Annotated in this window: 62 protein-coding genes and 2 pseudogenes (1 of these 64 cut by a window edge); 35 read left to right on the top strand and 29 right to left on the bottom strand. The window is 69.1% G+C overall.

The window, feature by feature from the left end; all coding sequences use genetic code 11:
* The 3 genes and pseudogenes from ABE488_RS08070 to ABE488_RS08060 form a co-directional block, all read right to left on the bottom strand.
* On the bottom strand, nt 1-1,519 hold a 1,519-nt coding region (locus tag ABE488_RS08070; protein WP_346447766.1), incomplete at its 3' end, for a pseudouridine synthase.
* 290 nt (nt 1,520-1,809) lie between these two features.
* Nucleotides 1,810-2,355: pseudogene (gene scpB / locus ABE488_RS08065) on the bottom strand (SMC-Scp complex subunit ScpB); the annotation flags it as partial.
* A 27-nt stretch (nt 2,356-2,382) separates the two neighbouring features.
* A complete protein-coding gene (locus ABE488_RS08060) occupies nt 2,383-3,282 on the bottom strand; it encodes a ScpA family protein (protein ID WP_346445469.1) in 900 nt (299 codons plus the stop codon).
* Nucleotides 3,283-3,810: 528 nt separating this feature from the next.
* Between ABE488_RS08060 and ABE488_RS08055 the strand changes: the two genes are divergently transcribed.
* From ABE488_RS08055 to ABE488_RS08015, 9 genes are all read left to right on the top strand, one after another.
* Complete coding sequence (locus tag ABE488_RS08055) at nt 3,811-4,821, top strand: LacI family DNA-binding transcriptional regulator (protein ID WP_346445468.1); 1,011 nt, start codon at nt 3,811-3,813, stop codon at nt 4,819-4,821.
* A 188-nt stretch (nt 4,822-5,009) separates the two neighbouring features.
* Nucleotides 5,010-8,045, top strand: a complete 3,036-nt coding sequence (locus ABE488_RS08050; RefSeq protein WP_346445467.1) for a TonB-dependent receptor — start codon at nt 5,010-5,012, stop codon at nt 8,043-8,045.
* An 82-nt stretch (nt 8,046-8,127) separates the two neighbouring features.
* A complete protein-coding gene (locus ABE488_RS08045) occupies nt 8,128-9,789 on the top strand; it encodes a glucoamylase family protein (protein WP_346445466.1) in 1,662 nt (553 codons plus the stop codon).
* Between the two features lie 43 nt (nt 9,790-9,832).
* Nucleotides 9,833-11,149, top strand: coding sequence for a sugar ABC transporter substrate-binding protein (locus ABE488_RS08040; RefSeq protein ID WP_346447765.1), 1,317 nt, complete (start codon nt 9,833-9,835; stop codon nt 11,147-11,149).
* Nucleotides 11,139-12,017 carry a sugar ABC transporter permease gene (locus ABE488_RS08035; RefSeq protein WP_183426405.1) on the top strand — a complete coding sequence of 293 codons (879 nt, stop codon included), beginning with the start codon at nt 11,139-11,141 and terminating at the stop codon, nt 12,015-12,017. Before ABE488_RS08040 ends, ABE488_RS08035 begins: the two co-directional genes overlap by 11 nt.
* A gap of 5 nt (nt 12,018-12,022) precedes the next feature.
* Nucleotides 12,023-12,859, top strand: a complete 837-nt coding sequence (locus ABE488_RS08030) for a carbohydrate ABC transporter permease (RefSeq protein WP_337245540.1) — start codon at nt 12,023-12,025, stop codon at nt 12,857-12,859.
* Nucleotides 12,860-13,224: 365 nt separating this feature from the next.
* On the top strand, nt 13,225-16,500 hold the full coding sequence (locus tag ABE488_RS08025; RefSeq protein WP_346447764.1) for a discoidin domain-containing protein: 3,276 nt from the start codon (nt 13,225-13,227) through the stop codon (nt 16,498-16,500).
* Between the two features lie 173 nt (nt 16,501-16,673).
* Nucleotides 16,674-18,803, top strand: coding sequence for a glycoside hydrolase family 3 C-terminal domain-containing protein (locus tag ABE488_RS08020; protein ID WP_346447772.1), 2,130 nt, complete (start codon nt 16,674-16,676; stop codon nt 18,801-18,803).
* 183 nt (nt 18,804-18,986) lie between these two features.
* Nucleotides 18,987-21,530, top strand: a complete 2,544-nt coding sequence (locus ABE488_RS08015) for a hypothetical protein (RefSeq protein WP_346447762.1) — start codon at nt 18,987-18,989, stop codon at nt 21,528-21,530.
* 113 nt (nt 21,531-21,643) lie between these two features.
* Here ABE488_RS08015 and ABE488_RS08010 read toward each other — a convergent pair whose 3' ends face one another.
* From ABE488_RS08010 to zwf, 6 genes are all read right to left on the bottom strand, one after another.
* Nucleotides 21,644-22,876 carry an alginate export family protein gene (locus ABE488_RS08010; protein WP_346447760.1) on the bottom strand — a complete coding sequence of 411 codons (1,233 nt, stop codon included), beginning with the start codon at nt 22,874-22,876 and terminating at the stop codon, nt 21,644-21,646.
* Between the two features lie 186 nt (nt 22,877-23,062).
* Complete coding sequence (eda, locus tag ABE488_RS08005; protein WP_346447771.1) at nt 23,063-23,716, bottom strand: bifunctional 4-hydroxy-2-oxoglutarate aldolase/2-dehydro-3-deoxy-phosphogluconate aldolase; 654 nt, start codon at nt 23,714-23,716, stop codon at nt 23,063-23,065.
* 22 nt (nt 23,717-23,738) lie between these two features.
* The gene (edd, locus tag ABE488_RS08000) at nt 23,739-25,655 is read right to left on the bottom strand and encodes a phosphogluconate dehydratase (RefSeq protein WP_346447759.1); all 1,917 of its coding nucleotides are present in this window, start codon (nt 25,653-25,655) and stop codon (nt 23,739-23,741) included.
* Nucleotides 25,656-25,728: 73 nt separating this feature from the next.
* Complete coding sequence (pgl, locus tag ABE488_RS07995; RefSeq protein WP_346445460.1) at nt 25,729-26,421, bottom strand: 6-phosphogluconolactonase; 693 nt, start codon at nt 26,419-26,421, stop codon at nt 25,729-25,731.
* 56 nt (nt 26,422-26,477) lie between these two features.
* The gene (gene glk, locus ABE488_RS07990) at nt 26,478-27,479 is read right to left on the bottom strand and encodes a glucokinase (RefSeq protein WP_346447757.1); all 1,002 of its coding nucleotides are present in this window, start codon (nt 27,477-27,479) and stop codon (nt 26,478-26,480) included.
* Nucleotides 27,476-28,891, bottom strand: coding sequence for a glucose-6-phosphate dehydrogenase (gene zwf / locus ABE488_RS07985; RefSeq protein ID WP_346447756.1), 1,416 nt, complete (start codon nt 28,889-28,891; stop codon nt 27,476-27,478). Before zwf ends, glk begins: the two co-directional genes overlap by 4 nt.
* Before the next feature lie 262 nt (nt 28,892-29,153).
* Between zwf and ugpC the strand changes: the two genes are divergently transcribed.
* From ugpC to pbpC, 16 genes and pseudogenes are all read left to right on the top strand, one after another.
* Nucleotides 29,154-30,242 carry a sn-glycerol-3-phosphate ABC transporter ATP-binding protein UgpC gene (ugpC, locus tag ABE488_RS07980; RefSeq protein ID WP_346447754.1) on the top strand — a complete coding sequence of 363 codons (1,089 nt, stop codon included), beginning with the start codon at nt 29,154-29,156 and terminating at the stop codon, nt 30,240-30,242.
* 216 nt (nt 30,243-30,458) lie between these two features.
* Nucleotides 30,459-33,971, top strand: coding sequence for a chromosome segregation protein SMC (smc, locus tag ABE488_RS07975; protein WP_346447752.1), 3,513 nt, complete (start codon nt 30,459-30,461; stop codon nt 33,969-33,971).
* A gap of 13 nt (nt 33,972-33,984) precedes the next feature.
* Entirely contained in the window at nt 33,985-34,731 is a 747-nt protein-coding gene (gene zipA, locus ABE488_RS07970) for a cell division protein ZipA (protein ID WP_346445455.1), read from the top strand.
* Nucleotides 34,732-34,741: 10 nt separating this feature from the next.
* Complete coding sequence (gene fosX / locus ABE488_RS07965) at nt 34,742-35,164, top strand: FosX/FosE/FosI family fosfomycin resistance hydrolase (protein ID WP_346447751.1); 423 nt, start codon at nt 34,742-34,744, stop codon at nt 35,162-35,164.
* 131 nt (nt 35,165-35,295) lie between these two features.
* A complete protein-coding gene (gene ligA / locus ABE488_RS07960) occupies nt 35,296-37,800 on the top strand; it encodes an NAD-dependent DNA ligase LigA (RefSeq protein WP_346447749.1) in 2,505 nt (834 codons plus the stop codon).
* A complete protein-coding gene (gene epmA, locus ABE488_RS07955) occupies nt 37,797-38,774 on the top strand; it encodes an EF-P lysine aminoacylase EpmA (RefSeq protein ID WP_346447748.1) in 978 nt (325 codons plus the stop codon). Before ligA ends, epmA begins: the two co-directional genes overlap by 4 nt.
* Before the next feature lie 745 nt (nt 38,775-39,519).
* The gene (gene mtnA, locus ABE488_RS07950) at nt 39,520-40,578 is read left to right on the top strand and encodes an S-methyl-5-thioribose-1-phosphate isomerase (protein ID WP_346447746.1); all 1,059 of its coding nucleotides are present in this window, start codon (nt 39,520-39,522) and stop codon (nt 40,576-40,578) included.
* Between the two features lie 261 nt (nt 40,579-40,839).
* The gene (gyrA, locus tag ABE488_RS07945) at nt 40,840-43,566 is read left to right on the top strand and encodes a DNA gyrase subunit A (protein ID WP_346447744.1); all 2,727 of its coding nucleotides are present in this window, start codon (nt 40,840-40,842) and stop codon (nt 43,564-43,566) included.
* Between the two features lie 124 nt (nt 43,567-43,690).
* A complete protein-coding gene (locus tag ABE488_RS07940; RefSeq protein WP_346447742.1) occupies nt 43,691-48,619 on the top strand; it encodes an alpha-2-macroglobulin in 4,929 nt (1,642 codons plus the stop codon).
* Between the two features lie 135 nt (nt 48,620-48,754).
* Nucleotides 48,755-50,008: an HlyD family efflux transporter periplasmic adaptor subunit gene (locus tag ABE488_RS07935; RefSeq protein WP_346447740.1), complete on the top strand. Its 1,254-nt coding sequence runs from the start codon at nt 48,755-48,757 to the stop codon at nt 50,006-50,008.
* 17 nt (nt 50,009-50,025) lie between these two features.
* A complete protein-coding gene (locus ABE488_RS07930; RefSeq protein ID WP_346447738.1) occupies nt 50,026-50,793 on the top strand; it encodes an ABC transporter ATP-binding protein in 768 nt (255 codons plus the stop codon).
* Nucleotides 50,790-53,231 carry an ADOP family duplicated permease gene (locus tag ABE488_RS07925; protein ID WP_346447737.1) on the top strand — a complete coding sequence of 814 codons (2,442 nt, stop codon included), beginning with the start codon at nt 50,790-50,792 and terminating at the stop codon, nt 53,229-53,231. Before ABE488_RS07930 ends, ABE488_RS07925 begins: the two co-directional genes overlap by 4 nt.
* Nucleotides 53,232-53,281: 50 nt before the next feature.
* Nucleotides 53,282-54,183 (top strand): annotated as a pseudogene (locus ABE488_RS07920) (sigma 54-interacting transcriptional regulator); the annotation flags it as partial.
* A 333-nt stretch (nt 54,184-54,516) separates the two neighbouring features.
* On the top strand, nt 54,517-54,669 hold the full coding sequence (locus ABE488_RS07915) for a helix-turn-helix domain-containing protein (protein WP_346447770.1): 153 nt from the start codon (nt 54,517-54,519) through the stop codon (nt 54,667-54,669).
* A gap of 767 nt (nt 54,670-55,436) precedes the next feature.
* On the top strand, nt 55,437-56,009 hold the full coding sequence (locus ABE488_RS07910; RefSeq protein WP_346447768.1) for an ATP-binding protein: 573 nt from the start codon (nt 55,437-55,439) through the stop codon (nt 56,007-56,009).
* Entirely contained in the window at nt 55,996-58,383 is a 2,388-nt protein-coding gene (gene pbpC / locus ABE488_RS07905; RefSeq protein WP_346447735.1) for a penicillin-binding protein 1C, read from the top strand. The genes ABE488_RS07910 and pbpC overlap by 14 nt, the downstream gene beginning before the upstream one ends.
* A 27-nt stretch (nt 58,384-58,410) precedes the next feature.
* Here the strand turns inward: pbpC and ABE488_RS07900 are convergent, their stop codons facing one another.
* Nucleotides 58,411-58,890 carry a peroxiredoxin gene (locus ABE488_RS07900; RefSeq protein ID WP_346447734.1) on the bottom strand — a complete coding sequence of 160 codons (480 nt, stop codon included), beginning with the start codon at nt 58,888-58,890 and terminating at the stop codon, nt 58,411-58,413.
* 215 nt (nt 58,891-59,105) lie between these two features.
* On the opposite strand from ABE488_RS07900, the gene ABE488_RS07895 reads away from it, so the two are divergent.
* From ABE488_RS07895 to ABE488_RS07885, 3 genes are all read left to right on the top strand, one after another.
* Nucleotides 59,106-59,567 (top strand): Hsp20/alpha crystallin family protein, encoded by a 462-nt coding sequence (locus tag ABE488_RS07895; protein WP_346444416.1) that lies wholly within the window; start codon nt 59,106-59,108, stop codon nt 59,565-59,567.
* A 153-nt stretch (nt 59,568-59,720) separates the two neighbouring features.
* On the top strand, nt 59,721-60,653 hold the full coding sequence (locus ABE488_RS07890) for a DnaJ C-terminal domain-containing protein (protein WP_346447732.1): 933 nt from the start codon (nt 59,721-59,723) through the stop codon (nt 60,651-60,653).
* A gap of 89 nt (nt 60,654-60,742) precedes the next feature.
* A complete protein-coding gene (locus tag ABE488_RS07885; protein WP_346444308.1) occupies nt 60,743-61,180 on the top strand; it encodes an acetyltransferase in 438 nt (145 codons plus the stop codon).
* Between the two features lie 318 nt (nt 61,181-61,498).
* On the opposite strand, the gene ABE488_RS07880 is transcribed toward ABE488_RS07885, so the two are convergent.
* From ABE488_RS07880 to purB, 8 genes are all read right to left on the bottom strand, one after another.
* Complete coding sequence (locus ABE488_RS07880; protein ID WP_346447730.1) at nt 61,499-62,092, bottom strand: TIGR00730 family Rossman fold protein; 594 nt, start codon at nt 62,090-62,092, stop codon at nt 61,499-61,501.
* 108 nt (nt 62,093-62,200) lie between these two features.
* Nucleotides 62,201-63,643 carry a dihydrolipoyl dehydrogenase gene (gene lpdA / locus ABE488_RS07875; protein WP_346447728.1) on the bottom strand — a complete coding sequence of 481 codons (1,443 nt, stop codon included), beginning with the start codon at nt 63,641-63,643 and terminating at the stop codon, nt 62,201-62,203.
* A gap of 142 nt (nt 63,644-63,785) precedes the next feature.
* Nucleotides 63,786-65,030: a dihydrolipoyllysine-residue succinyltransferase gene (gene sucB / locus ABE488_RS07870; protein ID WP_346444314.1), complete on the bottom strand. Its 1,245-nt coding sequence runs from the start codon at nt 65,028-65,030 to the stop codon at nt 63,786-63,788.
* Between the two features lie 45 nt (nt 65,031-65,075).
* Entirely contained in the window at nt 65,076-67,916 is a 2,841-nt protein-coding gene (locus ABE488_RS07865; protein WP_346444316.1) for a 2-oxoglutarate dehydrogenase E1 component, read from the bottom strand.
* 205 nt (nt 67,917-68,121) lie between these two features.
* Nucleotides 68,122-69,027, bottom strand: a complete 906-nt coding sequence (locus tag ABE488_RS07860) for a GNAT family N-acetyltransferase (RefSeq protein ID WP_346444318.1) — start codon at nt 69,025-69,027, stop codon at nt 68,122-68,124.
* Between the two features lie 2 nt (nt 69,028-69,029).
* Nucleotides 69,030-70,235 carry a cupin domain-containing protein gene (locus ABE488_RS07855; RefSeq protein WP_346444319.1) on the bottom strand — a complete coding sequence of 402 codons (1,206 nt, stop codon included), beginning with the start codon at nt 70,233-70,235 and terminating at the stop codon, nt 69,030-69,032.
* A 115-nt stretch (nt 70,236-70,350) separates the two neighbouring features.
* Nucleotides 70,351-70,875, bottom strand: coding sequence for a DUF3060 domain-containing protein (locus ABE488_RS07850; RefSeq protein WP_346444321.1), 525 nt, complete (start codon nt 70,873-70,875; stop codon nt 70,351-70,353).
* A 92-nt stretch (nt 70,876-70,967) separates the two neighbouring features.
* Nucleotides 70,968-72,350, bottom strand: a complete 1,383-nt coding sequence (gene purB, locus ABE488_RS07845; protein WP_346444322.1) for an adenylosuccinate lyase — start codon at nt 72,348-72,350, stop codon at nt 70,968-70,970.
* 126 nt (nt 72,351-72,476) lie between these two features.
* Here purB and ABE488_RS07840 point away from each other — a divergent pair, with 126 nt between their 5' ends.
* Entirely contained in the window at nt 72,477-73,892 is a 1,416-nt protein-coding gene (locus ABE488_RS07840; protein ID WP_346447727.1) for a class II fumarate hydratase, read from the top strand.
* A gap of 138 nt (nt 73,893-74,030) precedes the next feature.
* Here the strand turns inward: ABE488_RS07840 and ABE488_RS07835 are convergent, their stop codons facing one another.
* The 8 genes from ABE488_RS07835 to ABE488_RS07800 all read right to left on the bottom strand — a co-directional run bounded on the left by ABE488_RS07835 (nt 74,031) and on the right by ABE488_RS07800 (nt 79,763).
* Nucleotides 74,031-74,705, bottom strand: a complete 675-nt coding sequence (locus ABE488_RS07835) for a hypothetical protein (RefSeq protein ID WP_346447726.1) — start codon at nt 74,703-74,705, stop codon at nt 74,031-74,033.
* A gap of 42 nt (nt 74,706-74,747) precedes the next feature.
* Nucleotides 74,748-75,488: a hypothetical protein gene (locus ABE488_RS07830; RefSeq protein ID WP_346444325.1), complete on the bottom strand. Its 741-nt coding sequence runs from the start codon at nt 75,486-75,488 to the stop codon at nt 74,748-74,750.
* 34 nt (nt 75,489-75,522) lie between these two features.
* Nucleotides 75,523-76,374, bottom strand: coding sequence for a DUF4097 family beta strand repeat-containing protein (locus tag ABE488_RS07825; protein ID WP_346447724.1), 852 nt, complete (start codon nt 76,372-76,374; stop codon nt 75,523-75,525).
* 106 nt (nt 76,375-76,480) lie between these two features.
* On the bottom strand, nt 76,481-77,266 hold the full coding sequence (locus ABE488_RS07820) for a hypothetical protein (protein ID WP_346447722.1): 786 nt from the start codon (nt 77,264-77,266) through the stop codon (nt 76,481-76,483).
* A complete protein-coding gene (locus ABE488_RS07815; protein WP_346444328.1) occupies nt 77,191-78,240 on the bottom strand; it encodes a hypothetical protein in 1,050 nt (349 codons plus the stop codon). The genes ABE488_RS07820 and ABE488_RS07815 overlap by 76 nt, the downstream gene beginning before the upstream one ends.
* A complete protein-coding gene (locus ABE488_RS07810) occupies nt 78,237-79,112 on the bottom strand; it encodes an ABC transporter ATP-binding protein (protein ID WP_346444329.1) in 876 nt (291 codons plus the stop codon). The genes ABE488_RS07815 and ABE488_RS07810 overlap by 4 nt, the downstream gene beginning before the upstream one ends.
* Nucleotides 79,109-79,480, bottom strand: a complete 372-nt coding sequence (locus ABE488_RS07805; RefSeq protein WP_346444331.1) for a GntR family transcriptional regulator — start codon at nt 79,478-79,480, stop codon at nt 79,109-79,111. The genes ABE488_RS07810 and ABE488_RS07805 overlap by 4 nt, the downstream gene beginning before the upstream one ends.
* A gap of 1 nt (nt 79,481) precedes the next feature.
* A complete protein-coding gene (locus ABE488_RS07800; protein WP_346444332.1) occupies nt 79,482-79,763 on the bottom strand; it encodes a hypothetical protein in 282 nt (93 codons plus the stop codon).
* Between the two features lie 133 nt (nt 79,764-79,896).
* Here ABE488_RS07800 and ABE488_RS07795 point away from each other — a divergent pair, with 133 nt between their 5' ends.
* The 6 genes from ABE488_RS07795 to ABE488_RS07770 all read left to right on the top strand — a co-directional run bounded on the left by ABE488_RS07795 (nt 79,897) and on the right by ABE488_RS07770 (nt 84,149).
* Nucleotides 79,897-80,487 (top strand): glutathione peroxidase, encoded by a 591-nt coding sequence (locus tag ABE488_RS07795; RefSeq protein ID WP_346444333.1) that lies wholly within the window; start codon nt 79,897-79,899, stop codon nt 80,485-80,487.
* A gap of 97 nt (nt 80,488-80,584) precedes the next feature.
* Nucleotides 80,585-81,499, top strand: coding sequence for an FKBP-type peptidyl-prolyl cis-trans isomerase (locus ABE488_RS07790; RefSeq protein WP_346444335.1), 915 nt, complete (start codon nt 80,585-80,587; stop codon nt 81,497-81,499).
* Nucleotides 81,500-81,579: 80 nt separating this feature from the next.
* Nucleotides 81,580-82,350: an FKBP-type peptidyl-prolyl cis-trans isomerase gene (locus tag ABE488_RS07785; protein WP_346444337.1), complete on the top strand. Its 771-nt coding sequence runs from the start codon at nt 81,580-81,582 to the stop codon at nt 82,348-82,350.
* Nucleotides 82,351-82,405: 55 nt separating this feature from the next.
* Nucleotides 82,406-82,648 (top strand): SlyX family protein, encoded by a 243-nt coding sequence (locus ABE488_RS07780; protein ID WP_346444338.1) that lies wholly within the window; start codon nt 82,406-82,408, stop codon nt 82,646-82,648.
* A 116-nt stretch (nt 82,649-82,764) separates the two neighbouring features.
* Nucleotides 82,765-83,403: a DUF2058 family protein gene (locus ABE488_RS07775; RefSeq protein WP_346444339.1), complete on the top strand. Its 639-nt coding sequence runs from the start codon at nt 82,765-82,767 to the stop codon at nt 83,401-83,403.
* 2 nt (nt 83,404-83,405) lie between these two features.
* Nucleotides 83,406-84,149, top strand: a complete 744-nt coding sequence (locus tag ABE488_RS07770) for a transporter (RefSeq protein WP_346444340.1) — start codon at nt 83,406-83,408, stop codon at nt 84,147-84,149.
* Between the two features lie 81 nt (nt 84,150-84,230).
* Here ABE488_RS07770 and ABE488_RS07765 read toward each other — a convergent pair whose 3' ends face one another.
* The 3 genes from ABE488_RS07765 to ABE488_RS07755 form a co-directional block, all read right to left on the bottom strand.
* Nucleotides 84,231-85,640, bottom strand: coding sequence for an amidohydrolase family protein (locus tag ABE488_RS07765; protein ID WP_346447720.1), 1,410 nt, complete (start codon nt 85,638-85,640; stop codon nt 84,231-84,233).
* A gap of 72 nt (nt 85,641-85,712) precedes the next feature.
* On the bottom strand, nt 85,713-88,427 hold the full coding sequence (gene metH / locus ABE488_RS07760) for a methionine synthase (RefSeq protein WP_346447719.1): 2,715 nt from the start codon (nt 88,425-88,427) through the stop codon (nt 85,713-85,715).
* A protein-coding gene (locus tag ABE488_RS07755; protein ID WP_346447717.1) for a homocysteine S-methyltransferase family protein crosses the window boundary here: on the bottom strand, nt 88,424-88,926 show its end. 592 nt of this gene lie beyond the right edge of the window; 503 of the gene's 1,095 nt are visible here — the last part of the coding sequence; the start codon falls outside the window, past its right edge; the stop codon is at nt 88,424-88,426. The genes metH and ABE488_RS07755 overlap by 4 nt, the downstream gene beginning before the upstream one ends.

The raw sequence follows: 88,926 nt of genomic DNA, 5'->3' as shown, positions 1-88,926 counted from the left end.
CACCCGGCCCGCGATTGCCGCCACCCGGCCCCCGGGCGCCGGCGCCCTTCGGGCCGCGGTTGCCGCCCGGACGCGGGCCGCGCGGGCCGGCGTTGGGGTTGAAGCTGCCGGGGTTGGCGTGGTCGGACGGGAACGTCGGGGCGCTGTCGGGGTGGCCATATGGCGCGCGCGGCCGGCCTGCGCCGGCACCGGCCGGCTTGGAGGACCAGGGACCCTGGCCGCCGCCGCGCGGACCCTGTCCGCCCGGACCGCCGGGGCCGCGCTTCTTCGCGCCGGCACCGCCGTAGGGCTTCTTGGGGCCACGGCCGTCGGCGTTGCGATGGCCGCTGGGGCCGGTCTCCACGCCATCGGGCACGTACCAGGTGCGGAACGCGGCGGGGTTGCCCTCGGGCAGCGCGCGCGCGCCCTTGTCCTTGCGCTGCTTGAACGGCTTCTGCGACTGCTTGGCGGCGGCATCGCCGCTGACAGTCAGGCCGCCGTGCGGCTTGCGTGGGCCGCCGCGGCCACGACCGCGGTCCTCGCGCACGTGGTCGAACCGGCGCAGCTCGCGCCCTTCGTCGGCGCCGCTGGTGTGGCCGTTGACGTAGGCCTTGCCGGCGCCGCCCTTGCCCAGGTGCACGGTCGACTTGGCGGCCTTGCGCTGGCCGATCACCGGTTGCAGCGTCAGTGCCGGCGGCGGGCCTTCCTCGAGCTTGAGCTCCTTGCGCAGCGCCTCGACCTGCGCGTCGGGCAGTTCCTGCGACTGGCCGCGCAGCAGCGGCTGCGGCAGCACGACCTGGCCGTAGCGCACGCGCTTGAGCCGGCTGACCTGGCAGCCCTGCGATTCCCACAGCCGGCGGACCTCGCGGTTGCGGCCTTCCTTGAGCAGCACCTGGAACCAGTCGTGCGATTCGGTACCGCCGATGCGCTCGATCTCGTCGAACTTCGCCGGCCCGTCCTCGAGCGCGACGCCGCGGCGCAGCCGGTCGACGATCTTTTCCGACACCGTGTCCTCGCCCTCGGGCGCGCGCACGCGGCACACGTACTCGCGCTCGACCTCGTAGGAGGGGTGCATCATCGCGTTGGCGAGCTCGCCGTCGGTGGTGAGCAGCAGCAGGCCGGTGGTGTTGATGTCCAGGCGGCCAATCGCGATCCAGCGTGCCCCCTTCAGTGCGGGCAGGGCATCGAAGATCGTCGGCCGGCCTTCAGGGTCTTCGCGCGTGGTGACTTCGCCCTCGGGCTTGTTGTAGATCAGCACGCGCGCCGGCTCGGTCAGCGCGCTGGCGACGAAGACCTTGCCGTCGAGCTCGATGCGGTCGCCGCCCTTGATCGACATGCCGGTCTGCGCGACCTCGCCGTTGACCTTGACCAGGCCGTCGGCGATGCGCTGTTCGAGTGCGCGGCGCGAGCCCAGCCCGGCCTGCGCGAGCACCTTGTGCAGGCGTTCTTCCAGGCGCGGTGCGGCTTCGGCGGCGGGCGTCTCGCCGCGCTTGAGCGACAGGGTGCGGGCGGGTTTTTCGGTGTTGCGTTGCTGCGTCATGTGGGGCTCCGGTCGCTGTCGCCGTCTGCGGCGAGGGCGGGGTCTTCGTCGGGAATCGTGGAAGGTGTGGCGTCGGACGGGGCGTCCGGCGGAAGGTCTTGCGGTGCGTCTTGCGACGAGACCGGGGCCTCGTCCATTGGGTCGGGTGTGGCGTCCGACGCCTCGTGCGGTGTGGCGCTGTCGGCGTCGGCCTCGTCGGTGGAGGCGGGGGTGGGCGCGTCGTCATGCCCGGCGATGCCGCCGATGTCGCGCGCGCCCTCATCGCTGTCGCTCTCGGCGCCGGCCAGGCGCAGTTGCGGGTCGAGCTCGGCGAAATCCTTGAGCTCGGACAGCGGCGGCAATTCGTCGAGCCGCTTGAGGCCGAAGTAATCGAGAAAGGCCTTGGTGGTGCCCAGCAGCTCGGGGCGGCCAGGCATGTCGCGGTGGCCGACGACGCGGATCCACTCGCGCTCCTCGAGTGCCTTGATGATGTTGCTGTTGGTGGCCACGCCGCGGACCTGCTCGATCTCGCCGCGCGTGATCGGCTGGCGGTAGGCGATCAGCGCCAGTGTCTCGAGCGTGGCGCGGGTGTATTTGGTCTGCCGCTCGCTCCACAGCCGCGCCACCCAGCCGTGGACGTCGTGCTTGACCTGGTAGCGCCAACCCGAGGCCAACTCCACCAGCTCGACGCCGCGCTCGGCGCAGGCCGCCTGCAACTCGGCCAGGGCCTGTTTCAGGCTGTCGTCGGGCGGCGCCTCGTCGAGCGTGAACAGCGCGCCGAGCTGGGCGACGGTCAGCGGCTGCGTGGAGGCGAGCAGGGCGGCCTCGACGATGCGGTTGATCAGGGTCTGGTCCATCGGGACGGTCGTGGGATCCGGAAAGGGTCAGGATTGGGGCGGGTCGGGGACGTCGTCGTCGAACTCGCTGGAAAAGCGCGTCGGCGGTGCCTCGCCGTCGGCACTGGCCAGCGACTTGATGTAGATCGGCGCCAGCGGCGCGTCCTGCACGATGTCGAGCAGGCGTTCCTTGGTGAGCTCGAGGATCGACAGGAACGTCACCACGACGCCCAGCCGGCCTTCCTCGGGCTCGAACAACGATTCGAAGCGGTGGAACGCGCCGCCGGCCAGCCGGGTCAGCACCTCGCCCATGCGCTGGCGCACGCTCAGCGCCTCGCGCCGGATCGCATGCCCGGTGAACAACTCGGCGCGCTTGAGCACGTCGTGCAGGGCCAGCAGCATTTCGCGCAGTTCCACCTGCGGCGGCTCGCGGTTGACCGGGCGCTCGGGCAGCGCGACCTGTGCCGGCGTGGTATCGCGGTCCTGTCGCGGCAGGCGGTCGATGTCCTCGGCCGCCTGCTTGAAGCGTTCGTACTCCTGCAGCCGGCGCACCAGCTCGGCGCGCGGGTCGCCCTCGTCGCCTTCCTCGACTGCCGGCCGCGGCAACAGCATCCGCGATTTGATCTCCGCCAGGATCGCGGCCATGACCAGGTACTCGGCGGCCAGCTCGAAACGCAGCTCCTGCATCACGCCGATGTAGTCGACGTACTGCTGGGTGATCTCGGCCACCGGGATGTCGAGGATGTCGAGGTTCTGGCGACGGATCAGGTACAGCAGCAGGTCGAGCGGCCCTTCGAAGGCCTCCAGGATCACCTCGAGCGCGTCCGGCGGGATGTACAGATCCTGGGGAATCTGGAGCACCGGCTGGCCATGCACCAGCGCCAGCGGCATTTCCTGCTGCTGGGGCGAGGGGCCGGGGGCCGCGGGCGCGGTCTCGGGCTGGCTCATTCGGGGCGCGGCCCCATCGGGTCGCTCGGGAGCGGGATCACTGGCGAGGCATCATTGGCAGGGCGTGGCGACAGGACGGCGGCCACTGCGGCGCGGGTCCGATCGGGTGCGCGGCATCGGCCGGCGCGATAGGGACAACGGTGCTGCGAGGACGTCTTCGGACCGTACGCCAAGCGCGAAGCGCGTCTGCAGCTGACAGGCGCGGAGATCGGAAGGCGTCGGACCCGGACCGGTGCGACGACCGCGGGCGGGCTGGCGTCTGGAGCGACGCGCCGCCGCGGCGGAACGGGGCCGGGGTTGCTGGGCAACAGGGTACGCGCAGCGCCCCGGCCATGTCCAGCGTCCCGATGTCCCATGGGCGATCGCAGGTCGTGGCGCTCGGGTGTCGAGGCCAAGAAACGCACGAACAGGAGACAGGCCACGCGTCGTCACGCATCCGCCGCGCGCCGTGCATCTGTTGCGTTGCAGCATTACACGGGCCGATGAAAACGCTTACATTCCGCGGCAATCGCGCATAGCGGAGTGGGGATGAGCGTCACCATCAAGGACGTCGCGAAGGCCGCCAACGTGTCGGTGGCCACTGTGTCGCGCGCCCTCAACGGTCATCAGAACGTGGCCGAGGCGGTGCGTCGGCGGGTGGCCGAGGCGGCGGCCCAGTTGCGCTACAGCCCGCACCACGCCGCGCGCAGCCTGAGCAGCCGGCGCACGCAGACCGTCGGCGTGGTGCTGCCCGACCTGCACGGCGAGTTCTTCTCCGAGCTGATGCGCGGTGTCGATCAGGTCGCGCGCACGCGGGCACTGCACCTGCTGGTGTCGAGCTACCACGGCAACCCCGAGGCGCAGGGCGCGGCGCTGCGGGCGATGCGCGGCCGTGTCGACGGACTGCTGCTGATGTCGCCGTACGTGCACGACGCGGAGTTCCTGGAGCGCAATGTCGACGTCAGCCTGCCGCTGGTGCTGATGAACGCCGCGGGCGAGAGCGCCTACCGCTCGATCGGCATCGACAACTATGGTGGCGCCCGCGAGATGGTCCGCCATCTGGCCGCCGCGGGGCACCGCCGCATCGCCTTCATCACCGGCCCCGACGACAACGACGATGCGCGCGAGCGTCTGCGGGGCTATCGCGACGGCCTGGCCGCGGCCGACCTCGGCCACGCGCCCTGGGAGCTGAAGGGCCAGTTCGACGAGGACTCCGGACACCGGGCCGGCGAGGCGTTGCTGGCGATGGACGCACGCCCCGACGCGGTGTTTGCGGCCAACGACATGATGGCGATCGGTTGCCTGTACGCGCTGGGACGGGGCGGCGTCCGCACACCCGACGAGGTCGCAGTTGTTGGTTTCGACGATATCCCGCTTGCACGCTACGTTCACCCGGCGCTAACGACGATGCGCGTCGACATCGCTGAACTCGGCGCGCGCGCGCTCAAGGCGCTCGTGGCTCTGGAGGCGCATGTCGATGGCGCGCCGCCCGGCGACGACGCGCTGCTGCGTCCCGTGCTGGTGGTCCGCGACTCATGCGGCAGCCGGTCGCCGCAATGACCGCCGCGCCATGCAAGGCACCTTGGGAGGGGGGCCGATGACGATCCGCACGTCCGCACAAGACCTGCCCGGCCATCTCCTGTCCGGGTGAGGGCCGTGCGCGCCCCGCGCGTGACCGCGCCCGGCCATCGCCCCGTCTTTTGGTTTCCGCTATCCGAATCCCCCGATCCTTTCTTCGAGAATCCCAGATGAAACCCCTTCGCCAACGCTCGCGCCTGATCTCGCGTTCCCTTCTCAGCATCGCATTGACAGGTTGCCTGTCGATGACCGCGCCGGTTGTGCTGGCACAGTCCACCGCGGCGACCATCCGCGGCCAGGTGACGGTCGATTCGGCGCCGGCAAGCGACGCGCGCGTGACCGCGATCAACACCGCGACCGGCCTGACCCGCAGCGTCGCGGTCGGCGCCAACGGCAGCTACAACCTCGCCGGCCTGCCGCCGGGCACCTACCGGCTGCAGGTCGAGGCCAATGGGCAGAGCAGCTCGCAGAACGTGACCGTGGCCGTCGGCCAGACCGCCACACTGAACCTGGGTGTGGGCGGTGTTGCCGAGACGGCGACCGCGGGTGAGGCGACCAATCTGGATGCGGTCCGAGTGACTGCGGAAGCATTGGTGGAGACGAAGACCTCGGAAGTGGCGACCTATGTGTCGCAGAAGCAGATCGATTCGCTGCCCCAGAACTCCCGTAACTTTCTCTCGTTCGCCGACATTGTGCCCGGTGTGAGCGTCAGCAACTCGCCGACCGGCGCGTCGATCCGCAGCGGCGCGCAGATCTCCAATGCCGTCAATGTTTTCATTGATGGCGTCGGGCAGAAGGATTACGTGCTTAAAGGGGGAATCACCGGACAGGATTCGACGCCCGGCAATCCGTTTCCTCAGCTTGGCATTGCCGAGTACAAAGTCGTCAACTCTAACTACAAGGCCGAATACGACCAGTTGTCGAGCGCTGGCATCACGGCTGTAACGAAGTCAGGTACCAACGAGTTCGAGGGGCAATTCTTTTGGGATAACACCGCCCAAGACTTCCGGGCCAAGACGGCCGATGAGAACTATCGTGGTCGTGACAAGGTGCGTTCGGGAACCGAGCACTACGGCGTTGCCATCGGCGGCCCGATCATCATGGATCGTCTGCATTACTTCGTGACGTACGAGGCGAAGGAAATCGATCGGGTTGCCTCGATCACCCCCGGCCGCAATATCGCCATCGATGCGCTGCCGTCGCCCTACCGTGAGGAAGCACTCGCCACTACCGGGTCTCCGTTCAAGGAGGATCTGTTCTTCGGCAAGTTGAGTTGGACGCCTGGAGACGCTCATCTTGTCGAGCTGACCGCAAAGTACCGTGAGGAAGACGATGTTGTCGGCGTGGACGGTATCAATACCTACCAGTTCGGTACCACACGTGCGGGTAAGGAGACTCGTCTTGACCTGCGCTACCAGTACAGCGGCGAGAACTGGCTCAACGATGCGCATATCACATTCGAGGATGCGAGCTACGGGCCGTTGCCTCTTACTGTCGCGCCCGGACGCCGGTTGCTGATTCCCGCAGAGGGGCAGGAGACCACCAATAACCCGAATATGAGCGCTATCCTCAACATTGGCGGCGGCGCCGATCAGCAGGATAAGGGCCAGAAGGGACTCGGATTTCAGAATGATTTCACCTGGTTCGGCTTCGAAGGCCACACGATCAAGGCCGGCATCAAGTACAAGGACGTCGAGATCAGCGCGCTGCAGCGCAGTCCTCCAAATCCGCAGTACTACTTCGACCTCAGTCGCAACATCGATGTGCCCTATCAGGTGCAGTTCACCGCATCTGGCCTGGGCAATGCGCAGCCGGTGCGCTCGGACAACAAGCAGTTGGGCCTTTACATTCAAGACGACTGGGACGTCACTGACAGGTTGACTGTGAACGTCGGTGTGCGTTGGGATTACGAGGAGACGCCGAGCTACGAAAATCATGTCACGCCTCAGGCGGTCGTGGATGCGCTGGAGGCGTCGCCAGGCCTCAATGCACCCGGTGTTGACTATGATTACCGGCAGTTTGTCAGTACCGGAAGCAACCGGAAGTCGGACAAGGGGAACTTCCAGCCGCGCGTCGGGTTTTCGTACGACTTCAGTGGCGATGAGTCGTTCGTACTGTTTGGTGGCGCAGGCCGGTCGTACAATCGGAACCAGTTCGACTTCTTGGCTCGCGAGCAGTACGGTCTTGCGTTCCAGCGCTATACCTATCAATTTTCCCAGCCCGGCCACGACTGCTCTACGTCTTCGCCGCAAAGCTGTCTGACCTGGGATCCGAGCTATTTCGATCAGGCGCGGCTCGATGAGTTGGCTGCGGCGAATCCGAATGTCGGCAGTGAAGTATTCCTGATCGACAACGATCTCAAGACGCCGTATTCGGATCAATTCAGCCTGGGTGTCCGCAATGCTTTCGACATCGCGGGCAATACCTGGAACTCCTCGGTGACGCTGCTCCATGTGCTCAGCCATGACGGCATTCTGTTCACCGCCGGCAATCGGCGCGACGACGGTTCGTTCTACGAGCCGGGCCGGACCTTCGGTGGGATACCGCCGGCGAACTTGCCCGGATTCGGCCGTTTGTTGATCGGTCGCAATGCTGTCGAGACTCGTCTTAATTCCGTTCTGCTGTCGCTCGACAAGCCTTTCACCAGCGACTCGGGCTGGGGTGCAACGATTGCGTACACCTACAGCGATGCGAAGGAGAACCGCAACAACAGCGACACGTTCTCGTTCGATTATCGTGATCTCGACGATGTGGCATTCACTCGCGCCATTGGGATTCCGCGGCACAGGCTGGTCACCACCGGCATCTACGATATCGGCTGGGGGCTGACGCTCTCCGGCAAGTTCGAGATTTCGTCTCCGGCGGCGCGAGAATCGCTGAACTGCGTGAGCATTGATACCTACAATTGCTTCTTCGATTCGTACTACCCGGATACCAGCGTAGGCTTCAAACAGTTCGATGTCGCACTGCAGAAGGAGTGGGATACCGGTACGGACATCAAGCTCCGTGTGCGCGCCGACGTGCTGAACGTCTTCAACTGGTACAACTGGACCGACTACATCGACTTCCGTGGCGATGGCCGCAACCCGAGCGTGCCGGGTAGCGTTGCACGCCCCAATGAGAACTTTGGCCGGCGCAACCCGGACAGCTACGCCACTGCGTTCCCGCCGCGTACGTTCAAGCTGACGTTCGGTATCAACTGGTAACCCCCGCTGCCGGTCCCCCTCGGGAGACCGGCAGTTTTATACTTCACCCTGAAAACGATTTCACCGCGAGGTTTCCTTCACGATGCGATCCCGTCTCCGTGCGTTCTCACTCCTGCTTCTCGTCGCGCTTGCGGCCCTGTTCCTGGCCGGTTGCGGCAAGCAGGAGCCCGCCGAACCGGCGGTACCGCCGCCCAAGCCGGGACCCATCGCGCAGGTGCCCGAACCTGAGCCCGAACCCGAAGAAAAAGGACCGCCCGAGCTGCCGCCGCTGTTCGCCGATATCGAGCGGCGGACGTTCCAGTTTTTCTGGGACACCACGAACGAGGTCAACGGCCTGACGCCCGATCGCTTCCCGTCGCGGCCGTTCTCCAGCGTCGCCGCGGTCGGCTATGCGCTGACGGCGTATCCGATCGGCATCGAGCGCGGCTGGGTCAGCCGCACGCAGGCGGTTGACCGCACGCTGACCACGTTGCGGTTCTTCCGCGACGTGAAGATGGGGCCGCAGGCCACCGGTACCGGGGGCCACCAGGGCTTCTTCTATCACTTCATCGACATGGACAAGGGCCACCGGGTCGAGCCGTGGGTGGAACTGTCGAGCGTCGACACCGGCCTGATGATGATGGGCGTGCTGTTCGCGCAGTCCTACTACGACCGTGACGATCCGCGCGAAGCCGAGATCCGCAAGCTCGCCGACCAGCTCTACCGCAATGTGCGCTGGCCGTTCCTGCAGCAGCGCAAGCCGCTGATCTCGATGGGCTGGTACCCCGAGAGCGGCTTCATCGAGCACGACTGGACCGGCTACGACGAAGCGATGCTCGTGTACATCCTCGCGCTCGGCTCGCCGACGCATCCGGTCGGTCCGGAGGCATGGGAGGTGTGGACGCGTACCTATGATCGGCTGTGGGGCGTGTTCCGCGGCCAGGAGTACCTGAGCTTCGCGCCGCACTTCGGTCATCAGTACAGCCATGTCTGGGTCGACTTCCGCGGCATCCGCGACGACTACATGCGCCGTCGCGGCATTGATTACTTCGAGAACAGCCGCCGCGCGACCTATGCGCAGCGCCAGTATGCGATCGACAATCCGATGGGTTGGAAGGACTACGGCGAGAATGTCTGGGGTCTGACCGCCAGCGACGGGCCGCAGCGTACCGATCAGGACTACAACGGCGAGCAGCGCGAGTTCCGCCACTACAGCGCACGCGGCGCAGGCCTGGACGGCGCGTTCGACGACGGTACGATCGCGCCGACCGCAGCGATCGCCTCGATCGCGTTCGCGCCCGAGATCGTGATCCCGGCGACCGAGGAAATGCACGGCCGCTACGGCGACTTCCTGTACTCGAGCTATGGCTTCCTGGACGCGTTCAACCCGAGCTTCAATTACGAGGACGTGCCGCTGAAGACCGGCCGCATCGTGCCGGGCAAGGGGTGGGTGGCCAGCGACTACATCGCCATCGACCAGGGCCCGATCCTGGCGATGATCGCCAACTACCGCAATGACTTCGTCTGGAACGTGATGAAGAAGAACCCCTACATCCGCGCCGGTCTGGAGCGGGCAGGGTTCACCGGTGGCTGGCTCGCTGGCGAGGACGAGCCGAAGGACTCCGGGCCGCCGGATGCCGATGCGGCGACTGCGCGTGCAGTCGGCATCGCCGAGTCGCGCGGTGCCAATCAGACGCCGCCGCGCGATGCGCCGGCGCCGGCGCCCGCGCCCGCGCGCGCGTCCGACCCGGTGCCGGTCGAGTGAGTCGCGTCGGGCGCCGCGCGTGGCGTGCACGGGCAGGACGGGCATGACGACCGTGATCCGCCGTGCCTGGCTGTTGTGCGCACTGGTGCTGGTCTTGGCCGGTTGCGCGCGGCGGTCCGACGAGACCGTGATCCGGTTCTGGGCGATGGGCCGAGAGGCCGAGGTCGTCGCTGAATTGGTGCGCGAGTTCGAGGACCAGCATCCCGGCATCCGGGTGCAGATCCAGCAGATCCCATGGACCTCGGCGCACGAGAAGCTGCTCACCGCCTATGCCGCCGACGCGCTGCCCGATCTGTGCCAGCTCGGCAACACCTGGGTGCCGGAGTTTGCGGTGCTCGGCGCGCTCGAGCCGCTGCAATCGCGGGTCGACGCCTCGGCAACGATCGACCAGGCGGATTACTTCCCCGGCATCTGGGACACCAATGTCGTCGACGGCACGCTGCTCGGCGTGCCGTGGTATGTCGACACGCGGTTGGTGTTCTATCGCCGCGACCTGCTCGAGGCGTCCGGTGTGACGCGTTTCCCGCAGACCTGGGCCGAGTGGGAAGCGGCAATGGCGGCGGTCAAGCGCCATGTCGGGCCTTCGCGCTATGCGGTGATGCTGCCGCTCAACGAGTTCGAGCAGTTGTTGTCGTTCGGCCTGCAGCAGGGCGATCCATTGCTGCGCGACGACGACGGCCGCGGTAATTTCCAGAGTCCGGGTTTCCGCCGGGCACTGGGCTTCTACGCCAACATGTTCGAGCAAGGCTGGGCACCGCGGATGTCGGAGACGCAGATCTCCAATGTCTGGGACGAGTTCGGCCGCGGCTTTTTCACCTTCTACGTGTCGGGCCCCTGGAACATCCGCGAGTTCCGCACGCGGCTGCCGGCCGACCTGCAGGACAAGTGGGCGACCGCGCCGCTGCCCGGGCCCGATGGTCCGGGCGTGGGCATTGCCGGTGGCACGTCGCTGGTGATGTTCCGCGATTCGCCCAACAGGGAGGCGACCTGGCAACTGGTCGAGTTCCTGTCGCGGCCCGACATCCAGGCGCGGTTCTACCAGATGATCGGCAACCTGCCGCCGCGACGCAGCACCTGGGCATCGGGTGAGATGCAGTACGGGGAGGAGGCGCTGGCGTTCCGCGAACAACTCGAACGCGTGCGGCCCACGCCGAAGGTCCTCGAATGGGAGCGGATCGTGCAGGAGATGCGATTGGCCAGTGAGCGCGTGGTACGGGGCGGCATGCCGCAGGACCAGGCGCTGCAGGCGCTGGACGCACGTGTGGACACGCTGCTCGAGAAGCGGCGTTGGGTGCGCGCGCAGGCGGCGAAAGCGGACGCCTCAACGCACGCGGGCGCGGAGTCCACCGATGCGCGCTAGTACCGCAGGCTGGGTGTTCGCCGGGCCGGCGCTGATCCTGCTCGGGGTGTTCTTCGGGATCCCGGTGGCCTCGGCGCTGCTGCTGAGCCTGACCGATTTCGATCTCTATGCGCTGTCGGATACTTCGAACCTGCGCTTCGTCGCGCTGGGCAATTATCTGGATCTGCTGCAGACGCCGCTGTTCTGGAAATCGCTGGGCAATACCGCGTACTTCGTCGTCATCGGCGTGCCGCTGTCGATCGCGGTGTCGCTGGGTGCAGCGCTGCTGCTCAATGCCAAGGTCGCGCGCTTCAAGGGCCTGTTTCGCACCGCGCTGTTTGCGCCGGTGGTGACCACGCTGGTCGCGGTCGCGGTGATCTGGCGTTATCTGTTCCATACCAGCTACGGCCTGGTGAACTGGGCGCTGGGCCATGTCGGCATTGCGCCGATCGACTGGCTGGGCGATCCGACCTGGGCGATGCCGACGATCATTCTGTTCGCGGTGTGGAAGAACTTCGGCTACAACATGGTGATCTTCGTCGCCGGGCTGGCGGCGATTCCCGAGGATCTGTACGAGGCGGCGCGCATCGACGGCGCATCGCGCTGGAAGCAGTTTGTCCACGTGACGCTGCCGATGCTGGGACCGGTGCTGCTGGTGGTGGCGGTGATCACGGTCTCGGGCTATTTCCAGCTGTTCGCAGAACCCTACGTGATGACACGCGGCGATCCGCTGCAGAGCACGGTCAGCGTGCTGTACTTCATGTACGAGGAAGGCTTCATGTGGTGGAACCTGGGCCGCGCCTCGGCGGTGGCGTTCATGCTGTTTCTGATCATCCTGGGCGTGACCACGCTGCTGCTGCGCGCCGGCCGGCGCAAGGAGATGGTATGAGCGCGGTGCAACGCGAAGTCGGCGCGTCGCGCTGGTCGGGCTGGCTGGTCAATGGCGGCCTGGTCGTGCTGGCGCTGATCGCGCTGGCGCCGCTGCTGTGGATGCTGTCGGTTTCGTTCATGCCCACCGGCGAGGCCAGCAGCTTTCCACCGCCGTTGCTGCCTTCATCGCTGACCACGGCCAACTACGAGCAGTTGCTGCTGCGCGGGGGCATGGTGGGCTACTTCACCAACAGCCTGCTGGTCTCGGGCGCGATCACGCTCGGCGCGTTGCTGATCAACACCATGGCCGGCTACGCCTTCGCCAAACTGCGCTTTGCCGGGCGCGAGCGGCTGTTCCAGTTGCTGCTGGCCGCGCTGGTGATTCCCGCGCAGGTCGCGATGCTGCCGCTGTTTCTGATGATGAAGGGCATGGGCCTGGTCAACAGCTTCGGTGCGGTGATCATCCCGGGCCTGGCGACGGTGTTCGGCATCTTCCTGGTGCGCCAGTACGCGCGCTCGATCCCCGACGAACTGCTCGAGGCTGCGCGCATCGACGGGGCCGGCGAGCTGCGTATCTTCTTCCAGATCGTGCTGCCGATGCTCAAGCCGGTGCTGGTGACGCTGACGATCTTCACCTTCATGGCCGCCTGGAACGATTTCATGTGGCCGCTGATCGTGCTGACCGACCAGAGCAACTACACGCTGCCGGTGGCGCTGGCGGCGCTGTCGCGCGAGCACATCCAGGACGTGGAAATGATGATGGCCGGCGCGGTCGTCACCGTGATCCCGGTGCTCGTGCTGTTCATCGCGCTGCAGCGCTACTACATCCAGGGCCTGCTGCTCGGCAGCGTGAAGGGGTGAGGGCGCATGCCTGCGAAGCACTGCTTCGCATGCGCCCGAACGCCCGGCCATGGGTGAGAGCAGGGCGCTTGCGAGGCATTGCCTCGCGCCATGATCGAACGCCTCGCGTGCTGCGCGAGGCCGGACTGGCCGGGCCGGAGTTTCCGGAGTCGACCCTGCCGCGCCATGGATGGCCGAGGAACAATCTGGGATGTGGGAGCGCTTGCGCGGCACGGCCGCGCGTTCGCCGCCATCCACCGCACGTCCCCCAGCAGCCAGGGAGGGCTGCGTCCCGCGCATCCGCAAGGTGGATGCCGCCGCGACACGCGCACGCGCGCGTCTGATCCGATCACCGCAACACGCGAACCACGGAGGCACCGCCCCGCATGAAGATCCTCGACACCCGCGCCGACCGCGCGCCTGCCGACACCGACATGACGCCTGCCGGCGATGCCCCCGCCGTCGGTGGCCGCACCCGCACAGTCCTGCCGCTGCGCGCCACCGGTACTGCTGCGCTGATCGCCGCGTTGGCGGCCTGTTCCGTGGCGCCGACGCCGGGCAGCGAGGCCGTCGCGACGGATGACGCCGGTGCCCGCGTGCTCGACGACTTCGAGGACCCGTCGGCCTGGACGGTGGTCACCTCCAACCAGGTCACCGGCACGTTGCGCAAGATCGACGGCGATGATGGCGGCGCGCTGTGCCTGGATTACGACTACAACGGGGTGTCCGGGCACGTCGGCATCCAGCGCGAACTGCCGCTCGATTATCCGGAGAACTATCGCTTCGGCTTCCGGCTGCGCGGCGAGTCGCCGGCCAACGACCTGCAATTCAAGCTGATCGACGCCAGCGGCGACAACGTGTGGTGGGTGAACCGGCCCAAGTACGATTTTCCGACCGAGTGGACGCAAATCCAGTACCGCAAGCGCCATATCGACAAGGCCTGGGGACCGGATCCGGACAAGACCCTGCGTGCGAGCCACAAGGTCGAGTTCACGATCTACAACAATGCCGGCGGCAAGGGCAGCGTGTGCTTCGATACGTTGACCTTCGAGCCGTTGCCGGCCGACGACGACTCGCCGCTGACCGCCAGTGCGGCCTCGACGACCACGCCCGATGGCACCGGCAAGGCGGTCGACGGCAAGGCCGCGACCGCGTGGGAGGCCGGCGCCGCGCCGCAGAAGCTGGTGTTGGATCTGGGTAAGGTGCGTGAGTTCGGCGCGCTGCGGCTGCAGTGGCTCGACGGGCGCCATGCGGCCGACTACACGGTGTCACTGTCGACCGACGGCGAGCAGTGGACGCAGGTGCGCAAGGTCGACGGCGGCAATGGCGGCGTGGACTGGTTGTCGTTGCCCGAGTCGGAGGCCCGCTATGTCGGTCTCGACCTGCGGGCCGGTCCGGGGCAGGGCTTCGCGCTCGCCGAGGCGGCGCTGCAGCCGGTCGCGGTCTCGAACCATCCCAACGATTTCCTCAAGGCGGTCGCGGCCGAGCGGCCGAAGGGCCAGTTTCCGCGCGGTTTCAGCGGTGAGCAGCCGTACTGGACGATCCTGGGCCTGGACGGCGGCACCGAGCAGGGCCTGATCGGCGAGGACGGCGCGATCGAGGTTGCGGCCGGTGGCTTTTCGATCGAGCCCTTCATCCGCGCCGGCGATGGCCTGGTGACCTGGGCCGATGCCCGGATCACCCAATCGCTGCAGGACGGCTATCTGCCGATTCCGAGCGTGGACTGGGCTCACGACGCGGTGTCGCTGCGCGTGACCGGTTTTGCCCGCGGCACGCCCGAGGCATCGCAGCTCGTCGCCCGCTATCGGCTGACCAACTCGGGCCGCCAGCCGCGCGATTTCGAGTTCGCGCTGGCGGTGCGACCGATGCAGGTCAATCCGCCGACGCAGTTCCTCAATGTCATCGGCGGTGTGAGTCCGCTGCACACGCTGGCACTCGCCCCCGACCGGGTCAGCGTGGACGGCGTGCCGCGCGTGTTCGCGCGCGAGCCGGCGCAGCAGGTGTTCGCCACGACCTTCGACAGCGGCATGGACATCGAGCATCTGGCCGCCGCTGCGCTGCCGGCGACCACCGAGGTCGAGGATGCGCAAGGGCTGGCCTCTGGCGCGTTGGTCTACAGGGTGCGGCTCGAGCCGGGCCAGGCGCGCGAGTTCGACCTGCTGATTCCGATGACCGGCGCGGCGCCGTCGCTCACCGCCGACCAGTGGCAGCCGCAGGCCTGGCAGGACGAGATGGCGCGTATCTGGCATGGCAAGCTCGGCGAGGTCGGCATCGAGGTGCCCGAGGCGGGGCGCGATCTGGCGAACACGCTGCGCACTTCGCTGGCGCACATGCTGATCTCGCGCATTGGCCCGCGCCTGCAGCCGGGCACGCGCTCGTATGCGCGCAGCTGGATCCGCGACGGCGCGATGATCTCCGAAGGGCTGCTGCGGATGGGCCGGCCCGAAGTCGTCAAGGACTACGTCGAGTGGTATGCCCCGTACCAGTTCGACAACGGCATGGTGCCGTGCTGCGTGGATGACCGCGGCAGCGATCCGGTGCCCGAGAACGACAGCCACGGCGAGCTGATCTTCAATATCGCCGAGTACTGGCGCTACACCCACGACGACGCCTTCCTCGCGCGCATGTGGCCGCACGTGGTCGGTGCGTTCGACTACATGGAGACGCTGCGCGCCAGCGAGCGCACCGAGGAGAACCGCCAGGTCAACGCGGCCTTCTACGGCATGATGCCGGTCTCGATCAGCCACGAGGGCTATTCGGCCAAGCCGATGCACTCGTACTGGGACAACTTCTGGGCGCTGCGCGGCTACAAGGATGCGGTCGAGATCGCACAGGCGCTGGGCAAGAGCGAGGACGTGGCCCGGATGACCGCTGCGCGCGACGAGTTCCGTACCGATCTCGATGCCTCGCTGCGTGCCGCAGCCCGACTGCACGGCATCGACTATCTCCCCGGCGCGGCCGAACTCGGCGATTTCGATCCCACCTCGACGACGATCGCGCTGGCGCCCGGCGGCGAGCAGGGGCGGCTGCCCGAGGACCTGCTGGTCAACACTTTCGAGCGCTACTGGACGCTGTTCGCCGATCGTCGCGACGGCCGCAAGCCGTGGAAGGACTACACGCCCTACGAGTGGCGCAACGTCGCCGCGTTCGTGCGGCTGGGCTGGCGCGAGCGCGCCAATGAAGTGCGCGAGTGGTTCTTCGGCCATCGCGCGCCGCTGGCGTGGAACCAGTGGGGCGAGGTCGTCACGCCGACGCCGCGTAAGCCATTCTTCCTCGGCGACCTGCCGCATGCCTGGGTGGGCTCGGACTTCGTGCGCTCGGCGCTGGACATGTTCGCCTACGTGCGCGAGGTCGACGACAGCATCGTGCTGGCGGCGGGCGTGCCGGCCGACTGGTTCGACGGCATCGGCGTGCGGCTGCACGGCATGCGCACCCCACAGGGCAAGCTCGGCTACCGGTTGCGGCGCGAGCACGACGTGCTGGCGCTCGACGTCGATGCCGATGCCGGCCTGCCGCCCGGGGGCCTGGTGCTGCAGTGGCCGTATCCGAACGTGCCTGGCCCGACGACCATCGACGGCCATCCGGCGCAGTGGCAGGGCAACGAACTGCGCATCGCGCGTGCCGGTGCGCAGGTGCGCGTGCAGATCCCGACATCGCCCTGAGCCAAGACCGTACCTTTGAAGTCCTCGCGTTGCGCGATGCGCGCGGGGACCGCCACACCAGACGAGGAGACATCGGCGCAATGACGACCCCCCGACTCGGCCGCGCGTTGCTGTGCGCGCTGGCCATTGCCATTCCCGGCCCGGCGCTGACGGCGCAGGACTCAACGACTGCGATGCCGTGGATGGATCCGGACAAGTCGCCGGATGCGCGCGCCGCGCTGCTGGTCGCGGCGATGACCCAGGACGAGAAGTTCCAGTTACTGCGCAGCCGCTTTGCGATCGGCGAGCACAAGCCGACCGAAGCGCTGACCGCGGCCGGCTATGTGGCCTCGATTCCGCGCCTGGGCATTCCCTCGCAGGGGCTCGTCGATGCGGGCCTGGGCGTGACCAATCCCGGCGGCGCGCGCGAAGGCGATCACGCCACCGCGATGCCGTCCGGGCCGGCGACCGCCTCGACCTGGAGCCGCGAGGTCGCGTTCCTGGGCGGCCAAACGATGGGCCGCGAAGCGTGGCGGCAGGGGTTCAATGTGCTGCTGGCCGGCAGCGTCAATCTGCAGCGCGATCCGCGCAACGGCCGCAATTTCGAGTACGCAGGCGAGGATCCGCTCCTGGCCGGCACGTTGGTCGGCGAGTCGATCCGCGGCGTGCAGTCCCAGCACGTGCTTTCGACGATGAAGCACTACGCGCTCAACGACATGGAGACGCATCGCAATTTCCATAGCGCGCAGATCGGCGATCGCGCGATGCACGAATCCGACCTGCTCGCGTTCCGCATCGCGCTGGAGATCGGCGCGCCCGGCTCGGTGATGTGCAGCTACAACCGCATCAACGGCGTCTATGGCTGCGAGCACGACGAACTGCTCAACAACGTCCTCAAGCGCGATTGGAAGTACCCCGGTTACGTGATGTCCGACTGGGGCGGGGTGCACAGTGCGTCGAAGGCGGCGCTCGCGGGCTTGGACCAGCAATCTGCAGGTGAGGTGTTCGACAAGGCGGTGTACTTCGACCGCCCGCTGCGCATGGCGGTCGATGCCGGTGTCGTGCCGCAGGCGCGGGTCGACGACATGGCCCACCGCATCCTGCGCAGCCTGATCGCGGTCGGCGCGTTCGATCATCCGCCGCAGCGCCAGCCGCCCGATGCCGAACTCGACGCGGCCGGCTTCGCGGTCGCGCAGCGCACCGCCGAAGAAGGCGCGGTGTTGCTGCGCAATGCGGGCGACCTGCTGCCGCTCGGCGCCGATGTGCGCCGGATCGCGGTGATCGGCGGCCATGCCGACCGCGGCGTGATCGCTGGTGGTGGCTCATCGATGGTCGGCTGGACCTCGCGCGGGCCCAACGCCGTGCCGGGCGTGAAGCCGACCACCTGGCCTGGGCCGGTGATGTTCCAGCCGTCCTCGCCGCTGCGGGCCTTGCGCGAAGCGGCGCCGCAGGCGCGCGTGGACTACGCCGACGGTAGCGACCGCGCTACCGCGGCGCGGCTCGCGCGCGAAGCCGACGTGGCGATCGTGTTCGCGACCCAGTGGTCGGCCGAGTCGGTGGACCTGCCGGACATGCGCCTGGCCGACGGCCAGGACGCGCTGATCGAAGCTGTCGCGGCGGCCAACCCGCGGACGGTGGTGGTGCTGCAGACCAATGGCCCGGTCGAGCTGCCCTGGGCCGAGCGCGTGCCGGCGATCCTGCAGGCGTGGTACCCGGGCATCCGCGGCGGCGAGGCCATCGCGCGCCTGCTGACCGGCCAGGCCAACCCCTCCGGACGCCTGCCGGTCACCTGGCCGGTCGATGTCGCGCAACTGCCGCGGCCGCACGTGCCGGGCCTGGGCTTCGACCCGCCGCAGAAGCCCGAGGACACGATCGATTACGACATCGAAGGCGCCAACGTCGGCTACCGCTGGTTCTCAGCCAAAGCGCTGACGCCGCGCTACGCCTTCGGCCATGGTCTGTCGTACACCACGTTCGCGCTGTCGGATCTGACGGTGCACGCCGACGGCGAGCGCCTGACCGCGCGCTTCGCTGTCCGCAACACCGGCGCGCGTGCCGGCGTCGCGGTGCCGCAGCTCTACGTGCACCTGCCCGAGGGCCACACCACGCCGCTGCGCCTGGCCGGCTGGGACAAGCTCGAGCTGCAACCGGGCGAGTCGCGCGAGGTCGAAGTGGCGCTGGCCCCGCGTCTGTTCGCCGACTACGACCCGGTCACGCGCAGCTGGCGCATCCCCGCCGGCCACTATCGCGTGGTGCTCGGGCAGTCGGCGGCCGACACCGCCGACACGGCCATCCTCGACTTGCCCGAACGCCACCTAGACTGACCCGAAACACCGGGGTCAGAGTCGGTTTTTGCAAGGGGCGTTGCAGCTGGAAATTGCACGCTGACTCCGGTTTTGCGGCGCTAGGGTCGGCCCCAGTGGAGCGGGGGGCTCGTGGTTGCTACCGTCGGCAGTCCAGGCCCGGCCTGAGTTCCAGACCCGGGCTTCGTTCTTGCGGAGTTCGCGATGAATGCCCAGGTCTCGACCCACCGACCGTTCGATCCACCGCCGCCGCCTGCGGTCGATACGCTTCAAGGCGCCTCTCGTGACGCCGCCAACACTGCGGTGGCCGGCATGGACGCCGCCGCCATCGACACCTTGCGCGGCGAGGTGCAGGCGCTGCCGGCCAGCGAGCGGCAGGGGCTGCTGAACGAGCTGGCGACCCGGCTCGATGCCGATAACCTGACACGTCTGCACGACGTCTTCGGGCAGGACGCGGTGGCGTCGGCGGTCGACATGCGCGCGCCGGCCGATGTTCGCGAGGCGTATCAGGCGACGGCGGGCCGGACGACACCCGCCGCGCCCGCCCCGGGACCCGCGCTGCCGCCGATGGACATCGCGCGGATCGAGGCGCAGCAGCGCCAGCGGGCGCAGGACGATTTCTCGGCAGGGGGCCTCGATAGCGGCGCGATCAGTGGACCCTACCAACTGTCCGAACTGGCCCGCGAGCACGCGACCGAGCCTGCGTACCTCGCCGAACTGGTCCGGCTGGCGGACGACGCCGACCTGCTCGCATCGGTCGTCGCCCCCATCAACGGGCTCTACAGCCGCGACTCTGGAGGCGGCTACGCATTCGGCGGCGCCGACGGCGATGCCGCGCGCGAGGCGATGACGCACGCGCTCGATGTCGCGGTCCAGCGCGGCGTGCTCAGCGAGGGCGGCATTCGGCATGCCGCCGCAGACAGCGCGGGCTGGGCCGATGTCGCCGGCAGGTTGGGGATCGACAACGTCGGGCGTACGCAGGCAAGCAATGACGCGGCGACGAAGCTCGAGTCGCTGGGCAAGGACTACGACGACGCCAAGAAGGCGGTGGACAAGCTCGATGAGGAGCTCGCCACGTTCCTGCTGCGCGCCGGTCCGCTGGACGGCGAACAACGGGCGGCGTTCATTGAGAAGTTCCGCGAAGCCGAGGGCCATGCAGAGGTCTATGCTGCCGAAGCAGAGGCCGGCCAGGCACTCGTCGACTATGTCCAGGCCAACCGAGAGGCTGGGTTCGAAGCGGCGGTACGCGATCCTCAGGTCGCCACGCAGGTCGTCGATACGCTCGGTCGTCTGGCCGATTCGGGTCATGGCGAGTTGGCGCTCGAACTGCTCGGCGAGATCCAGGGCACGCCAGGTTCGGCCCTGGCCGAGGCGTTCGAGGCCCATACCGATACCCTGCAAGGTGAGCTCTCCGAACGGATCGCCAGCGCGGCGACCGTCGAGATCGTCACCCGGCATGATGGCGATCTGCAGGCAGCGCTCGCCGACCTGAAGGACGCCTTTGCGCCACTGAAGGATGCCAAGGGGCTGTTTGACGGCGTCAAAGGCGGTATCGGCAGCTTCAAGGACGGCATGGCGATGATGGACGCGGTTGCCGCTGGCAACTTCGATCCATTGAAGAAGCTCGGCGACGGCTTCGGCGACGCATCGCCATTCGCGCGCGCGATGTCAGGGGTCGGCGTCGTAATGGGCGCGATCAAAGCTGCGGAGAGTGGGCAGGAAGGCGCGTATCTCGAGGCGGTGCAGGGTTTCGCGTCGGCGGGCGAAAGTGGCCTTAACCTGCTGGCGGGCGCATCCAAGCATTTCGCCGACGCGGGACGCTTGGCGCAGTACGGCGATGACGCTCTGCGTTTTGGCACGTTCGCTGCAAAGATCGCGCCTGGACTGGGCGTGATCGCGAGCGCGACCTCGATCGCGATCAATCTGCAGAAGGCCTCCGACGGCGGCAACGTGGGTTACGCCGTCGCTGCGATGGGCGATGTCTTCAGCATGCTCGGTAGCGCTGTGGGTGCCCTGGCGCCCGGGCCGGGGACGGCTGCGGGCGCCATCGTCAGCGGTATCGGGGCAGTGATCTCGGCGATCGGCGGCGGCATCGGCGACGCGATCGACAAGCACCAGACGCGCGAGGAACTGCGTGGCTATCTCGAAGCCACTGGCATGGATGCCGACACGATCGAGCTGATGCTCGGAAGCGGCGAGGCGATGAACAATGTTGCGGCTGGCCTCGGTATCTCAGGAGACCAGTGGCAGGCGATGCTGGCATCCGATCCTGCGCTTGCCTACGCGCCATACGTGTTCAAGTCGGTTGCCGACGGCTATGGCTTGCAGGGCGATCAGGCAGTCGAGTTGTTCAAGCGAATGCATGCCGAAGATCCGCAAGCGATGCTCGCGCTCATGCGCGAGTTCGGTGAGAAGCCGCAGGCGGGCGTCGACGTTGGACTGTTGGCCCGTGAGTTCCTCGAACAGAACTTCCCGGATGCGCACGCCTACGCGCGCAGTCAGGAAACGTCGGCGACGCGGCCCGACGGCTCTTCCAAGACGCCGGCCGAGATCGCCGAGGGCGATTACGCTGGCATCCGCGGCGGCACGATCAGCGAGATTCACGACAAGGCTGAGGCGCTGCTCCAGGCCAATGACAATCACGATTATCGGGTCCGGGTGCTGGAATTGCTGTATGCGGACAACCGGTCCGACGCCGTCCTGGAACTCGGCATCCAGTACGGCGTGATGCCGGACGAACTGCGCTGATACCGAAGCGGCACGCGTCGCGAAAAGGAGCCGTGGCCAGTCGTCGCGGTTGACGGAACGGTGTCCGGTACGCCTGGCGTCAGATCCGGACAAAGCACCGGCCGCCCAGCGCATCAGTACGTGTACTGCAGCTGCACCCACAGTTTGTCGGTGTCTGCGGTGCGCGTGGCGTCGTCGCTGCGATAGCGTGCGAGCTTGAGCAGGCCGTCGAGGCCTTTCACGCCCGCAATCGCGTGTGCATAGGACAGGTCGAGCTCGTCGCCGTAGTCGCCGCCACCGCGTTCGGGCGCGAAGTCGTGGTACCAGGCCTGCAGACTGCCGCCGCCCAGTGGGATGGTCGCGCCGACGTAGCGGTCGACCACGCCGGCCGCCGGCGTGGTGAGGAACACATCCGCCCAGCCCTGGAAGGCATGCTTGGTTGCCAGCGGCGTCTGGAAGGCACGGTTGCCGCTGCCGTCGCCGCCGCCGAGCGATTCGTAGCCGGCCTTGAACGTGGTGCCGCGCCACTGGTAGCCCAGTTCGCCGAGCGCGTAGCGGCTATCGAGGTCCCAGGGGTTGTTGCCCAGGTCGCGCTGGCGGGCGATCTCGGCCGCGTAGCGCCAGGCACCGGAGGTGCCTTCCAGGCGCAGGCCGGTGGTGTGGCTGGATAAGGTGCCCAGCGGCGCGGTCGCGGACACCGCGATGCCGTCCAGATCGAGACGGTAGTGGTAGGCCGTCGCCGTCATTGCCGGCGCGACCCGCAGGCCCGCCTGCAGCAGATGACTGCGGCCGTCGATCGTCGCGGGGTTGGCGCGGGTTACGAAGGCGCCGTCATCGGGACCGAAAATGGTGTGGATGCGGCCGATGACCGTGTAGTCGAACACCAGCCGGTCGAGCGGCGTGAGCTGCAGGCGGATCGCATCGTAGGTCTGCTCGTTCTGGCGCCAGCCGACGCCGCCGACGAAGCGCTGGTTGCCCAGGTTGATGCGCTGGCGGCCGAAGGTCGCGCTGCCGCCGTCGAAGGCCCAGCGCACCAAGGCCTGATTGACCGCGGCGCCGTCAGGATCGGCGACGACGGGATACGCGCGCGCGCCGTTGCGGGTGTCGTTGAAGCGATCCGGTCCCAGGTGGGCGATGGCGTCGATCTCGCCGAGCGCGGACCAGCCGTGCCACTGCGGCGTGAGATAGCCCACGCGTGCGCGCAGGGTGTGGGCATCGGCGTCGCGAGGCAGGCCGCCCTGCTCGACGTGCTCATAGCGATAACGCAGGTCGAGGGACGGGCCGGGGGCGTCGGCGGCGACGCCGGCCAGCGGCAGCGTGGCGAGCAGCAGCGGCAGTGCGCGGCGGCAGAGTGTGCGAGGCGACATGTCGGTGTCTTGGTGTGGGGGTCGCCACACGTTGGACCCAGCGCATTCAGGCTGCCATGACCTCGATCAAGCGAAGGCGAGTGCGCCTGCACGCGCATGTCACTTCAAGCGCGCATCCTTGCGCACGCACGCCGGCTCGCTTCATGAGCGGGCCGATCGGCAACCGCGCCCACGCGCGGTCATGCGTCAGGCGGCGCGGGCCTCGCGCACGATCGCCGCCGCCTGGGCCGAGGCCTCGCGCACGCGCGCATAGTCGCCGGCCGCCAGCCACGCCTTGTCGAGCATCCACGAACCGCCCACGCACAGGACGTTCGGCTGTGCCAGGAACTCGGCGGCGTTGGACGCGGAGATGCCGCCGGTCGGGCAGAAGCGCATGTCCTGCACCGGGCCGGCCAGGCCCTTGAGCATCGCCAGGCCGCCGACTGCGTTGGCCGGGAACAGCTTGCAGTTGCGGAAGCCCAGGTCGCGCAGGGCGAGGAACTCGGTCGGCGTCGCGGCGCCGGGTACCGCCGGCACCGCGGCCTGCGCCAGGGCTTCGGCCAGGCGCGGGGTCGTGCCCGGGGTGACGAGGAAATCGGCGCCGGCATCGATCGAGGCGCGGATGTTCTCGGCGTTGAGCACGGTGCCGGCACCGATGACGATCTCCGGGCGCTCGCGCTTGAGCGTGGCCAGGGCCTCGATCGCGATCGGCGTGCGCAGGGTCAGTTCCAGCGTGGTGAGGCCGCCTTCGAGCAGGGCGTCGGCGAGGGCGCGCGCCTGGTCCAGGGTATCGACGGTGATCACCGGCAGCACACCGGCAGCCCGCAACAGATCGGCGGCGCGCTGCTGGCGCTCGGACATCGGGGAAACGTGGGGCATCGGGTCAGTTGTCCTTTTCGTCATGCGGCGCGTCGGCGGCCGCGCCATCGGCACCCAGATCGTACTCGGCGTCGTACTCCCACACCGCCCCATGGAGGGTCGGGGGTCCGCAGGAAATCGACAGCGCCCCCTGGTCGGCCGGGGAGACGTTGGCGCGGTTGAACGCGAACAGGTTGCGGCCGAAGTCGGTCGGCGCCGGCGCGGTGTCGGGCGCGGCCTCGCGGCGCTGCCATTCGTCGGCATCGACCAGCGCCTCGAGGGTGCCGGCCTCGCCATCCAGACGCACGATGTCGCCTTCGCGCAGGTAGGCCAGCGGCCCGCCGCGCGCAGCCTCGGGGGTGACGTGGATCGCGGCGGGAATCTTGCCCGACGCGCCCGACAGGCGGCCATCGGTGACCAGCGCGACGCGCCGGCCCTGGTTCTGCAGCATGCCCAGTAGCGGGGCCAGCGAATGCAACTCGGGCATGCCGTTGGCCTTCGGCCCCTGGTAGCGCACGACGGCGACGAAATCGCGCGGCAGTGCGCCGGCGGCGTGCAGGCGGTTGAGCGCCTGCGGGGCATCGACCACCACGGCCGGCGCCTCGATCGTGCGGAACTCCGGCTTGACCGCCGAGAGCTTGATCAGCGCGCGCCCGAGGTTGCCGCGCAGCAGGCGCAGGCCGCCGTGGGCCTCGAACGGCGCGGAGGCCGGCCGCAGCACGGCGTCGTCGGCGCTGGTGGCGATGCCCGGCGTGTACACCAGCCGGTCGCCGTCGACCTTGGGGTCGTCGCAATAGGCCCGCATGCCGCCTGCGACGACGGTCGGGATGTCGCCGTGCATCAGCCCGGCGTCGAGCAGTTCGCGGAAGACGAAGGCATTGCCGCCGGCGGCGTGATAGCGGTTCACATCCGCCTCGCCGTTGGGATACACCCGCGCCAGCAGCGGCACCACCTGCGACAGTGCGTCCATGTCGTCCCAGGTCAGCACGATGCCGGCCGCACGCGCGACTGCGATCCAGTGGATCGTGTGGTTGGTCGAGCCGCCGGTGGCCATCAGCATCGCGATCGCGTTGACGATGGCGCGCTCGTCGATCAGTTCGCCCAGCGGCCGGTAGTCGTCGCCCAGCGCGGTGATCGCCAGCGCGCGTGTGACCGCTTCGCGGGTGAACGCCTCGCGCAGCGGGGTCCCGGGGTTGATGAAGGCCGCACTGGGCAGTTGCACGCCCATCGCCTCGAGCAGGGTCTGGTTCGAGTTCGCGGTGCCGTAGAAGGTGCAGGTGCCGGGCGAGTGGTAGGACTGCGCCTCGACCTCGAGCAGCTCAGCGCGGGTGGCTTCGCCGGCGGCGTAGCGCTCGCGGACCTCGGCCTTGGTCTTGTTGGGCACGCCCGGGGTCATCGGCCCGCCCGGCACGAACACCGCAGGCAGATGGCCGTAGGCGAGGGCACCGATCAAAAGGCCCGGCACGATCTTGTCGCAGATGCCCAAGTACAGGCTGGCGTCGAACATGTCGTGCGACAGGCCGATCGCGGTCGCCTGGGCGATGACATCGCGCGAGAACAGCGACAGCTCCATGCCGGCGCGGCCTTGGGTCACGCCGTCGCACATCGCCGGCACGCCACCGGCGACCTGCGCGGTCGCGCCGAGCGCGCGCGCGGTCTCGCGGATGAACTCGGGGTAGGTCTCGTAGGGCTGATGCGCCGAGAGCATGTCGTTGTAGGCGGTGACGATGCCCAGGTTCGGCGTCGGCTCGTTGCGCAGGCGCAGCTTGTCGGTCGGCCCGCAGCCGGCGAAGCCATGGGCGAGGTTCGCGCAACTCAGGCGGCCGCGCAGTGGGCCGTCGTCGCGCATGCGCGCGATGCCGTCCAGATACGCGCGGCGCGAGGCGGCGCTGCGCTTGCGGATGCGCTCGGTGACGGAATGCAGAACGGGATGCAGGCTCATTGGCGGCGGCGATGAGACGAAAAGGAGGGAAGGGGCGCCCGGGTGCGCGGACGCACGGTGCTGAGGCTGTCGATCACGGGCACCAGTGCACGTGCAAGTCTGCGCCCGGCACGGTCAAGGCGATGCGTGCCGGATACTCGTGGACGTCGTCGCTACGCAACAGTTGCTCGAGCAGCGCACGCTTGTGCTCGCCGCGGATCAGCAGGATCCGCGTGTGCGCAGGGGCCAGGCCGGCCGGGGTCAGGCTGATGCGGCGGGCCCAGCGCTGCGCGCCGGGGCAGCCGGTCGCATCGACGCCGACGTAGGGCGTGGGCGCGGCCAGTGCCGCGTCGAGATCCTGCATGCCGGGAAACAACGAGGCGGTGTGGCCGTCGTCGCCCATGCCCAGCACCACGACGCCGGCCGGCTGGCGCGCATGCAGGTTGGCGGTCGACAGCGCCTCGTCGAACGGGCGGCCGGCGCGCGTGATCGTCTCCAGTCGTGCGTGCTGTGCCTTGTTCTGGATCAGCGTTTCGCGCACCAGGCGCGCATTGCTGTCCGGGTCCTCGGGCAGCAGCCAGCGCTCGTCGACCAGCGCGACATCGACGTTGTCCCACGGCAATGGCGACTTCGACAGTGCTGCGTAGACCGGACCGGGGGTCTTGCCGCCCGACAGCAGCAGCCGCGCACGCGGCCGCTCGCGCAGGTCGCGCGCAATTGCCGAGGAAATTGCGATCGCAGCCCCCCAGGTCCACTGGGTGGCGGAGTCGTAAGCGTGCAGGTGCATGCGGCCATCGTGACCGATTCGGGCCGCGTTGCCAAAGCCCTCGGCCTGCGCCACGGTCACGGCGCGGCCCTGCGCACGGCGATCGCCGCCGCACCGAGCAGGCCGGCGTGCGGATGCAGCACCGCCAGGCTCGGCACGCGGCCCATGTTCGGCGAGAAGCGGCCCTTGTGTTCGAAGCGCTGGCGGAAGCCCGAGTGGCGGATCGAATCGAGCATCTTGGGCACCAGCCCGCCGGTCAGGAACACGCCGTCCCAGGCCCCCAGCGTCAACACCAGGTCGCCCGCGATCGCGCCGAACACGGCGCAGAAAATGTCGACCGCGCGTGCGCACAGCGGGTCGCCCGCCTGCGCGCGCGTGGTCACGTCGGAGGGCTGCAGCGGGCCGGGGTCGACCCCGGCGATCTCGCACAGCGCGTGGTGGATGTTGACCAGGCCCGGCCCGCAGATCAGTCGTTCGTTGGACACGCGCCCGAATTGCGCGCTGAGCCGTTCGAGGATGCGCGTCTCTTCCGGTGTGCCGGGCGGAAAGCTGACGTGCCCGCCCTCGGTCTCGAGCGGGTAGTAGTGGCCGTCGCGGACCACCAGCGCACCGACCCCCAACCCGGTGCCCGGGCCGATGACCGCATACGTGCACGGTGCGTCGGCGCGCTCGGGCACCGACCACTGTACGCCGCCGATTGCGGTGTAGTCGCCGGGCTGCAGCAGCGGGATCGCCATCGCCTGCGCGGCGAAGTCATTGACCAGTTCGACGTCGCTCAGCCCCAGGCGTTCGCGGGTCCGCCGGCGCGAGATCACCCAGGGATGATTGGTGATGCGCGCCTCGTCGCCGTCCACGCGTCCGGCAACGGCGAACACGCCGCAGCGGATGCGCGCATCGCCGACGTGGCCGATCGCCTGCAGGTAATGCTGGGCGGCGTCGGCCAGCGAGGGAAAATCGGCGACGGCGAAGCCCTGCACGGTGTCGAGCTGCAGCGGCGTGGCGCTGGCGGTGTCGGCCAGCGCGAAGCGCGCATTGGTGCCGCCGATGTCGGCGAGCAGGGCAAGTGAAGCGTCGGTCACGACTTGCGTCCGTTGTGCGTGGTCAGGGTGCGCGGCAGGAACGGCACGGCCTCGGCCGGCCCCCAGTAACCGGCCGGGTAGTCGCGGACCGGCGTGCCGGCCTGGCGCCAGGCCTCGCTGACACTGTCGATCCAGCGCCACTGGGCCTCGACTTCGTCGTCGCGCACGAACAGGGTCTGGTCGCCCTTGAGCGCGTCGATCATCAGCCGTTCGTAGGCGATGCGGCGCTTGGGCGGCAGCATCGCCAAGTCCAGCGACATCGGTTGCAGTTCGTTGGCGCTCCATTCCGATGCCGCCAGGCTGCCCATCAGGCCGAGTTCGATGGTCTCTTCGGGCTGCAGCCGCACGCGCAACTGGTTGGCGCGGGCGCGCTTGCGCTCGTCGGCGCCGAACAGCCAGTGGGTGACCGGCTTTAAGGTCACCACGACCTCGGTGGTGCGCGAGGGCATGCGCTTGCCGGTCACCAGCCGGAACGGCACACCGGCCCAGCGCCAGTTGTCGATCCAGGCGCGCAGGCCGACGAAGGTCTCGACGTCGTCGCGGTGACTGAAGCCCTTGACCGCGCGGCCGTCGACCACGCCGTCGCGGTAACGGCCGCGGATGCTGTCGGCCTCGGCGGCCGACGGTGTCATCGGGCGCAGCGCGCGCAGCACCTTGCGCTTCTCGTCGCGGATCGCGTCGGGGTCCATCGCCGCCGGCGGCTCCATCGCGATCAGCGCGAGCAACTGCAGCATGTGGTTCTGCACCATGTCGCGCAGCGCGCCGTAGTCGGCGTAGTAGCCCTCGCGGCCGTCGACGCCGGCGGTCTCGGCGACGATGATGTCGACCGACTCGATCCAGCGCCGTTCCCAGACGGCCTCGAACAGCGTGTTGCCCAGCCGCAGCGCCAGCAGGTTCTGCACCGGCGCTTTGCCCAGGTAATGGTCGATGCGGAAGATCCGCGACTCGTCGAGTGCGGCCTTGAGGGTGGTGTCGATCTCGCGTGCGCTGGCCAGGTCGTGACCGATCGGCTTTTCCAGCACCAGGCGCGACGGCGCCTCGAGCAGGCCGGCGGCCTTCAGGCCGCGGCAGGCGGACGCGAACAGGTTGGGCGGCGTCGACAGATAGCTGACCGCCGGGCGGTCGGCGAACGGCGAGAGCGCCTGCGCCATGGCCTCGGGGTCGGACAGGTCGGCAGGCACATAGCGCACCCGGCCCAGCAGCTCGTCGAGCGTGGCGGCCTCATAGTCCTCGCCCAGGCGCTCGCGCAGCCAACCGCGGAAGCTCTCGTCGTCGTGCTCGCTGCGCGCGATCGCCACCACCCGGAAGTCGGCCGGCAGCAGCCGGTCGCGCAGCAGGTGCAGCAGGGACGGGAACAGGTAACGTTGCGCCAGATCGCCGGTGGCGCCAAACAGCAGCAGAGTGTCGTGCATGGACGCCTGGTTCGCCTCGTGTTCACGGAAGGGAATCGTGAAGTGTGTCGTGCAATCGCCCGGAACCGCAATGCCCGCCGCCAGCGGCCGCGCGGCGACGGGCCGGCCGGCGCGGGCTGCGTCGATCGCCGTTCCCGGTCGATCGCCGACTGGCATGTAAACGATTACATGCCAGAATAGCGTATTGCGTCCCCGATGCACGGCCCGGCCGCTGCACGGGCACACGACTCCAATCACAACACGTCCGACAGCGGGAGAAGCCATGGCGAAGGTGCGGTTCGACGCGGTACGCAAGGTCTATCCCAACGGGTACGTGGGTGTGGCGGGCGCCAGCTTCGAGGTCGCCGACGGCGAACTGCTGGTGCTGGTCGGGCCGTCGGGCTGCGGCAAGTCCACGCTGCTGCGCATGGTCGCTGGCCTGGAGGCGATCAGCAGCGGGACGCTGACCATCGGCGACCGGGTGGTCAACGACGTCGCCCCGAAGGATCGCGACATCGCGATGGTGTTTCAGAGCTACGCGCTGTACCCGCACATGAGCGTGGCCGAGAACCTCGCCTTCGGGCTCAAGCTGCGCGGCCAGGACAAGGCCGACATCGCCGCGCGCGTGGCCGAGGCCGCGCGGGTGCTGGAGCTCGACAAGGTACTCGACCGCAAGCCGGGGCAATTGTCGGGCGGCCAGCGCCAGCGCGTGGCGCTGGGCCGGGCGCTGGTCCGCCAGCCGCAGGTGTTCCTGCTCGACGAGCCCTTGTCCAACCTCGACGCCAAGTTGCGTGCGGGCATGCGGGTGGAGATCGCGCGGCTGCATCGCGCGCTGGGCACGACGATGATCTACGTCACCCATGACCAGATCGAGGCGATGACGCTGGGCCAGCGCATTGTGGTGCTCAAGGACGGGCAGATCCAGCAGATCGACACCCCGATGGCACTCTACGAAAAGCCCGCCAACCTGTTCGTGGCGACCTTCCTGGGCAGTCCGGCGATGAACGTGCTGCGCGGCCGCCTGCAGCATGGCCAGGCCGGCTGGGCGCTGGCGCTGGGTGACGGCACGGTGCTGGCGCTGGGCGCGGCCGGGCTGCCGCAGGCTTGGGATGGCCGCGAGGTCGATTTGGGCATCCGCCCCGAGCATCTGGTGCCCGCCGACCCCGCCCAGGCCGGATTGGCACCGGTGGTGGAGGTGGTCGAGGCGGTGGGCAGCGAAGTCTTCGTGAATCTGCGCCTGGGCGATCGCCCGCTGATCGCGCGGTTGCCGCCCGACCGGGTGCCGGTGCCCGGCGAAACCCTGCCGTTGGCGGTCCCGGTCGGCCGCGTGCACGCCTTCGACGTGGAGACCGGCGCCCGCCTGGTGCCGTAGCTGCGTCAAGCCAGCGCGGTGCCTCCGCGGCCCCAATGCCGGCGCGGGGCGGGGCCGGCGGCGCGATCCGGAGGCGCTGGCTATACTGGCCGCTTGCGCGCGCGCGGCGCGCGGCCCACCGTGCGTCAGCAGCGCCGGGGCCGGGTGCCGCGTGTGTCCCCGCCGTTCCACGACCCGGCGCCGGCCCGCCGGCGCCACGAGGCCCCCGACGCCCGCATGCGCCTATCCACGATCAAGCTCGCCGGTTTCAAGTCCTTCGTCGACCCGACCACGCTGCACCTGCCGACGAACATGACCGGTGTGGTCGGGCCGAACGGCTGCGGCAAGTCCAACATCATCGACGCGGTGCGTTGGGTCATGGGCGAGTCCTCGGCCAGCCGCCTGCGCGGCGACTCGCTGACCGACGTGATCTTCGCCGGGTCGACCGCGCGCAAGCCGGTGTCCCAGGCGATGGTCGAGCTGATCTTCGATAACAGCGACCACACCATCAGCGGCGAGTTCGCCGCGTTCAACGAAATCTCGGTCAAGCGCACCGTCAGTCGGGACGGGCAGAGCGGCTACTACCTCAACGGCACCAAGTGCCGCCGCCGTGACATCACCGACCTGTTCCTGGGCACGGGCCTGGGCCCGCGCAGCTACTCGATCATCGAGCAGGGCATGATCAGTCAGGTCATCGACGCCAAGCCCGAGGACCTGCGCATCTACCTCGAGGAAGCGGCCGGCATCTCCAAGTACAAGGAGCGCCGCAAGGAGACCGAGACCCGGATTCGGCATACCCGCGAGAACCTCGAGCGGCTGGGCGACCTGCGCGAGGAGGTCGGCAAGCAGTTGCAGCACCTGGCCCGCCAGGCCCGCCAGGCCGAGCAGTACACCGCGATCCAGGCCGAGCGCAAGATCCGCGACGCGGAGTGGAAGGCGCTGGAATGGCGCACGCTCGATTCGCGCCTGCGTGCGCTGCGCGAGGGCCTGGCGCAGGAGGAGACCCGGCTCGAACAACTGATCGCCGAGCAGCGCGAAGCCGAGCGCGAGCTCGAGACCGGGCGCGAGCGTCGCCACGAGGCGGCCGAGGCGCTCAACCGCGCCCAAGCCGAAAGCTACGAGGTCAGCGGTACGCTCGCCCGGATCGAGCAGCAGATCCAGCACCAGCGCGAACTGTCGGCGCGCCTGCTCAAGGCCCGTGACGAGGCGCAGGCGCAGCTGGCCGAGATCGGCGCACATATCGACCAGGACCAGGTGCGGCTCGACACCCTGCACGAGCACATCGCCGAGGCCGAGCCGCAGCTGGCGCAACTGCAGGACGAGGACGCGATCCGCCAGGATGCGCTGCGCGATGCCGAGACCGCGCTCGCCGACTGGCAGGGCCGCTGGGAGGCGCACAACCGCGAGCAGGGCGAGGCCGCGCGCGCCGGTGATGTGGAGCGCACGCGCGTCGACTATCTCGACCGCCAGGCGCTGGAAGCCGGGCGCCGGCGCGAGCAGTTGCAGGCCGAGCGCGATGGCCTCGACCTCGACGCGCTGAACGAGGCCTTCGAGGACATCCAGCTCCGGCACGAAGAGCAGAAGGCCGCCCTCGACGCGCTCGGCGACTCGGTAGAGGCGCGCAAGGCCGCGGCTGTCGAGCTGCAGGACGGCCAGCGCGTCGCGCAAGAGGACCTGTCGGGCGTGCGCAAGCGCGCGCAGGAAGCCCGCGGCCGGCTGGCGTCGCTGGAGACGCTGCAGCACGCGGCGCTCGGCCAGGAGCAGGGCGCGGCGGTCGAGTGGCTGCGTCAGCGCGGGCTCGATTCGGCCGCGCGCGTGGGCGAGCGGCTGCGCGTGGAGGCCGGCTGGGAGTTCGCGGTCGAGAGCGCGCTGGGCCAACTGATCGAAGGCGTGCTGGTCGACGGCGATGGCGTGCCCGCCGAATTGGTCGACGCACTGGGCGAACTGGGCGAGAGCCGCCTGGCGCTGGTGGCCGCCGACGAGGGGCCGGCGCAGTTCGCGCCGACCTCGCTCGCGGCCCGGGTGCAGGGCCCGCTGGCGATCCGGCGGTTGCTCGCGCGTCTGCATGTCGCCGTCACCCTGGACCAGGCACGCGCGCTGCAAGCCGGGCTGGGCGAACACGATTCGGTCATCACCCGCAGCGGCGAGCGCCTGGGCGCGGGCTGGGTGCGGGTGTCGCGCTCGGGCGCGGCCAAGCAGGGCGCGCTGCTGCGCGAGCGCGAGATCCAGGCGCTGCGCGAAGAAATCGCCGCGCTGCAGGACCAGGAACACGACCTGGAGCGCAGCCTCGCCAGCGGCCGCGACCGCCTGCTCGCCGCCGAGCAGCAGCGCGAGGAGGCGCAGCGTGCGCTGTACCTGGCCCACCGCGGCGTGTCCGAACTCGCCGGCCAGGTACAGAGCCAGCAGGGCCGGGTCGAGGCCGCGCGCACCCGCATCGCCCGCATCGATGCCGAGCTCGCGCAGCTCGACGAGACCCTGGCCCAGTCCGCGCAGCAGGCACGCGAGGCGCGCGCCCGGCTCGAGGACGCGGTCGGCAGCATGGGCGACCTGGAAACGGCGCGCGCCGCGCTCGAAGCCGAGCGCCGCAGCCTGACCGATGCCCGCGATGCCGCCCGCGCGGCCGCGCGCGAGTCCCGCGATACCGCGCATGCGCTGGCGCTGACGCTCGAGTCGCAGCGCGCGCAGGTCGCTTCGCTGACCCAAGCGCTGGCGCGCATGGGCGGCCAGCGCGGTCAGCTCGACAATCGTCTGGGCGAGCTGTCGGCGCAACTGGCCGGCGGCGACTCGCCGGTCGAGGCGCTGGAGGACCAGCGCCAGGTCGCGCTGGAGGCGCGCGTGCGCACCGAGCAGGCGCTGGCGCAGGCGCGCTCGGCGGTCGAAGGCATCGACAACGAACTGCGCACCTACGAGCAGATCCGCCAGCAGCGCGATGCGCAGGCGCTGACCCAGCGCGAGGCGATCGGCCAGCGCCGGCTCGACCAGCAGGCGCTGGTGATCGCCGCCGATCAGCTTGCCGCCCAGGTGGTGGAGGCGGGCTTCGTCGTCGACGATGTGCTCAATGGCCTCGACGATGCGGCCAATGCCAAGGACTGGGAAAAGATGGTCGTCGACTTCGATGCGCGCTTGCGGCGCCTGGAGCCGGTCAACCTGGCGGCGATCGCCGAGCATGCCGAGGCCGCGCAGCGCAAGGACTACCTCGACGCCCAGGATGCCGACCTCACCGCCGCGCTCGAAACGCTGGAGGAGGCGATTCGCAAGATCGACCGCGAAACCCGCGGCCGCTTCAAGGACACCTTCGACCGGGTCAATGCCGGCGTGCAGGCGCTGTATCCGCGTCTGTTCGGCGGCGGCCACGCTTACCTGGAGCTGACCGGCGACGACCTGCTCGACACCGGTGTGGCGATCATGGCCCGTCCGCCCGGCAAGCGCGTGTCCAATATCTCGCTGCTGTCGGGCGGCGAGAAGGCGATGACCGCCGTGGCCCTGGTGTTCTCGATCTTCCAGCTCAATCCGGCGCCGTTCTGTCTGCTCGACGAGGTCGACGCGCCGCTCGACGAGGCCAATGTCGGCCGCTTCACGGCGATGGTCCGCGAGATGAGCGAGCAGGTGCAGTTCCTGTTCGTCAGCCACAACAAGGCGACGATGGAAGCCGCATCCCAACTCAGTGGCGTTACCATGCGCGAGCCGGGCGTCAGCCGTCTGGTGTCCGTCGATCTTGCCGAAGCCACGCGACTGGCCGGCGCCGCCTAGGAGAACACCGCCAATGACCGATGAGTGGATGCTGCGTATCGGAATCATCGTCGCCGGCGCGCTGCTGATGGCGGCGATCTGGTACTTCGGGACGCGCCCGCGCGGCGGACAGGGGCGGCGCATCGCGCCCGCCGAGGACGCACGACGCGAGCCGACGCTCGGCGCGCAGCTCGAGCGCGAACTGGGCGAGGGCGAGCAGGCGCAGGCGCCGGGCGACGGTGACGCGGTGCAGGCGGAGATGGACCTGCTCGACCGCACGGTCGGCACGGTCTCGCCCAACAGTGAGCTGGGCAAGCGCAACACCGACGACTTCGACAAGATCGTCACGCTGTACATCGCCGCGCGTGCGGGCAGCGTGCTGCGCGGGCCGGACATCGTCGTTGCGGCCGAGAAGACCGGCCTGACCTACGGCCATATGAACGTGTTCCATCGCCTCGTCGACGGTCACCCCGAGCGCGGCCCGATCTTCAGCGTCGCCAATATCCGCAGCCCCGGCAGTTTCGAGATGGCCGAGATCCAGACCCTGGAGACGCCGGCGATCGCCTTCTTCCTGACGCTGCCCGCGCCGGTCCGTGCGCTCGATGCCTGGGATACGATGCTGCCGACCGCCGAGCGCATGGCCGAACTGCTCGACGGCGTGTTGCTCGACGAGCAGCGCAACGCCCTGGGCCGGCAGCGCATCGCCGGCCTGCGCGACGAACTGCGCGCCTGGGACCGCGAACGCGACGCGCCGCCGGTGACCCGCAGCCCGCGCTGGTGACCGCGCGCGGATGTCGATTTCCGGCATCAGTCACCTGACCTTCGTCGTCCGCGACCTCGCGCGCACAGCGCGACTGCTGGTCGAGGGGCTGGGCGCGACGGAGGTCTACGACAGCGGCGACCGCCCGCACGCGTTGTCGCGCGAAAAGTTCTTCGTGCTCGGCGGCGTCTGGATTGCGGTGATGGAAGGCGAGCCGCCGGCCGAACGCAGCTATCGGCATGTCGCGTTTTCGGTGAATGCCGACGATCTGCTGGGTTACCGCGTCCGGCTCGAAGCGCTGGGTGTGGAGATCCGGCCTTCACGGCCCCGGATCGCAGGCGAGGGCGACTCGCTGTACTTCTACGACTTCGACGATCATCTCTTCGAGTTGCACACGGGCACACTGGATGCGCGGCTCAGTGCCTATCGCGAGGGGGCCGAGCCGACGCGCTGACGCCGATGTGATCGATCGATTCGACGGCGCCGGGGACCAGCGCCCTCCCTCGTGAACGGGGGAGCGCTGTGTCGGCCGAGCAGACCCGATCGCGACTCGCGCGCCAACCCCGTCATCCTACAATTCGGGGCATGCCCAAGTCCTCTCCTGCCGAGCGCGTCGCCGAGCTGCGTGCACGCATCGAAGATGCCAACCATCGCTACTACGTGCTCGACGACCCGTCGATCCCGGACGCCGACTACGACGCGCTGATGCGCGAGCTCGAGGCGCTGGAGACGGCGCACCCCGAGCTCGCCAGCGAGGATTCGCCGACGCGCACGGTCGGCGCGCGGCCCGATGGCGGATTTCCCGAAGTCCAGCACGCGATCCCGATGCTGTCGCTGGCCAACGCGTTCGAGACCGCGGGCCTGCCCGACGACGCCGACGACCGCACGCGGTTTTCCGAGGTCGCCGACTTCGAGCGCCGGATCGAGCAGAAGCTCGACATCGCAGCCCCGGTGTTCTCGGTCGAGCCCAAGCTCGACGGCCTGGCGATCAGCCTGCGCTACGAGGACGGGGTGTTCGTGCAGGGCGCGACACGCGGCGACGGGACCACGGGCGAGAACGTCACCGCGAACCTGCGCCAGGTGCGCGCGGTGCCGCTCCGGCTCCGCCTCGACGGGGCGCCTGCGCCCGCGGTGCTGGAGGTGCGCGGCGAGATCTACATGCCGCGCAAGGCGTTCGCGGACTGGAATGCCAGGGCGCTGGACAACAACGAGAAACTGCTCGCCAACCCGCGCAATGGCGCGGCCGGTTCGCTGCGCCAGCTCGATCCGGCGGTCACGCGCCGCCGGCCGCTGGCGTTCTTCGCCTATTCGATCGGCGAGGTGCGCGGGCTGGAACTGCCCGAGACCCATTCGCAGACCCTGGCGTTGCTGCGCGGGTTCGGATTTCCGGTCGCGCCCGAGGTCGACACCGCCACCGGCTTCGACGGTTTGATCGCCTACTTCCGTCGCATCGGTGCGCTGCGCGACGACCTGCCGTACGACATCGACGGCGTGGTCTACAAGCTCGACGATTACGACCAGCAGGCGACGATGGGCTTCGTGTCGCGCTCGCCGCGCTGGGCGCTGGCGCACAAGTTCCCGGCGCAGGAGCAGTCGACGCTGCTGCGCGCGATCGAGGTGCAGATCGGCCGGACGGGCGCAGTCACCCCGGTCGCGCGGCTCGAGCCGGTGCAGGTCGCCGGGGTCACGGTGACCAACGCCACGCTGCACAACGCCGACCAGATCGCGCGGCTCGACGCGCGCGAGGGCGACACGGTGATCGTGCGCCGCGCCGGCGACGTGATTCCCGAGATCGTGCGCGTGATCGAAGACCAGCGTCCGCCCGGGACAGTGCCGTGGACGATGCCGGCCGCATGTCCGGTCTGCGGCTCCGAACTGGTGCGCGAGGACGGCGCCATCGCCTGGCGCTGCAGCGGCGGCCTGGCGTGTCCGGCGCAGCGCAAGGAGGCCGTGCGGCACTTCGCCTCGCGTCGCGCGCTGGACATCGAGGGCCTGGGCGACAAGCAGGCCGAGGCCCTGGTCGAGTTCGGCTTCGTGCATTCGCCTGCCGATCTCTACGCATTGACGGTCGCGGATCTCGTGCGGATGAAGACCGCGCTCGACGCCGCGACCGCCGCCGACGTCCAGCAGGCGATCGCCGACAGCAAAGGCGGGCTGGTGCTCGATGCCGAAGGCGCGGCCGTCCTGGCCGAGGAAGCGCCGGTCTGGAAGGACGCCGTGTTCCTGCGCGCGCACTTGACCGTCGAGACCGGCGGCAAGCTCGCCACCAAGTGGGCCGAGAACCTCGTCGCCGGCATCGACGCCAGCCGCCACACCACGCTGGCGCGTTTCCTGTTCGCGCTCGGCATTCCGCACCTGGGCGAAACAACGGCCAAATCGCTGGCGCAGTGGCTGGGCACGCTCGAGTTCATCCGCAGCACGCCCGCGGTGTTGCTGCAGGCGCTGCCCGACATCGGCGGCGAGGTCGCCCGCTCGATCGCGACGTTCTTCGAGCAACCCGGCAATGTCGCGGTGGTCGATGCGCTGCTCGCGGCCGGGCTGCATTTCTCCGATGAGGCGGCGCCGTCTGCCGAGCTGCGCGATCGGCTGGATCTGGCGCACCTGCTGGCCACGTTGCCGGTCGATAAGCTCGGCGGCAAGAGCGCCGAGCGCCTGGCGCAGACCTACGGCACGCTCGCGGCGCTGCTGCGTGCGAACGAAAGCGGCTGGGCCGGTGCGGGTGCGTCCAGCGCGGGCGCGGCGAATCTCGCGGCGTACCTGGCCGACGACCGGGCGCGCCAAGCGCTCATCGACGCCGACGCGGCAATGCAACGCGTGCTTGCTGCAGCCCCCGCGCGTGCGATGCGCAGCAGCGGCCCGCTCGACGGCAAGAGTGTGGTGTTGACCGGCACGCTGGCGTCGATGACCCGCGATGAGGCCGGCGAGAAGCTCGAGGCGCTGGGCGCGAAGATCGTCGGCAGCGTGTCGAAGAAGACGTCGCTGGTCGTTGCCGGCGAGGCGGCCGGCTCCAAGCTCGACAAGGCCCGGGCACTGGGCGTGGAGATCTGGGACGAGGCCGCGCTGCTGGCGTTCCTGGAGGCGCAGGCGTGAGCGTGCCGAGCGGACCGACTGCGTCGTTCGAGGCGCTGCGCCTGCGCGCGCGGCTCAATGCCGTATTGCGTGGCTTCTTCGCCGAGCGCGACGTGGTCGAGGTCGAAACGCCGGTGCTCTCGCGCGCCGGCAATACCGATCCCAACGTCGCCAGCTTCGCCACGCGCTTCGGCGGCCATGTCGATGCCGGGCCGCCGCTGCGCTGGATGCGCACATCGCCCGAGTTCCCGCTCAAGCGGTTGCTGGCCGCGGGGTTCGGCGACTGTTACGAACTGGGTCGGGTGTTCCGCGACGGCGAGGCGGGGGGGCGCCACAACCCCGAGTTCACGATGCTCGAGTGGTACCGCGTCGGCTGGGACCATCGCCGGCTCGCCGCCGAGACCGTCGCGCTGGTGCAGGCTGCCCTGGCGTTGGTCGGGCGCCGGGCGGAGGTGGTGGAGACCGACTACCGCACGCTCTACCGCGAGCAGTTGGGCATCGACCCGATGACCGCACCGGATGCGGCGCTGCAGGCGGCACTGGGCGAGGTACGGATCGATCCGGACGGCCTGGGCCGCGACGACTGGCTCGACCTGCTGATGACCCATCGCCTCCAGCCGGCCAATCCCGCCGACCGCATCCTGGTCGTGCACGACTATCCGGCCTCGCAATGCATGCTCGCGCGGATTGCCTCGCGCGACGGTGTGCCGGTGGCCGAGCGTTTCGAGCTGTACCTGGGGGCGCTGGAGCTGGCCAATGGCTATCACGAACTGGCCGACGGCGCCGAGCAGCGGGTCCGCTTCGAGCGCGACCACGCGGTGCGCACCGCACGCGGCGCGGCGCTGCCGGCGATCGACGAGGCGCTGCTGGATGCACTCGATGCCGGCTTCCCCGACTGCGCCGGGGTCGCGCTGGGTGTGGACCGGTTGATGATGGCGATGCTGGAGACGTCGCGGATCGCGGATGTGATCGCGTTCGATTTCGCGAGGGCGTAGCTGTTTGCTTTGCTTTGCTTTGCCGTTGCCGTTGCCGTTGCCGTTACAGTTGCCGTTGCCGTTGCCGTTGCCGTTGCCGTTGCTCTGCTTCTGCTTTTGCTTTGCCTTCGAGCCGTAAAGCGAGCCGAGCATCGCAGGACGACGGGGCCGAAGAGCAGCCCTTGTTTGAGCGTAGCGAGTTTGGGCTGCGTGCCCCGTCGGCCGAGCCGCGCCGGGCACCCCCGCGGTTGTAGCGCGCGGGATCGGGTCCGGCGAAAGGACATTTTGGTTACTTTTGGGTCCCGCCAAATGAAACTCGCCCGCGCAGCGGGCGAAAGCCGTGCACGTGCTTTGGCATTGGCTTTGCCGCTTTGGGTTGTTTTAAGGAAGAAGCGGGAAGCAAGATCAAGTCCACAGCTTCCGCGCGCGACGCGCGCGGCTTACTTTTGTCTTGGCAAAAGTAAGCAAAACCGCCGTCGCCGGACGCGATCCGCCGCATGAAGCCGCGGCGGTGCCCTCCGCGCCTCGCCTGGCGCGGCACGCAGCCCAAACTCGCTGCGCTCAAACAAGGGCTGCTCTTCGGCCGCGCCAGGCTCCGGTGCTCGGCTCGCTTTACGGCTCGATACATCAAAAGCTCGAAGCAAAAGCCAAAGCCAAAGCCAGAATCGAGCAGGGCACCGAGGTCTGGTGGGTTAGGAGCGGGGCGCGGGAGCCCCCAAGCGGCCTGCTCAACAGCAATCCAACCGCCCCGAACTACAATGCCCCCATGAACACATCCCCCCTCGATTTCGATCGCTACGACCACATCCGCCCGATCCTGTGGACCGGCGACACGCTCGAACTGCTCGACCAGCGCAAGCTGCCGTTCGTGGTCGAGCATGCGACCTGTACGACCAGCGACGAGGTCGCCCAGGCGATCCACGCGTTGACGGTGCGCGGCGCGCCGGCGATCGGTATCGCGGCCGCTTGGGGGGCGGTGCTGGCGGCGCGCGAGATCGAGGCCGACGACGGCGCGGCTGCGCTGGCCAAGCTCGAGCCGGCGCTGCAGCGGTTGAACGCTGCGCGCCCGACTGCGGTGAACCTGGCCTGGGCCTTGGCGCGCATGCGCCGGGTGCTGGCGGCTGCAGGCAGCGACTGGCGCGAAGTGCTGGCGCGCGAGGCGCAGGTGATCGCCGACGAGGATCTCGCCGCGAACCGCCACATGGGCGCGCTCGGCGCGGCGTTGATCGCGCCGGGCAGCGGGGTGCTGACCCATTGCAATACCGGCTCGCTGGCCACCGCCGGCTTCGGCACCGCACTGGGTGTCATTCGCGCGGGCATGGCGCAAGGACGCATCGCCAAGGTCTTCGCTGGCGAAACACGGCCGTGGCTGCAGGGCGCACGGCTCACAGTGTGGGAACTGCAGCAGGACGGCATCGACGCGACACTGATCGCAGATTCCGCCGCCTCGCACCTGATGAAGGGCGGCTTCGTGCAGTGGGTGGTGGTCGGCGCCGACCGCATCTGCGCCAACGGCGACACCGCCAACAAGATCGGCACCTATCAGCTGGCGATCGCCGCCCGCCACCATGGCGTGAAGTTCATGGTCGTCGCGCCGTCCTCGACCGTCGACATGGACACGGCGTCGGGCGAGATGATCGAGATCGAGCAGCGCGACCCGGGCGAGCTGTTCGGCCTGGGCGGCAGCCGCACGGTCGCCGACGGCATCCAGGCCTGGAATCCGGTGTTCGATGTGACGCCGGGAGCGCTGATCGACGCGATCGTGACCGAGCGCGGGGTCGTCGAGCGCCCGACGACCGAGGCGATGCGCGTACTGTTTGGCTGAGGCGTGGCGCCTTTGCGCGATCGGCGGCGGTGCGTCCGATCGGCGGCATGTCGGCCGGAAAGCGGGCCAGGGCCCGAAAATACCGCACCGTATCGAGCCAAGTGCTTGTTTTTACGTCGGAAACCCTGGGCCGGGCATGGCATTTGTGCTATGATTTCCTGTCATTTTGATCGCGTCGCCGGCGGCCGGTACGCGCAGCGTCGGCGCCTTGCGTCGATGCCGGAAAAACCGGGCCGCGCAGACAGGATGCAAGCCCTCTAGATGGTCGATTCCGCGAAAGAAATCATTCCCGTCAATCTCGAAGACGAGATGCGCCGCAGCTACCTCGATTACGCGATGAGCGTGATCGTGGGGCGCGCGCTCCCCGACGTCCGCGACGGCCTCAAGCCGGTCCACCGCCGCGTGCTGTTTGCGATGAACGAGCTCGGCGCGCACAGCAACAAGCCGTACTACAAGTCGGCGCGTATCGTCGGTGACGTCATCGGTAAGTACCACCCGCACGGCGATCAGTCGGTCTACGACACGCTGGTGCGCATGGCCCAGCCGTTCTCGCTGCGCTATCTGCTGGTCGACGGGCAGGGCAACTTCGGTTCGGTCGACGGCGACTCGGCAGCGGCGATGCGTTACACCGAGGCGCGCATGTCGCGCCTGACGCACGAGTTGATGGCCGACATCGACAAGGAAACGGTCGATTTCCAGCCCAACTACGACGAGAAGGAGCTCGAGCCGTCGGTGATGCCGACGCGCTTTCCGAACCTGCTGGTCAACGGCTCGGCCGGTATCGCGGTCGGCATGGCGACCAATATCCCGCCGCACAACCTGGGCGAGGTCGTCGACGCACTGATCGCGTTGATCGACAACCCCGAGATCGACATCGACGGGTTGATGGAATACATCCCCGGCCCCGATTTCCCGACCGCGGGCATCATCAACGGCGTGGGCGGCATCCATCTGGCCTACCGCACCGGTCGTGGCCGCGTGCGCATGCGCGCCAAGGCCGAGGTCGAGGTGGCAGACAATGGCCGCGAGTCGATCATCGTCACCGAGATTCCGTACCAGGTGAACAAGGCGCGGTTGATCGAGAAGATCGCCGAGCTGGTCAAGGAAAAGAAGCTCGAGGGCATCAGCGAGCTGCGCGACGAGTCCGACAAGGACGGCATGCGCATCTACATCGAGGTCAAGCGCGGCGAGTCGGCCGAGGTCGTGCTCAACAACCTCTATTCGCAGACGCAGATGGAGTCGGTGTTCGGCATCAACATGGTGGCGTTGGTCGACGGCCGCCCGCAGTTGCTGAACCTGCGCCAGATCCTCGAGGCGTTCGTCCGCCATCGCCGCGAGGTGGTCACCCGCCGGACGATCTTCGAGCTGCGCCGCGCCCGCAACCGCGCGCACATCCTCGAAGGCCTGACGGTCGCGCTGGCCAACATCGACGAGATGATCGAGCTGATCAAGACCTCGGAGAATCCCAACGTCGCCCGCGAGCGGATGCTCGCCAGGCGCTGGGACGCCGGGCTGGTCGGTGCGCTGCTCGCCGCCAGCGGCGCCGAGGCCTCGCGTCCCGAGGACCTGCCCGATGGCGTGGGCCTGATCGACGGCAGCTACCAGCTGACCGAGGCCCAGGCGCAGCAGATCCTGGAAATGCGCCTGCACCGCCTGACCGGGCTGGAGCAGGACCGCCTGACCGACGAGTACCGTCAGCTGCTGGAGACCATCCGCGGCCTGATCGAGATCCTCGAAGATCCCGACGTGCTGCTGGAGGTGATCCGCACCGAGCTGCGCAACGTCAAGGCCGAGTTCGGCGACGAGCGCCGCAGCGAGATCCGCGCCAGCGAAGAGGATCTGGACATCCTCGACCTGATCGCGCCCGAGGACGTGGTGGTCACGTTGTCCCATTCGGGCTACGCCAAGCGCCAGCCGGTCAGCGCCTACCGCGCGCAGAAGCGTGGCGGCCGCGGCCGCAACGCGGCGGCGACCAAGGACGAGGATTTCATCGAGCAGTTGTGGCTGGTCAATACCCACGACACGCTGCTGACGTTCACCAGCGCCGGCCGCGTGTTCTGGCTGCCGGTGCACCAGCTGCCCGACGCCGGCCCGAACGCGCGCGGGCGGCCGATCATCAACTGGATTCCGCTCGAGGCCGACGAGAAGGTGCAGGCCGTGGTGCCGGTGCGTGAGTACGTCGAGGGCCAGTACGTGTTCTTCGCCACCCGCAGCGGTACGGTCAAGAAGACCCCGCTGACCGAGTTCGCCTACCGGCTGGCGCGCGGCAAGATCGCGATCCGCCTCGACGATGGCGATGCGCTGGTCGGCGTCGCGCTGACCGACGGCGACCGCGATGTGCTGCTGTTCGCCTCCAATGGCAAGACGGTGCGCTTCAGCGAGAACCGCGTGCGCTCGATGGGCCGCACCGCCGGCGGCGTGCGCGGCATCCGGCTCGATGCCGGCGAGCACGTCGTGAGTCTGATCGTCGCCGAGAGCGCGGGCGGCATCGAGGACGAGACCTTCGAGGAGACGGTCGAGGACGCGGCGCCCGAAGCGAGCGCTGAGGCCAACGGCGAGGCCGTGGTGGTCGAAACCGGCGCCGGCGAGGATATCGGCTACATCCTCACCGCGACCGAGAACGGCTACGGCAAGCGCACGCCGCTGTCGGAGTACCCGTGCAAGGGCCGCGGTACGCGCGGCGTGATCGGCATCCAGACCACCGAGCGCAACGGTCGCCTGGTCGGTGCGGTGCTGCTGCGCAACGCCGACGAGGTGCTGCTGATCTCCAACGGCGGCACCCTGGTGCGCACCCGCGCCTCGGAGATCGCCCGGGTCGGCCGCAACACCCAGGGCGTGACCCTGATGCGCCTGTCCAAGGACGAGCGCCTGCAGGGCATCGAACGCGTCGATGGCGCGATCGACGACGAGACCGCCGACCCGATCGCACCGCCGCCTGCGGGCGACGCCCCGGCCGCCGCCATCGACGCCCAGACGCCCGACGCCTGACGGCGGCGCCAAACCGGGCCCGAAACCGGGGTCAGCGTGCTTTTCGCAAGGAAAAGGCACTCTGACCCCGGTTTCGGGCCCTTTGCATTCCTATACTGCGCCGGTTGCCAGGCGGGGAATTGGAATGTCGATCAGAGTGTGGGGGCGCATTGGCGCCCGTTGCGTCGCGGTGCTGGCCCTGGTGGCGGCAGTCGCGTTCGTGGCTGGCTGCCGCCGCGATGCCGGTGGTCAGGTACCCGCCGCAGGCGGCGAGGCGATCCGCACCGAGCGCGCGCAGGTCGAGGGCTTCGGCCTGGCGCGGGCGTTTCCCGACCAGCATGATGGCGCGCTGTCGCTGGCGCTCGAGTTCTCGCAGCCGTTGGTCGGCACGCAGGATTTCGATGCGCTGGTGACCTTGGCCGACAATGCCGGCCGTGAAGGCAGTTGGACGCTCGACGATGACGGCAAGGTGCTGCGCTTCCCTCACGTCGAGGCCAACCGCGACTACACAGTGCGCATTTCCGGCACGCTGACCGCGGCCGACGGCAGCCCGCTGGGCCAGGATCTCGAGCGCAAGGTGTTCACCGGCGATCTCGACCCGGTGGTCGGCTTCGCATCGCAGGGCAGCGTGCTGCCGGCGAAGGAATCGCGAGGCCTGCCGATCGTCTCGATCAACGTCGACGAGGTCGATGTCGAGTTCCTGCGCGTCGACGACGCTTCGCTGCCGGCCTTTTTCGCCCAGTACCAGCGCGGCGGTCGGCGCGGCAGTTGGGACCTCGACGATCGCTACGGCTACAGCGGCCGCACGCCGCTGTCGAAGCTGGCCCAGCCGGTCTATGTCAATCGCTTCTCGATCGACGGTGCGCGCAACGAGCGCGTGCTGACCTACCTGCCGCTGCAGGGCATCAAGGAGCTGCAGCAGCCCGGGCTGTACTTCGCGGTGATGAAGCGCACCGGTGCGTTCGCCGACCAGTTCGAGACCGCGTTCTTCACCGTCAGCGACATCGGCCTGCACGCACGCGCCTACCGCGAGCGGATGTTCGTACATACCGCGTCGCTGCAGGACGGCGCGCCGATCGGCAATGCCGAGCTCAAGGTCCTCGACGGCAAGGGCGAGACGGTCTTCCGCGCCAAGACCGACGCGCGCGGCAATGCGATGCTCGACTACACGCTCGACGCAGCGCATGTGCTGGTCGCCACCCGGGGCGGCGACGTGTCGATGCTGCCGTTCAACCAGCCGGCGCTGGACTTGTCGGAGTTCGCAGTCGGCGGCCGGGCGCAGGCCTGGTTCGATGTGTTCGCCTGGTCGGGACGCGATCTCTACCGCCCCGGCGAAACGGTCCGCGTCTCGGCGCTGCTGCGCGACCAGGACGGACGCCCGGTGCAGGCGAAGGACGGCCGCGCGCAGACCTTGTTCGCCCGCCTGCGCCAGCCCGATGGCAAGACCTTCCTCGAACGCCGCATCGAACCGGGCGAGGGCGGCTACGTCCGGTTCGAGCAGGAGATTCCGGTGGATGCGCCGACCGGCAGCTGGCGCGTGGAGTTCCGCACCGATCCGGCGAGCCGCGAGGCGGTGCAGGGCATGACCTTGCGGATCGAGGAGTTCCTGCCTGAGCGGATGAAGCTCGACCTCGACGCCGCGCAGGCGACGCTGCGCCCGGGTCAGCCGCTGCGGCTGCAGGCGACCGGCGCCTATCTCTACGGCGCACCGGCGGCGGGCAACCGCTTCACCGCCCGGCTGGCGGTCGCTGTCGAGCGCACGCCGGTCGAAGGCCTGCCGGGCTTCGTCTTCGGCGACCCGACCGTGACGCTGCCGCGCGAGGCCAAGGATGTCGTCGATCAGGCGCTCGATGCGCAGGGTCGCCTGCAGGTCGATATCGCGTTGCCCGACGAGGCCCGACCGGTCACGCCGATCGCCGCGATCGTCTCCGGCAGCCTGTTCGAAACCGGCGGGCGCAGCGTCAACCGCACGCTCAAGCGGGTGCTGTGGCCAGCCGAGGCGCTGGTCGGCGTGCGCCCGTTGTTCGATCCTGACGACGGCGCCGACGCCAACGGTACGGCACGCTTCGAACTGGTGCGCGTGGGCCAGGACGGCAAGCCTCGGCCGCTGCAGGGCCTGAAGGTGTCGCTGGTGCGCGAGCACCGCGATTACCACTGGCGCAACGACGACGATGGCTGGCGCTACGAGTACACGCAGCGCTTCGAGACCGTGGACACACGCAGCGTCGATGCCGGTACCGCGGCCGCGCGCTTCGATGTGCCGGTGGAGTGGGGCGAGTACCGCATCGATGTCGAGGACCCGCAGACCAAGCTGGTCTCGCGCTATCCCTTCCGCGCCGGCTGGGGCTGGGACGACGACAACCGCGGGCTCGACGCGCGCCCCGACAAGGTCAAGGTCGCGCTGGACAAGACCGGCTACCGCGCCGGTGACACGATGCGCGTCACGGTCACGCCGCCGCATCCGGGCAAGGGCCTGCTGATGGTCGAAAGCGACCGCATGCTCTATCTGCACGAGATCGATGCCAAGCCGGGCAGTACGTTCGAGATTCCGGTCACCGAGGACTGGGAGCGTCACGACGTCTACGTGACCGCGCTGGTGTTCCGCGGCGGCAGTGCCGCGAGCGCGGTCACGCCGGCGCGTGCGGTGGGCATCGCGCATGTGCCGATGCAGCGCCGCGAGCGCCGGGTCGCGGTCGGGCTGCGCGCGCCGGAACAGATCCGCCCCGAGGGCCCGATGCAGGTCACTGTGAGCGCACCGGAACTGGCCGGCCAGTCGGCCTGGGTCACGGTGTCGGCGGTCGATGTGGGCATCCTCAACATCACCCGCTTCCCGGTGCCCGACGCCTGGCGGCATTTCTTCGCGCAGCGCCGGTTCGGCGTCGATGCCTACGATGTCTATGGGCGGATCATCGAAAGCTACGAGGGCGGCACGGCGAAGCTGCGCTTCGGCGGTGACGCGCCGCTGGCCTCGCTGCCGCAGGCCCGTCGCCCCACCGCACGCGTGCAGACCGTCGATCTGTTCGCAGGCCCGGTGAAGCTCGACGCCCGCGGCAATGCGCGCGTGCCGCTGCAACTGCCCGACTTCAACGGCACGCTGCGGGTCTCGGCCCTGGTGTTCTCGGCCGACCGCTATGGCAGCCGCGACGTCGAGACCCTGGTGCGGGCGCCGGTCGTCGCCGAGGCCAGCATGCCGCGGGTGCTCGCGCCCGGGGACCGCAGCACGGTGACCCTGGACCTGACCAATTTCAGCGGCCGGGCAGGCGACTTCGACGTCCGCGTCGACGGCGTGGGGCCGCTGGCGGTCGGCGAGGGCAGTCGTCGCGTCTCGTTGGCGGCTGGCGGCAAGGCAACGCTGCGCTTCCCGGTGACCGCGCAGCCCGGCTACACCGTCGCCAAGGTCCGCGTGCGCGTCGATGGCAACGGCCACCGGGTCGATCGCAGCTACGACCTGCCGGTGCGGCCGGCGTGGCCGGCGGTGTTGCGCTCGAGCACGCGGGTGCTCGACGGCGCCACGCCGCTGACCCTCGACACCACCACGATGTCCGGGCTGATGGCCGGCTCGGTCACGGCGCGGATTTCGGTCAGCGCGCTGCCGCCGATTCCGTTCGCGGCCGCGATCGATGGGGCGTTGCACTATCCCTACGGTTGCGCCGAGCAGACCACCAGTCGCGGTTACGCGGCGCTGCAGCTCGACGATGCCACCGTCTCGATGCTCGGCATCCGCGACATCGATGCCGGCAAACGGCGCCGGGTGGTCGAGGCCGCGTTCGGGCGACTGGCGGCGATGCAGGTCGGCACCGGCCACTTCTCGATGTGGGGCAACGACGGCGACGTCAATCCGATGCTCACGCCGTACATCGTCGAGTTCCTGCTCGACGCCCGCGACGCCGGTTTCGCGGTGCCGGAAGCCGTGCTGCAGAAGGCGCTCGAGCGCTTGTCCGAAGACCTGTTGTCGGGCGGCGACGGGTTCTACGGCCAGAACGAGCGCGACCACCTGCGCTTCGCCTACCAGGCCTACGCCGGCTACGTGCTCGCGCGGGTCAACCGTGCGCCGCTGGGCACGCTGCGCGGGCTCTACGACAACGAGCGCGCGAAGACGCGGACCGGCCTGCCGCTGGTGCATCTGGGCCTGGCGCTGTCGCTGCAGGGCGACAAGGCCCGCGGCGAGCGGGCGATCGACGCCGGTTTCGCGTTCAAGGGCGACCGTCCGGGCTATCTGTGGGACTACGGCTCGCCGCTGCGCGATGCCTCGCTGATGATCGCGCTGACCCACGAGCGCGCCATGGCCAAGTCCGCCTACGACGCCCGTGCGGTCGACATCGGCCGCGAGATCGACGCCCGTCGGCAGCGCAGCTGGATGTACCTGAGCACCCAGGAGCAGATCGCGATCGCGCGGCTGGGCCGGGCGCTGATGGCCGATCAAAGCCGCCGGGTGTCGGGTACCCTGCAGGAGGGTGAGGTCGAGGAGGCGATCGCCCCGGCGGCGATCGTCGGGCGTGCCTTCGACGAGGCCGGGCTGCGTCGCGGCGTGCGCTTCGTGCCCAAGGGCGAACCGCCGATGTACGCCAGCATCGACGTCGCGGGTGTGCCGCTGCAGGCGCCGGCCGCCGATGCCAGTGCGCTCAAGGTCGAGCGTCGGCTCTACGGCACCGACGGCCAGCCGTGGACGCCCGGGCCGCTGACCGAAGGCGAAGCGCTGATCGTCGCGGTCTCGGTGGTCGCCGACCGCGACATGCCCGATGCGCTGTTGACCGACCTGTTGCCGGCGGGCCTTGAGGTGGAGAACTTCAACCTCGGCGACGGCAAGCAGTGGGCCGACGTCGTGGTCGACGGCATCCGGATCACCGAACGTGGCAGCCAGGCGACGGTGCAGCACGAGGAGTACCGCGACGACCGCTTCGTCGCCGCGCTCAAGCTCGACAGCGGCCGCACCGCACGCGTGTTCTACCTGGTCCGCGCGGTCAGCCCCGGCACCTACACCGTGCCGCCGCCGCTGGTCGAGGACATGTACCGGCCGCAGCTGCGCGGCGTCGGCGTTGCGACGCCTGCGACGATCACGGTGGTCGAGCCCTGAGGGAGGGGCGTACGATTCCGGGCGGATGCGTCCGGAATCGTACGGTCTGTCGATGTCCGTCAGTGAGGCGGGTCCTGCCGAATCAAGGGCTTGCCTCTGTCATGCAGTTGGCACGATCCCTGCGCCGTTCGGGGCATGGATATCACCAAATCTTCCCGAGCTCCGCTCTGGCAGCGACGCCCGGTACGCTGGAGCGCCCTCGGCCTGGCTGTGCTGGGGCTGCTGGTCGGCGTTGGACTGGGCATTGATCGCGCCGTCCCCGGTGTGCGCCGCTCAGAACTGTGGATCGACACCGCCGTGCAGGGCGACATGCACCGCGAGATCCGGGCGACCGGCACCTTGGTGCCGCGCCAGATCCGGTGGATCACCGCCGTCGCGACCGCGACGGTGCAGGATGTGGTGGTGCTGGCCGGGGCGCCGGTCCAGGCCGATACCGTGATCCTGCGGCTCGGCAACCCGGAATTGCAGGCCGGTCTCGACAAAGCCGAAGCGGCGCTCGCCGGCGCCGAAGCCGATGTCGTGGCGGTGCGCACGCAGTTGGCATCGCAACTGCTCGACCAGCAGGCACAGGCCGCGGCGGCCGCGTCGGCTTGGCGGATCGCCCAGGTCAAGCGCGAGGCCTTCGAGCAGGCGCATGCGGCTGGCGTGATGTCGGCGATCGACATGCGCGAGGCGCAGATCAACGAAGAGCAGGGCCAGGGCCAGGCGCGGATCGAGCGCAGCCGGGTTGCCGCGTTCCGGCAGACGATGGCCGCGCAGTTGCAGGCCGCGCGGGCTCGGCGCGACGAGGCCGCCAGTGCCGCGGCCATCGCCCGTGCGCAGGTCCGGGGGCTGGCGGTGCGCGCCGGCATCGACGGCATCCTGCAGCAGGTCGAGGTCGAGCCCGGGCAGCAGGTCGAGACCGGCGCCAAGCTGGCGCGGGTGGCGCGTCCTGACGAATTGATCGCGCGTCTCCAGGTGCCTGAGGTGCTCGCCAAGGATCTGGTGCTCGAACTGCCGGTATCGGTCGACACTCGCAACGGCGTCGTCACCGGGCGGCTGGCGCGGATCGATCCCGCGGTGCGCGAGGGCAGTGTCACCGTCGATGTCGCGTTCTCCGAGCCGTTGCCCGCTGGCGTGCGCCCGGATCTGTCGGTCGATGGCAAGGTGCTGCTCGGCACGCTGCGCGACACCTTGAGCATTGCCCGGCCCGCGTCCGCTGCACCCGATGCGCGCGGCACCCTGTTCGTGGTGCCTGCCGGCAGCAATGAAGCGCAGCGTCGGCCGGTCGAGTTCGGCGCTGTGTCCAGCGACCGCATCGAAGTGCGAAGCGGCCTCCAGCCTGGGGACACGGTGATCCTGTCCGACACCAGCCGCTGGAACGACCATGACACCCTGCGACTCCAATGATACGAGGACTGCCATCCATGCATGCCGAAACGCCCCGCACCGACGCCCCCCTGCTGCAACTGCGCGAGTTGGGCAAGGTCTTCCATACCGACGAGGTGGAGACGCACGCGCTGTCGGGCATCTCGCTGGATATCCGCCGCGGCGATTTCGTCGCGATCACCGGCCCGTCGGGCTGCGGCAAGTCGACGTTGCTGTCGATCCTCGGTCTGCTCGATCCTGCCAGCAGCGGGTGCTACGTCCTCGATGGGCAGGACGTGGCCGATCTCGATGCGCGGGGGCGGGCGCGCGTGCGCAACGGGCGGATCGGTTTCATCTTCCAGGCCTTCAATCTGATCGCCGACCTGACGGTCGAGGAGAACGTCGCGCTGCCGCTGACCTATCGCGACGACATCGCGCGCGATGCCCTGCGCCGACGCGTGCGCGAGGTGCTGGAAGTGGTGGGCATGGGGCATCGCACCCGTCATTACCCGGGGCAACTGTCGGGTGGGCAGCAGCAGCGCGTCGCGGTCGCTCGGTCATTGGCTGGTGACCCGGCGATCCTGTTGGCCGATGAACCCACCGGCAATCTCGACACCCGCAACGGCGAGGCGGTGATGCAGTTGCTCGAACAGTTGCACGGCAGCGGCACCACGCTGTGTATGGTGACCCATGACGCTGCGTTTGCCCGCCGCGCGCAGCGCATCGTGCACATGCTCGACGGGCGCATCGTCGACGAGGACAGCTTTGAGCGGTTGCGGGCCGAACACGACTTGCCGCTGCCTGGCCTGGCGGAGGCCGTACCATGAGTCCGGGCGTCGCATGGCGCGAGGCCCGGCAGGCGTGGCGTGGCCTGCTGCGGCGGCCGGGCTACCTGATGCTGGCGATGCTCACCCTGGCGTTGGGCGTGGCGACGACGACGGCGGTGTTCGCGCTGATCGACCAGGCCTTGCTTCGGCCCCTGCCATTTCCCGAATCGGCGCGATTGGTCACCATTGGCCAGTACCACGACGGCGACCGCAACGTCGCCGCGCCAGCCTATCGCGAACCGGTGCGCGCGATGGGCGCGGTGGCATCGGTGGGCATGCTGCGGGCTTGGACGATGGACGCCAACATCGCGCGCGGCGATACGGCCGAGGTGGTGCGCTCGATGCGGGCCGACCGCGGATTCCTCGACACGCTGGGATTACCGCCGATGCTGGGCCGAAACTTCAGCGTCGAGGAGGACCGCCCGCAGGGTCCGCAGGCGGTGATCCTCGCCCATGCGCACTGGCGCCAGGCCTATGGGGCCGATCCGGCGGCCGTGGGACGCGTGGTGCAACTGGAGGGGCAGGCGGCGGAAATCGTCGGGGTACTGCCAGCCAGCTTCCAGTGGCCCGAGCCCTTCGATGTTTTGCTGCCGTTGCAGCAGGACCCGGCGACGCGCTCCATGACGACGAACGAGATCCTGATCGCTCGACTCGCGCCCAGTGTCGATATCCCCGCCGCATCGGCTGAGGCGGCGACCGTCGTCGGGCAGCTAATGCTCAACGACAGCACCGCCGATCGCCGTGACATGCTCCGTCAGCATCTGCGCGAGCATCCGCCCAGCGCACTGCCGATGCTGTCAAGCCTATTCCAAGCGCAGAGCGGCAACACGTTGTGGCTGTTCTCCGCCGCCGCCGGCTGCGTGCTGCTGATCGCGGCGGTGAATCTCGCCAGCCTGATGCTGCTGCGCATCCTCGACCGCAGTCACGACCATGCGGTGCGACTGGCATTGGGCGCCTCGCTGCCGCGGTTGGGGCTGCCGATGCTGGCCGAAGGCGCGTTGATCGGCATCGGCGGTGCTGCGGCCGGATTGTTGTTCGCATGGCTGGGCCTGCGCCTGTTCGCAGGTGCCGTGCCGCTGGTCTGGCTGCGTGGCGAGCCGCCGGCGCTGTCGGCGGCGAGCATCGCATTCGCGGCCACGTGTGGTGTGGGTACCGCAGCGTTTGCTGCGCTGCTCGGTATCTGGCGCACCCGCAGGCTACCGCTCGCTGCAGAACTGGTGGGCGGCGGGCGCGGTGGCTGGAGTCGCAGCTCAGGTCGCCTGGGCAAGTCGCTCGTGGTCACGCAGGTGGCCCTGGCTGTGGTGTTGCTCACCGGCGCTGGCCTGTTCATGCGGACGCTGCAAGAACTGTCGAACATCCCGCTCGGGATCGAGAGCCAGCAAACCTATGTGTTCAACCTGTCGCCGGTGAAGGGGCGGGTGGAGACCGTCGAGGCCGTCGATCGCCAAACCACCCGGATCCTAGAGCGGCTGCGTCGGATGCCAGGTGTGGCCGACGTGGCTGCCGCGAGCAACCCGCCGGTGACCACGCAGTTGAACTTTTCGGTGGAGCTGTCGGACCGACGCGAGATCAGCAGCCAGTATCGCTTCATGACCCCGGACATGTTCGCGGTCTTCGGCATCCCAGTCCTGGTCGGGCGCGGGCTGACGCCAAGCGATGTCGCAGGCGCCGAATCGGTCTGCGTGGTCAGCGAGGCGTTCGCACGTCGCTACCTGGACGGCGATGCGCTCGGCAAGCTGCTGACGATGCCCTTCTACGACGGCCCGCGCAGCAGGGCGATGCGCGTGGTCGGCGTGGTCGGCGACGTGCGCCATGCTGGGCCTTCCGAGCCCGCGGCGCCGGTCATGTACACGCCGATGGCCCAGTTGCCCGGCGCGATCTGGCAGATCATCCGCGGGTTCGGCGGTCTCACCTATTCGCTGCGGATGCAGGGCGGCATCGCCGCGGATGAGGCCGCGCTGCAAAGCGCGATCGCCGAGGTCGCGCCCGGCCAGCCGATCTCGAACCTGCGCGCCATGACGACGGTGGTTGCGTCTACGACCGGTCAGCAGGCGCTCAATCTGCAATTGGTCGGCCTGTTCGCCGCTTTGGCGTTGCTGCTGGCGTCGGTGGGCCTGTACGCGGTGATGGCGACATCGGTCGCCGCCCGCCGCCACGAGTTCGGCGTGCGAGCTGCGCTAGGCGCGCCGCCAGCGCGATTGTTGCGCCAGGTCCTGCTCGAGAGCGCACGGCAGATCGGCCTGGGATTGGCGATCGGGCTGACGCTTGCGCTGTCGGGTTCGCGGGTGTTGCAGGGATTTCTGTTCGGTGTTGAGCCGGCCGATCCGCTGGCCGTCGGCCTGGTGCTGGCGGTGCTCGCGCTGACCGCCGTGGCGGCCGCCTGGGTGCCGGCCGTGCGTGCCGCGCGGGTGTCGCCGATGCAGGCCCTGCGGACATGAGCGACGCGGCCGTGGCGGGTGCCGGTGCGACTTCCGACTAGACTTGCACCATGCCGCTTTCGCACACCGCACACCGCATCCTGGTGGTCGACGACCAGGCCGACGTCCGCGAGGCGCTGCGTCTTCTGCTCAAGACCGTTGGGTATGGCATGGTCGGCGCCGCGTCGCCGGACGAGGCGCTGGCCTGCCTGCGTGGCGACGTGTTCGCAGCGGTCCTGGTAGACATGAACTATGCGCGCGATACCACCTCCGGCCAGGAAGGGCTGGCGCTGATCGAAGCGATCGCCGCGCAGTGGCCGGGCCTGCCGGTGGTGGCGATGACCGCCTGGGCCAGTGTCGAACTGGCGGTCGAGGCGATGCGCCGAGGCGCGGTGGACTTCATTGAGAAGCCTTGGCAGAACGCCCGCGTGCTGTCGGTGCTCGACAGCCGCATCGCGCTCGATAGCCAGCGACGCGAGTTGCAGCGGCTCGGCGCCGCCCACGCTTTGCTTGCAGGTGAGGGCAGCGATGGCTTCATCGTCGAATCGCCGGTCATGCAGCGGCTGGTGGACGACTTGCTGCGCGTGGCCGACAGCGACGCGGCGTTGCTGCTGCTGGGCGAGAACGGCACCGGCAAGAGCCTGATCGGACAACTGATCCACCAGTGGTCGCCACGGCGAGAGCGGCCGCTGGTCAAGGTCAATCTTGGTGGCCTGACGCCGACGCTATTCGAGTCCGAGCTGTTCGGTCACCTCAAGGGCGCCTATACCGATGCGCGGCAGGATCGGGTGGGGCGTTTCGAACTGGCCGATGGCGGCACGCTGTTGCTCGATGAGATCGGCAATCTGCGTTTGATCAGCAACCCAAGCTGCTGCGTGCGATCGAGGACGGCGAGTTCGAGCGCTTGGGATCCTCGCGCACCATGCGCGTGGACGTGCGCATCGTCGCGGCGACCAACGCCGACTTGCCGGCAGAGGTTGCCGCGGGACGCTTTCGTCAGGACCTGCTATACCGCATCAACACGTTCCAGGTGCGCGTACCGCCGTTGCGCGAGCGCCGCGAAGACATCCTGCCACTGGCCCGGCACGCGCTGGCGGCTGCCTGCAGGCGCTATGGCCGCACGATGCCGCGGTTGGCCGCATCGGCCGAATGCGCGCTGCATGCCTACGCGTGGCCCGGCAACGTACGCGAACTGGCGCATACGATGGAGCGTGCGGCCCTGCTCGCTCGGGGGGCGGAGCTGGTGGCCGACGATCTGCGGCTCCAGGCGGTGTCCTCGCCGGAGGCGTCGCTGGGCGACATGACCTTGGCGCAGGCAGAAGTCTGGCTGCTGCGTAAGGCCTTGCGCGACCATCCAGGCCATTTGCAGCGCAGCGCCGAGCAACTGGGTATTACCCGCCAGAGTCTGTATCGGCGCCTTGAGAAGCACGGCATCGATCCTCAGGCCGGCGACGCGTGAGAGGCGCGGCGCTGCCGCTGTGGCGCGCGTTGCTGGTGGCGCTTCCGGCGCTGTCTGCGCTGTGCATCGTGCTCATGGCCGGCGTACCGCAAGGCGCCGCTCCGGTCTGGCTGGCGATGCTGGTGGTCGGTCTGACCGTGGGTTTGGCGGCGCTGCAGGTGGCACGCAGTCGCCGCGCACTCGTCACCCTGGCCAGCCTGGTGGACGCGCTGCGCGAAGGTGATTACAGCCTGCGCGCAGCAACAATCGGTCGACCGGCCGACGTCGTGGCGGCCGAGGCCTTCAATCGTCTGGCCCTGCACCTGCAGGACGAACGTCGCCACGTGCACGAGAGTCTGCAACTGCTCGGCAAGACATTGGCGATGCTCGATGGCGCGGTGTTCGTGTTCGAGCAGGACATGCGATTGCGCATGCTCAATCCGACAGGCGAACGCGTGCTGGGCCGATCCGCGGCGACGGTGCTCGGCCAGGACGCGGCGACGCTTGGTCTGGCGCCGCTGTTCGCGTTGCCGAGTGGTGCCTTACACGCGCAGCGATTTGGCGGCCAGGCCGGCCGCTGGCAAATCAGCCATGCCGCGCTGCGCAGCCGCAGCCAGGCGGGGCATCTGCTGGTGATGCAGCCGATGGAGCGTGCCCTGCGCGAGGAGGAGGCGCAGGCCTTCCGACGCCTGCTACGTGTTCTCGGGCACGAGATCAACAATTCCCTGGCACCGATCGCATCGATGGCCGACACCTTGCAACGTCTGCTGCCGGCCGCGGGCGCATTGATGCCGGCCGAAAGTCGCGACGATGCACTCGGCGGCCTGCGCTTGATCGAGCAGCGCAGCCTCGCGCTGCAGCGGTTCCTCGGCGGGTATGCACGTCTGGCGCGACTGCCGCCGCCGGTACTCGCGCCGGTTGCGCTCGACGAGCATCTGCAACGCATTCACCGGCTGATCGGCGATGGACGGGTGTGCTTGCATGCAGTGCCGCCGTTGCGGGTGATCGCCGACGCTGACCAGCTCGAGCAAGTCCTGATCAACCTGTTACGCAATGCGCTGGAAGCCGACATGGCGGGCGGGGAGGTTGAGATCGCCTGCGAGCTCGACGGCGACCACGCGCGGATCTCGATCGCCGATCTCGGTCCTGGCCTGCCGCCGAGCGACAATCTGTTCGTGCCGTTCTTCACCACAAAGCCCGGCGGCTCGGGCATTGGGTTGGTGCTGTCGCGGCAGATCATCGAGGCGCAGACAGGCAGCCTGCAACTGCTTGCGCGTGATGACGCACCGGGCAGCGTCGCCTGCGTGCGGCTGCCGCTAGCGGGGGCGCACGTGGCCGGGGAACCGCATGTCGAGGCCTGAGCACGGCAAACAGCGTGACCGCGTCTGGCGCCGATGGCTGCTGTCCGGTGTGCGCTGGGGAACGATTGCAGTGCTGTTGTCGCTGCTCGCGCTCGATCTTGCGTTTCCGCCGCAACTGCCCACGCGCGACGATGCCAGCGTGCTGGTGGTCGCGCGCGACGGCACGCCGTTGCGCGCGTTCGCCGATGCCGATGGGGTCTGGCGCCACCCGGCCACGCCGCAGAGCGTGTCGCCTTACTATCTGCAGGCGCTGCTCGGCTACGAGGATCGCTGGTTCCAGCGCCATCCGGGCGTCAATCCGCTGGCGATGGCGCGTGCGGCCTGGCAATGGGCGCGGGGCGGGCGGATCGTGTCGGGCGGTTCGACGCTGACCATGCAGGTCGCGCGCATCCTCGATCCGCAGCCTGCACGCGGGCGGACGCTGCGCGGCAAGCTGGTGCAGCTGCTGCGGGCATTGCAGCTCGAGGCGCATCTGTCCAAGGACGAGATCCTGACCCTGTACCTCACGCGCGCGCCGTTCGGCGGCACCATCGAGGGGGTCGAGGCGGCCAGTTGGGCGTATCTGGGCAAGCCGGCGGCCCGGTTGTCGCGGGCCGAGGCCGCGTTGCTGGCAGTGTTGCCGCAGGCGCCGAGTCGGTTGCGCCCCGACCGCGCACCCGAGGCGGCGCGCACGGCGCGCGACAAGGTACTCGAGCGCATGGTCGCGCTGGAGGTCTGGACGCGCGCGGAAGTCGACGATGCGAAGATCGAGCCGGTCGTGGCGCGCAGCCTGCGGCCGCCGTTGCATGCCGCGTTGCTCGCGCAGCGGCTGCGGGCCGCCCATCCCGGGCAGGCGCGGATCGTTTCGACGATCGACATCGGTCTGCAGCGCATGCTCGAGCAGCGGGTCGCCAGCTACTTCTCGCAGTTGCCCGAGCGCACTTCCGCGGCGCTGCTGGTGGTCGACAATCGCAACTTGGAGGCGTTGGCCTATGTCGGCTCGGTCGCCTTCGGCGATCGTGCGCGGTTGGGCCATGTCGACATGGTGCGCGCCTGGCGCTCGCCCGGCTCGACGCTCAAACCGTTCCTCTACGGCATGGCGCTCGACGATGGGCTGATCCACTCGGCCAGCCTGCTGGTCGATGCCCCGCAGTCGTTCGGCGGCTATCGCCCGGGCAACTTCGATGCCGCGTTCAATGGGCCGGTCGCGGCCGCCGATGCGTTGCGCCTGTCGTTGAACGTGCCGGCGGTGGACCTGCTCGACCGAGTCGGTCCGGCGCGCTTCGCCGCGCGGCTCGACAATGCCGGTGTCACACTGCGGTTCCCGCGCGGCGCGGTGCCGAACCTGTCGTTGATTCTGGGCGGCACCGGCGCGACGCTCGAGCAACTGGTCGGCACCCATGCCGCGTTGCATCGCGATGGCATCGCCGGGCGCGTGCGTTATACCCCGGGCCCGGCCTTGCGCGACCGCCGACTGCTGTCGCCGGGGGCGGCCTGGATCGTGCGCGAAATCCTCGAAGCGGCCGATCGGCCGGGCGAGCGCGCCGACACGTTCGACACCGGCGACCGGCCGCGGGTGTCTTGGAAGACCGGGACCAGCTACGGCTATCGCGATGCCTGGGCGATCGGCGGCACCCATCGCTACACGGTCGGTGTCTGGGTGGGGCGTCCCGACGGCACGCCGTTGCCGGGACAGTACGGCGCGATCACTGCGCTGCCGCTGCTGCTCGAGACGGTCGACAGCCTCCCGCGCGGGCGGGGCGACGCGCTGCGCGTGCCGCCGCCGCGCAACGTGCGGGAACTCGATATCTGCTGGCCGCTGGGCACCGCGGCCGATGCCCAGCCCGCCCCGCTGTGCCAGCGCCGGCTGACCGCCTGGACCCTCGATGGCAATGTGCCGCCGACCTTCGCCGAGCGCGATGCAGGGCGTTGGAGCGCAGGCCGGGTGCGCTTCGAGATCGACCCGCGCAGCGGGCAGCGGCTGTCGGCCGAGTGCGAGGCCCCGCACCCGCGCGCATCGCGCGAGATCGCGCGCTGGCCGGCCCTGGTCTCGCCCTGGCTGCCCGCGGCCACGCGGCGGGCGTCGCAATTGCCTGCGCTGGCGCCGGACTGCCGGCCCGACGGCCGCCAGACCGCGGCCGCCCTGCATATCGAGGGCCTGGAGCCCGGCGTGACCCTGGTGCGGCCACCGGGCAGCGCGCATGGCGTGCGGCTGCAATTGCGGGCGCTGGGCACCGAGTCGCGCGTGCAGTGGCTGCTCGACGGACGCTGGATCGGTGAAACTCAGGGCGCACGCTGGCTGCGCACCGAGTTCGAAACCCCCGGCCGCCACGAACTGACCGCGCTCGCCGACGATGGCGCCTGGCGCAGCGTCGCCTTCCACGTGGCGCCGTAGCATCGGGCGGCGCTGCCGCCCGATGCCTCAGTCCAGATGCGCGAGCACGTGCTCGGCCGCAGACACCTTGAACTCGCCCGGGGCCTCGACGAACAGATGACGCACCACGCCGTCGTCGGCGTACAGCGCGAAGCGCTTGGCGCGCGTGCCCATGCCGTAGGCGGTCGCGTCCATCTCCAGGCCGAGCGCGCGCACGAAGTCGGCATTGCCGTCCGAGAGCATCTGCAGCCCGTCCGGCACACCGACGCTTTCGCCCCAGGCCTGCATCACGAACGGATCGTTGACGGCGATGCAGACCACGTCGATGCCGCGGCCGCGGAACGTTTCGAAGTGCTCGACGAAGCCGGGCAGGTGGCGTTCGGAGCAGGTCGGCGTGAATGCGCCCGGGACGGCGAACAGCAGTACGCGCTTGCCGGAGAACACGGTCGGGGTGTCGATGACGCGCACGCCGTCGTGGATGTGCTTGAGGGTGACTTCGGGGATGGCGTCGCCGATCTGGATGGTCATGGGGGGCTCGCAAGCAACAGGGTGAACGCAGTCTATCCGCTCGCGCGTGGCGTCGATGCGAGCGCTCTTGAAAGCGTCGGGCCGGTTCCCCAATTTTCGGACATCGCGGCCGACGGGGCCGCTTTTCAACACGGAGCCACTCCATGCGACATGAAGCCTATCGTGCTGTCGCCCGCCAGCCGGCCTTCGCCGGGCGTGCGACGTTCCAGGATGAAATGCGGCGGTTCTTCGACCAGTTCGTGCAGGGCGGCGATGCCCAGGACGAGTCGTCGGTCGTCACCAGCCAGTGGGTCCCGCGCGTGGACATCCACGAAGAGCGCGACCGGTTCGTGATCCTGGCCGACCTGCCGGGCATCGATCCGCAGGACGTCGAGATCTGGATGGACAAGGGCATCCTGAGCCTGAAGGGCGAGCGCCGGCCCCATGTCGGCGGCGAGTCGGCTGGCGATGCCGAAGCTGGCCGGAGCGAACCGAGGTTCTCGCGCATCGAACGTGCGACCGGACAGTTCCACCGTCGCTTCTCGCTGCCCGACAGCGCCGATGCCAATGCGATCACCGCGACCGGCCACAACGGCGTGCTGGAGATCAGCATTCCCAAGCGTCCCGAGACCACGCCGCGACGGATCCAGGTCGGCGCGGCCCAGGACACCGGGACCCAGGCCGTGACGCAGGCCTGAGCGGGCGCAGGGATCGCACCGCGCACCGGCGCGGCACGATGAAGACGGAGACGGCGGCCTGCAGGTATTCTGCGGGCCGCTGTCGCATCCGGCTCCTGGATCCGACGACTTCCCTTGTCGCGGCGCCGTGCGCGCCGCATCGGAACTTCCCACATGCAGTTCAAGGACTACTACGAGATTCTCGGCGTCGAGCCCAATGCCGGCGATGCGGAGATCAAGACCGCTTATCGCCGCAAGGCGCGCAAGTACCACCCGGACGTCAGCAAGGAGGCCGGCGCCGAAGAGACCTTCAAGGCGATCAACGAAGCCTATGAGGCGCTGCGCGACCCGGAGAAGCGCAAGGCCTACGATCAGCTGCGCGCGCGCGGTTACCGTCCTGGCGACGAGGTCCGACCGCCCCCCGGCGGCTTCGGCGGCGCAGGGGCGGGCGGCGTTGATTTCGACGAGATTTTCGCCGGTGGCGGCGCCGGCGGCGGCTTCAGCGATTTCTTCGAGGAACTGTTCGGCCGGCGCGCCGGCGGTGTCGGCGGCCATGCCGGCCCCGGTGCCCGCGGGCAGGCGCCGCGCGGCGATACGCGCGCGCGGCTGGCGGTGCCGCTGGAGACGGTCTATCGCGGTGACAGCGTCCGTGTGCCCGTGCTGGGCAAGACCTTCGACGTGCGCATTCCCAAGGGCATCCGCCCGGGCCAGGTCGTGCGTCTGCCCGGGCAAGGCCAGCAGGGCGGCGATCTGCTGCTGGAGATCGAGTACGCGGCGCATCCGGACTTCGAGGTCGATGGCCGCAACATCATCCATTCGCTGCCGATCGCGCCGTGGGATGCGGCGCTCGGCGCGACACTGAGCGTGGCGACGCTCGGCGGCCGCGTCGAACTGAAGATCCCGCCGGGCTCGGAAGCCGGCCGCAAGTTGCGGCTGCGCGGCCGCGGCCTGCCGGGCACGGCCGGCGCGCCTGCGGGCGACCAGCTCGTCGAGCTCGAAATCCAGGCGCCGCCGCCGCGCAGCGCCGCGCAGACGGCCGCCTACGAGGCGCTGCGCGATGCCTTCTCCGGCGAAAGCGCACCTGGCGAAACCAAGGGCGCCCGCTAGTTTGGCGCGTCGCCACGCGTCATGACACGTCCGCGTTCGGCGACGCTTTGATCGCGAAGGTGGCGTCCAATATCCGGTGTGAAAAGATCATGACCATTCGTCAGGCGACTGACGCCGACCATCCGCACCTGCTCAGCATTTGGCTGCGCTCGGTTCGCGCCACGCACCTGTTCTTGCAAGCATCCGATATAGCGGCCTTGCTGCCTCAGGTCCGTGATGCTTACCTGCCTGCCGTTGAATTGTGGGTGGCGGTCGATGTCGAGGGCAGACCGCTAGGGTTTATCGGGCTCAATGAAAGCCACGTGGAAATGCTCTTCATCGAGCCGGATCTGCGAGGGCGAGGAATTGGCCGCGCGCTGCTGGATCATGCCCGCGGGTCGCGTCGTGACATGACGGTGGATGTGAACGAGCAGAACCCCGAAGCGGTCGGGTTCTACTTGCATTACGGGTTTGTTCAAACCGGCCGGTCCCCTCTTGATGGCGAGGGCCGTCGTTTCCCCTTGCTGCATCTGCGCTTGGCCGGTTAACGCCGTCATCGTGACTCGAACCGAGGTGTTCGAGTCGCTGGTGGTGCGCCAGGCCTGGCCAGGCCCCCGACTTGTGTTCGCCAGATGCGGATCGGAGCACTGGCGCGGGCGTGCTATGGCGCAGTCTTCAGTCGCGCCCTTCTCAACCCGGCGTCGTCTGCAGCGACGTCATGGCAGATCCGTTTGCCATTCCAGTCGCCAGCGCGTCGTCGTGTGGACCCAGACATCGGCCCGGTCGCTGTTCATCTGAGCTGGCGCGCGCATGTGGGCCGGCGTGTCCACCAGACGCTTGGTCCGACCACGTCAAGCGATGCGGTGCTACTTCAACGCACTCCGCCGCTTCTCATCGATCCACTTCTCCGCCCGCGCCGGCGTATACCCCCGCATCCACGCCAGCATCGCGTCGATGTCGTCGCCGTACCACAAGTCGGCGCGCTGGTCGGGATGCAGGAACCGCTCATCGACCATCCGGTCGATCATGCCGATCAGCGGCGCATAGAAGCCGTCGATATCGAGGAAGGCGCAGGGCTTGTTGCCGATGCCCAGCTGCCGCCAGGTCAGCATCTCGAAGATCTCCTCCATCGTGCCAAAGCCGCCGGGCAGGGCGACGAAGGCGTCCGACAGCTCGAACATGCGCATCTTGCGCGCGTGCATCGAGTCGACGATCTCCAGCTGGGTGAGGCCGCGGTGCGCGACCTCCCAGTCGGCGAGCTGCTTGGGAATGACGCCGGTGACCGAGCCGCCGCCCTCGAGCACCGCATTGGCCACCGTGCCCATCAGGCCGACGTTGCCGCCGCCGTAGACCAGCTGCAGCCCGTCGCGGGCAATGCGATCGCCCAACGCCATCGCGCGTTCGGCGTAGACGGGCTTGCTGCCGGAGTTGGAGCCGCAATAGACGCAGATCGATTTCATGCGAGGGTGTCCTCTTGCAGGTGATCGCCAGGGCCGCATCTGCGGGGCCGGGCCGGAAAGCAGAAGGCTCCGCCAAAGCGGAGCCTTCCGGGGCAAGGCGAGGGCGCTTTAGTTCGCCTTGTGGATCGCGCGCTTGTCGACGGCCATCGCGGCGTCGTGGACGACTTCCGACAGCGAGGGATGCGCGTGGCAGATCCGCGCCAGGTCGTCGGCCGAGCCCTTGAACTCCATGGTCAGCACGCCTTCGTGTACGAGCTCGGAGACATTGGCCCCCACCAAGTGCATGCCCAGCACGCGGTCGGTCTCGGCGTGCGCGAGCACCTTCACGAAGCCGGCCGGCTCGACCATCGCGACCGCACGGCCGTTGGCGGCGAACGGGAAGCTGCCGGCCTTGTACGGGATGCCCTCGGCCTTGAGCTGCTGCTCGGTCTTGCCGACCCAAGCCAGTTCGGGCTCGGTGTAGATGACCCACGGGATCGTGTCGAAATTGACGTGGCCCGGCAGGCCGGCGATGAGTTCGGCGACGGCGATGCCTTCCTCGAAGCCCTTGTGCGCCAGCATCGGGCCGCGCACGCAGTCACCGACCGCCCAGACGCCGTCGACGCCGGTATGGCAATGGTCGTCGACCTGGATCTGGCCGCGGTCGGTCAGCTTCACGCCGGTGCCTTCGGCCAGCAGGCCCTGGCTGGCGGCCTTGCGGCCGACGGCGACCAACAGCTTGTCGACGGTGATCGACTGCTCGCCGTCCTTGTCGGCGTAGCTGACGACGACTTCCTTCTTCTTGCCCTTGCCGGTCACTTCGGTCTTGGAGACCTTCGCGCCGAGCTTGATGTCCAGGCCCTGCTTCTTGAATTCCTTGAGCGCGGCCTTGCCGACTTCGGCATCGGCGGCGGCGAGGAAGTCGGGCAGTGCTTCGAGGATCGTGACTTCGCTGCCCAGGCGCTTCCAGACGCTGCCCAGCTCCAGACCGATGACGCCGGCCCCGATCACCGCCAGGCGCTTGGGCACCTCGGTAAAGTCCAGGCCGCCGACGTTGTCGACGATGGTCTCGCCGTCGAACTTCGCGAACGGCAGCTCGATCGAATCGGAGCCCGCGGCGATGATGACATTCGTGCCGGTCAGCTCGATCTCCGCGCCGTCGTGCTGCTTCACCTTCACCACGCGGTCGGGGTGGAGCGTGGCGAAGCCGTAGAACGGCGTGACCTTGTTGGCCTTGAACAGCATCGCGATGCCGCCGGTGAACTGCTTGACGATCTGGTCCTTGCGGCCAACCATCGCGCCGACGTCGATCTTGGCATCCTTGAAGCTGATGCCGTGGTCGCCAAAGATGTGGCCCATGTTCCAGAACTGGCGCGAAGAATCGAGCAGCGCCTTCGACGGGATGCAGCCCACGCGCAGACATGTGCCGCCGAGCGCCGGCTTGCCGTCCTTGCCGAGCGCGGCGTCGATGCACGCGACCTTCATGCCCAGCTGCGCGGCGCGGATGGCGGCGTGGTAGCCGGCCGGGCCGGCGCCGATGACGACGACATCGAATTTCTGCTGTTCGCTCATTTCATTCGCTCACGTGATGGGGGATTCGTGATGGGGAGGGCCCAGGCCCGATGCGCGGGGCGATCCGGTCTTGGGCTTTCAACAGCCACGGGCCGGCATCACCACGCACGCATCCCCAATCACGGCATCGCATGCAACGGGCTTAGAGCCCGAGCAGCATGCGGTGCGGATTTTCCAGCTGGTTCTTGATGTCGACCAGGAACAGCACCGCGTCCTTGCCGTCGATGATGCGGTGGTCGTAGGAGATCGCGATGTACATCATCGGGGCGGCGACGACCTGGCCGTTCTCGACGATCGCGCGTTCCTTGATCGCGTGCATGCCCAGGATCGCCGACTGCGGCGGGTTGACGATCGGCGTGGACATCAGCGAGCCGAAGGTGCCGCCGTTGGTGATCGTGAACGTGCCGCCCTGCAGGTCGTCGAGGCCCAGCTTGCCGTCGCGCGCCTTCTTGGCGTAGTCGGCGATGCCCTGTTCGATCTCGGCAAAGCCCATGCGCTCGACGTTGCGCAGCACCGGCGTGACCAGGCCCTTGTCGGTGGAGACCGCGATCGAGATATCGGCATAGCCGTGGTAGATGATGTCGTCGCCATCGACCGAGGCGTTGATGATCGGGTAGCGCTGCAGCGCGTTGGCCACGGCCTTGGCGAAGAAGCTCATGAAGCCGAGCTTGATGCCGTGTTCCTTCTGGAACTGTTCGCCCAGCTCCTTGCGCAGCGCCATCACCTTGCCCAGGTTGACCTCGTTGAACGAGGTCAGCATCGCAATCGATTCCTTGGACTGCATCAGGCGCTCGGCGATGCGCTTGCGGATGCGGGTCATCGGCACGCGCTCTTCGGGACGGGCGCCGCCCGACACGCCGGGGGTCTTGCCGGCGGCGTAGTTGAGCAGGTCTTCCTTGGTCACCGCGCCGCGGCGGCCGGTGCCTTCGACCTGCGACGGGTCGATGCCCTGGCTCTGGGCGGTGAAGCGCGCACCAGGCGGCAGGTCGGCGGTCTTGTCGCCGGAGACCGACTGCGGCTTGGTCGAGGACGGCGCCTTGTCGTCGGCCTGCTTGGCCTGCGGCTTGGACTGCACTTGCTCGGCACCGGCAGCCGGGGCTTCCTTGTCCTGATTGCCCGACTCGGCGGCCGGCGGCGCGGCCGCGGCGGCGCCTTCCTCGATGATCGCGATGACCTGCTGGCTGTTGACCGTCGCGCCTTCCTCGAACTTGATCTCCTTGATCACGCCATCGACGGTCGAGGGCACTTCGAGCACGACCTTGTCGGTCTCCAGATCGACGATGTTCTCGTCGCGGCTGACCGCATCGCCGGCCTTCTTGTGCCAGGTGGCGATGGTGGCGTCGGACACGGATTCGGGCAGGACCGGGACTTTGATTTCAGTGGCCATGTGGCTTCCTGGGAAAAGCGTGGAATGTGGGGATGCGATCGGAAACTATTCGGACAGAACCTTGCCGGCGAGGTCGTTGACCAGCGCGTCGGCAATGAGCTGCTGCTGCTCGGCGACGTGGTCGTTGAAATGACCGACGGCCGGAGAGGGCGAGCGCGCGCGGCCGGCGTAGTGCAGCGACTGCTTGGGCCCGGAGCAGAACTCGAGGTGGTGCTTGATCTGGTACCAAGCGCCCTGGTTCTGCGGCTCCTCCTGACACCAGACCACCTCGGTGGCCTTGGAGAAGCGTTCGAGCTCGGCGGTCAGCAGCGCGCGCGGGAACGGATAGAGCTGCTCGACACGGACCAGCGCGACGTGGTCCAGCGACTGCTTGCGGGCTTCTTCGAGCAGGTCGTAATAGACCTTGCCCGAACACACGACCACGCGCTTGACCTTGGCCGGATCGGCGTCGTTGTCCGGGATCAGATGCTGGAATTCGCCGTTGGCGAGCTCGTCGAGGGTCGACACGGCGAGCTTGTGGCGCAGCAGCGACTTGGGCGTCATGACGACCAGCGGCTTGCGGGTGGTCATGCACAGCTGGCGCCGGATCATGTGGAACGCCTGGGCCGGCGTGGTCGGTACGCAGACCATCATGTTGTCGAGCGCGCACAGCTGCAGGAAGCGCTCCAGGCGGGCCGAGCTGTGCTCGGGACCCTGGCCTTCGTAGCCGTGCGGCAGGAACAGCGCCAGGCCGCACAGACGCTGCCACTTGGCTTCGCCCGAGGACAGGAACTGGTCGATGACGACCTGGGCGCCGTTGGCGAAGTCGCCGAACTGGCCTTCCCAGATGCACAGCGTGCCCGGCTCGGACGAGGCGTAGCCGTACTCGAACGCCATGACCGCCTCTTCGCTGAGCAGCGAGTCGATGATCGTGGCGTCCTCGGGGTTCTTCACCAGCTGGCGCAGCGGAATGTAGTCTTCGCCGTCCTGCTGGTCGTGGAGCACCGCGTGACGGTGGAAGAACGTGCCGCGGCCGCTGTCCTGGCCGACCAGCCGCAGCCGGTTGCCGGCATCGAGCAGGGTCGCGTAGGCGAGGTTCTCGGCAAAGCCCCAGTCGCCGGGAAGCTCGCCGGCGGCCATCTTGCGGCGGTCCTCGTAGATCTTGGCCACGCGCGGGTGCAGGTGCACCGAGTCGGGCAGGGTGGTGATCGTCTTGGCGAGCGCCTTGAGCTTGTCGACCGACACCCGGGTGTCGAGCGTGTCGCTGAGCCGGCCGGCAAGATAGGGATCCCAGTCGATCGTCAGTTCGTAGTCCGACGGCTTGGCGTCGGCCAGCTCCACGGTGACCTCACCGGCATCGAGCTTGTCGCGGTAGCGGTCGACGATCGCCTTGGCGTCGGCCTCGGCGAGCACGTCCTCGGCGGCCAGCCGCGCTGCGTAGAGCTCGCGCGGCGTCTTGTGCTTGCGGATCACCTGGTACATCAGCGGCTGGGTCGCCGCCGGCTCGTCGGCCTCGTTGTGGCCGTGGCGGCGGTAGCACACCAGGTCGATGACCACGTCCTTGCCGAAGGTCTGGCGGAAGTCGTAGGCCAGTTCGGCGCAGAACACGACCGCCTCGGGATCGTCCGCGTTCACGTGCAGCACCGGGGCGCCGACCATCTTGGCGACATCGGTGCAGTACAGCGTGGAGCGCGCGTCCTGGCGATCGCTGGTGGTGAAGCCGACCTGGTTGTTGATGACCACGTGGACCGTGCCGCCGACCGCGAAGCCGCGGGCCTGCGACATCTGGAACAGCTCCATGTTCACGCCCTGGCCGGCGAACGCCGCGTCGCCGTGCAGCAGCACCGGCAGCACGACCTTGCGCTCGGTGTCGCGGCGGCGGTGCTGGCGCGAACGAACGCTGCCGGCGACCACCGGGTTGACGATTTCCAGGTGCGAGGGATTGAACGCGAGCGCCAGGTGGACGGCGCCGCCGGGCGTGGCCAGGTCGGCCGAGAAGCCCATGTGGTACTTCACGTCGCCGGTGTGGGCGCGATCGTCGTCCTGGTGCTCGAACTTGCCTTCGAACTCGTCGAACAGCCGGCGCGGATTCTTGCCGAGCGTGTTGACCAGCACGTTGAGGCGGCCGCGGTGGGCCATGCCGATGACGATGTCCTTGACGCCGTCCTTGCCGGCGCGCTGGATCACGTTGTCGAGCAGCGGGATCAGGGCGTCGCCGCCTTCGAGCGAGAAGCGCTTCTGGCCGACGTACTTGGTGTGCAGATAGCGTTCCAGGCCCTCGGCCGCGGTCAGCCGCTCGAGGATGCGCTTCTTCTCCTCGGGGCTGCGCGCGAACCGGCCGCCGGCATTCTCGAGCCGGGTGTAGAGCCAGTTGCGCTGCTCGAAGTCCGGGATGTGCATGAACTCGGCACCGATCGGACCGGCATAGGTCGCCTTGAGCAGTGCCAGCAGGTCGCGCAGCTTCATGCGCGGCTGGCCGCCCACGCCGCCGGTGCTGAACTCGTCGTCGAGGTCGGCTTCGGTGAGCTGGTGGAACGGCAGCCCCAGGTCCGGCGGGTTGACCGGCGGGGTCATGTCCAGCGGGTCGAGCCGGGCGCCCAGGTGGCCGCGCGAGCGGTAGGCGGTGATCAGTCGGCCGACATGGCGTTCGCGCTCGTCACCGGCGCCCGAGGCCTGCGCCTGGACCACGCCGCGCGCGGCTTGGCGACCGGCATCGGCGACCGCCGACAGCACCGCCGAGTGCGGCACGTCGCCGGCCTCGCGGCCCTTGAAGGTGTCGAACCACCGTTTCCAGTCCGTCCCGACGCTGTCGGGGGCCACGAGATACTGCTCGTACAGGTCTTCGATATAGGCGGCATTGGCGCCGAACTGCGACGACTGCGCAAACTGCTTCAGGAGACTGTCCACGTCTGGCGATTCGGACTCTTTGGGGAGGGGGGTGCGGCGTGCCGGAAAGCCGGAAAAAGCCGGAATCTGGCGGCCATTGAGGTCACGACAGTATACGCGTGTCCTCCGCTGCGATGCACCCCGCGCGGCCGCATGCGCTGGCCTCGTGCCGCGGTCGAAGGCGTCTGCGCACCCTGTGCGCCGAGGCTGGTGCCGGGCGTGGCGGTCAAAGGCCGAGCGCGCGCAGCTCGGTCGCCGGACGTGAACGCTCCCACACCGTCTCGAACGCCTGCACCAGTCGGCGCGCCCGGCCAGGCAGCGTGGTCGCCGCTTCCCCCTCGATTCGGTGCGCGAGCGGTCGGACGACGAAGCCGCCGACGTCGTTGACGAGCACGGCGCCGGCGAAGCCGCGGTCGGCTGCGGTGTCGACCTCGCGGATCGCGAACGCGCTCGGCAACCGCTGCGCCAGCGCCACCAGGGGCGGCGGGCCGGTCCGCAGCGCGGCCGCGTCCTGCAGCAGAATGCGTGCGCCGCCGCCGCGCCCGGCGGTCGCAAACCGCTGCAGCGCGCGCAGGACCTCGGGATGATCGTAGAGGCCGGGGTCGAGGTCGTGGCTGCGCAGCCACAGGCCGCGGCGGGCGGACAGGATCACCGTCGTGCTGGCCGCGACCGCAGTCTCCAGGTCCTCCACTGCGAAAGCGGCCTGCGCATGCCGATGCATCGCACGATGCACGATGCCCGCTTCGACGACCTGCGGCCCCTCCGCGACGAAACCGTGGCGTGCATACAGGTTCATCGCGTGCAACTGGGCGTGCAGATGGGTGTGGGGCAGGCCGTCGGCCTGCGCCAGGTCGAGCAAGGCCCGCAGCAGCGCATCGCCGATGCCCCGGCCGCGCCGGTCGGCGCGCACCGCCAGCCGGCCGATCCGGCCGTCCGGCGCCAGGCGGCCGGTGCCGACCGCCGTGCCGTCGGTGTCGACCGCCAGCACGTGCCGGCACTGCGCATCGAGCGCATCGCGCTCCAGCGCGGCCGGCACGCCCTGTTCTTGCACGAAGACCTGCTCGCGCAGGGCCTGCGCGGCGGCCATGTCGGCGTCGTTCGCGATCGGAAAGACCCGGAGCGACGCCGGCACGCTCACGCGTCCTCGGGACGGGCCAGCGTGTAGTGGCCCTGTTCGAGCAGGGCGTAGACCGCGGCGCGTCCCGCTGGCGACAGCGCCGCGTGGTCGGCGGCGTCGATGCGGGCAGCGGCGGCCAGGCGCTGGGCGTCGCGGATCGACAGCGCGAACGCGCTGCCCGAGACGAACAGCCGTGCGCCGCGTGCCGCGCGGCGCCAGGCGGCGCGCGAGAACGGATTGCGCAGCAACACCGCCCGACCGCTGGTGAGCAGTGCATCGACCTCTTCCGGCGGAGGCGGCGTTTCGCCCGCGACCACCTGGTGGGCATTGCGGTACCCGGTCATGAAGCGGCCGAACCAGTCGCCCAGGCGGTCGGGGTCGTTCATGCGGATGGCGTTGAGCGCCTCGACCACGCGGCCCATCGTCGCCGCGTCGATCTCGTTGGGGTCCTTGGGCGGCGTGAGCGTCTCGTCGTGGTAGCGCACCGCGTCGTCGGCCTCGGCGGCCAGCGTGTCGATGTAGTCGCCCATCAGTTCGGCGGCTGACGGCGCCCGCATGCCCACCGACAGCGTCAGGCACGCATCTTCGGCCACGCCGTGATGCGGCACCATCGGTGGCAGATAGAGCATGTCGCCGGGACCGAGCACCCAGTCGTGGGTCGGCGTGAACTCGCGCAGCAACTTCAACTCGACATCGTCGCGGAAGTCCTGCGACGGCAGACCGTGGCCGAGCGAATGCGAGGCGTCGATCATCCAGCGGCGATGGCCCAGGCCCTGCAGCAGGAACACGTCGTAGTGATCGACGTGCGCGCCGACCGAGCCGCCGGTCGCAGCGAAACTGACCATGATGTCGTCGATGCGCCAGCGCGGCAGGAACGAGAAGTGCGGCAGCAGCGCGGCGACGTCGGCGTCCCACTTGTCCACGTCCTGGACCAGCAGCGTCCAGTCCCGGTCGCCCAGGCCCGGGAAGATGGCCTCGTCGAACGGGCCGGTCTCGACCTGCCAGCCATCGTTGGCGCGGTCGTGGCGGATCAATCGCGACAGTGCCAGTTCCTCGCAGGCCAGGCCGGCGAGGTCCTCGGGCTGCAGCGGGGATTGGAAGCCGGGAAAGGCGTTGCGGATGAGCAGCGGCCGCTTGTGCCAGTAGTCGCGCAGGAAGCGGGCAGGGGGCATGCCGAGCGGGCCGTGGCGGCCGGCATCGATCTCGAAGGGGAGGGCTTTCATGCGCGCAAGCGTACGTGATCGGCCGGGGGCGCGCATTGCGTGCGCGCATGGACGCGGCGGGCGCTTTCGGGCAGCCGGCGCCTCGTCCGAGGCGGGCCTGCGCTGCGCGCTGGGGCTACAGCACGCGGTTGTCGTGGCCGTCGTCGTGCACGTCGGGCGTGTTGCTCGGGTTGACCGTATTGCTGGCGCCCTCGAACTCGACCGACGCGACATTGCGCGCGAGCACGGTGTTGCGGTCGCCGCCGATCTGCACGTTGCCGGCCTCGGTGAGGTTGAGGGTGTTGTCGCTGCCGGTCACCACGACGTCGCCGACGCGGCGATTGAGGACGGTGACATGGTCGCCGTCGACCCGGAGCGAGGCCGCATGGTCGACGTTGATCGCGCCTCGCGAGGCGGTCACCACGACCTCACCGCAGGCCCCGTCGAGCACGAGATGAAAGTCGTCGCGCGTCACCTGCACATCCTGCCCGGCGCACATGGCGCCGCTGGCCGGATCGCGCAACGCACCCGAGGCGGTCGGCGGTGCCTCCTCGCGGGGCCTGGACGTCGCATCGTCGGCAGGCCCGCCGCAGGCGACCAAGCTCGCGGCGACGACGTGCAGCGCGAGGACGGTGACCGAGCGGGACACGGAGCGGCGCATGGGCAAGCCTGGGCAAGGGCTGGATGACCGCAGCCTGCGCTGCGGTGCGTGCAGGCGGCGTCGCGCCAACCGGCGCGCGCCGTATGCAGAGGTCAGATCGCGCGGGCCAACTGCTCGGCCAGCCCGGTGTAGGCCCCGGGCGTCAGCGCGCGCAACCGCGCCTTGTCGGCCTCCGGCAGGTCGAGGCCGTCGACGAAGGCGCGCATGGACTCGGCGGTGATGCCCTGGCCGCGGGTCAGCGCCTTGAGCTGCTCGTAGGGGTTGGGCAGCCCATGGCGACGCATGACGGTCTGCACGGCCTCGGCCAGCACTTCCCAGGCCGCATCCAGGTCCTGCGCCAGACGCTCGGGGTTGGCGCTCAGCTTGCCCAGTCCGCGCAGCAGCGCGTCGAGCGCGATCTGGGTATGGCCGAACGCCGTGCCCAAGGCGCGCAGCACGGTGGAGTCGGTGAGGTCGCGCTGCCAGCGGCTGATCGGCAGCTTGGCGGCGAAATGCTCGAACAGCGCATTGGCGATGCCGAAATTGCCCTCGGCATTCTCGAAGTCGATCGGGTTGACCTTGTGCGGCATCGTCGAGCTGCCGATCTCGCCGTCCTTGAGTGCCTGCTTGAAGTAGCCCAGCGAGATGTAGCCCCACACGTCGCGGCACAGATCGATGCCGATGGTGCCCATGCGGCGGGTGGCGTCGGCGATCTCGGCGACGCAGTCGTGCGGCTCGATCTGGGTGGTGTAGGGGTTGAACTCGATGCCCAGGGACTCGACGAAGCGGCGCGAGAACGCCGGCCAGTCGATATCCGGATACGCGGCGATGTGGGCGTTGTAGTTGCCGACCGCGCCGTTGATCTTGCCGGTCAGCGGCACCGCCGCGAGCTGCTCGCCCTGGCGCTGCAGCCGCGCGACGACGTTCGCAAGCTCCTTGCCGACGGTCGTGGGCGACGCGGTCTGGCCGTGGGTGCGCGAGAGCAACGGCAACGCCGCATGGGTGTGCGCCATCTCGCGCAGCGTCGCAATCAGCCGGTCGAGCGTGGGCAGCAGCACATGCTGGCGCGCCTTGCTGAGCATCAGCGCATACGAGAGGTTGTTGATGTCCTCGCTGGTGCAGGCGAAATGCACGAACTCCAGCGCCGGCGCGAGTGCGGCATCGTCCTTGAGCCGCTCCTTGATGAAGTATTCGACCGCCTTGACGTCGTGGTTGGTGGTGCGCTCGATCTCCTTCACGCGCGCGGCGTCGGCGACCGAGAAGTCTTCGGCCAGCGCCTGCAGCGTCGCACGCGCGGCCGCGTCGAACGCCGGCAATTCCGCGATGCCCGGCTCGTCGCCCAGCGCGATCAGCCACTCGATCTCCACCCGCACGCGCGCCCGGATCAGGCCGTACTCGGAGAAGATCGGCCGCAGCGCATCGACCTTGCCGGCATAGCGGCCATCGAGCGGAGACAGGGCGAGCAGGGCGGCGTCGGCGGTGCGGGAGTCGGTCATTGGACGGGAGCGCGGCGGGCGAAGCGGTCATTTTAGCCTGCATGGCGCTCGCGTATCCTTCCCAGGACCATCCCATCCGCCAGCGACCACGCCAGCCGGACCCTTTTCCTCCAAGGAGCCGAACGAATGAGCACGTCAGCGAACGCCCCGGCGTTCCGGATCGAACACGACAGCATGGGCGACCTGCAGGTCCCCGCCGATGCCCTGTGGGGCGCCCAGACCCAGCGCGCGGTGCAGAACTTCCCGGTCTCCGGCCGGCCGATGCCGCGCGGCTTCATCCGCGCGCTGGGCCTGATCAAGGCCGCGGCTGCCGACGTCAATACCGGCCTGGACCTGCTGCCGGGCCGGCTGGGCAAGGCGATCCGCGCCGCTGCGCTCGAGGTCGCCGACGGGGCGCACGACGCGCACTTCCCGATCGATGTCTACCAGACCGGTTCTGGCACGTCGTCGAACATGAACGCCAACGAGGTCATCGCGACGCTGGCCTCGCGGGCCGGCCGACCGGTGCACCCCAACGACCACGTCAACCTCGGCCAGAGTTCCAACGACGTCGTGCCGACCGCGATCCGCGTCTCGGCGCAACTGGCGGTGGTCGAGGACCTGCAGCCGGCGCTCAAGCACCTGCGGCGCACGATCGAGCGCCGCGCCAAGTCGCTGCAGAAGGTGGTCAAGACCGGGCGCACGCATCTGATGGATGCGATGCCGCTGACCTTCGGCCAGGAGTTCGGGGCCTGGGCCTCGCAGCTGGCCTCCGCCCAGGCGCGGCTGGAGGACACGCTCAAGCGTCTGCGCCGGCTGCCGATCGGCGGCACCGCGATCGGTACCGGCATCAATGCCCATCCGCAGTTCGGCCGCAAGGTTGCGCGCGCGCTCTCGACCCTGACCCGGACCCGGTTCGAATCGGCCGACGACAAGTTCGAGGGCATCGCGGCCCAGGACGATGCGGTCGAACTGTCGGGCCAGCTCAATGCGCTGGCGGTCGCGCTGATCAAGATCGCCAACGACCTGCGCTGGATGAACTCCGGCCCGCTCGGCGGCCTGGGCGAGATCGAGCTGCCGGCGCTGCAGCCGGGCAGCTCGATCATGCCCGGCAAGGTCAATCCGGTGATTCCCGAGGCGACGGTCATGGCGGCCGCCCAGGTCATCGGCCACCACACCGCGATCACGGTCGCCGGGCAGACCGGCAACTTCCAGCTCAACGTCGCGCTGCCGCTGATCGCAGCCAACTTGCTCGATTCGATCCAGTTGCTCGCCAACGTGTCGCGGCTGCTGGCCGACCAGGCGATCGCCGGCCTCAAGGTCCGCCGCGACAACGTCGACGCCGCGCTGGCGCGCAACCCGATCCTGGTCACCGCGCTCAACCCGATCATCGGCTACGAGAAGGCCGCCGCGATCGCCAAGCGCGCCTACAACGAGGAGCGACCGGTGCTGGATGTCGCGCTGGAGGACAGCGGACTGTCGGCCGCCGATCTGCGCGCGCTGCTCGATCCGGCCGCGTTGACCCGGGGTGGCATCCACGAGGGTGCGGGTGGCGGCGGATAGTCCGGCACAGGCGGCAATCATTCCCCCGCAGGAGGCGATCACCTTCCCCCGCAGCGCGGGGGGGGGCGATGCGTGCAGCGCGTCGGGTGGGGGCACGGGCTTGTCGCAGCGACGCGCCTTCCGATGGGGCCGTTCGCGTTACCTGGGGGTGTCGTTGCGCCCCAGGCACGCGGTGCAGGCCGCTTCGCTGAAACGGCCCTCGCAGAGGCCGCGCACCTGCGCCGGCGGCAGGCCGCCGGGCACTTCCTCGGCGAGGCCGCCGCGAAACAGCGTGCAGGTCGGTGCCGACAACGCGGCGACTTCCGGCAGTTGCACCTGCACGCGGCCATCGACCGACTGGCTCAGGCGCGCGCCGTCGGCATCCGCGCGCAGGTCCAGCATTCGGCCGCCGTGCCAGATCTGCAGTGCGGCGGCGCCGTCGGGGCCGGCGACGAACAGCGCACTCTGGCGTTCTCGGCCGTCGAGGGTCAGGCCGACGTTGTCGCCGTCGTCCCAGGTCACGTAGCCGCCGCGTTCCTGGCCGCTGCGGTCGTAGAGCATGACGCCGGCCGCGGCGCTGCCGCGATCGACGCGTTTGCCGTCGATCACCGCATCGGGCAAATCGCCGGAGACGCGCACGCGCTCGACGCCTGCCGGATCGACGACGACCAGTTCGCGTAGCCGCAAGCGGTCCGGAAGCTCGGTTGTCGATGACCGCAGCCAGAGGGCGATGCAGGCAATCGCCAGCAGCAGGCAGACGGCACCCAGCCCGAACACGGCGAGACGATGGCGGCGCTCGATCGCATCGAGGCGGTGGTGGATATCGGGATGCATGGGACGCGCCTTCCTTGGATCGGCTCGGTGACCCGAACCGGGCTACGGTGTCGTCTCGCCCGCTGCGGCCTCCACCGCCGCGCCCTTGTGTTCGGCGACATCCTCGCGGCAATCGTCGATGTCGGCGGCAGTCATCGTGGCGTAGGGTTGGAACGCCGGCAGGGCGCTCGCCAGCGTCTGCTGGGATTGGAGCAACGGCGGCAGCAGATCGCACAGCTTGCGCGCCTCGGCCTCGATGCGCGCGCCTTCTGCCTCCATGCGCGCCTCGAAGACATCGGACTTGCCCGACAGCACGCTGGTGATGGCGCCCTTGGCGGCGTCCGCACCGAGCCGCGCACCCTGCATGCCGATCGCGATGCCGGCATCGGCGATCGCCAGGATATGTCCACGGTGCGCCAGCAGCAGTTCGCGCTGGGCCGCGTCGATGGCCGAAGGCTTGCCTGCGATCAACAGGTCGCCCGCCGGGCTGATCTCGGCCCTGGGCAGGTGCGCGGTCCGCCCGTCCTTGTCGCCGACGCGGACCCCGTTGATATCGACGCCCCCGCTGCCCTTGCCGCCGATGGCGATGTTGCCCTCGGCCAGTTCGGCACGGGCCGCGTGGAGCGCGCGACGCGTGGTGCGTGCAACGAAGCCATCGTCGGCCGCGGCTGCGGTGGTCTCGTCGGTCGCAGGCGCAGTCGCGGTCGCATCGATCGCGGGATCGCGGCTGCAGCCCGGAAGTGCGGCGGTGCAGGCGAGCAGCAGCGCCAAGGAAAGCGTGTTCGAGCGAAGAAAACGAGGCATGGACCCGCTCCTGGAATGGATGAGGGCGAAAGCGTCAGCGCTTGCGCGGGAGATCGACGGTGCCACGCACTTCGCGCACCAGGACGTCGCCGCTGCCCTTCGACGAGACGATCAGGTCGCCAGCGACGCGTTGCGCATCCAGGTCGCCCGAGCCGATCGAATCGACGCGCACGCTGCCCGACGCGTCGCGGATCTCGACATCGCCCGAGCCGATGCTGCCGATGCGGATATCGCCGCCGACACGGTGCAGTTCGAGATCGCCGGAGCCGACGCTGCCGACCTCGACGTCGTGGCGGATCGCTTGCGCGCTCACGTCGCCCGAGCCCACCGACAGCAGTTTCAGCTCGCCCGCGTCCTCGACCACGATGTCGCCCGAGCTGGTCTTGACCGTCGCGCGGCCGGCGATCCGCCGCAGTTCGGCGTCGCCCGAGCCGACATCCGCGCTGGCCGCTGCGACCCCGGTCACCCAGGCCTCGCCCGAACCGGCGATGACCTGCACCAGCACATCGGCGGGCACCTGGCCGGACACATCGAGGTAGGCATAGCGGGGGCCGAACAAGCCGCCCGTGGGCGCGCGCCCCAGCTTCACCGTCAGCACTTCGCCGGCGCGGCTGACATCGACCGTCAACGACGCCAGCGCCGAGGAACTCGATGCGCAGGCGCGGCCGCGCAGGTGCGCGTCTGGCTGTGCGGCGCCCTCGACGCGCAAGGTGTGATGACCGATCTCGAAACGGACGATGCGGATCCCCTCGAAGTCCATCGCCGCTTCGCGTGGTTCGCTGTGGCGGCACTGCGGCGCATCGTCGGCCTGTGCGCCCAGCGGCGCGGCGAGCATGGACGCAATGAAAGCGAAGGCGGAGGCGCGGGAACCGGAAGGCGATTTCATCATCAAGAGTCCTGTGGTTGGCCCGGGCCGGTGCTCGGGTGATGGTGCGGGCGATGGGATGAACGGGGACGTTGCGACGTGCGCCGAGGCGTCGCCCAGGGACGGGTCAGCGCGATGCGAAGCTGCGCCGCACCTCGTCGCGGCAGGAGTCGGCATCGCGGGCCTCCAGCCGTGCATAGGGACGGAACGCGGGTAGATCCGCCGCCAACTGCTGCTGGGCGACATGCAGCGCCGGCATGCGCGCGCAGATCTGCAGTGCGCCGGGTTCCACGATCTGGCGTACGTTCCGCTCGATGCGGCGCTCCAGACTGCCGGTCAGGGCGCTGAACACGAGCCCGAACGTGCCGCGGTCCACGGCGTCCACAGCCGCCAGCGCCGCGACCTCGCCCATGTCGATGCCGGTGCGTGCGATCTCGATGACCAGGCCGCGGTAGGCCAGCAGTTGCTGACGTTGGTGGGCGTCGATGGCCACGGCGCGGTCATCGATGAGGAAGTCGCCGCGCGGCGTGATCGCGGCGCGCGGCAGCTTGGCGTCGCGATCGCGCTTGCGGCGCCCGTCGCGATCGAACCGCAGGCTGTCGCGGACATCAAGGTCCTCGGTCTCCAGCTCGGTGCGGGCCTTGGCGAGATCGGCCCTGATCTCCTGTCGCGCGTCGGCGAGCTCGCGACGCACCTCGTCGCGGACGCTGTCCTGCGGTGGGGCGGACCACGCGGCCGGCGACAGGCCCAGAGCGAACACGGCGAGCGCGGAAAAGGCGGCGGACTTCATGGATGGATGCTCCTTGCGGTCGTCAAATGGGATGCCCAAGGGTGTGGTCAGCCTTCCTCGCGCCAGCGGCGCAACCGGATCGCCAGCGCGATCATCAAGGCGCCGGCCACGATGCCGACCCACATCGAGGGCGTGGTGAAGTTCGCGTAGACCCCGGTCACGCTGAGCAGGTTGCTGATCTGGTCGCCGCTGGCCGCGGCGTGCTGCAGATACGACAGGTCCGCGCCGGTCAGCGGCACGGTGCCCAGCAGCAGCCGCGCGATCACGTTGTTCCACAGCCAGTGACGGTCCAGGCCCACCAACTGCAGCAGCCCGGTCATCGACGCGGCCGCGCCGATGGCCAGCGGCAGCAGCACCGCCCACAGGAACGGCTTGCTGCGCGCCCAGGCCGAGCACAGCAGCAGCCAACCGATGGTCGGCAGCGCCCATGCGGCGTAGACCGGGATCGCGGCGACCAACTGCGCGGCGAGCAGAAAGGCCATGCCGTTGCCCCACAGCAGCGGCAGCGGATTGGCGCCGTGCGCGGCGGCGGCCACGCTCAGCGCCGTCAGGAACAGCAACATGACGACGATGGCGATCGCGGTCGAGATTGCCGGGATCACGAAGGCGGCGGTGACGACCTTCGACAGCACGGTCGCGGTGTCCGACACCGGCAGCGACTTCCAGAACAGCACGCTGCGGTCGCGACGGTCGTCGTAGAGCGCGCCCAGGCAATAGAAGAACGCGACGAAGATCATCACCATGTACGGCCAGGCCGCCGACATCAGCAGGGTGGCATAGAGACCGTCGGCGAGTTCGCGCAGGTCGTCGCCGCTGAGCTGGCTGGCCAGTGCGCTCAGGTCCAGCCCATTGATGGTGACGCCTTCGTACTCGATCCGCGAGCCGCTGGCGATCTGGCGGCGTGCGACGAAGATCATCGTGATCAGCAGGCCCACCGACAGCAGCAGCGACAGGCTGCCTGCGATCAGCGGCGCCCACAGCATGCCGCCGCGGTGCTCCCAGTATTCGCGGCGCAGCAGTAGCCCGAACCGGTGGGTGGCATGGGGCGGCGTGCGCGCAGGTGCGGGCGCGGCGACGGTCTCGATGGTGGCATTCATGCGTAGGCTCCCTTCATCGTGGCCACGAACAGATCCGCCAGACCGGGCGTGCGGGTCTCGCCATACGCCGCCAGCGCGGCAGCGGGCACGTTGTCGAACAGCATCACGGTCTTGCCGAACGGCAGGGACCGCTCGTCGATCGGGCGATGGGCGCGGGCGGCTTCGAGCTGGTCGGCCTCGACCAGGACCTCGACGAAGCGCTCGGCGACATCGTCCATCGGTGCGTCGAGCACGATCCGGCCGTCGCGGATGAACAGCACGTCGGTGAGGATGTGTTCGATCTCCTCGACCTGGTGGGTGGTGACGACGATGGTCTTCTGTTCGTCGAAGTAGTCCTCCAACAGGCGCTGGTAGAACTGCTTGCGGTAGAGGATGTCCAGGCCGAGCGTGGGCTCGTCGAGCACCAGCAGCCGAGCGTCGATCGCCATCACCAGCGCCAGATGCAGCTGCACGATCATGCCTTTGGACATTTCGCGCACGCGCTGTTTGGGGCGCAGTTTGGTATTGGCCAGGAAGCGCTCGCAGCGCGCGCGATCAAAGCGCGGGTGCACGCCCTCGACGAAGTCGATCGCGTCGCGGACCCGCATCCAGCGCGGCAGCACCGCGACATCGGCGATGAAGCACACATCGTTCATCAGCGCATCGCGCTCGCGGCGCGGGTCGCGGCCCAACACCGACAGGTCGCCATCGCAACGGATCAGGCCGAGGATCGCCTTGAGCGCGGTGGTCTTGCCGGCCCCGTTGGGGCCGATCAGTCCGACGATGCGTCCGGCGGGGATCTGGAAACTGGCGCCGGCGAGCGCGCGCGTGCCCTTGTAGGTCTTGTCGAGGTTGCGCGCGGAGATGACGGGGGCGTCGAGCACGGCGTTCATGCATTGGCTCCATGGCCGATGGATTGCAGCAGGTCCTGGGCCGACAGCCCCAGGCGTTCGATCCGTTCCACGACCAGCGGCCATTCTTCGTGCAGGAAGCGCTCGCGCTCGCTGGTGCGCAGCTTGCGGGAGGCTTCTTCGGTCACGAACATGCCCAGGCCGCGGCGCTTCTCGACCAGCGCCTCGTCGGCCAGTTCCTGGTAGGCGCGCGAGACGGTGATCGGGTTGAGCTGGTATTCGGCGGCGACCTGGCGTACCGAGGGCAGCGCGTCGCCGGGCTTGAGCACCCCGTCGAGCATCATCGCGATCACCCGCTCCTTGAGCTGTCGGTAGATCGGGGCGCCGTCGCTCCATTCGATGTTGGCCATGTCAGCCCCTCCCGCCGGTGCCCCGGGCGAATGAGAAGTAGGGCATCGCGATCGCGCTGCGGCCACGCCGGCTGCGGCTGCGCGGGGCAGCGTCCTGCGGTTCGGCATCGCCGATGGCGACGTCGCGGGCGGCGGCCGTGGTCGCGACGTTCAGTCCGCCTGCCGCCGAAGCGGTGGCGTCGCGGCCGGCCGACAGCGAGGGGGCAGCGGCCAGCAACACGGCGCACAGGGCCGCAGCGGAAACGCCACATGCGATGATCGGGGTCTGGAGCCTGCGGGTCATGGGACCGTCCTGCTCTGGTGGGTAGGTGTTGTAGGAAACTATAACACCACGGCAGGGGGTGTCAATGCCTCGCGAGGCGGACGTCCACCCAACTGATGGCATACGAAGGCCGGTGCCTTCACGGGAGTGCGCGATGCGAAGAATCCACCTGTCCATGATCCTGGCGACCTGTGCGGCGGGCCTGCTGGCCGCGTCACTGGCGATTGCGCAGTCGGCGCCGGGAGGCTCCGACCTGCTCGGCCACAGCTTTCGTCCGCTGGCCGGCCGCGAGCCGGTCGATCTGCGACGGACCTACGGCGGCGACGTGCTGCTGATCGTCAACACCGCCAGCAAGTGCGGCTTCACGCCGCAGTTCGAGGCCCTCGAGGGCCTGCATGCGCGTTATCGCGGGCAGGGCTTTGCGGTGCTTGGATTTCCGTCGGGCGATTTCAAGGAACAGGAGTTCGAGGACGAGCAGGCAATCCAGGACTTCTGCACGCTGACCTACGGGGTGAAGTTCCCGATGTTCCAGAAAGTGCACGTGGTCGGTCCGGACGCGGCGCCGCTGTACCGCCAACTGGCGGCGGCGACCGGGCAGGCGCCGCAGTGGAATTTCCACAAGTATCTGGTCGGGCGCGATGGCCGGGTGCTGGCGCAATGGGGCAGCCGGACCAAGCCCGACGACCCGCAGATCGTCGCTGCCATCGAGCGCGCGCTGCAGGCACCGCGACCGGCTGCGCGCTGAAGCGCATCTGAGTCGTCGCAGGTCGAGATTGCCCCGCGCCGCGCTGGCCGCGACAATAATCGGCTGCATCGCCCTGACCGGGCAGGAGAACCAACGGATGTCCAATCTGATGCGCGCCGGGGTCGTGGCGCTGCTCATCGCCGTCGGTGCCCAGGCCGGCGCCGCCGAGCCGGCCGCCGATCGCACCCAGACCAGTTATGTGGTCGGCCTGGATGTCGGCCGCTCGCTGGGCCAGGTGGGCGCGGACCTGGACATGCGCGTTTTCGAGCAGGCGCTCGCGAGCGCGCTCGACGGCAAGCCGCCGTCGCTGCCGCCCGAGGAGACCCGACAGCTTGGCGTGGCGCTGGCCCAGCGCATCGCGGCGCGCAGCGGTCGTCCGGTGCCGGGCCTGCCGCCGGGCAGCGAGCCGCCCGCGATCGACACGACCAAGGTCAGCCAGATGGTGGCGGTGGATATCGCCCGATCGCTCGCGCCGCTCAAGGACGAGATCGAGGTCGCACCGCTGGTGCGTGCGGTCGCCGACTCGATCGCAGGCCGGCCGCCGACGCTCGACGAGGCGCGGATCGCGCAGATCCGCGAGGCGATGGCGGGCCGGACCCAGGCACGCGCCGCCAATGCCGCCGAGGCCAATCGCCGCGCCGGCGCGGCGTTCATGGCCGGCAATCGCGGCAAGCCCGGGGTGTTCGCCACCGCGTCGGGGATCCAGTACAGCGTCGAGCGGCAAGGGCAGGGGCCGCGCCCGCGTGCGGGCGATCGCGTCCGCGTGCATTACCGCGGCACGCTGCTCGACGGCACCGAGTTCGACAGTTCCTACGGACGCGGCGCGCCTGCGGTGTTCGGCCTGGACCAGGTCATCGCCGGTTGGACCGAGGGCCTGCAACTGATGCCGGTCGGCGGCAAGTACCGGTTCTGGATCCCGGGCGACCTGGCCTACGGGCCGAAGGGCAGCCCGCCCAACATTCCCGCCAACGCCACACTGGTGTTCGACGTCGAGCTGATCGACATTCTCTGATCGCGTTTCCATTCCCGCGGCGTTTCGCTGCCGCTTTCGCACGCTCAATTCCGCAATCCTTTTTCCCGGAGTCCTTCAAGATGAAGACCACATCGCGTATCGCCCTCGTCGGCCTGGTGGCCGTGCTGCCGCTGGCGATGATCGCCTGCAAGCCGATCGACAAGGAGACCGGCAAGCCGGTCCAGGGCGCCGCCGACGCCAGCGGCGAGGCCGCCAGCAGCACCGAGATCGCCGGGCTCAAGACCGAGCGCGAACAGGTGAGCTACATCATCGGCAACCAGATGGGCGAGTCGCTCAAGCAGGTCAAGGACGAGATCGACCTCAAGACCCTGCAGCGCGCAATCGCCGAGACGCTCGACGACAAGGCCATCGAGATCACCGACGAGCAGGCGATGAAGGTGATGCAGTCCTTCGGTGAGCGCATGCAGGCCAAGCAGCTTGCCGAGATGCAGGAGAAGGCGAAGACCAACGCCGCCGAGGCCGAGAAGTTCTTCGCCGAGAACGCCAAGCGAGAAGGCGTGCAGACCACGGCGTCGGGCCTGCAGTACCGCGTCGTTACCCAGGGCACCGGCGCCAAGCCCGGTCCCGAAGACACCGTGCGCGTGCACTACAAGGGCACGCTGCTCAACGGCGAGACCTTCGACAGCTCCTACGACCGTGGTGAGCCGGCGCAGTTCGCGCTCAACCAGGTGGTCCCGGGTTGGCAGGAAGGCCTGCAGCTGATGCCGGTCGGCAGCAAGTACGAACTGTGGATCCCGGCCAAGCTCGGCTACGGCGAGATGGGCTCGGGTCCGATCGGTCCGAACCAGGCGCTGACCTTCGAGGTCGAGCTGCAGGACATCGTCAAGTGATCCACGCACCGTCGCGGCGCGCATCGCCGGGCCGCGACGGTGGGGATGCCGTGCGATGACCGGTGCCAAGATCGATGCCGAGGTCCATTCGGCGCTCGAGCAGCGGGTGACCGAACTGGAGACGCGGCTGGCCTTCCAGGAACACACGATCTCCGAGCTCAACGACGCGCTCACCGCCGCGCGGCTCGAACTCGTGGCCCAGACCGGCCTGTTGCGCCGGGTCATGGACGACCTGCGCCAGGCGCGTACGGTGCAGTTTCCGGACCCGGGGCAGGAGCCGCCCCCGCCGCATTACTGACGCATCCGCATGATCGAAAGTCCAGTGCCGGGCCTGTGTGCCCGGTCGGTGTCCGCCACCGCTGTTTCATTGTTCACCATGTCCACTGTTTCCGTTCCAGGCGAGGTCCTTCCTCCATGAGCGATACCCTGCGCGACCAGTTGCTCGGTCTGGGCTTCAAGGCGCCGGCCAAACCGGCCAAGCCGCCACCGCGCCGCGACGAGCGCCGGGGACGTCCGGACGAGCGCCGCAGTGGCGGTAAGCGGGCCGAGGGGGGGCGACCGGATGGACCGGCGCGGCCGCCCGGCCGACGCGATGCACAGGGTCCACGCAAGCCGCGGCCGCCGCGCGAGGACATCGACCTGGCCAAGGCCTATGCGATCCGCGCCCAGCGCGAAAAGGACGAGCGCATCGAGGCCGAGCGCCAGCGGCAGGAACAGGCCCGGCTGCGCCGCGAGGCGCGCGCCAAGCTCGAAGCGTTCGTCAAGGACAAGGCGCTCAACCGCGCCGATGCCGATATCGCCCGGCATTTCGAATATGGCGGCAAGATCAAGCGCATCCATGTCGATGCCGAGCAACTGCGCGCGCTCAATGCCGGCGAACTCGGTGTGGTGCAGGTCAACGGCCGCTACCTGCTGGTGACCGCGGCGGTGCTGGCCGAGGCCGAAACGATGTTTGCGCAGGCGGTCGCGCTGAAGGTGGACCCGTCCACACCGGTGGGCGACGACCCCTACAGTGATCCCAAGTACCAAGTGCCCGACGACCTGGTCTGGTGATCATGCGCGCCGCCGGGCTGTGCCTCGCATTGTTGCCGGTCGGCGCCACCTGGGCGCAGGAGATCGCATTCGACCGACCGGGGATCGGGTTCTCGGCGGCCGTGCTCGCGCCCGGGCAGGTGGCCTGGGAGCAGGGCCTGCCTGACTTCGAGCGCGATCGCGACGAAGGCGTGCGCACGACTGAAACGACCTCCGGCAGTACGCTGCGCGTGGGCCTGGGCGCAGCGCTGGAACTGCAGCTGTCTGCGACGCCGTGGCAACGCAGCTCGACGCGCGTTGTCGGCGGCGCACGGCAGGTGGCCGAGGGCGCGGGCGACAGCAGCATCGGCCTGAAGTGGGCATTGCCCAGCGCCGGTGCGCTCGACTGGGCGCTGCTGGCGCGTTACGGCCTGGCGACCGGATCGCGCGGGCTGCGTCCCGACACCCACCTGCGCAGCTTTGGCGCGTCGGTCGAGGGCGAGACCGACGGCGGGCGCGGCTACGCGCTGTTCGCCGGCTATCAGCACGACGACGACGGCAGCGGCTGGCAGATCGCGCCGAGCCTGGACCTGTTCGAGGCCGGCACGTTCGCCGGCTATGTCGAGGCGGGTGTCGGCGGCGGAACGCAGGCCGGGACGGTCATCGGCAGCGGCCTGACCTGGCGTCCGCAACCGCGGGTGCAGTTCGACTTGTCGCTGCTGCGCGGTGTCGGCGGCGACGCGCCCGATTGGCAGGGCGGCTTCGGCGTTGCGGTCGGGTTCCGCTGACGGCGCGGGGGGCGACCGAGCGCACGGCAGCACGCGAGATTCTGCGTGACAATCCGACTCTGACCCTGGTTCTGGGGTGACTCAAGGCGCGCGGTACTCGGCAACCGGGCCCGCGACCCTGCGGCCGGCCTGCCAGACTGCTTCGATCGTGCGCAGGTTGCGGATGTCGGCCAGTGGGTCGGCGGCGACCACGATGAAGTCCGCACGTCGGCCCGGCTGCAGCAAGCCGCGGTCGTCCAGGCGCAGCAGGTGCGCCGAATCGCGGGTCGCCACCGTCAGCGCCTGTTGCGGGCTGAAACCGGCCTGCATCATCAGTTCGAGTTCGCGGTGCTCGGCGAAGCCCGGCACGCGGCGCGGCAGCGCGCCGGCATCGGTGCCGAACCCGATCCGGACGCCGGCCTCGCGCAGCGTCGACAGATTGCGCAGGTTCGTGGCGAGCGCGGCGCGCGCCTTCGCGGTCTGTGGGTCGCGCAGCGTGTCGGCACGCCACTGCGGATCGGACCACTGGGCGCGGACTGCCTCGGGCAATGCGTTGCGCAGGAATGGCGTTTCCAGCCACTCGGGATGCTCGGCATAGATGTAGTTCGCCTCGTCGATCTGCAGCGTCGCGATGTAACCGGCGCTCGAAGTGCGCAGCGCAGCGACGAATGCCGGGTCGACCGGCCGGTCGCGCACGCCGTGGGCGACGATGTCCAGGCCGCTGGCGACGAGATCGATGGCCGGCACGAGATCGTGGATATGCGCGGCGGCAAGCAGCTTCTGGCGATGGGCCTCGTCGATCGTGGCGCGATAGACCTCGGGTGCCATCGGCGGGGCCTGGCCGCCGAGGGCGTCGACCCACAACTTGACGATGTCGACGCCGTTTTCCGCCTGCGCCCGGACCGCGGTGCGGGCCGCGGCGGCGGTCGCCGGGCGCGCCACTGGATCGTGCACCAGACCCATGTTCGCGGCGGGCGGCGCGCCGCCGGGTGCGCCGATGCCGCCGCCTGCGCCGAGCAGTTGCGCACCCAGTGTCGGATCGCCGGTCACGGCGTTGCGAATGTCGCCGAACGCCGCGCCGTTCATGCCCAGCGACATCACCGTGGTGACCCCGTAGGCCTGGAACTGGCGCAGGTCGCGCACGACGTGCGTGCGGGTGTAGAAGCGGTCGCCGTGGGCAGTGCCCTCGGTGTTGCCGACGTGCGCGTGGGCGTTGACCAGGCCGGGCACGATGAACCGGCCGCGGTAGTCGATGCGCTCGGCGTCGATGGGCAGGTCGTCGGCGTCCGGCTGCGCGATGCGTGCGACGAGGCCGTCGCGGATCACCAGCGTGACCTGGCCCAGGTCGCGTTCGCCGTCGAACACCCGAGCATGCTCGATGACGATCGGCGGGGGCGAGGGCGGCGCATCGGCTTGCATGGTCGCCGATGGGCCGGTAACGGGACTGCAGGCGGCGGCCAGGCAACCGATCGCGGCCAACGTCAGGGCGCCGGCGGTACGGCGTCGAAGCATGCACAGATCCTCAGCGCGAAGCAGGCGCCGAGGATAGCGGGGCGGTCGTGATGGGCGTGCGCAGCCCGGCGCTCAATCCGGGTCGTAGTCCAGATTCGAGGCCAGCCAGCGTTCGGCCTGCGCCAGCGGCACGCCCTTGCGCTTGGCGTAGTCGTGCACCTGCTCCTTGGAAACCCGGCCGACGACGAAGTACTGGCTGCGCGGATGGCTGAAGTAATAGCCCGACACCGCCGCGGTGGGCAGCATCGCGAAGCTCTCGGTCAGCGTCATGCGAGCGTTGGCCTCGGCGCCGAGCAGGTCGAACAGCGTGCGCTTTTCGCTGTGCTCGGGGCAGGCCGGGTAGCCTGGGGCAGGGCGGATGCCGCGGTACTGCTCACCGATCAGTGCGTCGTTGTCGAGCGCTTCGTCGGCCGCGTAGCCCCAGTAGTCGGTCCGCACGCGCTGGTGCAGCTGTTCGGCCAGCGCTTCGGCCAGACGGTCTGCCAGCGCCTTGAGCAGAATCGCGTTGTAGTCGTCGTGTGCCGCCTCGAAGCGCGCGACGTGCGGCTCGATCCCGATGCCCGCGGTGACTGCGAACGCCCCGATCCAGTCCTGCACGCCGCTGTCGGCCGGCGCGATGAAGTCGGCCAGGCAGAAGTCCGGCCGCTCGACCGGCTTGTCGACCTGCTGGCGCAGGAAGTGCAAGCGGACGCGGCCGTGCGCGTGCTCGGGGACGACCACGTCGACATCGTCGCCGACGCGGGTCGCTGGCCACAGCCCGAACACCGCCTTGGCGGTGAGCCATTTCTCCTCGACGATCCGGCGCAGCATCGCCTGTGCATCGGCCAGCAACTCGCTGGCCTGCGCGCCGACGATCTCGTCGGTCAGGATCGCTGGATACTTGCCGAACAACTCCCAGGCATTGAAGAAGGGAGTCCAGTCGATGACCGGCAGCAGGTCGTCGAGCGGGTAGTCGTCGAACACGTGCAGGCCGGGGCGGCGCGGCGTTGGCGGCACATAGGTCTCCCAGCCGCCGTCGAAGGCCTGGGCACGCGCCTTGTCCAGTGCGACCAGCCGCTTGGCGTCGCCGCGATTGGCGTGGCGCGCGCGGATTTCGGCGTAGTCGGCATCGTTGGCGGCGACGAAGGCCGGTCGCAGTTCGGGGCTGATCAGCGACTGCACGACGCCGACGGCACGCGAGGCGTCCTTGACCCAGACGGTCGGCGCGCCGTAATGCGGCGCGATCTTCAGCGCGGTGTGCGCGCGCGAGGTCGTGGCCCCGCCGATCAGCAACGGCAGCGTGAAGCCCTGACGCTTCATCTCGCGCGCGACGTGGCTCATCTCTTCCAGCGATGGGGTGATCAGCCCCGACAGGCCGATGACATCGGCCTGCACCTCACGGGCTTTGTCGAGGATCGTCTGCGCCGGCACCATGACCCCCAGGTCGACGACCTCGAAGTTGTTGCAGGCCAGCACCACGCCGACGATGTTCTTGCCGATGTCGTGCACATCCCCCTTGACCGTTGCGATCACGATGCGGCCATTGGACTTGCCCGCATCGCCGGTGCGCGCCTTCTCGGCCTCGATGTGCGGCAGCAGCCAGGCGACCGCCTTCTTCATGACCCGCGCCGACTTGACCACCTGCGGCAGGAACATCTTGCCGGCGCCGAACAGGTCGCCGACGACGTTCATGCCGGCCATCAGCGGCCCTTCGATGACCTCCAGCGGCCGCGCGAACTGCAGCCGCGCTTCTTCGGTATCGGTGTCGACGTACTGGTCGATGCCGTGCACCAGGGCATGGGTCAGGCGTTGCTGGACCGGCGCTTCGCGCCAGGCGAGTGTCTCGGTCTTGGCCGCACCCTTGCGGCCCTTGTAGCGCTCGGCCAGTTCGAGCAGCCGCTCGGTCGCGTCGGGGCGGCGATTGAGCACGACATCCTCGACGCACGCGCGCAACTCGGGATCGAGTTCGTCGACGATCGGCATCGCGCCGGCGTTGACGATGCCCATGTCCATGCCGGCCGCGATCGCGTGGTACAGGAACACCGCGTGGATCGCCTGGCGCACGACCTCGTTGCCGCGGAACGAGAACGAGACGTTCGACACGCCACCCGAGACATGGCAATGCGGCAGCGTGGCGCGGATCTCGCGCGTGGCCTCGATGAAGTCGACCGCGTAGTTGTCGTGCTCGGGGATGCCGGTGGCGATCGCGAAGATGTTCGGATCGAACACGATGTCCTCGGGCGGGAAACCCACGACTTCGGTCAACAGTCGGTAGGCGCGGGTACAGATCTCGACCTTGCGCGCGCGGGTGTCGGCCTGGCCGGTCTCGTCGAAGGCCATGACCACGACCGCCGCGCCATAGCGCAGTACCTTGCGCGCCTGTGCCAGGAACGTCGCCTCGCCCTCCTTGAGCGAGATCGAGTTGACCACGCCCTTGCCCTGCAGGCAGCGCAAGCCGGCCTCGATCACACTCCACTTCGAGGAGTCGACCATCACCGGGATACGTGCGATGTCGGGTTCGGCGGCGATGAGGTTCAGGAACGTGGTCATCGCCCGCTCGGAGTCGAGCATGCCCTCGTCCATGTTGACGTCGAGGATCTGCGCGCCGCCCTCGACCTGCTGGCGCGCGACCTCCACCGCCTCGGCGTAGCGGTCTTCGCGGATCAGCTTGCGGAACGCGGCCGAGCCGGTGACGTTGGTGCGTTCGCCGACGTTGACGAACAGCAGTTCCGGGGTGATCACCAGCGGTTCGAGGCCCGATAGGCGAGTGAAACGCGGTGCTGGAGACTGGCCTGCGGGCGCGCTCATGCGGCGTCGGCCCGGTGGCCGACCGGCGTGCGCGGGGCGACATTGCGCATCGCGTCGGCAATCGCGCGGATGTGTGCAGGCGTGGTGCCGCAGCAGCCGCCGACGATGTTCAGCAGCCCGGCGGTCGCGAATTCATGCAGGGTCGCGGCCATGTCTTCGGGGGTTTCGTCGTAACCGCCGAAGGCATTGGGCAGCCCGGCATTGGGGTGGCAGGAGACATGGACCTCGGCGATCTGCGCCAGGGTGTCGACGTGGGGCCGCAGGTCCTTGGCGCCGAGTGCGCAGTTGAGCCCGATCGACAGCGGCCGCGCATGGCGCAGCGAGTACCAGAACGCTTCGGCGGTCTGTCCCGACAGCGTGCGGCCCGAGGCGTCGGTGATCGTGCCCGAGATCATCACCGGCACCCGGCCGCCGAGATCGTCGAACACCGTCTCCACCGCGAACAGCGCGGCCTTGGCATTGAGGGTGTCGAACACCGTCTCGACCATCAGCACGTCGG

It is taken from the genome of Luteimonas sp. TWI662 (genome assembly GCF_039673825.1).
Classification (GTDB): Bacteria; Pseudomonadota; Gammaproteobacteria; order Xanthomonadales; family Xanthomonadaceae; genus Luteimonas.
The sequence above is the reverse complement of the archived record's forward strand: the minus strand, read 5'-3'. Positions and strand labels throughout refer to the sequence as shown.

Bases quoted from the DNA above. Each gene is read 5' to 3' on its own strand.
- ABE488_RS08060 (WP_346445469.1), bottom strand. From the start codon at position 3,282: ATGAGCCAGCCCGAGACCGCGCCCGCGGCCCCCGGCCCCTCGCCCCAG.
- ABE488_RS08055 (WP_346445468.1), top strand. From the start codon at position 3,811: ATGAGCGTCACCATCAAGGACGTCGCGAAGGCCGCCAACGTGTCGGTG.
- ABE488_RS08050 (WP_346445467.1), top strand. From the start codon at position 5,010: ATGAAACCCCTTCGCCAACGCTCGCGCCTGATCTCGCGTTCCCTTCTC.
- ABE488_RS08045 (WP_346445466.1), top strand. From the start codon at position 8,128: ATGCGATCCCGTCTCCGTGCGTTCTCACTCCTGCTTCTCGTCGCGCTT.
- ABE488_RS08040 (WP_346447765.1), top strand. From the start codon at position 9,833: ATGACGACCGTGATCCGCCGTGCCTGGCTGTTGTGCGCACTGGTGCTG.
- ABE488_RS08035 (WP_183426405.1), top strand. From the start codon at position 11,139: ATGCGCGCTAGTACCGCAGGCTGGGTGTTCGCCGGGCCGGCGCTGATC.
- ABE488_RS08025 (WP_346447764.1), top strand. From the start codon at position 13,225: ATGAAGATCCTCGACACCCGCGCCGACCGCGCGCCTGCCGACACCGAC.
- ABE488_RS08020 (WP_346447772.1), top strand. From the start codon at position 16,674: ATGCCGTGGATGGATCCGGACAAGTCGCCGGATGCGCGCGCCGCGCTG.
- ABE488_RS08015 (WP_346447762.1), top strand. From the start codon at position 18,987: ATGAATGCCCAGGTCTCGACCCACCGACCGTTCGATCCACCGCCGCCG.
- ABE488_RS08010 (WP_346447760.1), bottom strand. From the start codon at position 22,876: ATGTCGCCTCGCACACTCTGCCGCCGCGCACTGCCGCTGCTGCTCGCC.
- eda (WP_346447771.1), bottom strand. From the start codon at position 23,716: ATGTCCGAGCGCCAGCAGCGCGCCGCCGATCTGTTGCGGGCTGCCGGT.
- edd (WP_346447759.1), bottom strand. From the start codon at position 25,655: ATGAGCCTGCATCCCGTTCTGCATTCCGTCACCGAGCGCATCCGCAAG.
- pgl (WP_346445460.1), bottom strand. From the start codon at position 26,421: ATGCACCTGCACGCTTACGACTCCGCCACCCAGTGGACCTGGGGGGCT.
- zwf (WP_346447756.1), bottom strand. From the start codon at position 28,891: ATGCACGACACTCTGCTGCTGTTTGGCGCCACCGGCGATCTGGCGCAA.
- ugpC (WP_346447754.1), top strand. From the start codon at position 29,154: ATGGCGAAGGTGCGGTTCGACGCGGTACGCAAGGTCTATCCCAACGGG.
- smc (WP_346447752.1), top strand. From the start codon at position 30,459: ATGCGCCTATCCACGATCAAGCTCGCCGGTTTCAAGTCCTTCGTCGAC.
- zipA (WP_346445455.1), top strand. From the start codon at position 33,985: ATGACCGATGAGTGGATGCTGCGTATCGGAATCATCGTCGCCGGCGCG.
- fosX (WP_346447751.1), top strand. From the start codon at position 34,742: ATGTCGATTTCCGGCATCAGTCACCTGACCTTCGTCGTCCGCGACCTC.
- ligA (WP_346447749.1), top strand. From the start codon at position 35,296: ATGCCCAAGTCCTCTCCTGCCGAGCGCGTCGCCGAGCTGCGTGCACGC.
- mtnA (WP_346447746.1), top strand. From the start codon at position 39,520: ATGAACACATCCCCCCTCGATTTCGATCGCTACGACCACATCCGCCCG.
- gyrA (WP_346447744.1), top strand. From the start codon at position 40,840: ATGGTCGATTCCGCGAAAGAAATCATTCCCGTCAATCTCGAAGACGAG.
- ABE488_RS07940 (WP_346447742.1), top strand. From the start codon at position 43,691: ATGTCGATCAGAGTGTGGGGGCGCATTGGCGCCCGTTGCGTCGCGGTG.
- ABE488_RS07935 (WP_346447740.1), top strand. From the start codon at position 48,755: ATGGATATCACCAAATCTTCCCGAGCTCCGCTCTGGCAGCGACGCCCG.
- ABE488_RS07930 (WP_346447738.1), top strand. From the start codon at position 50,026: ATGCATGCCGAAACGCCCCGCACCGACGCCCCCCTGCTGCAACTGCGC.
- ABE488_RS07925 (WP_346447737.1), top strand. From the start codon at position 50,790: ATGAGTCCGGGCGTCGCATGGCGCGAGGCCCGGCAGGCGTGGCGTGGC.
- ABE488_RS07910 (WP_346447768.1), top strand. From the start codon at position 55,437: ATGCCGGCCGAAAGTCGCGACGATGCACTCGGCGGCCTGCGCTTGATC.
- pbpC (WP_346447735.1), top strand. From the start codon at position 55,996: ATGTCGAGGCCTGAGCACGGCAAACAGCGTGACCGCGTCTGGCGCCGA.
- ABE488_RS07900 (WP_346447734.1), bottom strand. From the start codon at position 58,890: ATGACCATCCAGATCGGCGACGCCATCCCCGAAGTCACCCTCAAGCAC.
- ABE488_RS07895 (WP_346444416.1), top strand. From the start codon at position 59,106: ATGCGGCGGTTCTTCGACCAGTTCGTGCAGGGCGGCGATGCCCAGGAC.
- ABE488_RS07890 (WP_346447732.1), top strand. From the start codon at position 59,721: ATGCAGTTCAAGGACTACTACGAGATTCTCGGCGTCGAGCCCAATGCC.
- ABE488_RS07885 (WP_346444308.1), top strand. From the start codon at position 60,743: ATGACCATTCGTCAGGCGACTGACGCCGACCATCCGCACCTGCTCAGC.
- ABE488_RS07880 (WP_346447730.1), bottom strand. From the start codon at position 62,092: ATGAAATCGATCTGCGTCTATTGCGGCTCCAACTCCGGCAGCAAGCCC.
- lpdA (WP_346447728.1), bottom strand. From the start codon at position 63,643: ATGAGCGAACAGCAGAAATTCGATGTCGTCGTCATCGGCGCCGGCCCG.
- sucB (WP_346444314.1), bottom strand. From the start codon at position 65,030: ATGGCCACTGAAATCAAAGTCCCGGTCCTGCCCGAATCCGTGTCCGAC.
- ABE488_RS07855 (WP_346444319.1), bottom strand. From the start codon at position 70,235: ATGAAAGCCCTCCCCTTCGAGATCGATGCCGGCCGCCACGGCCCGCTC.
- ABE488_RS07850 (WP_346444321.1), bottom strand. From the start codon at position 70,875: ATGCGCCGCTCCGTGTCCCGCTCGGTCACCGTCCTCGCGCTGCACGTC.
- purB (WP_346444322.1), bottom strand. From the start codon at position 72,350: ATGACCGACTCCCGCACCGCCGACGCCGCCCTGCTCGCCCTGTCTCCG.
- ABE488_RS07840 (WP_346447727.1), top strand. From the start codon at position 72,477: ATGAGCACGTCAGCGAACGCCCCGGCGTTCCGGATCGAACACGACAGC.
- ABE488_RS07835 (WP_346447726.1), bottom strand. From the start codon at position 74,705: ATGCATCCCGATATCCACCACCGCCTCGATGCGATCGAGCGCCGCCAT.
- ABE488_RS07830 (WP_346444325.1), bottom strand. From the start codon at position 75,488: ATGCCTCGTTTTCTTCGCTCGAACACGCTTTCCTTGGCGCTGCTGCTC.
- ABE488_RS07825 (WP_346447724.1), bottom strand. From the start codon at position 76,374: ATGAAATCGCCTTCCGGTTCCCGCGCCTCCGCCTTCGCTTTCATTGCG.
- ABE488_RS07815 (WP_346444328.1), bottom strand. From the start codon at position 78,240: ATGAATGCCACCATCGAGACCGTCGCCGCGCCCGCACCTGCGCGCACG.
- ABE488_RS07810 (WP_346444329.1), bottom strand. From the start codon at position 79,112: ATGAACGCCGTGCTCGACGCCCCCGTCATCTCCGCGCGCAACCTCGAC.
- ABE488_RS07805 (WP_346444331.1), bottom strand. From the start codon at position 79,480: ATGGCCAACATCGAATGGAGCGACGGCGCCCCGATCTACCGACAGCTC.
- ABE488_RS07800 (WP_346444332.1), bottom strand. From the start codon at position 79,763: ATGACCCGCAGGCTCCAGACCCCGATCATCGCATGTGGCGTTTCCGCT.
- ABE488_RS07795 (WP_346444333.1), top strand. From the start codon at position 79,897: ATGCGAAGAATCCACCTGTCCATGATCCTGGCGACCTGTGCGGCGGGC.
- ABE488_RS07790 (WP_346444335.1), top strand. From the start codon at position 80,585: ATGTCCAATCTGATGCGCGCCGGGGTCGTGGCGCTGCTCATCGCCGTC.
- ABE488_RS07785 (WP_346444337.1), top strand. From the start codon at position 81,580: ATGAAGACCACATCGCGTATCGCCCTCGTCGGCCTGGTGGCCGTGCTG.
- ABE488_RS07780 (WP_346444338.1), top strand. From the start codon at position 82,406: ATGACCGGTGCCAAGATCGATGCCGAGGTCCATTCGGCGCTCGAGCAG.
- ABE488_RS07775 (WP_346444339.1), top strand. From the start codon at position 82,765: ATGAGCGATACCCTGCGCGACCAGTTGCTCGGTCTGGGCTTCAAGGCG.
- ABE488_RS07770 (WP_346444340.1), top strand. From the start codon at position 83,406: ATGCGCGCCGCCGGGCTGTGCCTCGCATTGTTGCCGGTCGGCGCCACC.
- ABE488_RS07765 (WP_346447720.1), bottom strand. From the start codon at position 85,640: ATGCTTCGACGCCGTACCGCCGGCGCCCTGACGTTGGCCGCGATCGGT.
- metH (WP_346447719.1), bottom strand. From the start codon at position 88,427: ATGAGCGCGCCCGCAGGCCAGTCTCCAGCACCGCGTTTCACTCGCCTA.